Here is a 115,343-nt window from a genome sequence, read left to right as displayed (position 1 = left end):
TGAGCGCATCGCGCAACTGGTGGTCGCGCCTGTCGTGCAGGCCACCTTCGAGTTGGCTGAGGAATTGGGCGAAACTGGTCGCGGGTCCGGCGGCTTTGGCTCAACCGGGCGCGGCTGATGCTGCTGGTTTTTGTTCTGGCCGCAGGACTTTGGGGTGTTGGCTATATCGCCGGCACGTCAAAAACAGCGCGTGTGGTTTCGGTCAGTGTGCTTTTGGCCGGAGTGATTCTGTCTCATCTGATCTTGCCAGACGGGCATCCGCTGCGTCAGGCGACGGGCGGCTCGGCGGCAATGTGGCTGATCCTTGTGGGTTTCGGCGCGATTGTTTTGGTGTATGGAAGGGTGCTGAAAGCCCTGCGCAATCGCGCAGAGTCCGTTTCAGATCAGGAACCTACCATGCCCTCCGACCGATTTACCGAGACCGAGCTGGACCGCTATGCCCGTCACATCGTATTGCGCGAATTGGGCGGTCCGGGGCAGAAAAAGCTGAAAAAAGCACGGGTGCTGGTGATTGGCGCGGGTGGTTTGGGGGCCCCTGCTTTGCAATATCTGGCAGCAGCCGGGGTGGGCACAATCGGCGTCATAGATGACGACATCGTCGAGAACGCCAACCTGCAACGGCAGGTCATTCACCGTGACGCAGATATCGGGATGCCCAAGGTCTTTTCGGCCCAACAAGCGATGGAGGCGCAAAACCCGAACGTGGTGGTTCTGCCCTATCATCGCAGGTTGAACGATGAGATCGCGGCCGATCTGTTTGCCGATTTCGATCTTATTCTTGACGGGACCGATAATTTTGACACGCGCTATCTTGCCAACCGCGCGGCCGTCGCGCTTGGCAAGCCTTTGATCTCGGGGGCCTTGTCGCAGTGGGAGGGGCAGCTGAGTGTGTTTGACCCGGCCAACGGCAGCCCCTGCTATCAGTGTATTTTCCCCGAAGCACCGGCCCCAGGCTTGGCCCCGTCCTGTTCCGAGGCTGGGGTGATCGGCCCCTTGCCCGGCGTTGTTGGGTCGATGATGGCGGTCGAAGCGATCAAGGTGATCACGGGCGCGGGCATGGCGTTGCGTAGCGAGATGTTGATCTATGACGCTCTGTACGGCGAAAGCCGCAAGATTACCCTGACCCGTCGCGCCGATTGCCCCGTCTGCGGCACCGCGAACGATTAACCTTTCTTTACGCAGGCTGTGGGTTCTAGAACACCCGGCCTAGGCGACTTAGCTATAGGGTCAAAGGAGATCCGAATGACCAACCCGATCCTGTCCAGCTGGACCACCCCGTTTGAAATTGCTCCCTTTGCCGAAATTTCGGACGATGATTTTACCCCGGCGCTGGATCAGGCAATGACGGCGCATAACGATCAGATCGCTGCGATTGCCGAGAATTCTGACGCTCCGACCTTTGGCAATACGATTGAGGCTTTGGAGGCTGCGGGCGAGCAGTTGGACAAGGTTCTGTCGGTCTTTTTCACGGTTGCAGGGGCAGACAGCAATCCCAGACGGGAAGAGTTGCAGCGAGAGTTCTCCCCCAAACTGTCGGCACATTTTTCCGGCATTTCTTCGAACAAGGCGCTGTTCAAACGCGTGGCCGACCTGTGGGCGCGGCGCGATGATCTGAACCTGACCGAAGAACAGGCGCGTGTGCTGATGTTGACCCATCGCGGTTTCGTGCGTGCTGGCGCAGCGCTGGCAGGGGAAGACGATACACGGATGCAAGAGATCAAGTCGCGCCTCGCCTCTTTGGGGACGTCCTTTACTCAAAACCTGTTGGCAGATGAGAGGGACTGGTTCATGGACCTGACCGAAGAGGATCTGCAGGGCCTGCCAGATTTCGTCCTGGATGCAGCCCGCGCTGCGGGGCTAGAGAAAGAGGCACAGGGACCAGTGGTGACCCTGTCGCGGTCGCTGATTGTACCGTTCCTGCAATTCTCACCTCGTCGGGACCTGCGCGAAAAGGCTTATCGCGCCTGGGCAGCTCGCGGTGCCAATGGGGGCGACACTGACAACCGCGACATCGCTGCCGAGATTTTAGGTTTGCGTGAGCAACGCGCCAAGCTGCTGGGCTATGACAGTTTCGCCGACTACAAGCTGGAAACCGAAATGGCCCGCACACCGGACCGCGTGCGTGAACTGTTGATGCAGGTGTGGGAACCGGCAAAATCCCGTGCCGATGCTGACGCCGAGATCCTGACGCAGATGATGCAGGAAGACGGCATCAACGGTCCGCTGGAAGCCTGGGATTGGCGCTACTACGCCGAAAAGCGGCGCAAGGCGGAACACGATCTGGATGAGGCGGCCCTGAAACCCTATCTGCAACTGGATCGTATGATCGAGGCGTCTTTTGCCTGCGCAAACCGTCTGTTCGGGCTGGAATTCGCGCCGCTGGACGTTCCGCTCTATCACCCGGATTGCCGGGCCTGGGAAGTCACACGTGGCGGGCAGCATATTGCCGTTTTCATCGGTGACTACTTTGCGCGGGGATCGAAACGGTCTGGTGCGTGGTGCAGCGCGATGCGGGCGCAGGCGAAGTTCCCGAAAGATCAGGCGCCGGTTGTGATCAATGTCTGCAACTTTGCCAAGGGTGATCCGGCGCTGCTGTCTTATGACGACGCGCGGACATTGTTCCACGAATTCGGCCACGCCCTGCATCAGATGCTGTCGAATGTGACCTATGAGAGCATCTCGGGCACTTCGGTCGCGCGTGATTTTGTCGAACTGCCCAGCCAGCTTTACGAACACTGGCTGGAAGTGCCCGAGGTTCTGGCCGAATTTGCGACCCATGCCGAAACGGGCGAGCCAATGCCGCAGGAGATGCTGCAGAAAGTGTTGAAAGCCGCTAATTTCGATCAAGGGTTCCAGACCGTGGAATATGTTGCTTCGGCCCTTGTTGATCTGGCCTTCCATGATGGGGATGCCCCGGCAGATCCGATGGCAAAACAGGCCGAAGTTCTGGCGGACCTCGGGATGCCGCATGCCATCGGGATGCGCCACGCCACGCCCCACTTTGCCCATGTCTTTGCCGGTGATGGCTATAGCTCGGGCTACTACAGCTACATGTGGTCCGAGGTGATGGATGCTGACGCCTTCGCCGCCTTTGAAGAGGCGGGCGGTGCCTTTGATACCGAACGCGCCAAGGCGCTGGAAGACAACATCCTGTCCACCGGCGGGTCGCGAGAGGCGGAAGACCTGTATCTGGCGTTCCGGGGGCGATTGCCAGGCGTGGACGCCCTGTTGAAAGGCCGCGGCTTGATCGCGGCCTGAATTCAGTAACCCAGCGTGCGATCCACTAAATGCACAAAGGACTCACCGGCTTCGCCACGTCGGATGTTTTCGCAAATGACCTGCGCGGCTGTGACCGGGCGGGTCTCAGACGCGATGTGAGGGGTCACAGTCACGTTCGGATGTGTCCAGTAGGGATGGTCTTCGGGCAAGGGCTCGACACGGAACACGTCCAGCGTTGCGTGCCCAACCTGACCAGAGTTCAGCGCATCCAGAAGCGCGTCGTCATCAATCAGCGGGCCACGTCCCGGGTTGATGATCCGTGCGCCCTTAGGCAGCAAGGCCAACGTTTCGGCATTCAGCGCGTTTTCCGTGGCGGGGGTATCGGGCAGCAATAGTACCACGATTTCAGCCTGAGAAAGCGCTTGGCGAAGCCCTTCGGAGCCATGCAAGCAGGTCACGCCGGGGATGTCTTTGGCGGTGCGGCTCCAACCGGTGACTTGAAAGTTAAGCGCAGTCAGGGCTCGGGCCGCGGCCTCGCCCAACGTGCCCAGCCCTAAAATGCAGACGATACGCTCTTTTGCCAATGGCGGCGCTTCCGGTTCCCAGACGCCATCCTGCACGAGGATGTGCCGGTCTATTCCTAGGTGGTAGCGTAGCACGTGCCCAACCACCCATTCAGTCATGCCCTGCGTCAATCCGTGATCCACCATCCGCGCCAATGGGACGGTCAGCGTTTCATTGTCCGCGATTTTCTCGATACCAGCCCAAAGGCTCAGTACAGCTTTCAGACGGGTGAAGGGTGTGAAATCGTGTACTCCGCCGTTGGGGGCATAAACGACATAGTCGACCTGATCCGGTTCAAATTCCGTGCTGAGCCGCGCGTCGACTTTTGCGTCAGCCAAGTACTGAGTCAGCAGCGGTTCGTACACGGGCCACAGAGCAGGGCGTGCGGAAAACAGGACGTTAGCGGGCATCGTGGGCCTTTCAGATCAGCGGGGGCGGTGAATATGTGCGCTTTGGACGATGCCGAACGCAGCCATCAGCACCAGCATGGCCGATCCGCCATAGCTGACCATTGGCAGTGGTACGCCGACAACCGGGGCCATGCCCATCACCATCGACATGTTGACGGCAAAGAAAAGGAAAAAGTTCAGTGCGATGCCCAGAGTGACCAGTGAGGAAAACCGATCCTTGGTAGCAAGAGCCGTAACCATACAGAACACAAGGATCAGCGCGTAGAGGATCAACAGCGTGATACCTCCTACAAATCCGAACTCTTCCGCCAGCGTCGTGAAAATGAAGTCGGTGTGCTTTTCAGGCAGAAAATTCAAACGGGACTGTGTTCCTTGCATGAAACCGCGCCCGTTCCAGCCGCCGGACCCGAGGGCGATCTTGGACTGCGTGATATGGTACCCCGCGCCCAATGGGTCGGTCGAGGGGTCAAGAAAGGTGTCAATCCGGCGGAACTGATAGTCCTTGAGCAATTGCCAATCCGTCCCGCGGCTGTTGAACACAGCGGCGATCAAACCCACGACCGCAGCGATAACAGCCGCAAAATAAGCCCAGTGGACGCCCGCCAGAAACATCAGCCCGCCACCAGCGGCCAACAGAAGGATCGATGTGCCAAGGTCCGGTTGCTTCAGAACCAACAAGGTAGGCAGGATGATCAGTGCCACGGGGATAAAAACCCACAGCGGTCGGGATGTCTTGTGCGACGGCAGCCAGTCGTAGTAGGCCGCCAGCACCATAACCAGTGCGACCTTCATGACTTCTGATGGTTGCAAACGCATGAAACCAAGGTCGATCCAGCGCTGCGCGCCCATGCCGATGGTGCCAAACAGTTCAACAAACACCAGCAAAGCGACCGAGCCCAGATAGGCCAGAACGGACATGTTGCGCCAGAACCAGATTGGCACCAGTGCAATGATGAACATCGCTGTCAGGCCAAGACCGAACCGTTCCATCTGCGGCTCGGCCCAGGGCGTCCACGAACCACCCGCAACCGAATACAACATCAGGAATCCAGCGCTGGCCGTGCTGATCAGCAGCAGGGTCAGGGGCCAGTTCATGTAGAGGAATTTCCGGAATCCAGACGGTGTGGATTTGACGGCATATTCAAGATAGCTCATGCGCGGTCCTTTCCGTCAGGACGCGCTTTGGGACGACGGTCACCTTCAAGCCGTTTTTGCTGTTCCTTGATACGGTCCCGGTCGCCGACGGGATACGCGTCGAGTGGCGGCGTGCCGTTGTAAAGGGCCTGAAGCATGATGTCCCGCGCCACCGGGGCTGCCGCCTTGGACCCCCCGCCCCCATGTTCAACTACGACAGCAATGGCGTATTTGGGTTTGTCGTACGGGGCAAAACTGACGAACAGCGCGTGGTCGCGGCGTTCCCAGGGCAGATCCTCGTTGCGGATCACACCGGCTGCACGCTCGGCTTTGGTAATGTTGCGCACCTGACTTGTGCCGGTTTTACCCGCCATGCGGAGATCATCTGCGATGATACGGCTGCGATAAGCAGTGCCACGACGGTCGTTTGAAACGGACCACATCGCTTCGCGGATGTGTCTGAGATTGGTTGGGCTGATCGTGAGCGGTTCACCTGCACCGCTAGGCTGCTCAACCCCGTTGACAGACCGCACCAGACGGGGTGAGACCGCGCGTCCGGTGGCAATCCGCGCGGTCATGACAGCCAATTGCATGGGCGAAGCCAACATAAAGCCTTGTCCGATGGAGGCGTTTGCGGTGTCGCCGATCAGCCATTCTTCGCCATGCACCCTTTGTTTCCATTCCTGATTGGGCGCCAGTCCGGCGCGCACAGCGGACATGGGAATGTCATGCTTGATGCCCAGTCCAAGGGTGTTGGCCATCTCGGAGATTCTGTCGATGCCCACCTTTATCGCCACATCGTAATAATACACGTCGCAACTGCGTTTAAGCGAGGTATTCAGGTCCACCATACCATGACCACCACGCTTCCAGCAGTGGAAGCGACGGCTGCCAACTTTCAGATGGCCGGGGCAGTAAACGGTGTTGCCGGGGCCGACGACTCCGGCCTCAAGCGCTGCCAACGCGGTAACCATCTTAAATGTCGAACCGGGCGGGTAAGTGCCCTGGACCGTCTTGTTTGCCAACGGGCGATACTTGTCCTGTGTCAGCGTACGGTAATCCGCGACCGAGATACCACGTACGAACAGGTTGGGATCGAAGCTGGGCGCCGAGGCCATTGCGCGCAGATCACCAGTTTCGCAATCGATCACGACAGCGGCGGCGCTTTCGCCAGCCAACCGGGCTTGGGCGTATTGTTGAAGGTCTGCATCGACGGACAGCTGCAAGTCGGCCCCGGGTTGGCCTTCTTGCCGGTCCAGCTCGCGCATGACACGACCGGTGGCGTTGACTTCGACACGCTTGGCGCCTGCCTTGCCGCGCAATGAGATTTCCTGCCTTGCCTCAAGACCCACCTTTCCGATCTGAAACCGGGGGATTCGCAGAACGGGTTCAGGGTCTTCGATCTGACTGAGGTCGTAGTCACTGACCGGTCCGACATATCCAACGATGTGGGCGAAGTCCTCATAGCGTGGATATTGTCGTGTCAAACCCACTTCGGGCGTGACACCCGGCAGTGCAGGGGCATTGACCGCGACTTTCGATATGTCTTCCCACGTGACCTGATCGGCCAGCGTGACCGGCAAGAACGGGGCTGAGCGGCGCATCTCGGTCATGGCCCGTTCGATCTCATCCTCGTTCAGCGGGATCAGTTCTGATAACTTGCGGATCACTTGGTCCACATCACCAGCGTCTTCGCGCACAATGACGATACGGTAGGATGGAGAGTTCTGGCCAATGATCTGCCCGTTCCGGTCATAGATCCGCCCGCGGTCCGGGGGGATCAGACGGATGTTGATGCGGTTTTCCTCGGCCAGAAGGCGATATTCATCGGCCTGATCCACCTGCATGAACCGCATACGTGCCGCTAGTCCGCCAACAAAGGCCGCTTGCAGGCCACCCAGAAGCAGAGCCCGCCTTGGCAGGCGTTTATAGGCCAGACCCTGAGACTTGGGCTTGCGTGGCTTCATGCCCGACCTCCTACAGCACTGGCATCCGACGCGGATATGCGACGGACCCCGAACACGCTTTGGCTGAGTCCCACAATGGCGGGATAGCAGGCGATCGTCAGAATAAGCTGGATCATGACGGGCCACAACGCGGCCTGTTGCACAGACAAGATCGAAAGAATGACCCTGTTCGCCAGAAAGACGCCCGTGATGACCACGCCAACGGACATCCATTCTCCGACAAAACCGGCATCTTTCATACCGGGTGCCGCCGAACGCAGATAGGCTGATCCAAAGACAACCAGTGCCGCCAAAAGACCGGGTGGGCGTTGCAGAAGAAGATCCGCCATCAACATCACGAACGCAACCAGCAGGGTTGGGACATAATCTGGGCGACGCAGCACCCAGGCAAAGGTCAGGGCAATCAGAACGTCAGGAAAGGGCCAGCGGTTGGGTTGTGCATCCAGCGGCAACAAGTGCAGGAACAGCACCAAGACGGCCAGCGCCGCAAAAAGGCCCCGCATGGCCAAGTTATGTGAGGCTGGCTTATCCATCGCCAAGTTCCTCAGGAGATAGAGCGGCTTCGGGGCGGGTGGGGCCGACGATGCCACCGGGGTCCCGAATGGTCGGGGCTGAGTTGAATCGCAGAACCCGCAAAAACTCCAGCCGTTCGAAATCAGCCGACAAGCGCACGCGCAACCGGCCACCCGGATCCGCTGCAATCTGGCCGATCAGCAGGCCAGCCGGAAACACGCCGCCGTCGCCTGAAGTAATGACGCGATCTCCGGGGCGAACCAGTTCTCGGTTCTCAAGGAACTCGACCACAGGCGCAGGCGTGTTGTCGCCTTTGATCAACGCAGTCTGACCCGATGGTTGGATGGTAGCAGGGATGGCGCTGGTGGCATCTGTCACCAGAATAACGCGGGCTGTATCGGAACCAACACCCGAGATCCGCCCAACAAGACCGATGCCGTCCATTGTGGCCCATCCATCGACGATGCCGTCGCGCTCGCCTACGTTCAGCAAAACAGATTGCCGGAAAGGCGAGCCGCTGTCGGCCATCACAACACCGGTGATATAAGTCAGGCGCGGATCAAGACGTACGTTGTTGAGATCCAACAACCGGGCGTTTTCCTGCTCTAGTTGCAGCGCGGCCTCTTTCCAGGCGCGCATCAGGCGCAATTCGCTGCGCAGTTCACGGTTTTGTTCGCTCAGGCGTTGGTAGCTTTGGAAATCGCGTACTAGATTAACGGCGGCCGTAACGGGCACCATGGCCCATTCCATCGAAGGGACGACCGTATCTACCACCTGCGCACGGAACCGTTCCACGCGCGGGCTATCAATACGCCAGACCAGAAAGATACCCAGTAAACACATAATAACGATGCCCAACAGCAAACGCCGCAAGGGGGTTGTGTAGTCATCGCGCTGTGATCGGTCTTTTGCCACAGGTTACCTTCCCGTGCTGCTCGTGCCGAATTTACCCTATGTGCAAAGGGTGCGCGCCTTAGCTTTCGTAGTCAATCGCGTGGCGCAGCTGTTTTTCATATTCTAGCGCCTTGCCGGTGCCCAAAGCCACACAATTCAGGCTTTCATCTGCAATCGACACGGCCAGACCAGTCTGTTCACGCAGGGCCAGATCCAGATCACCCAGAAGCGCACCGCCCCCGGTCAGCATCACACCCCGGTCCACAATATCTGCCGCCAGATCGGGCGGAGTGGTTTCCAGAGCGGTCATAACCGCTTCGCAAATCTGCTGTACGGGTTCCGAGAGTGCTTCGGCAACCTGAGCCTGGCTGATCTCAATTTCCTTGGGTACACCATTCAGCAGGTCGCGCCCTCGGATGTGCATCGACTGGCCACGGCCATCGTCGGGCATACGGGCGGTGCCGATGGTGGTCTTGATCCGCTCAGCGGTGGATTCACCGACCAGCAGGTTTTGTTGGCGACGCAAGTACGAGATGATGGCTTCGTCCATACGGTCGCCGCCCACGCGGACCGAGCGGGCGTAAACAATGTCACCCAGCGACAGAACCGCAACTTCGGTTGTCCCGCCGCCGATGTCGACGACCATGTTGCCGGTTGGGTCGGTGATCGGCATCCCTGCGCCAATTGCGGCTGCAATCGGTTCTGCAATAAGGCCAGCGCGGCGCGCGCCCGCTGACAGAACCGATTGACGGATCGCGCGTTTTTCGACCGGCGTCGCACCGTGAGGCACACAGACGATGATCTTGGGTTTTGAGAAGGTCGAGCGCTTGTGCACTTTGCGGATGAAGTGCTTGATCATCTCTTCCGCTGTGTCGAAGTCGGCAATCACACCTTCGCGCATCGGGCGGATGGCTTCGATCGAACCGGGTGTCCGGCCCAGCATCAGCTTGGCATCCTCGCCAACTGCGAGAACCTTTTTCACACCGTCCTTGACGTGATAGGCGACCACCGAGGGTTCAGACAGGATGACACCGCGCCCCTTGACGTAAACCAGCGTGTTTGCTGTTCCAAGGTCGATAGCCATATCCGCTGTGAACAGGCCGCCCAGATTGCCAAAGATCCCCATGTTTCCCCTGATCCTGTATGTCGGTTTTTCTACTGCCCGCGACTCGACGGTTCCGGGACGGATGACTTATAGGGTGCCATCACGCCCGGTAAAAGGGCTGATTCCGCGACAATCAGCACCTTTCCGCCTTATTGATTGGGACTTTAGAAGGCAAAATGCTCTCTTATCAACACATTTACCACGCCGGCAATCTGGCTGATGTCCAAAAGCACGCATTGTTGGCCTGGGTGCTGAATTATCTGACACGCAAGGACAAGCCGCTCAGCTATATCGAAACGCATTCCGGGCGGGGTTTGTACAAGCTGGATGCGGCCGAAGCCGTGCGCACCGGCGAGGCGGCTGCAGGGATCAAGCGTGCACAGCAAGAGGGTTGGTTCGGGGATGATCATCCAATGGCGCGCGTTTTGCACCGCGTGCAGGCGCGGCACGGTTCCTCTGCCTATCCCGGATCGCCACTGGTTGCGGCCAATCTGCTGCGGGATCAGGACAGCTTGCATTTTGCGGAACTTCACCCACAAGAACATGCCGCTCTGGCCTTGGCCATGTCGCCCTTTGGGGCCAAGGTTTACCAGCAAGACGGTTTTGCGCTGGCGCAATCCCTGCTTCCACCCACACCTCGCAGGGGTATGCTGCTGATCGACCCGAGTTATGAGGTGAAAACCGATTATGACCGGCTGCCCGGGATCATCGCCAAGCTGCACCGTAAGTGGAATGTCGGTATCATTGCGCTGTGGTATCCCATCCTTTCGGATAAGCGCCACCTGCCCATGACCCGTGCTTTGAAGTTGCAAAACTACCCCAAAGCTGTCTGTCACGAGGTGACGTTCCCTCCGGTTCGTCAAGGGCATCGGATGGTCGGCTCCGGCATGTTCATCATCAACGCCCCGTTTGGCATCGAAGACGAAGTGGAACGTCTGTCCACTTTGTTTGACCAGCTTTGAAAAGAAGTTGGGCCCGGCAGCGCGCCATAAGCGCGCTGCCGGGCCCAAAGCCCAAAAAGGGACGGCGAAGCCGGGCCGCCGCGGGTGCGGGAGCCCTTGGGCCGTTCAGGTCAGGTCTTTATAGCTGATCTCACGCGTATCAGCACCGGGACCCGCTTTTTCGCGCCGTACGATCAGGCGGTTCAGCGCGTGGATATACGCTTTGGCCGAGGCCACCACCGTGTCTGTATTGGCTGACTGGCCTGTGGCGATCATTCCATCCTCGCTCAGGCGAACAGAAACGGTAGCTTGCGCATCTGTGCCTTCGGTGACCGCATGAACCTGATACAGCTGAAGGCGGGCGGTGTTGGGATAGATTGCCCGTATCGCTTTGAAGGTCGCGTCCACCGGTCCGTCACCATGTTCAGTGGCGATAACGTCCTTGCCGTCCATTTCCAACTCGACCGTGGATTCCGCCTGACCACCTGTACCGCAGGTCACTTTCATCGAGACAAGCTGAAGATAATCATCGTGATCATCCATCGTCATCAACGCGATGAGGTCGTCGTCAAACACCTCTTTCTTGCGGTCGGCCAGATCCTTGAATCGCACGAAGATGTCTTTGAGTTGGTTGTCCCCAACCTCAAAACCCAACGTCTCAAGCTTGTCGCGCAGCGCCGCGCGGCCCGAGTGTTTGCCCAGCGGCAGAGAAGTACCGGACAGGCCAATGTCCTCGGGGCGCATGATTTCAAAGTTTTCGCGGTTCTTGAGCATCCCGTCTTGGTGGATGCCGCTTTCATGCGCAAAGGCGTTCTTGCCAACAATGGCCTTGTTGAACTGCACGTTGAACCCCGACACTGTCGCCACGCGACGGGAGATATGCATGATCTTGGTGGTGTCGATACCGGTGTGCCAAGGCATGATGTCATTGCGGGTGCGTAGGGCCATCACGACTTCTTCCAACGCGGTGTTGCCCGCACGTTCGCCCAACCCGTTGATGGTGCATTCGATCTGACGCGCGCCACCGGCGACTGCGGCCAGCGAGTTCGCGGTCGCCATGCCCAGGTCGTTGTGGCAATGGGTGGCAAAGATCACCTCATCCGCGCCCGGAACCGTTTCGATCAGGCGTTTGATCAGGTCAGCGCTTTCGACCGGTGCGGTGTATCCCACAGTATCTGGAATGTTGATCGTGGTAGCCCCGGCTTTGATTGCAATCTCGATTACGCGGCACAGGTAGTCCCACTCCGTCCGCGTTGCATCCATAGGCGACCACTGTACGTTTTCGCACAGATTACGCGCGTGGCTGACCGTTTCGTGAATCTTGTCGGCCATCTCATCCATTGTCAGGTTCGGAATGGCGCGGTGCAGTGGAGAAGTGCCGATAAACGTGTGAATCCGGTTTTGCTCGGCGTGTTTCACCGCCTCCCAACAGCGATCAATGTCGGCGAAGTTAGCGCGCGCCAGACCGCAGATGCGGCTGTTCTTCGCGCGTTGGGCGATCTCGGACACCGCCTTGAAATCACCCTCGGACGCGATTGGAAAGCCAGCCTCGATGATGTCGACGCCCATTTCGTCCAGCAGTTCGGCAATCTCCAGCTTTTCGTCATGGGTCATGGTCGCGCCGGGGCTCTGCTCGCCGTCGCGCAAAGTGGTATCGAAGATCAAGACGCGGTCTTGGTCGGTCACGTTTGTCATGGGAATCTCTTTCTTGTCTGTCCTAAAGCCTTCTTGGCGCGCTGGCGTCCTCCTCTGAGCGGGCGCGCCGGATGGCACGCTCAGAGGCGGATTAGGATCAGTAGGCCACGCAGAGACGCACCGCGCAGGGCGGTGTCGGCACAAAGGATATCTGCACGGTTGATCATGGGATTGAGGTTATACAGAGCCCGCCAGGAATGAAAAGGCCAATTTGCGTCCAACAGGTCCTGCGCTGGCTTTCTAATTCCAGACCAACTTGATTGTGCCCTCTGCGCAGCTAGCTGGATGCAGATGAAAACAGCATTGATCATCGGAGCCTCGGGTGGCATTGGCGCTGCGGTTTGTACTACCTTAGAGTCGCAAGGCGTCTCGGTAACGGGTCTGTCGCGGTCAATGGATGGGTTCGATCTGACTGACCCTGACCATGCGTTGCCGATCATTGATGGGCTGTCCGATCCCTTTGACTTGATACTGGTCGCATCCGGAGCGTTGGAGATCGAAGGCGCTGCACCGGAAAAGACAATTCGTGCGGTTTCAGCCAAGGCGATGATGGATCAATTTGCACTCAACGCGGTAGGTCCGGCTTTGGTGCTGAGCCGGGCACACAGGCTTTTGCCCCGCAAGGGGCGGTCGGTTTTTGCGGTTCTCTCAGCGCGTGTAGGATCCATCGCGGACAATCGGATGGGCGGCTGGATCAGCTACCGGGCCGCCAAGGCTGCGGTAAATCAGGTTGTCCATACCTCAGCCATCGAGCTGTCGCGGACGCATAAGCAGGCGATTTGTGTCGCCTTGCATCCAGGGACCGTGAAAACTGCGTTCACTCAGAAGTACTTGAATCGGCATCCCGCCGTCGAGCCGGAGGTCGCCGCCCAAAACCTGTTATCCGTGATCAATGGACTGACGCCAGAGGATACCGGCGGTTTCTTTGATTGGGCCGGGCAACCCGTTCCTTGGTGAGCGTTTACCCGTCGGAGGCCTCGGGCGTTTCGGCCTGATCATCCGGCGCGGGCTGTGGATCCGGCGTGTCTGACTCGCTTTGCTGGTCAGAGGCACGGCCCGGCAAGACTCCGTTTTCCCAAATACCAGTTTCTTCCTGCCCGTTGGCATAGCGCATCGTTCCGCTGCCCTGGCGCTTGTTATCGACAAAATTGCCTTCGTACACATCGCCGTTCGAATAAGTGGCGACGCCGACGCCTTCGATCTTACCTTCGGACCAGTCGCCCACGTATTTGAAGCCAGCGGGGGTCACGATTTCCCCTTTGCCATGTCGTTTTCCGTTCAGAAAATCACCGGTATAGATGGTCCCGTCGGAATAGGTCGCTTTGCCTTTGCCCTGGCGAACGCCATCGACCCAGTCGCCGTCATAGACCGAACCGTCCGCGCGTGTCACGACGCCCTTGCCATGGCTTTGCGCGTTCTTGAACTGGCCCTTGTAGATCATTCCGTTGGCATAAGTGGCCGTGCCCTGACCCTCGATCACGCCCGCGATCCAATCACCTTCATAGGTTGACCCATCAGGATAGGTGATGCGGCCCGTACCCTCGGCCAAATCGGCAACAAAATCGCCGACATAAACCGAGCCATCGGGATAAGTCAGCTCTCCCAGACCTTCGATCTGTCCCTGGTTCCAGTCGCCGGTATACACAAAGCCGTCCGTGCCGGTGAACGTGCCCTTGCCCTGGCGGCGATCATCGACAAAGTCGCCTTCGTACACGTCGCCTTGCGCGTGGGTCACTTTGCCTTTGCCCTGACGGCGCCCTTCTACCAGTTCGCCCTCGTAGACATCGCCATTGGCATAGGTCAGGCGACCGGTGCCGGTGATCTGATCCTGCGCCCATTCACCGGAATATATCATGCCGTCGGGAATGGTTTGCGTGCCCGTGCCATCGCGCAAACCTGCACTGACGTCGCCTTCGTACACGCTGCCGTCCGCGTAGGTGACTTTGGCCTTGCCCTGCCGCTGACCATCAACCCAGTCGCCATCATAGATGTATCCGTCGGGAAAAGTCAGAATGCCTTTGCCGTGCCGCTGGGCGTTTTTGAACTCACCTTCATAGCGCGTGCCATTTGCAAATTCTGCAACTCCCGTACCGTTGATCGACCCGTTGGACCATTCGCCGTCATAGCTGCTGCCATTGGCGTAAACGATCTTACCGCGCCCTTCGGGTTGGCCTTTGGCAAAACTGCCTTCATAGATCGACCCGTCCGGATAGCGGGTCAAGCCCTGACCCTGAATCTCGCCTTCAACCCACTGGCCCGTGTATTCAAACCCGTTGGGCAGCCTGTACGTCCCCGTCCCGTGACGCAAACCGTTTTCATAGGTGCCTTCATAGACGCCGCCAACCTCGTCATCTTTGACGATGACCGTTCCGTCCTGCGCAAACGCTGTCGCCGCGGACAGACTTAGCCCCGCTGCCAAAATCGAGTATCGGATCACGTTCATTTTCGGTCCTGCCTGCCGGGTCATCGCTGGTTGCATCTTTGAAAGCAAAACTAGGATACCGTCGAAGGCAGGGCAACGGCTTTTGCCGCATTGGCCTTTTACTCGCGCGGTGATCTGCTAAATGGCAATAGGACTGACGAGGCAAGAGGGCAGCATGGCCGACCGTTTCCGCATCACTTTGGCGCAACTGAACCCAACCGTGGGCGACATCGAAGGCAACGCAGACAAGGCCGTTTCCGCATGGGAGCAAGGCAAGGCGGCCGGTGCTGATCTGGTGGCTTTCCCCGAGATGTTCATCACCGGGTACAACACGCAGGATCTGATCCAGAAGCCAGTGTTTCACCGTGCGGCCATGGCGGCGGTCGAGGCGTTGGCCAAAACATGCGCAGACGGACCAGCGATTGCCATTGGCGCGCCTTGGGCGGAAGAGGACAAGTTGTTCAACGCCTACCTGATCCTCAAAAACGGGCGGATCACCAGCAAGGTTTTGAAACATCATTTGCCGAACGAAACCGTTTTTGACGAAGTGCGCCTGTACGATGCCGGACCGTTGGGTGGGCCGTATTCAGTTGGAAACTTCCGTATAGGCAGCCCGATTTGCGAGGATGGCTGGCACCCGGACGTCGCAGAAACGCTCGAGGAAACCGGGGCCGAGTTTCTGCTGATCCCCAACGGATCGCCCTATTTCCGCAACAAGTATGACGTGCGCCTAAATCACATGGTGGCACGGGTTGTCGAAACAGGTCTGCCGCTGATTTACCTGAACATGGTGGGCGGGCAGGACGATCAGGTTTTTGACGGTGCTAGCTTTGGCCTGAACCCGGGTGGAGAGCTGGCCTTCCGGATGCCTGTTTTTGACGAAACTGTCTCACAAGTGGACCTTGAGCGTGGTGACGATGGCTGGCGGATTACGCCGGCCGAAATCGTTCCTCAGCCAGATGTATGGGAGCAGGATTACCGCGCGATGGTGCAATCGCTGCGGGACTATATGGGCAAGACGGGTTTCAAAAAGGCGCTTCTTGGTCTGTCAGGCGGGGTCGATTCTGCCTTGGTGGCGGCCATCGCGGTTGACGCCATCGGGGCCGAAAACGTGCGCTGTGTGATGTTGCCATCGGAATATACCAGCCAGGCTTCGCTGGATGATGCCGAGGCCGTCGCCAAGGCGCTGGGCGTGCACTATGATTTTGTGCCGATTTCCGAGGGCCGGGCCGCGGTAACGAATACTCTGGCGCCTTTGTTTGCAGGGCTGGACGAAGGACTGACCGAGGAAAATATTCAGTCTCGCCTGCGTGGACTGTTGCTGATGGCGATCTCGAACAAGTTTGGTGAAATGCTGTTGACCACCGGCAACAAGTCCGAGGTCGCGGTGGGCTATGCCACGATCTATGGCGACATGAATGGCGGTTATAATCCGATCAAAGATCTATACAAAACCCGCGTGTTTGAAACCTGCCGTTGGCGCAACGTCAATCATCGAGACTGGATGATGGGTCCCAAGTGCGAGGTGATCCGCCCGTCCATTATCGACAAACCGCCAAGTGCCGAGCTGCGCGCAGACCAGAAGGACAGCGACAGCTTGCCCGACTACCCGGTTCTGGACGGTATCCTTGAGATTTTGGTCGATCAGGATGGCTCAATCGCCGACTGCGTCGCTGCCGGGTATGACGAAGCCGAGGCCCGGCGGGTCGAACATCTGATTTACATCAGTGAATACAAACGGTTCCAGTCTGCCCCCGGTACGCGCCTCAGCAAGCGGGCCTTCTGGCTGGATCGGCGCTATCCAATTGTGAATCGATGGCGCGATCGGACCTGAAAACCAGGGGCCGGACGGCCAGTTTGGAAACAGTGCCTATAGATTAGGCAAAATTGTATCCCAAGTGTGAGAAATTGATTGTGATTTGAGGCGGTTACGGCTGCCTCAAGCTTGCCTGCGCGACATTTTTCTGCCACATTTTTGCTTAGAAGTTGCCCGATGTGGGGCGGGTGCGACGCATTTAAAAAGTACGTGTAGATTTGGTTTTCGGTACGAGCGACGCATCCTGGGTTGAATGTCTGAGTGAACGGTATGGTGTTAATATGTACAAGGAATATGATAGCTCGCTTCATACACCTTTGAAATGGCGGTCTATAGAGACGCAGCCGCAAGAATTGGATGAAGAAAAGCTGGATGCGGCGATCGCCAATCTAATGGAGGAACAGCGAGAATTGGATGAGCTTGCTGCACTCAATTTCCGAACCGAGTTTCCGAGGTTGCTGCCGCAAAAGGAAGTAACAAATCAAGCGGCATCCAAACAAAACGGGTTGTCGGCGATCTTGCGCCAGAAATGGGCAGAGTTGTCCGGCGCGGCCTAATACGCTCGTTGCTGACACCGATTTCGGCACCTGGGCCACAGGTGTCGAAAATACTGCAACAACGCTCGGAATTCACATTGCCTATACGCGGCAGGCAGGTCTCCATACTGGTCCAAGCGACCGATGTAAGACCTATTGATGACCGCACCCAAACCGACCCCAGTTGAATCTGATCTGGCTCTGCCCAAACATGTGGATGTTGTTGTTATTGGCGGTGGCATCATCGGCGTTTCAACAGCATTGGAGCTGGCTGAACGCGGCGCTTCTGTTCTTTTGTGTGAAAAGGGTCAGATTGCAGCAGAGCAGAGTTCGCGCAATTGGGGTTGGGTGCGTCTGGGTATGCGAGACCCAAGGGAAATTCCCCTGATGCAAGAGGCGTTGCGCATCTGGCAAACGCTGGACGAGCGTTTGGGGCGCGAAACAGGCTATACCCAATCCGGCATCCTTTTTGGGGCCTCTGGCGCAAGAGACGCAGCCAACCTGCAAAAGTGGATGCGCCATGTTGAGGGATTGCAGACTGGGGCCAGGATGGTGTCCGGCAGTGAACTTTCCGATTTACTGCATGGGCACCAAACAGGTCTGACAGCGGCGCTTTACATGCCGCAGGACGGTCGTGCCGAGCCGCAATGGGCTGCTCCGGCTGTTGCCGAGGCTGCACGAGACCGGGGCGCTGTGATCATGACGCAATGTGCAGTCCGCAGCGTCGAAACCAAGGATGGGCACATTTCCGGTGTCTTTACCGAGCGTGGAAAAGTGGTTTGCGGACGCGTCGTTCTGGCGGGTGGGGCCTGGTCGCGGTTGTTTGCTGGCAACGCGGGCGTCGAGCTGCCGCAACTCAAGGTTTTGAACACAGTGCTTCGCACATCCCCCGTGCACGATGGGCCTGGACCCGCGTTGTGGTCCGACGATTTTGCGATCCGCAAGCGCGCTGACGGCGGCTATACCATTGCGTCTGGCCACGAAAACACGGTGGACATTGTGCCCGACAGCTTCCGGCTTGCGAAACGGTTCTTGCCTGCCTTTGCGCAGGAGTGGAAATCCTTGCGCTTTCGCCTGTCCAGACGCTGGGCGATCGAAGCGCGACACGATCGGCACTGGCTGCCCACCGATGTGACCCCGTTCGAGCAGTGCCGAAATTTGGACCCTGAGCCATCGCAGAAAGTGTTGCGGCACGCTTGGAGCCGCGCCTGCAAAGGGTTCCCGGCGCTTATGAACAGCGAAGTTGTGCAAAGTTGGGCTGGAATGATCGACGTTACGCCTGACGCCATTCCGGTGATCTCAGGTGTTGATGAGTTGCCGGGCCTATTCATTGGCACAGGATTCTCTGGCCATGGATTTGGCATTGGTCCGGGCGCCGGACGGTTGATCGCCGATCTTGTCGCTGAAACGACGCCTTGCGTGGATCCGGCCGCGTTTCGCCTTTCGCGGTTCACCGACGGCTCGAAAGTGAGGCCGGATCCGGGGTATTAACGGCTTAGCCCATCATCTGATAGCTGACCGGGACAAAGCGGAAACCGTCGCCTCGGGTTTCGACAAAGCCCGCGCCGGGGAACGGCATGTGATAGCCGACCATCGGTACCTTATCTGCCGCCAGCATCCCCAGAACGTTGCGACGCGCGGCTGTTGCTGCTGCCTTGTCCATGTCAAATCGGACCTCCCATTCGGGATGCGCGAAAGACCAGACATAGTGGTTGGCCAGATCTGCCGTCAGGATAAGGCGCTGTCCGTTGCTTTCCAGATGATACACGGTGTGACCTGGCGTGTGGCCATACGCGGCGACTGCCGTGATGCCTGACGTCACTTCGCCACCGTCGCCGATAAAGCTCATCTTTTCTGCCAGTGGGGTTACCTTGGCGGCCACCAGATCGCCGACGCGGTTGCCCGCCTCCTGCGCCGCCCAGAAATCATATTCGGGCGCAGCGGTCACGTAACGCGCATTTGCAAATGTAGGCGCGTCGTTGGTGGTCATGCCTCCGATGTGATCAGGATGCATGTGTGTCAGCACCACGACGTCGATTTGGTCCGGCGTCACGCCTGCATCGGCCAGAGCTGCCTGAATGCCACCTTGTCCCAATCCGGTGTCAAAAAGAACCAGTTCAGAACCTGTGTTGACCAGTGAAGGGGTAAAGAAAAACTGGGCTGCATCTGCCGGAATGAAATTGTCCGCTGAAACCTTGGCGAATTCCTCATCTGTCGCTCCACCGCCAAAGATCTCTTTGGCACCGTCGCGTGCAATGCTGCCATCCAGCAGCGTGGTTACCGTAAAGTCGCCCAGCGTGAAGGACTTGGCGATGGTCGAGTTTGCTTTGGTGCCCGAGCCTGCAGCCAGAAGCGGTGAAGCGGCAGACGCAAATGGCAAAGCTGCGGCTGCGCCCAACGCGGCGCGGCGTGTAAGATTGAAAGTCATTTTGGGGTCTCCCTTTAGGTGCCAGCGTCAAATAGATAGGACGGAACAGGGCGGCTGCCACTCCACGTTCGCGTGAGCGGGCCTGCGACTGGACAAAACACGCGTCTTATGACAAGAGCCGCGCCAACAGGAGACACCCATGACAACCACCCGTTTCGCCCCGTCGCCCACCGGATACATCCATGTGGGCAACCTGCGCACCGCCCTGATGAACTATCTGATCGCTCGCAAGGCGGGCGGTACATTCATCCTGCGAATTGACGACACCGATCCCGAGCGCTCGAAAGAAGAATATGTCGATGCCATCAAGCGGGATCTGGAGTGGCTGGGTCTGCACTGGGACAAGGTTGAACGCCAGTCTGAGCGCTTGGATCGCTATGCCGAAGCTGCGGACAAGCTGCGTGAGATGGGTCGGTTCTATGAGGCGTTTGAGACGCCGACCGAGCTGGACTTGAAACGCAAGAAGCAACTGAACATGGGCAAGCCACCGGTCTATGACCGGGCCGCGCTGAACCTGTCAGATGCCGAGAAAGACGCCCTGCGCGCCGAACGTGGCAACGGTGTATGGCGCTTCAAGCTGGATCATGAGCGTATCGAATGGACTGATGGTATTCTGGGCGACATCTCGATTGATGCTGCTTCAGTTTCTGACCCCGTGCTGATCCGCGGTGACGGTCAGGTGCTTTACACGATTGCGTCCGTTGTGGACGATACCGAAATGGGTGTAACCGATGTGGTGCGGGGGTCGGACCACGTGACCAACACCGCTACGCAGATCCAGATCATCGAAGCGCTGGGCGGCCAGTGCCCCCGTTTTGCCCACCACTCGCTACTGACCGGCCCGCAGGGTGAGGCCCTTTCGAAACGTTTGGGCACGCTGGCGTTGCGCGACCTGCGCGAACAGGGCGTGCAGCCGATGGCTTTGTTGAGCCTGATGGCGCGTCTGGGGTCGTCTGACCCGGTTGAATTGCGCTCGGACATGGCGGAACTGATCGAAGGGTTTGATGTGAACCGGTTTGGTGCAGCACCGACCAAGTTTGATGTACAGGACCTGTTCCCTCTGACCGCAAAGCACCTGCAATCGCTGCCGCTGACAGATGTAGCTGATGCGGTGGAAGACGCTGGAGTTCCGGCTGATTTGGCGGAACCCTTCTGGGCAATGGCGCGCGAAAACATCACCACTCTGGCTGATCTGAAAGGCTGGTGGGAACTGTGCCGCGATGGGGCCGAACCATTGATTGCCGATGAAGATCGAGAGTTTATTGCCGAAGCGGTCGCTTTGTTGCCCGATGGCCCGTTTGATGGCGAGACCTGGGGTACTTGGACCAAAGCGGTGAAAGAGGCAACAGGCCGCAAGGGCAAGGGCCTGTTCATGCCGCTGCGCAAAGCCCTGACCGGGATGGAGCGGGGGCCGGAAATGGCGGCTCTACTGCCCTTGCTGCAGGTGATCCGCGCACGGGGCTGAATGCTCCGTACCGAAACGGTATGAATTTAGAATTTGAAAGAGGCAGGAAATTCGTCTGCATCTTTTTGTTGATGTGGCTGGATTATCTTTACCGATGCGCGCTTCAGGCGGTTATCTACAAATGCTGTCTCGTCAGGTTTGAGCAGTTGGTGACGGGGATATTTCGGCTCGGCCCGATCATTCACAACAGGCGCGTCCCAGCCGTCGGTTGTGGCAAAGAACCGGTCCGCACCATCTGGTCCAAACGCCCTCAGGTATCCCTGCACAACCACATCGATATAACTGAGCAGCAAGGGATGGTGATTGCTGGGCGCGGTGTGCCGGTCATGGGGCACCGCATAAACCGCGATTTCGACATCATGCGTCAGGGTGTGTGAAATCGAATTCGTTGCCGGAACCCGGTCATAGGCCCATTCCCGCTGATCCAGTGCGGCCCAGTCGTTTTTTGGCACATGCGCGATCATTCCTTCGATCTCAGCCTCGGGGTCGGGAACTGCGGTCAGGAACGCGACCGGGCGCAGATCGGTATGACGCCACGCCCGCCTCCAGCCTTTCAGTTTTGCCGGACGCGGGTCGGGAAAATCATGTGTGGCGAGGTTCACAAGGCTGCCATAGCCAAAGAAATAGGGGTCAGGCATGGATAAGGCGTCCTTTTGATCGATTGATGTATGTCAAACCGCTTTTTTCCCGGACATGCAATAAGGCTGCATCTTGAATTCAGGGAGGCCCTCATGCGGATTACGAAACGGACAAATATTGCCGTGCGCCTTTTGATGTATTGCGCAGCGCACCCGGACAGGTTGGTCACCAAGTCGGAAATTGCCGAAGTGTGTAACATTTCGGAAAATCATCTCGCGCAGGTGATCAACCAACTGAGCCAGTTGGACTATCTAAGCACGCAACGGGGTCGCAATGGCGGCATGTCTTTGGCGCGCCCGGCGGAAGAAATTCGGATCGGCGCGGTGTTTCGGCATGTTGAGGGCGCCTTGCCCATTGCCGAATGTTTTGCGGATGCGGACAATACCTGCCCCTTGACGGATGCCTGCCGGTTGCGGCTGGCGCTGCAAGACGCGGCCGAAGTGTTTTACGCCTCTCTCGATGATGTTTCGCTGGATGCTTTGGTTTGTGACAATGATCCGTTGCTGAAGCTTTTGCAGCCCGTGGCCTGTGTGCGCTGAGCTTAGTCGCTGGCGCGCAGGATGCGGGCTGGCCGGGCCGAAAGCGGGCGCAGAGCAAAGGCAAGACCTGCGCAAAGCGTGACGCCGATCCCGGCCAGAACAATGCCCAACGCCGAAGACCAGATGATCGCAAAATCCGTCTCGAAAATGTAGGTGGCAACGGCCCATCCGCCCAGAATGCCGACCAGCAAGGCGACGCAGCCTGCGGCGGCCCCCAATAAGACAGAGCGCAGGCCAAAGCTGCGCAGGATGCGGCCCCGATTGGCCCCGAGGGTTTTCAGGATTGCCGCTTCGTATCTGCGGGCAGGTTCGCCTGCCGCTGCGGCTCCGATCAAGACCAGAAATCCGGTTAGCAAGGACACACCTGCGCCGTAAGATGTGGCGGCGGCGATACCGGCCAGCAGCCCTGAAACGCGGTCGATGGCATCGCGTACGCGAATGGCCGTGATGTTGGGGAACTGACCTGCGAGATCCCTGAGGATGGCAGCCTCGGCCTGCTCTTCTGCATAGACAGTGGCGATGAAACTATGCGGTGCACCGGACAGTGCAGAGGGGTTCATCGACATAATGAATCCCATGCCAGCGGTTGAGAAATCCACCTCGCGCAACGAGGTCAGCTCTGCGGTTATGTCGCGACCAAGGATATTGACGGTCAGTTGATCGCCAAGTTGCAGGCCCATTTCGGCGGCTTCTTCAGCGGCAAAGCTGACCTGAGGTGTGCCCGAATAATCCTCGGCCCACCACTCCCCATCGGTTACATTCGCGTTTGCCGGGGGTCGGGCAGAATAGGTGACACCACGGTCTCCTTCGAGCACCCAATGATCACCAGCCACATCACGGGCAGGACGGCCATTGATCTGCGTGATGATCCCACGCAGCATTGGCGCGCTTTCGATGCGGCTGACGGCAGGGTCCGAGGTCAGGCGATCGGAAAAGCCGGGCATCTGATCCTTTTGGATGTCGACAAAGAAATATGAGGGCGCGACATCTGGTAGGTTGCCTGAGATTGCGTTGCGCAGCGTGCCGTCGATCTGTCCAACGGCGGCCAGAACGGACAAGCCCAGACCGAGCGACAGAACAACCGAGCCTGCGCCCTCACGCGGGTCTGAAATGGCGGACAAGGCCCATCGCAGGGCAGGGCGGCCGCGTGCCAGAGGAGCTACGGCCCGGGCCAGTTTGCGAATGGCATAGGCAGAGAGGCTTAATAAAACCAGCGCACCCACCAGCCCGCCGCTTGTCCAAAGGGTCAATCGTGTGGAACCGCTGAACCAGGCGGCAACGGTGACAAGCAATGCGAGCCCAATTGCGGTGGCGATGACATAAATCGGGCGTGGGAGCGCTCGGGCCGTACTCAGCGCATCGCGAAACAGGGTTGCGGCCCGCACGTCTTCTGTTCTGGCCAATGGCCAAAGCGTGAAAAGAAATGCGGTGAGCAGCCCATAGATTGCGGCCTCAATCAGTGGCTGTGGATAGAGCGAGAATACTGCCGGAACCGGTAACTGGCTTTCCAACAGAGGCGCCAGAAGCAGCGGAGCCAGCCCGCCCAGCGCCAGGCCGAGCGCAATTCCGATGACAGACAGCACGCCGATTTGAAGCATGTAGGTTTGAAAAATCGTTGCGCGATCAGCCCCCAAGGTGCGCAAGGTCGCCACGGTTTCTGTTTTTTGGCTCAGGTACGCGCGCACGGCGGCTGAAACACCAATGCCGCCCACCGCAAGGCCCGAGAGGCCGACAAGAACCAGAAAGGCGCTCAGGCGGCTGACAAACTCGGAAATACCGGGGGCACCGTTGCGCGCATCGCTCCATCGCATTCCCGTGCCGTCGAAGGCTTTGTCAGCTTCGGCGGCGATTTCGGCAAGGACGATCGTGTCTGGCAGGTTCAAACGGTATTTGGTCGAAAACAGAGTGCCGGGCTCCAACAACCCAGACGTCTGTAGCGCCTCGGTTCTCACCAATGTGCGCGGTCCAAGGCCAAACCCATCTGCCGCGCTGTCGGGTTCGTTCACCAGTGCGGCTGTCAGGACAAATTCCTGCGCCCCAAGCTTGAAGCGATCACCAACGGCCAGCCCAAGCCGGTCGATCAGAACTTGTTCCATGACTGCTCCGGGCAAGCCGGATGTCCCGTTTAGGGCGTCATCCAGCGTTATGTCAGGATCCAGTCTGACCGAACCAATCAAGGGGTACGCAGTGTCGACAGATTTCACTTGCGTCAGTGCGCGCTCCGGTTCTTCGGCACGGGGCACAACAGCCATCGAGCGGAAATCGACGATCTCGGACACCTGCTCGGATGCTTGCTGCATCCAGGCGCGCTCGGCCTCATCTGCAAAGCGATAGGTGAATTCAAGCTGGGCGTCGCCGCCCAAAAGCGAAGCACCTTCTTGCGCCAATCCGGTTTGAATGGCTTGCCGTACCGACCCTACGGCTGCAATGGCTGCGACGCCAAGCGCCAGACATGCCAGAAAGATCCTAAACCCCCGCAAGCCTCCGCGCAGCTCGCGACGGGCGAGCCGCCCCGCCAGTCGCAGGCTCATTCGGCGGCCTCCTGCCGAGTTTCTTCCGCAATCCGTCCATCGCGAAGGCGAACAACCCGATCGCAGCGTTCCGCCAAGGAACGGCTGTGAGTGACAAGAACGAGGGTCGCATCAAATTTCTGACGCAGTCCAAACAGGAGATCAACAATCGCAGCGCCGTTGGTTTCATCCAGGTTCCCGGTGGGTTCATCTGCCAACAAAATCTTGGGGCGCGGCGCTGAGGCACGGGCAAGTGCCACGCGCTGTTGTTCACCGCCCGACAGTTGCGCCGGATAGTGATCGCGCCGATGCGATAGCCCGACAGCGTCCAGCACAGTCTCGGCCAGGTCGAACGCATCCCTGTGCCCTGACAGCTCCAGCGGTGTTGCGACATTCTCAAGCGCAGTCATGGTCGGGATCAGGTGAAAGTTTTGGAACACCACTCCCATGTTGTTGCGGCGAAAGCGGGCCAGTGCATCTTCGTCCATGCTTGTCAGGTCCTGATCCAGCGCGGTGATCTGTCCGCTGGTCGCTTGCTCCAACCCACCCATCAACATCAGGAGCGAAGATTTGCCCGAACCGGACGGCCCGATCAGGCCCAGTGTTTCACCCTTGGTCACAGACAACGTAATGTCATGCAGAATATCGACCCGCCCGGCATTGCCATCCAGCGACAAAGCAGCATTTTGGAGGGTGAGAACAGCAGATGTCATGGGTTTACCCGATTAAGGAGCGGTCCTTTGGGATATGGAGCGATCACCACATTGCGCAAGGCTTTGATGACAGGTCTGTTTATCTTCTGCGGTTTCACGGCCACAGCCGAGCAAGTGGTGATTGCCGCCTTAGGGGATTCGTTGACGCAAGGCTATGGGCTGGTGGAAGAAGACGGGTTTGTACCTCAGCTTGACCGTTGGCTTCAGGCGCAGGGTGCGGATGTTCGGGTGATCAACGCCGGCGTTTCAGGTGACACAACGGCAGGCGGAGCTGCGCGGGTGGAATGGACCCTGACGCCGGATGTGGATGGAATGATCGTCGCCTTAGGCGGAAATGACCTATTGCGCGGGATCGACCCTGCAGTCTCACGGGCCAACCTGCGAGAAATTCTGGAGGTTGCGCGGGATGGCGGCGTTGATGTTCTGCTGATCGGAATGCAAGCGCCGGGCAATTACGGAATGGACTACAAACAGGCATTTGACGCGATGTACCCCGAATTGGCGCAGGACTTCGGGGTCTTATTTGCCAGAAGTTTCTTTGAAGGGCTGACAGCCGAGGGCGATCCCGGCGCAGTGTCGCAGTTCATGCAGGCCGACGGCATTCATCCAAATGCCGCCGGGGTCGCCCGGATCGTGGATGCGCTGGGCCCGTCCGTTCTGGAGCTTGTCGGGCAGGTAGCGGCCCCCTGACTTTGATCAGACGACCGTGACCACTGTTCCAATTGGGACACGATTGTATAGGTCAATAACATGTTCGTTCAGCATACGGACGCACCCGTTTGACACTGCATGGCCAATGGTTTGCGGCTGCGTTGTGCCATGGATGCGGAAATATGTGTCGACGCCGTTCTGGAAAAGATACAGCGCCCGCGCGCCCAAAGGGTTATCTCCGCCACCGGGCTGCACATAGTCATTGTCTTTGAATTTTGCGTAGGTAACCGGGTCACGCTCGATCATTTCATCGGTCGGACGCCAGGTGGGCCATTCCTTTTTCACATCGATGGTCGCCGATCCGGTAAATTCCAGCCCCGCCTTTCCAACACCACAACCATAGCGGATCGCTTTGCGTGGTTCGGTCACGTAGTAGAGATAGAACGACCGGGGGGCGACCAGAAGCTGCCCAGGCACGAATTGCTTTTTGATGCGCACGAATTGCGGCGTCGGATCATATTCGACCGCTTTCTTGGCGCTGGCGATTCCCGGCAACAGGCTGGCTGCTGTTCCGGCCAGAAAAACACGGCGTGTAAACATGGAAAACCCTCATCGAATGACCAAGGAAACTTAAGAACAGTTTCAGTATGATATGATATTTGGTCAATTCTGGGGCAAACATCACGTGGTCGTGATGTGTTCCGGCCGCCACGCTGGCGACCGGATAGAAAAGGGCAAGGCGCGCCTTACCCTTTTACCGGCTTAGGCCAGTTGGATGTTGTCGGCGCTTTCGCGACCGTCACGACCAGCGCGCAGCTCGTACGTGACTTTCTGGTTGTCGGCCAGACCGGTCAGGCCTGAACGCTCTACTGACGAGATGTGAACGAAGATGTCTTTGCCGCCATCTTCGGGTGCAATGAAGCCATAGCCTTTGGTGGTGTTGAACCATTTTACGGTGCCTGCGGGCATATCCGTTGTCTCCTGTTTGGTGCTGCCCACGGGGATGCGGCAGCCTGGCGTCGTCGGTCTGGATCGAGTGACTGAGCGCCGTAGAAGGAGACAGTAGGTCGAAATAGAAAAACGTAAGCCCCTTTCATATGGCATTGAGGTGGCCATGTGGCAAGGGACGATCGGTTGGATTGAACCTCGGCCCCAGAGCATGTTGCGTTGATTCAAGAGGTTTATGATCAAAGGGTTGGACTTGCCGTACCCGGCTCACACGACCGGTGGTCGCCCCTGTTTCTGAACACATGTGAAACGTGGCTATTCAGAATCGCAGCTTTGCTTTGGTGCCCTTTGAGGTACGGAGTCAGAGTCGTCTTGTTAAGACGGTATCCTTTGATCTCATAAGTCTTCATTTTAATTCAATTATTGTGATGTTTGAAAAATGACGCTGGGATGCTATGCTTAAAGACAGTGTCGTGGGGGCGAATATGAGAGTTATTTGTACATTAGCGGTTCTGTTTTGGGCCGGAGCGTCAGAAGCTTTGACCATTTCAGAAGGGTCGGAACGTTCGACTGCGGATGGTGATCAAGTTACATCCGAGCTTTTATCAGGCTTTGATAGCGAAAGACATCGTGAAGAGTTGGAATGGGAAAATCTCCGTTTGACCCAAGCACCCGAACCCTCTGAACATGACCGGCATCTTGAAGAGTTGGAGCTATTGCGGGAACGCCCCAACCAAGAGCAGGGCGTAACGGAAGGTGCCGTGGCGCAGGCAAACCTTGCGGCTGTCCCGATTCCCGCCAGTTGGTTGCTGCTGGTTGGCGCGTTGGCCGGGCTGTTTGGTCTGGGCAAATTTCGCAGAAACCAGTCAGCTTAAAGCCTGCAACTGCTATCATCCATTAGAGTTTTGACTGAGACGCCGGAGTTTGGTCGCTTCGAGGGGGCTTGATGCATTTCGAAGTGGCTGGATGGCGTCCAGCGATGTAACCCTGTTTATCAAACCATCGAGATATTCGTTCGGGTTGGGTAGGGCCGGAGTGGAGCAGTGGCGTGAACGAAGGGGCGTTCGGAGAACCCCAAGATGGGTGATTTCACCCGTCATTTGATTTGGTTGAATTATCGGAAATTGAGGAGTGACGAGTGCGAGTACCCACCCTACGCTCGCTGACTATGTGATTACGGTTCTTCCTTTCGTAAAATTTGGTCAACGCATTTCGTGTGGAGAGGAGCTAACGACTGCTCAATATCAAGAGTTTCGTAAGCCAATGACACGGTTGATTTTTTGTCATTTATCGAAGCGTGAAACCAAGCGAAGCAAATTGCCGTATCGTAGTCTACTGTGCCTCGAATCAACGAAGTATAAAATTCGGTGTCGCGTTCGTTGTTTTCTGCGCTTTTGACTAGTGCAACTGCTGCGGAAATTAAGTTAACGAGGTTGAAAATCTTGTTTGCTTCTAGATCTAAGTGGTGCCGCTGACTGGGATGGAACTCACTTTCAATGGCTTTTTTTCGAGGAGACACTCGGATGCTCTGCGGTACTGCTCTAAGCGAACTGTTTCTTTTCCGGCTGCGCCCTCTTGTTCTAGCAACCGGGCTTTCTCCTCGTTGATCATGGAAAATAGAGAGAAAAAGGAGCTTTCAAACAATTGCTTTTCTAGAGCAACTCTTTGCGCTTCATTGATACCTTCTTGCCCTTCAAGGAGTTTTAGAGTGTCATTTCGTTCCTTTTTGACGTGTTCGAGCTCTTCTCGTTGAAGGCTGACCGCAAGCACTAACAAGAGTAAAGCTGTTCCTGAGAAGAGGGCGTTTGCCGCGCCAAAGGTGTCTCCAAAAGTTCCGCCGGATTGATCGGAGTAAACAGCATAAATAAAGTTGAGAAAGTAGGCAAAGGGAACAAACCAAAGGGCTTGTTTCAGCCAAAATCGAAGTTCTGTAAGTTTTTTCTGCATTTCTGTTTCTTTGGTTGGAAAAAAGGCGGCAAAATTGCCGCCTATAGAAACGTCTATCTTGCAAACTTCTTATGCTTCAACCGCTTGGGCTCGAGCGCATCCGGTCCCAGACGGCGCTTTTTGTCCTCTTCGTAGTCCTCGAAGTTGCCCTCGAACCACTCCACATGCGCGTCGCCTTCGAAGGCCAGAATATGCGTGCAGATCCGGTCGAGGAAAAAGCGGTCGTGTGAGATAACGACGGCGCAGCCGGCGAAATCGACCAGCGCGTCTTCCAGTGCGCGCAGGGTTTCGACGTCCAGGTCGTTGGTCGGTTCGTCGAGCAGCAGGACGTTGCCGCCCTCTTTCAACAAGCGGGCCATGTGGACGCGGTTGCGCTCACCCCCTGACAGCAGCGAGACCTTTTTCTGCTGATCGCCGCCTTTGAAGTTGAAGGACGAGCAGTAGGCGCGGGAATTGACCTGTGCATCGCCCAGCTGAATGATCTCGGCCCCGCCGGTGATCGCTTCCCACACGGTGTCGTTGTCTTTCAGGTCGTCGCGCGATTGGTCGACATAAGACAGTTCGACCGTGTCGCCCAGCGTGATGGTGCCGCTGTCGGGCTGTTCCTGACCGGTGAGCATCTTGAACAGGGTCGATTTACCCGCGCCGTTGGGGCCGATGACGCCGACAATGCCGCCGGGGGGCAGGGCGAAGTCCAGCCCTTCGATCAGTTGCTTGTCGCCCATGTGTTTCGAAAGGCCCTCGACCTCGATCACCTTGCCGCCAAGGCGCTGGCCGTTGGGGATGACGATCTGAGCGCGGGTCAGCTTTTCGCGTTCGGACTGCTCGGCCAGTTCGTTATAAGCATTGATCCGGGCCTTGGATTTGGCCTGACGGGCCTTCTGACCCTGACGCATCCATTCCAGTTCGCGCTGCAGGGTCTTCTGCTTGGACTTGTCCTCGCGCGCTTCCTGCTCCAGCCGTTTGGCCTTTTGCTCCAGCCATGCGGAATAGTTGCCCTCATACGGAATGCCGCGGCCGCGGTCGAGTTCCAGAATCCAGCCGGTGATGTCATCCAGAAAGTAACGGTCGTGGGTGACGATCAGGATGGTGCCTTTGTAGTCGATCAGGTGCTGTTGCAGCCAGGCGATAGTCTCGGCGTCCAGGTGGTTGGTCGGTTCATCGAGCAGCAGCATGTCGGGCGCTTCGAGCAGCAGCTTGCAGAGCGCCACGCGGCGTTTCTCACCACCCGAGAGGTTAGCGATGTTGGCATCGTCCGGCGGGCAGCGCAGTGCCTCCATCGAGACGTCGATCTGGCTGTCGAGATCCCACAGGTTTTCCGCGTCGATCGCGTCCTGCAGGGTGGTCATCTCCTCCATCAGCTCGTCCGAGTAATTCTCGGCGATCTCCATGGCGATTTCGTTGAAGCGGTCGACCTTGGCCTTTTTCGCGGCCACGCCCAGCATGACGTTTTCGCGGACGGTCAGCGATTCATCCAACTGCGGTTCCTGCGGCAGATAGCCGACCTTGGCACCCTCAGCCGCCCACGCCTCACCAGTGAAATCGGTATCGAGGCCGGCCATGATTTTCATCAGCGTCGATTTACCCGCGCCGTTGACGCCGACGACACCGATTTTCACACCGGGCAGAAAGCTCAGGTGGATGTTTTCAAAGCACTTCTTGCCACCGGGATAGGTCTTGGAGACACCCTGCATGTGGTAGACATATTGATAGGCGGCCATGTCGCGTCCTCTGGGTCGGGGAAATTGAGTTGGAACGCTGGATATCTGAGCGCGGCGTGCGGGGCAAGCTGGTGGTTTTGTGAATTTCGCTTAGTGCCGGCTTCACCTAAAAAGGCTTGACCAAACAAGGGGTATAAATTGTCTGAATTGGCAAAGCTGATTGCCGGTTGGGCGCAGCCGGGACGTGTCGAATGGATCGGGCTACGACCCGAGCGGCGGGTGGAAATGGTCAAGGTGAATGAGGCCGTGATCTCCATTGGCGGGCTCGACGGCGACCGTGGCCGCGCTGGCACGCGGGCGGTGACTCTGATCCAGCACGAACATCTGGCGGCGATTGGCACTTATCTGGGGCAAAGGCCCGTGGCACCGGAAATCCTGCGGCGTAATCTGGTGGTGTCGGGGATCAATCTGGCGGCCCTCAAGGGGCGTGAGGTGCAGGTGGGCGAGGCCATCCTGCGCTTTACCGTGATCTGCGCGCCGTGCAGTCGGATGGAAGAGGCTCTGGGCCAGGGCGGTTACTCTGCCGTGCGCGGGCATGGGGGTTGGTGTGCCGAAGTCCTCCGCCCGGGGCGTGTCAAGCTGGGTGATGCGGTGCAACCTGTTGATTGACAACCCCCTTGAGTTCTGAACATCAGCAGGGGATGGAGCGTTATCATATTCCATATGCGCGACCCGGGCAGGTGATCGGGCTGTTCGGCGGGTCTTTTGATCCTCCGCACAAAGGCCATGTGCACGTCACGCGCGAGGCGATGAAGGCGTTTGGGCTGGATCGGGTGTGGTGGCTGGTCTCGCCGGGCAATCCGTTGAAGGAGCATGGACCAGCCCCGATGGCGCGGCGGTTGCAAGCCGCGAAAGCCGTGATGCAGCACCCGAAGGTCGACGTGACGGATATCGAGGCGATGACGGGCACGCGGGCGACAGCGGATACTCTGGCAGCACTTCGGCGGCTGTACCCGCAGGTTCGGTTTGTCTGGCTGATGGGGGCGGATAACCTGGCGCAGTTTCATCGTTGGAAAGATTGGCGGCTGATCATGGATAGCGTGCCAGTCGGCGTCGTCGCGCGGCCAGGGGATCGGATTTCGGCGCGGATGTCACCTGCGGCTCGGGTCTATGCAAAGTATCGCATCGATGGGCAGGCGCGACATCTTTTGGGTCAGGCGCAAGCCCCGGCCTGGTGTTTCGTGAACGTGCCAATGGTTGATGTCAGCTCGACCGAAATCCGAACGCGCGGAGAGTGGCGCGCACAAGTGTTGCCGGAATAGCCCCTATGGGCGCATAATCTCAGCGAGAGGTTGTGCGATTTTATTCTGTGGGATTTTAATTCAGCTATGGCTGATCGTTTTTCACGTCGTGTGTTTCTGGGGGGATTAGGGGCATCTCTAATCCCGGCAGCAGGTCTTGCACAGGCCCCGCTAGTTTCTCTCAGGCCGCAGATTCGCGGGGTGCCGTTAAGCGGGGCCGAACGCCTGGTGGCTGCGGCCGGGTTAAAAGGCGAGGTTGTGTTTGCGGTTGCGGATGTAGCGACCGGAGCGCAGCTGGAGGTGTTTGGAGAAGGGGCCGCCTTGCCCCCTGCCAGCGTTGGCAAGGCGTTGACCGCACTTTATGCGCTGGATGTTTTGGGCACGGATCACCGATTTGAAACCCGTCTGGTGGCGGATGGACCGATCGAAAACGGCATCCTGCATGGCGATTTAATCCTGGCGGGCGGTGGGGATCCACTGTTGGATACTGATGCACTAGCCTCGATGGCGGCCAACCTGCGAGAGGCTGGGATTACCGAGGTGCGTGGTGCGTTCAAGGTCTACGACGGGGCACTGCCATTTGTTTTCAGCATCGACCCTGGACAGCCCGATCATGTGGGGTACAGTCCTGCCATCAGCGGGATTTCGTTGAATTTCAACCGGGTGCACTTTGAGTGGAAGCGCGCGGGCAAAGGATATGACGTAAGCATGGACGCGCGCAGCGCGCGCTATGTGCCTGCGGTGGATGTAGCCTCGATGCGCGTCGAGAGCCGAAGCCTGCCGATCTATACCTATCAACCAAGCGCGCGCCAGGATCGCTGGACCGTGGCCAAAGGTGCGTTGGGGAATGGCGGAGCCCGCTGGTTGCCAGTACGTAAACCCGCGCTTTATGCAGGGGATGTGTTCCGAACCCTGGCGCGGTCAAACGGGATCGTGCTGGGACGGGTGCAGGTGACACGAGAGCGCCCGCAGGGCTTGGATCTTGTGGTGCATCGCAGTGATCCGCTGGAGAGTATTCTGCGTGGGATGCTGAAATACTCGACCAATCTGACGGCTGAGATGGTCGGACTGGCGGCGACAAAGGCACGGGGTGTTTATCCCAGGAACTTGGCAGAGTCGGCGGCCGAGATGAACCGATGGGCTTTGGAGAGCTTTGGTGTGAACGGTATCGCCATGGTCGATCATTCCGGTCTTGGTGATGCTTCGCGCATTGTACCCGCAGATCTGGTTTCGGCCTTGGTGGTCGCACAGAAGTCGGGGATATTGCGCCCGTTGATGAAACCTTTTGCCTTGACCGATCGGAATGGTCGAGTCGTCAAGAACCACCCAGTTAAGGTTGACGCCAAGACCGGGACACTGAACTTTGTTTCCGGGCTAGGCGGTTTCCTGACAACAGCAGACGGGGTCGACCTGGCCTTTGCTATCTTCACGGCAGACGTGGCGAAACGCGCGAAAATACCGCGTGCTCAGCGTGAACGTCCGGATGGCGCGCGCAGCTGGAACCGAAGGTCGCGAAAGCTGCAACGCGCACTGCTTGAACGGTGGGGCTCGCTATATGGCAGTTAAGCTGTGAAACCCGACGACGCCTGTTGTCAGACGGCGTGACGCGCGCGGGCACCGCGTTCGATTGCGGCAGCGTGTAGGCGGTCGATACTCAACTCGTACCGGATTTCTTCCAGCAAACGCAGTTCGGTCTCGGCCAGAGATCCGTCTGCCGCGGCAACATCGCAGGCCAGCGCATAAGCGGTTTCGTTCAGGCGCTCAGGAAGGTTGTCGCGGATCAGCCCAAATAGAGCATCCAAGCCGTCTTCTTGTTCGAACAGATCAAAAACGATCTGTGACACATGGCGCATCCGGTCGATGTCATACCCGGCGAAGACCGGCAGCATGTTCACCGCAACTTCTATCTTGACCAGTTCAGCGGTTCGGATCGTTTCGTCAGATGCCGAAATCGCAACCATGATCGCCACAAGGCAATCCTGTGGGGACATCGGGTGGGGAACTTGCTCGGTCATTCGGTGCATCCTGCTTGGGGTTCTTCAAAGGCGCAGGATAGAAGGGGGGCAGGGCAGGTTCAACATCTTGTTTTGCCGCGTTTGTGCGGCAGGTTGAACCGGTCAGGTATTCATCACCGCCATTCCGCTAAGTAAAAGCCCGGCCCCGATCCAATAGCGCAGCCCCAGCGTTTCGCCAAAGAACAGCCACGAGGCGAGGGGAACCAGCACAAAGCTAAGCGCCATGAACGGATAAGCTTGCGACAAAGGCACATGTCTGAGGACGTAAATCCAAAGGATCGTCGCGGACCCGTAGATCGCAAGTGCGACAAGCAAAAAAGGGTCAAAAAGGGTGTGTACTACGCCCACTAAGCCTGTGGCGTCGCGCCCGTCGATCCGGCCGCCTGCAAGCTTGAACAACACCTGACCGGCGGAGATCATGACAGGCGTCAACAGCAAGCCCGTCCAGATCAGAACCGTTGGCGCGGTGGCGCTCATGCCGCCTGATCCTTTACGGGCTTTTCGTTGCTTTGATCCACAGGGCGGTCTTCGCAGTAATAGATGTCGCGCCCGATATCTTCGCAGACATGTACGCTCGGGCTGGGATGTACAGCGCGCAAAAAGCTGTGGGTGTAGGGGAAGAAGTTAAAGTGCGGATTGAAGCTGTAGCGGTATTCCCTCTCACGCGGGACCACAATGATGACGCGCTTGCGCGCGACCCGCCGCAGTTCCGCAATCGCTTGGCGATAATCCAACAGGTGCTCGATCACATGGGTGCAGATAACGGTGTCGAAGCTGTTGTCTTCAAAGGGCAGATCCTCGATCCGTGCGGCGACATAGCTGATGTTGTCCAGAGCTTCCGCGTCGTCGACCACAAAATCCACGCCGGTCATGGCGGTTATGTCTGGGCGCTGGGCACGGATACGCTGCAAAAGAACGCCGGTGCCGCAACCGACATCGCAGATGCTGTCGCCGATGATGTCTTTGGCAATCCGATCTATGCAGGCTTCGGAATTGTCGGTTCCGTCATGAACGCGCGGATGGTCGCGATACAGGGTTTCGTATTCTTCGTCTGTCAGAAAAGGCGCGCGTTCGCGGAATGCCGCTAGCCGGGTGATATGTTCACCCCAGACCCGACGTGCGAGCCAGTGAAACGCGGCGCTGTCGCGCAAGATTGGCGGTACGATGTCCTCAAGCACAAAGCGGATCAGATTGGTGGTTTCGCGTCGCATCTTCTGTCCTCTGGTCCGGTAAGCTTCCTGATCTTGCCTTAGTCATACATGGCCTGAGAAGCCCGTGAAATATGCAGGTTAAGCCAGAGCGTGCGGCCCGTGTCTTTTTTGTTTCGGAGAGCACAATCGTCCCAGCATTGTGGCTTCAGTAAGGCTGAGCTGTGAAACCTGCGTCTCGGGCCTATTGAAGAAAGCGTTCGAGTATTCGGAGCAGTGCAAGAGACTTTAGCTCTTTGAGCATGGGGAAACACCGGTTTCTGGTCAGTTATGGCAGGAAACGGGCGACTGCTTTATTGACTCATGCTGCACTGGCACAATAGGAGGGGCCGGTCCGGTTGCATGGGGCAACCAGAGCACCTTTCCCTATGGAGCACATTGAAATGTCTGAACTGCGTGAAACCGCGATGTCGTCCAAGGCCTGGCCTTTTGAAGAGGCGCGCCGGTTGCTCAAACGCTATCAGAAAAGTGCTCCGGAAAAGGGGTATGTGTTGTTTGAAACCGGCTATGGCCCTTCGGGTCTGCCGCATATCGGTACCTTCGGTGAGGTTGCTCGGACCACAATGGTAAAGCGTGCGTTCGAAGTGCTTTCTGACATTCCGACCAAGCTGATCTGTTTCTCGGATGATTTGGACGGGATGCGGAAGGTGCCCAGCAATGTACCGAACCCGGAGATTCTGGAGCAGCATTTACAACGCCCGTTGACCTCGGTGCCGGATCCGTTTGGTGAACATGACAGCTTTGGCGCGCATAACAACGCGATGCTGCGGCGTTTCTTGGATACGTTCGGGTTCGAATACGAGTTCTACTCGGCCAAGGAGTTCTACGAGTCCGGGCAGTTTGACGAAATCCTCAAACGTGCGGTTGAACGCTATGATGAGATCATGGCGATCATGCTCAAGAGTTTGCGGGAAGAGCGCCAGCAGACCTATTCGATTTTCCTGCCGCTGCACCCTGAAAGCGGGCGGGTCATGTATGTACCGATGAAAAAGGTCTGTGCTGAGACATACACCGTGACCTTTGACGATGAGACAGGCAAGGAATGGACCGTCCCCGTCACCGGGGGCCATGTGAAGCTGCAATGGAAGCCGGACTTTGGCGCGCGTTGGGCGGCGTTGGGCGTCGATTTTGAGATGTACGGCAAAGAGCATGCGACGAACGAAAAGATCTATGACTCGATCTGCCGTGCGCTGGGTGGTCGTGCGCCCGAGCATTTCAGCTATGAGCTGTTCCTGGATGAAAACGGTCAAAAAATCTCGAAGTCGTCCGGCAACGGCGTGTCGATTGACGAATGGCTGACCTATGCGCCAACCGAGAGCTTGGCGTATTTCATGTACCAAAAGCCCAAAACGGCCAAGCGGATGCATTTTGATGTGATCCCGAAAGCTTACGATGAGTATCATCAGCAGTTGCGGGCCTATCCGGGGCAGGATCTGAAGGCGCAGTTGAACAACCCGGTTTGGCACATCCACGGCGGTGACGTTCCTGAATCGACGTTGATCGTGCCCTTTGCGATGCTGCTGAATCTTGCATCGGTGTCTGGCGCGGAAGACAAAGAGACGCTGTGGGGCTTTATTCGCCGCTATGCGCCAGAAGCGACGGCGGAAAGCCATCCTGATTTGGATCAGGCCGCAGGATTTGCTGTGCGCTACTTCAACGACTTCGTCAAACCGACACGCAAGCATCGCGCGCCTACAGATCAGGAACGTGAGGCGCTGGAGGCACTGAAGGCAGCGCTTGAAGCATATGATGGCCCCACCGAGGATGAGGCGCTGCAGTCGGTGGTCTACTCGATCGGCCGCGAGCGGTTCGACCCGATGCGTGGCTGGTTCACCGCACTCTACGAGGTGCTGTTGGGTGCCTCGCAAGGCCCGCGTTTTGGTGGCTTCATTGCCCTCTATGGCGTGCCGGAAACGATTGCGCTGATCGACAAGGCCCTGGCCGGAGAGCTGGTCTGATTTGACCTGATCCCGCAAGGGGCTACCGTTTCGTCAGGAGGTAGCCCCATGCGTCGTTTACTACTTGCCCTGTCCTTGAGTGCCGGTCTGGCCTCAGGTGCGTTTGCCCAGAGCGCCGAGATCGAGGCCAATATCGCGGCCCAGATGCAGGCCTTCAAGGCGGATGATTTCGCCACGGCCTTTACCTTTGCCAGCCCCAATATCCAGCGTCTCTTCGGAAACCCGGACAATTTCGGAGCGATGGTACGCAATGGGTATCCAATGGTTTGGCGGCCTGCTGATGTACGCTTTCTGGAACTGCGCGAGATTGCCGGGTCATTGTGGCAGAAGGTAATGATCACCGACGGAAACGGGCTGGTTCATATTCTGGACTATCAGATGGTTCCGTTGGAGAGTGGCTGGAAGATCAACGGGGTTCAGCTTTTGAGCAACTCGGATCCTGCGGTCTGACGCAACACCACCGTCACGGTGCGATGAACCGTGATTAATCCCCTTTCGGTATTCAAACTGGCGCGTTCGGGACGGACCTGAACACGAGGTTTGGACGCGTCGCCAAATTGGCGCGGCGCGATTGAGAAAGGGTTTTCTATGAACAAGGCAATCACCGACGGCATCGTGTTCATGCCACCTCAGTTTGCGAATGGCCTGACGGTCTGGTCTGCGGGGGACGGGACGCCCGGTTCGCCTACCTACGGCGGGTCCGGCACCGGCGTATTTGTACCATCAGATGCGGATTTTGGCGGATGTCTTGAGATTCTGAAGGTGAACACCACGCAGCAGCTGCGTTTTATGGGGCAGACGCCGATATTGCCCGGCTGCTATTTGCAGGTCAAAGCCCGAGTGAAAGCAATTAGCGGCCCGTTACCGTCTGTACGGGTCGCAGCATGGGCAGGCGGTGCGGGGGACGCGCACGTTGCGGGCGTTGTCGAGCAAGGACCGGCTACGCAGCTATCGGGCTATGGCTCGGTACATGAGATCACGGCCATTGTGGGCACCGGCCAGCGTCCGGGCGTTGATATGCCCTGGGGGCTTGCTGCGCTTTACGGGCATTTCGGTCTGGACATCGAAGGTGCCAATGGTGCTTTGGTGCGTGTTGATGATCTTGAGATCACCGACGTCACCAGTGTTTTCCTTCGTGAAATGATCAGCCTGGTGGACGTTCGGGATTACGGCGCTGTGGGAGACGGTGTAACCGACGATTCCACCGCATTTGAGGCAGCAGATCAGGCAGCTGGTGGTCGACGAGTCTATGTGCCGCAAGGTACCTATCATCTTGGGGAAAACACCAGCATGGCCTCTGAGATGGAATTTGAAGGCACAGTCACGATGCCTGATGACAAGATGCTGTTGCTGACCAAAGACTTCCATCTGCCAAGCTATATAGCGGCCTTTGGCGATGAAGAATTGGCTTTCAAAAAGGCGTTTCAGGCGCTGCTGAATAACACCGATCATGAATCACTGGATCTGGGCGGTCGCAAAATTTCGGTGACAGCTCCGATTGACATGGCTGCAACGGTTCCGAACAAACAAGGCGGGTTTTCCACACGCCGCGCGATCCGCAACGGTCAGTTCGATGTCAAAAGCAGTAGCGCTTGGGATACCGAGACATTCACATCGGTGGCAACCTATGATCCTTCGGACAAAACACGACTGACCAATGTCGCCAATGTTGCGAATATTCCTGTGGGCTCTTTGGTGCAGGGCAGTGGTGTTGGCCGCGAAATCTACGTGCGGTCAAAAAACGTTGGTGCTGGTGAGATCATCCTGAACGCACCAATCTATGATGCGTCGGGTACGCAAACCTTCACGTTCCACGCGTTCAAATACCTACTGGACTTCAGCGGATTTAACACGTTGCGCAAGTTCGGCATGGAGCAGATTGAATTCCAGTGCAACAGCAGGTGCAGCGCCATCCGTCTTGCGGTGTCGGGCAGCACATTTCAGTTGAAGGATTGTTTTGTCAGTCGCCCCAAAGACCGGGGGATCACCTCGATTGCGACAGGGTGCAAGGGGATGTTGATCGACAATTGTCAGTTCCTGTCAGCGGAAGAATCCTTCGATGTGACGGATCGTTCTTCGATTGGGCTGAACACCAATTCAAATGACGTAAAACTGCGTCACAACCAGGCAGTGCGTTTCAAGCACTTTGCCGTTCTGGGCGGCGACAACAACATGGTTTTGGGCAACCATTTTTTCCAGGGCGATGGCATACCGCAGGGCGTTCGCACGGCTGGGTTGATCATGATCGGCACGTATAACAGTTCCACTATTGCCGAAAACTATGTCGACAATTGTTTCATCGAATGGACCAACGAACGGGATGCCTCACCCGCTTTCACCAGCGGATTCTCGTTCAGCGCAATGAGCATCACCGATAATATCTTTTATTCAAGTCAAGCGCCGTCCTGGTTCAGTTTTTTCATTGTGCGTCCCTATGGGGCCGGGCATTTCCTGAATGGTTTGGCTGTGACTGGAAACAAGTTTAGGGCCACAAGCGGTTCAATAGATCGGGCGGAAAGGATCGACACGTCTTTAGCGGATTTGAACAACAACAAGCACGCGAATGTGACGTTCCAGAACAACACCTATCACGGTGTCACAAAAAAGACCGCGCATCCTCTGAGAGTCCGGCGTCAGCAAAACTCGGCCGCAAGTTTTTGGCCGGTTTTGTCAAATGGCGAACTGCCGTTCAACGGCAAAGCGCGCAGTTGCGATAGTGTTACAGTGCTCGGTGGGCTTACAGGGGTTTTCAATAACCAGGTTTTTGCGGCACCTCACGTTTTACCCGAGCAGGGGTCTCTTGGTGTTAATTTGACCCTTAAATGGCCTGAGCAAGTTAAGGGCGAAGTCACTGCTTTGATTCGGATGGACAAATAAAGACATCAGTGGCCGCCCTGAATAGGGCGGTCAATTCTTAGTGCTATGCCAGGCACAACTGGCGTTGCTTTACTGCGCTGGCAGGAAATAGGCGACCTTTTTGTTGGGTGTGCTAGTCTGAGGAAAACAAACGGAGAATCCCAATGCCGAAAATCGCCAAAAACGCCAGTGTTCAAACCGTAATCACAACCTTTGAAATGACGCCAGGCACCTGTCAGGATCTGTTGGAAGCCCTCACTGAAGCCTATGCCGATTTCATCTCAAAACAGCCGGGCTTTGTGTCTGCAGGGTTGCATGTGAACGATGCTCAAACCCGTATCGCCAATTACTCGCAATGGGAGCGTCGTGACGATTTCCTTGCCATGTTGAGGACGCCGGAGATGCGCGACCGCAATCGCAAGATCAACGAATTGTGCAAAAGCTTTGAGCCGGTCATGTATGACGTGGCCGAGACATTCTGAGATTCCTGACCTGAATCAAAGCCTGCAACAACAATATGTTTCAAAGTGAGCCTGCAAAACGGAGGCTCACGCTATGTATCACAACATTCTTGTCCCGATCTCATTCGACGCTGAAAGAGACACATCCGGGCCTTTGAAACTGGCTCAGCTGTTGGCCACGCCAGACGCCCAGGTGACGTTGTTGCATGTGGTTGAGCATATTCCGAACTATGCGATTTCCTACATGCCACCCGAATACCTGACCGAAGCGCGAAAGGCGATTCAGGCCGAGCTGGATGAATTGGCGTCGCAGGTTCCGAATGCACGCGGATTGGTGATCGAAGGGCATTCTGGTCGGACCATTCTGGACTGGGCCGAAGCCAATAAACCCGACCTGATCATCATGGCGTCGCACCGTCCGGGGATGCAGGATCTTTTGCTGGGCTCGACGGCTTCCCACGTCGTGCGACATGCAAGTTGCGCTGTCCACGTGGTTCGTTGACCATCAGAAATCGACCGTTGTTAGGCGATAGGCTTTGCCAAAACCGCCGTTCAGCAAACCATCCTTGATGGTGAACCTGACAAAACTGAAATCGGCGAAATCGATATACAGCTTTGCCTTGGGCCGCAGGCTTAGATACCGCTCACGCAGCGGAGCATACTCTGGCATGTCCCGGTGTACCCAAAGCGCCACCGCGTGAAGTGTCAGGCGGGGGTGTGTCAGCGGGTCACCCTTTTCTTCGGGCTCTCCGACCAGAAGGGCGCAGTTTGGATTGGCATTCAGGGCTTGAGTATGTTCGGCCAGTGACGAGATCAGCGTGACTGGGCGGCCATCCGTATCCGTAGCCAGCGCGATACGGGACAGTGTTGGCAAACCCGTCTGAGGGTGCAAAACCGCCAACGCAGCAAACCGCGCCTGCTCCAAAAGCTCTCTGGCCTGCTCGCGGACCGTTTCGTCTGGGGTTTGGTAGGGACTGGTCACGGTTTGGCTAGACCTCACAGTCAGGGTTTCGCAGTGACACTAGAGCGTAAGTCGGCGGCCCGCCAACCTTCCGATCCGATTGCCTCGGCTTTGCCACATATCCATCGTAAGACCCAGTCATGCTGTTCAAGAAACCCACGCAGGGCGCGCCTGACCTCAACCCAAGATCAACCCGTCGGCACCAGCGGGCCGAGGCCGCGCGCCGACAGGCACTGTCCCCGGTGCGCATTCTGGTTATGGTACTATTGCTGCCCCTTACGACTGTACTGATCGCGGTGGGCGTTTTCATACGGGTGTCCGAGTATAATAGGGACGAGGCCGTGATACACCTGATCGCGCTGGCGGGGTGCGACGCGACGCAGGCCATGGGAATCGGGCCGTTCCGTGAAGGCCAGCCGGGGTACCACACGCGCAATGACCCGGACGGAGACGGCGTTGCCTGTGGGTTTACCGAGACGCCTGCACCTCAGGCCGCGCAATCAGAAAGCCGCCCAGAGCCGCAACAACGTGCGGTCGGCAATGCCAAGTTTGTGCGTCCTTAGTGGATTTACTCAACGCATTCAGGACAATTGTGCGCCTGCACAGGTGCGAAAGATACGTACCTGCGGCGCTGCATCGTTCAGGGGAAACTCTGCGATCCCGTCTTGCGTGAACGCATAGGCGACCTGATTGTACTCCAGCCCATCCAGCACATTGCCAAAGCCGGTATCTGTCACCGTCAACGCGGACCCTCCGTCGGACAAGACATGGCGTGGGGTGGCGATTTCGATGGGGTTTCGTCCTTCGAACCGCATGGCAAACCACGGGGATTGGGCCCAGACCTGATCTTTCCGAGTGACCGTCAGCGTGTAGAGCGGCGCAGACGGGTCATAGGTCAGGAAAATCGTCGCGGCACCTGTGTCATGCGAAAGCGTGCAGATATCGCCCACCGTCGCCTCCCATGCCAAGGCTGGGGTGGCAAAGATCAGAGAGGTCAGGATTGCACGCATGAGAGGGGACATAGCCGCCGAACAGGGCAAGGCAAGTTCCGCGGGGCGCTAGGTTGCAACCCTGAAGTGTCAGATGCTTGCGCGCAGTGAGGCGCTTGGTTGAAAATGGCCGAAATTCCCATGTATCAATCTGAGATTCCAGTCCCCTGTGCTAGGATGCGCGCGGCGTGGCTGTTCTGGCTGCGCCACATGACAGTTCTGTCACGTGAGGGAGGAAAGCAATGTTTGCACGTATTACCCAATTCAAAATGAAGCCCGGCACGCGCGAGGCCGCCACGGCAAAAATGAACGAATTGAAATCCGAGATCATGGGCATGCCCGGCATGCATTGCTTTACCAACGTGATGAACGAGGACGGATCAGGGTATGTGATCTCGGTGGTGGAAAGCGAAGCGACCTCGAACGCAAACGCGCCCAAAGTGGCCGAGCTGTGGGGCCATTTCGCCGAATTCATGGAAGGCCCGCCCTCACCGGTCGGATACGATGTGATTGCCCATTGGGATAAGGGGTAAAGGTTAGGGCGGGGAGTTACCCGCCCATTTTTTTGTGTAGTGCAGAATGGGGTTTTAACACATCATGCGTTTGGGTCGCTTCGGAGCAATGGTTTGGAAACCTACCCTACCCTTGGTGCTCCCATATACGTAATTGGTGGAATTTATTGAGTCCTAAATTTAAGCTTGCTCCACAATTTGGAAATAAATTCAGTCTGTGATAAACTTTTTCTTTTTTTAAAGGAGATTATCGTGCCAGTTGATCAGATTTCGGCATTAGAGAGATTTCTTACTTACGGGCCAATTGGACTAGCAGCTCTGATGCTCGTTTTGGTTATCATAGCGCTGACTCTGTCGGAACTCTCAGAAACTAGAGCGGGGCTATTGAAAATCTTTATGGGTGTGGGCGCCTTGTGTTTCTTTGCTATTTTGGCGGCGCAGTTTTTTGAGAAGGACGGCAAACACAATATGCGTGTGAATGTCTTGCCGGGAAATCTTAACGAAGTTGAGCACAGCGCTCCCCCAGACCTGTTGGTCGACGGTCAGAGTCTTTCTTCGGAAGCAATATACACTGTTGAAGACGACTTTGTGGTTGTGATTGATATGGAGCCGTCAATATCTACTGCAGAGACGGCTTTGGCGAATCTGGAACAAAGATTTGAAGATCAGCTTGAGATCGCTCAGGAGGAGCACAGTATTGCTTTGGAAAGACATAGGCTAGAGTCGCAAAAGTCTCTCCAAGAATTACAGGAGAAAATCTCTATCGTCACAATAGAGTTGGAGAAAGTGAAAGCAATTCAAGGTGCCCTCGCTAACCTTCAAAGTAATTCAGCAAGTACTGATCAGCTTCGATTAACGAGAGAGTTAGAAAAAGGGTTTGAGACATTTCTTAGAAATGTATCTGGTGTCATGGAGCAATAGAAGAAACAATTTAACAGTTTGAGGAGTGTAAAGATCACGACAACCAGGCATTCTGCAGGGTGAACTGTGTGGCTACTACCGCTTCCGCCTCTTCACATTCCCGCCCCGCTGCCCCGGCCTGCCAGCCGTTGACCGCCCGCGCGATTTCACTGCGACTTCCGAGGCTTTCTCGACCGCCCATTGCCGTGCCATGGGGTCGTCGGCGACGGCCAGGTCGACCGCTTCCAGACGTTTGATCTCATCCCGGATATTGGCGGCCTCTTCGAATTCCAGGTTCTCGGCGGCTTTGCGCATTTTCTCGCGCAGCCCGTCCAGATGCGCTTCCAAATTCGCGCCGTGCATCGGTTTGTCGATGGTGGCGGTGACGCGGTTCATGTCGACGTCGCCTTCGTAGAGGCCGGCCAGAACGTCCTCGACATTCTTTTTCACCGTCTCAGGCGTGATGCCGTGTTCCTCGTTGTAGGCAAGCTGTTTGGCACGGCGGCGGTTAGTCTCGTTCAGCGCGCGCTCCATCGAACCGGTGATCTTGTCGGCATACATGATCACCCGACCATCGGCGTTGCGCGCGGCACGACCGATGGTTTGAACCAGAGAAGTCTCGGACCGCAGGAAACCCTCTTTATCCGCGTCCAGAATGGCGACCAGACCGCATTCCGGGATGTCGAGCCCCTCGCGCAGCAGGTTGATGCCGACCAGCACATCGAACGCCCCCAGCCGAAGGTCGCGCAGGATTTCGATGCGTTCCAGAGTGTCGATATCCGAGTGCATGTAACGCACTTTGATGCCCTGTTCGTGCAAATATTCGGTCAGGTCCTCGGCCATGCGCTTGGTCAGCGTGGTGACCAGCGTGCGGAACCCATTGGCGGCAACTTTGCGCACTTCGTCCAGCAAGTCGTCGACCTGCATGGAGACCGGGCGGATCTCGACCTCGGGGTCCAGCAGGCCGGTGGGGCGGATCACCTGTTCGGTGAAGACGCCGCCGGTCTGTTCGATCTCCCACTTGGCGGGGGTGGCCGAGACGAAGACGGATTGCGGGCGCATGGCGTCCCATTCCTCGAACTTCAGGGGGCGGTTGTCCATGCAGGACGGCAAGCGGAACCCGTGTTCCGCCAGCGTGAATTTGCGTCGATAGTCGCCCCGGTACATGCCGCCGATCTGCGGAACGCTGACGTGGGATTCGTCGGCAAAGACAATGGCGTTGTCGGGGATGAATTCGAACAGGGTTGGGGGCGGTTCACCCGGAGCGCGGCCCGTGAGGTAGCGCGAATAGTTCTCGATCCCGTTGCAGACGCCAGTGGCTTCGAGCATTTCCAGATCGAAGTTGGTGCGCTGTTCCAGACGTTGGGCCTCCAGCAGCTTGCCTTCACCCACCAGTTGATCGAGCCGGATACGCAGTTCCTTTTTGATGCCGATGATCGCCTGCTGCATCGTCGGTTTTGGCGTCACGTAGTGCGAGTTTGCGTAGACCCGCACTTGCTCCATCGTGGCGGCGCGTTCCCCGGTCAAAGGGTCGAACTCGGTGATCTGTTCCAGTTCCTCGCCGAAGAACGACAGTTTCCAGGCGCGATCCTCAAGGTGGGCGGGCCAGATTTCCAGTGAATCGCCCCGCACCCGGAACGATCCACGCTGAAACGCCTGATCGTTGCGACGGTATTGCTGGGCGACCAGATCGGCCATCACCTGCCGCTGGTCGTATTCATTGCCGACTTTCAGATCCTGCGTCATCGCCCCATAGGTCTCGACCGAGCCGATACCGTAGATGCAAGACACTGACGCCACGATGATCACATCATCGCGTTCCAGCAGCGCCCGCGTGGCCGAGTGGCGCATCCGGTCGATCTGTTCGTTGATCTGGGATTCTTTCTCAATGTACGTGTCCGAGCGCGGCACATAGGCTTCGGGCTGGTAGTAATCGTAATACGAGACGAAGTATTCCACTGAGTTTTCGGGGAAGAAGCCTTTGAACTCTCCGTAAAGCTGCGCCGCCAGTGTCTTGTTTGGGGCAAGAATGATGGCTGGGCGCTGGGTTTCCTCGATCACCTTGGCCATGGTGAAAGTTTTACCCGTGCCGGTTGCCCCCAGCAGAACCTGATCGCGCTCGCCGTCCAATACGCCGCCAGCCAGTTCCTTGATGGCCGTTGGCTGGTCGCCCGCGGGGTTGAATTCGGTGTGCATCACAAACTGCTTGCCGCCTTCCAGTTTCAGGCGCGCGCGCACATCTTCGGCGGTCAGTTGGGTTTTGTCGGAATGGGCGTAAGGCATCGGCAGGCTCCGCAATCAGGCCCCTACATTTGTTCTTATTTTGTCCGTCTGCAAGGGCTGATCCAGAATCATTGTGCTCTACGCGGCCTGATGTCTTGCGACTGATGATTCATCGAGATGCCTCGCCGTTTGATGTATCTCTGGTTTATCTTAGACTAATGACAATTTCTGACATCAGTGTGGGGGTAAAAGCCGCGACAATTGCAATCTTGCCCCCGGGCACGCTCTGACGCATAAACAGCTCAGCCAAGTGAGTACGGAGAGGCGACATGCGCGCACGGATTTACCAGCCTTCGCGAAACGCGATGACTTCGGGGATGGCCAAGACCCGCAAATGGGTTCTGGAATACGCCCCGGCCTCGGCCCGTGAAGTTGATCCGCTGATGGGCTGGACGTCGTCCAACGATACGCAGACTCAGGTGCGCTTGAAATTCGACACCAAGGAAGAAGCTTTGGATTACGCCAAGGACAACGGCATCGAAGTTCAGGTCAGCGAGCCGCACAAACGTAAGCCAAATCTGCGTGCCCGTGGCTATGGCGAGAACTTTGCTACCGACAGGCGCGGTCCCTGGACTCACTAAATGATCGACATTCGTAAGGCCGACCCGACCTCGGACGCGCTTCGCGCCGTGGTAGATGCGCATTTCTCCCATAGCGAAACGGCAGGCCCTGCCGAAAGCAACCATACAATGGATGCTGAGTCGCTGGCGGGGCCCGGGATTCGGTTTTGGGCGATTTACGAGGGTCAGCAGCCCTTGGGGTGTGGCGCGCTGAAGATGCTGCCGGACGGAACCGCCGAGGTGAAGTCCGTGCACATTCTGGCACAGGCGCGGGGTCGTGGGTTGGCGCGACTGATGATGCAGCACATGGCTGACATTGCGCGCGCCGAGGGGATTGAAGCCCTTGTTCTGGAAACCGGTGCCGCACATCTGGCGGAATATGATGCGGCACGTAAGCTCTACGAGGCTTTGGGTTATTCCTATTGCGAGTCGATCTTTGGGTACGAGGCCGATCCCAACAGCGCATTCATGCGCTTGCCTCTTGAACCCTGCGGGTAAAACCAGCAAGAAGGGCGTAGCGGTCCCTTAGCTCAACTGGATAGAGCAGCTGACTTCTAATCAGCAGGTTGAGGGTTCGAGTCCTTCAGGGATCGCCATTTTCACAAGTTGCGCACTGAAGTACGGCTGCATCTGCGCTTGCAGCCGTGAAAAAGCCCTATAGCAAGGCGGCTCTGACGTTTGCTGGCCTGTGTTCTTGCCAAATCAGAGTTAGCCAAGCCATCAATAGTTTAGGAAGAATAAAGGGGCTGGACGAGGGGGTCATGCCAGCCCCTTTTAAGGGGTCACAGAGTGGTAGTGTGTGTTCCTTAACTGAAACGTACCCTGATTCACCGCGTTCGGAAATTGGGGGATTCCCGTAGATGTGAAAATACGCGGATTTCGGCGTACACGGCATTGCATGAAGACTTCCCCAGGCCCCTTTAGGGCAATCGTTTCGAGAGTTCTGTCGCGAAATCTCAAGTCTGTTGAAAAAAAATATTGCAACCGGTTGCAAAGAGAATCATTGTTACGCCCAATACCAAGATTCGGGAGAGTTGCATGTTGAAGGTAGGTTTGCTGGGCGCTGGGCGCATCGGACGTGTACATGCGCAAGCCATTTCGGCCCATTCAAACAGCAAACTCTGTGCAGTCTCAGACGCTGTACCGGAAGCGGCAGAAAGCCTTGCTAACGAATATGGGGCGCAAGCGCGCGGATCGGATGAGATCATAGCAGACCCCCAAATTGATGCGGTTTTGATCGCAACCCCGACGGATACGCATTCCGACCTGATTGAGACGGCGACCGCTGCTGGCAAGGCGGTTCTGTGTGAAAAGCCAGTTGACCTGAGCCTGGACCGTGCCGTGCAATGTTTAAAAACAGTGTCCGGGCGGGGTAAGCCTGTGATGATTGGGTTTAACCGGCGATTTGACCCGCATTTTTCGGCGCTGAAAGAAAGTTTGGAGGCGGGCGAAGTCGGCACAGCCGAGCTGCTGTCGATTACATCATTTGATCCTGCGCCTCCGCCGGTCAGTTATGTAAAAGTTTCAGGCGGGCTGTTTCGGGACATGATGATTCATGATTTCGACATGGCGAATTTTTTGATGGGGGATGTGCCGCATACCATCTCGGCCGTCGGATCGTCGCTTGTCGACGCCGAGATTGGTGCAGCCGGCGATGTGGATACCGCTGTGGTGACAATGACTTACGCAGATGGTCGTATTGCTGTCATTAAAAACTCGCGCCGCGCGGCCTATGGGTATGATCAACGGGTCGAGTTACTGGGTTCCAAGGGCTTGTTGCAGGTACATAATGCGCTTGAAAATACCGTGGTCAAATCAACGGCCGAGGGCGTTGTTGGGGCGAAGCCAACCTATTTCTTTCTGGAACGCTATATGCCCGCTTACCGGGTAGAATGGGCTGCTTTTGTCAAAGCTGTTGCGAATGGGTCGGACGTGCCGGTTTCGTTGAAGGATGGCGTTGCCGCGCTTGCCATGGCCGAGGCCGCCACCCTGTCAATGCACTCCGGGAAACCGGTTCGGATGGAAGAAGTTTTGAAACCGGTTGCAAAATGATCGAAATTCTTCAAACTTACGTCAGCTCGGTTTTGCGCCGCAGCCAATCAGATTCGGCACAGCCGGATGATCGGGGCTGGTTCCCCGACGGAAGATCAGACTGAAATCATGGGAGGAACCTGAAATGAAGAAATTTGTGAAAGGCGCGCTTGCTGCCGGGGCTCTGGCCCTGGCCACTCCTGCGTTTGCGCAGGAAATCGTGGTTGTGTCACACGGCCAGGCCAACGATGCGTTTTGGAACGTTGTGAAAAACGGGGTCGAGCAGGCCGGTAAGGACGTCGGCGTGAATGTGGAATATCGCGCGCCGGAAACCTTTGACATGGTGGCCATGTCGCAATTGATAGATGCAGCGGTGAACCAGGAGCCTGACGGCCTGATCGTCTCGATCCCGGATGCGGATGCGCTTGGCCCCTCAATTGAACGCGCGGTTGCCGCCGGTATCCCGGTGATCTCGATCAACTCGGGTTCGGATGTCTCGAAAGACCTAGGTGCGCTGCTGCATGTGGGTCAGGACGAATTTGACGCCGGCAAGGCCGCTGGTGAAGAACTGGCAGCTATGGGTGGCAAAACGGCGATCTGTGTGAACCACGAAGTGGGCAACGTTGCGCTGGACCTGCGGTGTGCAGGTTTTGCGGAAGGTTTCGGTGGTGATGTCGAAGTTCTTCCGACCTCGAATGACCCGTCGGAAATCGAGTCGAAAGTTGCCGCTGCTCTGGCTGCAAACGAAGCGGTCGACACTGTGATGGCATTGGGTGCAAGCTCGGCCGGTGAGCCGACCGTTGCAGCCGTCAAAGGCTCGGGCCGGGATGTAAATGTTGCGTCCTTCGACCTGTCGGCCAACTTCCTGCAGTCGATCGCGGACGGCGATGCAGCATTTGCCATCGATCAGCAGCAGTATCTGCAGGGGTACCTGTCGGTGAACTTTATGGGCCTGCACGCGAAATATGGCCTGATGCCCGGCGGCAACGTTCCTTCGGGTCCCAACCTGGTGACTCAGGAGAAGGCCGCTCAGGTGATCGAACTGTCTTCGCAGGGCATTCGCTGACCCATTCCGGAACCTGAACAAATCGGGGCGGCGCAGCAGCGCCGTTCCCACCCAAATGGGAGGAAACGATGAGTGACTCAGCTCAAGTCGCCGGGGACGAAAGGGTCAAAAAAGAACCTTTCATGACCAAACTCATGAAACGGCCCGAACTCGGTGCGATGGCCGGTGTTGTCCTGGTGGTTATCTTTTTTGCCATCACAGCAGACGACTCGATGTTTACCCTGGCCGGGATCATGAACTTCATGACACCTGCGGCGCAGTTGGGAATTCTGGCCATCGGTGCCGCGCTTCTGATGATCGGAGGGGAGTTTGACCTGTCCATCGGCTCGATGGTGGCGTTTGCGGGCCTGTTCTTTGGCGTCTGTGTGGTCACTTGGCAGTTGCCACTGATCGTTGCGATCCCAATGACTTTTATCTTTGCAGCTTTTGTCGGGGCAATAAACGGAAACATCGTGATCCGGTCAGGTCTGCCATCCTTCATCGTGACCCTGGCTTTCCTATTCATTCTGCGCGGTCTGTCGTTGGTTGGCCTGAAGGCCGCCACCGGAGGATCGACGCAGTTGCGTGGCGTTCGTGACGTGGTTGAGAACGACTGGCTGGCTCCGTTCTTTTCAGGCGAGGCTTTCGGCGGCCTGTTTACCTGGCTGGCCGAGAAAGGCATGATCGATACCTTCAAAAGTGGTGCGCCCAAGGTGCCTGGCATCCCGGTTGAAATCCTGTGGTTCATTGTTCTGGCGCTTGCAGCAACTTACGTGCTGCTGCGAACCCCGGCAGGGAACTGGATTTTCGCGTCGGGCGGCGACAGCACGGCGGCGTCAAACTCTGGTGTGCCGGTGAACCGGGTCAAAGTTTCGCTGTTTATGCTGACCGCCTGCTGTGCCGCACTGGTCGCCATCATTACCGTGATCGACGCAGGCTCGACCGACGCACGTCGTGGCTTCCAGAAGGAATTTGAGGCGATCATCGCCGCCGTGATTGGTGGCTGTCTGCTGACAGGCGGTTATGGTTCGGCCATTGGCGCGTTTTTTGGTGCGATCATCTTCGGTATGGTTGTCATCGGTCTGACCTATACAGACTTCGATCAGGACTGGTTCCAGGTTTTCCTTGGCGCGATGCTGTTGATTGCGGTTCTGTTCAACAACGCGATCCGAAAGCGCGTAACCGGGGAGCGCTGATATGACCGAAGATACCAAGTTCCACCACGGCGATGCGGCAGCGGATGTGGCGCCCATCGTCGAAATGAAGAACATCGAAAAGCACTTTGGCAACATCATCGCTTTGGCGGGCGTCAGCTTTGACGTCAAACCGGGAGAATGTCATTGCCTGCTGGGCGACAACGGTGCAGGTAAATCAACCTTCATCAAGACCATGTCGGGCGTGCACAAACCCACCAAGGGCGAGATCTTCTTTGAAGGCAAGCCGCTGCATTTCGACACGCCTCGGGATGCGATGGAGGCGGGCATTGCGACCGTGTTCCAGGATCTGGCCATGATCCCGCTAATGAGTGTCACGCGCAACTTCTTCATGGGTCGCGAACCGACCAAGGGCAAAGGCCTGATGAAGCGGTTCGATGTCGAACAGGCGAATGATGTTTGCATGGAAGAGATGCGCAAAATGGGTATCAACCTGCGTGGGCCGGATCAGGCCGTGGGCACTTTGTCTGGCGGTGAGCGGCAGACCGTCGCCATTGCCCGCGCCGTGTATTTCGGTGCCAAGATTCTGATCTTGGACGAACCGACCTCGGCCCTTGGGGTGCGTCAAACCTCGAATGTTCTGGCAACCATCGACAAGGTGCGCAGCCAGGGGGTTGGTGTGGTCTTCATCAGCCATAACGTGCGCCACGCTTTGGCGGTGGGTGACCGGTTTACCGTGCTGAATCGCGGCAAAACGCTGGGCACGGCGACCCGTGGTGAGATTACCCCCGAACAGTTGCAGGACCTGATGGCCGGTGGTCAGGAAATGGCCGAGCTGGAAGGGTCTTTGGGCGGTACAGTCTAAACTTTGAAAACCTGGATGCCCCTCGGGGGGCATCCGACCGGGCGGTGACACCTGAGCTCACACTCAATTCAGGCTTGAGGCATTGGCCTGACATCTTCGTAAAAAAGCAACCTGTGGGCCGCTGGCAGCGGTTTCAAGTTGAAAGGGATCATGATGAGCAAGACAGTCCGACTGACCGCGGCGCAGGCTCTGGTGCGCTATCTTGGGGCGCAGATGAACGAGGCCGGAGAGCCCTTTATCGCAGGTGTCTGGGCCATTTTCGGCCATGGCAATGTTGCCGGGTTGGGTGAGGCGCTGCATGGTGTGAAAGACAGCCTGCCCACCTATCGTGGCCATAACGAACAGACCATGGCGCATTGCGCGATTGCCTATGCCAAGCAACTGGGCCGCAAACGGGCGATGGCTGTGACCTCGTCGATCGGACCGGGGGCGACCAATATGGTTACCGCTGCCGCTCTGGCCCATGTGAACCGCCTGCCTGTTTTGCTGCTGCCCGGCGACGTGTTTGCAACCCGTGGGCCCGATCCAGTGCTTCAGCAACCCGAAGTATTCTCGGATGGAACCATCAGCGCGAATGATTGTTTCCGACCGGTCAGCCGATATTTCGACCGCGTCACGCGCCCGGAACACCTACTGACGGCCCTGCCGCGTGCCTTTCGTACCATGACAGACCCGGCCGACTGCGGCCCGGCCACCTTGGCCTTTTGCCAAGATGTGCAGGCCGAGGCATATGATTATCCCGAAAGCTTCTTCGAGCCGCGCGTCTGGTATCAGCGTCGCATTCGCCCGGATGAGGGTGAGCTGGCGCGGGCTGTGGCGGCAATCAAGGCGGCCAAACGCCCTGTGATCGTCGCGGGAGGCGGCGTGCATTATTCGGACGCAACCGCCGCGCTACAAAGCTTTGCCGAGGCGCACAACATCCCGGTGGCCGAAACACAGGCGGGCAAATCCGCATTGGCATGGGATCATCCGCTGAACGTCGGACCCATTGGTGTGACCGGTGGCGAACCCGCCAACAACATCTGCGCCGAGGCTGACCTTGTGCTGGGCGTTGGTACCCGTTTTCAGGATTTCACCACCGGGTCTTGGGGCTTGTTTGCCAACCCCGAGCGGGCTCTGATCAGTTTGAACACCGCGGCCTACGACGCCGAAAAGCACGGGGCGATGCCGCTGCAATCTGACGCGCGCGTTGGTCTGAATGAACTGGCCGAAGCGCTGGGTAACCATCGTGCGCCGGACCTGCCTGCGACGTTGAAGTCCGATTGGTTTGGCAAGGTTGATGCGCTGACCGATGCACCAAAGGACAGCAACGCGCTGCCGACGGATATGCAGGTGATCGGCGCGGTACAGCGGGCGGCCGATGCAAACACCGTTGCGATGTGTGCCGCAGGCACAATGCCGGGCGAGTTGCACAAGCTTTGGAAAGCACCGGGCCCTGGGGCTTATCACATGGAATACGGTTTCAGCTGCATGGGCTATGAAATCGCGGGCGCGATGGGGATCAAAATGGCCCAGCCGGATCGGGATGTGATCTGCTTTACCGGTGACGGCACTTACATGATGGCGAATTCCGAAATGGCGACGGCGGCGATGATGGGGATTTCCTTCACCGTTGTTGTTACCGACAACCGAGGTTTCGGCTGCATCAACCGCTTGCAGATGGGCACGGGCGGGGCGGAGTTTAACAACCTTCTCGACCACACAGTCCACGAAACGGCTTCTGCCATCGACTTTGCAGCCCATGCGGCAGCGATGGGGGCGACCTCGGTCAAGGTCAGCTCGATTGCCGAGCTTGAGGACGCGCTGGCCAAACGTTCAGACGTCAAAGGCCCATACGTTGTGGTGATCGACACCGACCCGTACCCCTCGACCGAATATGGCGGAACGTGGTGGGAAGTGGCTGTGCCCGAGGTCAGCATCCGACCCGAAGTGAATGAAAAACGCGCGGCTTATGAGGTCGCCATCAAGGAAAGAAACACGAAATGAGCGTGAAGATCGGTATCTCTCCGATTGCTTGGCAGAATGACGACCTGCCTGATCTGACTGCGGCCTATACGATGGAGCAGGCGCTGAAAGAAGCGCGCGAGATTGGCTATACCGGCGTCGAGCGCGGCCAGCGGATGCCCGGCGACACCGAAGGCTTGCGTGCCTATCTGGACGCCAACGACATCGCGCTTTGTGGCGGATGGTGTTCGGGCGCAACCTTAGTCAACGACTTTGATGCAGAGGTTGCGGCTGTTCGTGAGCAAGTTGAGCAGTTTGTTGCGCTGAACAGCCCGTGCATCGTTTATGCCGAATGCTCCAATACCGTTCAGGGGCAGATTGGAACGCCGGTTAATGCCCGCCCCAGATTGTCCAAAGACGAGGTTCTGGCCTATGCGGCCAAGCTGAGCGAGTTGGCCAAGTGGACGGCAGATCAGGGTATGCCGATGGCGTATCACCATCACATGGGCACGATCATCGAAAGCGAGGATGAGGTAAACTGGCTGATGGAAGGCTCGGGTCCCGAACTGAAGCTGTGTTTCGATACCGGCCATTTGCTGTTTGGCGGTGGCGACGTGATGGCTACGCTGAACCGCTGGGGTGACCGGGTGCATCACGTTCACTTCAAAGACATCCGCCCTGACGTTGTGCAGGACACGCGTGAGAACAACCGCAGCTTCCTTGATGCAGTGATCGCAGGTGCCTTTACGGTACCCGGCGATGGCTGCATCGATTTTCAGGCCGTGGCCAATGCATTGAAAGCGATGGATTACAACGGTTGGATCGTGGTCGAGGCAGAACAAGACCCCGCCAAGGCGCCGCCCTACGAGTACTCCAAAATGGGATACGATCACATCGTCGAGGTTTGCGGCAAAGCAGGTTTGGAAATCAGCGCTTAAATCATCGCCCCACGGGGCAACACCGAAGCCATGAGAGAGGAGTATGTCATGGTCCATCAAGAACTTGGGTATGTCGGCTATTTCGACCGGGAATCCTGCGATCTGGATGAATTCAAGGTGTTGACCTCACAAAACCTGACAGCCGATGCGGTCCCACACACGGCGTCGGTGGAAAAGAACGTGCCAGTCTACGATATGCACGCTCTGCGTCCTGCGTTGGAGAGGGCGGATGAAAGAAGATCTCTGCTGGCAGAATGGGCGCGCGTGCTGGACAAGTCGGCGGGCGTAGTTGTTCTTAAGGGCGCTTTTGCGGACACGTCCGTGATCGATCGGGCGACTGACGTTTTCCAACAGATTATTGAAGAAGAACGTCAGTGCGCGGGTGGGGAAGGTGACCATTTTGCGGCCTCGGGCGCAAATGACCGAATTTGGAATGCGCTGCAAAAACAGTGCTTTCGCGACCCCGAAGGCTTTGCACTTTATTTCGGGAATGTGGCCATTGCTGCGGCCTGTGAAGCATGGCTGGGGCCAAATTACCAAGTGACCGCGCAGGTCAATCAGGTGCGCCCGGGCGGTAAAGCACAGCAGGCGCATCGGGATTACCATTTGGGCTTCCAAACGGCCGAGAGCGCTGCGCGGTATCCGGCGCATGCCCATCTGGTGACAGCGTCGCTGACCTTGCAGGGGGCAGTTGCGCATTGTGACATGCCAGTGGAAAGCGGACCAACCAAACTGTTGCCGTTCTCTCAGCTTTACCCACCGGGATACCTGGCTTTTCACGACGCAGCTCACCGCGCATATTTCGAGGAAAACTACATTCAGTTGCCGCTTGAAAAGGGTGACGCCGTTTTCTTCAACCCGGCGTTGTTTCATGCGGCGGGTGAGAACAGCAGCGCGGATATTCAGCGGATGGCGAACCTTCTGCAGATATCATCCCCTTTCGGGCGCGCGATGGAGATGATTGATCGGCATGCCATGTCGCTGGCAGTGTTCTCGTCCCTTGCCGCTCTGAAGCAACGTGGAGAGCTGGGCACGGCAGAGTTGGATGCAGCGATTGCCGCAACTGCTGAGGGCTATCCGTTTCCGACCAACCTGGACACGGACCCACCGGTTGGCGGCAACGCGCCCGACAGTCAGGCTGATATTTTGCACCAAGCTGTATCGGATGGCTGGACCAAGGCACAGCTGTCTGACGCGCTGTCCGCCTTGCAATCACGACATGCCGCCTAAGGCCTAAACGGGCGGGCCTGAAAGCCCGCCCCAATAAGGAGAAAAAGAATGGCTGACCTGCTCAAGAAACCTTTCGGAACCCGTGGCAAGGTGCATGACATCACGCCTGCCAGCGCCGGATGGCGGTACGTGGGTTTTGGGTTGTATCACCTAAAGGCCGGGGACCGGGCAGCCGAGGTCACGGGGGACCGCGAAGTCATTCTGGTGATGGTCGAAGGCAAGGCGAAAATCACCGGGGCAGGTCAGGATTGGGGTGTGTTGGGCGAGCGGATGAACGTATTCGAAAAGACGCCACCGCATTGTCTGTACCTGCCCAACGGCACCGAATGGGAAGCTGTCGCCGAGACCGATTGCGTTTTGGCCGTCTGCTCAGCGCCGGGCAAGGGCGGTCATCAAGCGCGCCGGATCGGGCCTGATGGCATCACGCTCACCGAACGTGGCAAGGGTGTGAACACGCGATATATCAACAACATCGCGATGGAGAACGAGGACTATACCGATAGCCTGCTGGTGACAGAGGTCTTCACACCAAACGGGCACTGGTCTTCGTACCCCAGTCATCGCCATGACGAGGATGATTTCCCCAGGATCACCTATCTGGAAGAGACCTACTACCATCGGCTCAACCCTGCGAACGGGTTCGGGATACAGCGCGTTTATACCGATGACGGTCAGCTGGATGAAACGATGGCCGTATCCGATGGCGATGTTGTGACCGTCCCGCGCGGTCATCACCCTTGCGGCGCACCCTATGGGTTTGAGATGTACTATCTGAACGTCATGGCGGGACCTCTGCGGAAATGGCGATTTGTACCGGCCCCCGAGGTCGAATGGATCATGGAGCGTGACGGATGAGCAAAGATTTCGCCAATTACCCATGCCTTGCAGGAAAGACGGTTTTCATTACAGGAGGGGCCGGGGGGATTGGTGCGGAAACTGTTCGGGCCTTTGCCGAACAAGGGGCAAAGGTCGGGTTTCTGGACCTCAATGCGGATGCCGGACTTGCCTTGTTGTCGGATCTAGAGGGCGAGCACGCGTTTGCCCAATGCGATTTGCGCGACATTGAGGCGATGAACGCCGCGATGGGGCAATTGGTTGAAGAGTTGGGCGAAGCGGATGTGTTGGTCAACAATGCCGCCCATGATGACCGCCACGACTGGCGCGATGTGACGCCCGAGTATTGGGATGAGCGTATGGCGACCAATATTCGCCACATGTTTTTTGCCATTCAGTCGGTGGCTCCCAGCATGATTGCGAAGGGTGCGGGTTCGATCATAAATATCGGGTCGAATTCATGGTGGGAGGCCGGAGCGGGTTTTCCCGCTTATGCCACCGCCAAATCCGCAGTCCACGGCCTGACACGGACCATGGCGCGCGAGTTGGGGGATCACCGCATTCGCGTGAATGCGGTCGTGCCCGGCTGGATCATGACCGACCGTCAGAAAGACCTGTGGGTCACGCCCGAAGCGCTGGCCAAGCAGGTGGACCGGCAGTGCCTGCCGGACCCGATTGAACCGGTTTATGTCGCCCGAATGGTTCTGTTTTTAGCTTCAGACGACGCAGCCATGTGCAGCGCCGGGAACTTCATGGTCGAGGGCGGTTCGATCTGAACCTTTTGGGAAATTGGAGCGTTCACATGTCTCAACCCTTTCAGCTTGCGGCATGTGCCGAGATGCTGTGGCCGGACAAACCCATGGACTGGCGTGCCGCGCGCCTGACCGAGATGGGGTTTGGTGTGGGGCTTTGGAACTGGCCAGATTGGGATCTGGGCAAGCTGGAACGCGTTGGTGCGAACTATACGATCATGAACGGGTATCTTCAGGGTCGCCTTGCGGACCAAGAAGGCGCTGACATGTTGCTGCGATCCGCGCGCGAGACAGCTCAGATCGGTAAGCGCCTGGGCGTGGATCGTCTGAACCTGCACGGTACAGGCTTGGGAGATGGTGGAATTCCAATCCGGCAGTACGAGGTCGTGACCGGAGACATGTGGCTGAAGGCACGGGACACATTGCAACGCATCTGTGATCTGGCAGAGCAGGAAGATGTTGTTTTTACGTTGGAAAATCTGAACCCGCTGGACCATCCCGGCTGTCCTTTTGGGTCGACCGGGGATGTTCTGGCGCTTGTGTCCTCGGTCAATCATTCACACCTGCGCATCAATCTGGATCTATACCATACGCAGATCGGTGAAGGGGATCTTGTCCGTTGGTGCAAGAAATGCCTGCCATGGATCGGTGAAGTTCAGGTTGCTGACAATCCCGGCCGGTGTGAACCCGGAACTGGAGAGATCAATTATGCCGCCGTTGCACGGGCGTTGGATGACATGGGGTATCGCGGACCTGTCGGCCTAGAGGCTTTTGCGGCGGGCGACCCGGAAACGGCGCTTGAGGCCTTCCGGGCTGCCTTTACAATCTAAGCATGTTTGGGCGCTTTATCTTTGAGGTGGCGCGCCAAAGGCACGGATCACGGTGCGGGCAGCGGCCTCGACCGGGTCGTGGGTTTCCTTCAGTATGGTGACCCGATCAAACCTTTCAGGATCACGATTGACGGCGTCACGCATGGCGTGACCAAACGCCATGCGCAGTTCCGTTCCGATGTTGAACTTGCAAATCGAGGTCTCTCGCGCCAGTTTCATGCGCTGTTCCACCGGCACGCCTGACCCGCCGTGAATGACCAAAGGCACCTCGGTCAAGGCATCAATCTCGGCGATGCGCGCCTCATCCAAGCCCCCTTCTTTGTTCTGCTGCAAGTGAACATTGCCGACTGAAATCGCCATCGCGTCCACCCCGCTTTCACGAGCAAATATAGCGGCTTCCTCGGGGTCCGTTCCGTTCGATCCTTCGCCGCCAGAATATCCGACAAAGCCGATTTCGCCCTCGCAGGAAATCCCCGCTGCGTGGGCCATTTCGGCAATCGCGGCGGTCTCGTCGATGTTCTGTTGAAGCGGCTTGCGCGACCCATCGAACATCAGGGACGTAAACCCACTGTCCAGCGCGATCTTGCAGTCTTCATATGTGTAACCATGGTCCAGATGCGCAACGACTGGAACCGAAGCGTTTTCGGCCAGATAGCGGAACATTTTGCCCAGAATGGGCAGTGGTGTGTATTCGCGACAGCTGGGTCCGGCTTGCAGGATCACTGGCGCATTCTCGGCTTCGGCAGCGGCCACGTAAGCGCGCATGTCCTCCCAACCGAGTGTAACCAGCCCGCCAACGGCGTAACCCTGTTCATAGGCAGGTTGCAGGACGTCTTTCAGTGTGACCAGGGTCATTTGAACTTCGCGATCATGTCTTTGATGCCTGGAATCGTTTCGATCTGATAGGCATGTGTGGGTTGGAAATACTGCACCAGCGAGCGTTGGCTCAGCCCGCCGAGGATGGTGAAGTAATACATCTCATACCCCGGCAGAACGCAGCAGGGATGGTAGCCCTTGTCGATGCAGATCGTGGAGCCATCGACGATGTGATAGGCGTCGCCGGGCTCGTTGTCCTCGCGTTGCAGCATCTGTAGCCCCGAACCCCAGTTGGGTTTGAAACGGAAATTATAGGTCTCGTCGTGTCGCGTTTCGTCCGGCAGGCGGTTGGTGTCGTGCTTGTGGCTGGGAAACCCCGACCAGCCGCCCTGACCGACGGTAAACAGCTCACTCACCAACAGGCGACCGACTTTGTCGTGTTGCTTTTGGCCTAGTATGTGCTTGATCTTACGGTGTGTTTTGGTGTCGTCGCTGCCGTATTGTACAAGGTCATGATCACGCACATCGAACGGGTCCAGGACCTTGTCGTATTTGGCGCCGGCAATGAACACTTCGGTTTCATCCGACACGCAGGCCATCTGCACTTTCGCACCGACGGGCACATAAATGCCCTCGGGTTCTCCATCCCAGACATCTTCGCCCCGGTTGCCCAGCTTCGGGAAGGCAACGCCTTCGACGTCCACATCGACGCTGCCGGTGGCTGGCACGATGCAGGTCTCGTAGCCGGGAACCTGATATTCGAACGCCTCGCTCTTTTTCAGTTTGACGATGTTGAAATAGTTCAGCGGGACCGCTGGGTCATCGATGTCAACGATGGGTTTGTTCTGATTGTCAAAGGGCGCGATGTGCATGGGAGTCTCCTATGTGGTCGGGCCGGGGTGTGAGGCAAGGAACGCGTCCAGTTCAGCGGTCGTGGGCATGGCGGGCGCACAGCCCGGTTGAGACACCACAATCGATGCGCAGGCTGAGCCGCGCATGACAGCATCCTTCAGGTCATGGCCCGCGGCAATAGAGGCCAGCAGTCCCGCCATAAAACTGTCGCCTGCCCCATTGGGTTTGACAGCGGTGACCGGATAGATGCCGGTTTCAATCTCTTGCCCGTCCACCAACGTGACGGCACCTTTTTCGCCCATTTTGTAGATGACGATCCGACCGGGTTTTTCCGCCAGCTCTTTGGCCTTGGCAAAGCCCTTGTCGATACCGCCAGCCATGAACCCGAACTCTTCGTCATTGCCGACGATCAGATCGCTGGCTTCACCGGCCCGTGACAGGACCTCGGCGGCCACCTCGGGCGAAGGCCAGCTATAGGGGCGGTAGTCGATATCGAAGATGATTGGCAGGTCAACGGCTCGGGCGTTTTCGAACGCACGGAATGTGGCGCTGCGCGATGGTTCGGAGGCAAAGACTGTGCCTGCCGATATGACTGCCGAAAAGGACGAATAATCAACCTTGTCCATGTCCTCTTCAGTGACCTGAAAATCGACAGCCCCATTGCGGTAGATGACATTCTGAAAGTTCTCGATCCGGCTTTCGTAGACGGCCAAAGACATGCGGTATTCGCCGCCCAAAACGCGGATATAGGTGGTGTCTACGCCATAGTGGCGCAGACGGTTCAGGCAGAAGCGACCGACCGCATCGTCTGAGACTGACGTGATCAGAGAGGCCTGACTGCCCAGTTTAACCAATCCGGCGCAAATGTTCGCGGATGAACCACCCAGATCGGCATGGAACGTGTCGGCATCCTCGCTTTTGACGCCGATCGGATCTGCATACAGGTCCATTCCTGCGCGTCCCAGAACGGCAAAGCGGTTTCCTTTGATACCGTCTATCAGAGCGCTCAAGTCATGTCCTCCGGTAAAGTGGGTCGGCAAAGTTTGGACCTTGCGTTGAATCGATTCACACGATACTCATTTTGCAACCGGTTGCAAATAATATGTTCGGAGCCGTTGCAGATGCCTGAAATCGGAATTGGAATTGTGGGTGGCGGCTATATGGGCAAGGCTCATTCCGTTGCCATGTCGGCCGTTGGCGCGGTTTTTAACACCGCATTGAGGCCCCGGCTTGAGGTCATTTGTGCATCCAGCCCCGAAAGCGCCGAACGTTACCGGACGGCCTATTGTTTTGCGCGCGCGACCGACGATTGGCGCGTTTTGGTGGAAGACCCGAGGGTCGAGGCCATTGTGATCGCTTCACCGCAATCCACGCATCGTCAGATCGCCGAAGCAGCCTTTAGTCTGGGCAAGCCCGTGTTGTGTGAAAAGCCTTTGGGTGCATCGCTTGAAGACAGTCAGGCCATGGTAGCAGCGGCCGATGCTGCAGGCGCTGTGAACATGGTAGGGTTCAACTATATTCGCACACCCGCCAGCCAGTATGCCCGCCAGCTTATAGTCGATGGAGAGATCGGCGACATCACGTGGTTCCGGGGTGAGCACACCGAAGACTTTTACGCCGATCCTCAGGCACCAGCCACGTGGCGGACAACGGGCATGGCCAATGGCACAATAGGAGATCTTGCGCCGCATATGGTGAACGGAGCGATGGCCCTGGTTGGTCCGATTGCGCAGGTGATGGCCGATGTGGAAACCGTGCATAAAACTCGGCCAGGTGGTGAGGTCACAAATGACGACCATGCCCAGATGATGTGCCGGTTCGAAAACGGCGTTATGGGCAACCTGTATTTCAGCCGCGTCGCGACGGGCCGTAAAATGGGCTATGCTTATGAAATATCAGGTACAAAAGGCGCAATCCGGTTCGATCAGGAAGACCAGAACGCGCTTTGGCTGTATAAGCGAGAGGGGCCCGAAGCTGCGCGCGGGTTCACTAAGATCCTGACAGGTCCTGCGCACCCGGACTACGAACCTTTCTGTCAGGGCCCTGGTCATGGCACCGGCTATCAGGACCAGATCATCATCGAGGCTAAGGACTTCCTTCAGGCTATCCATACCGGAGAAGCGATTTGGCCAACCTTCCGTGATGGGCATGAGGTAAACCGCGTTCTGGCCGCCGCCTTGGCGTCGTCAGACCAGCGGCAATGGAAAGACATCAGCGATTTCTGATCGCTCAATCTATGAAATTCTAAAGAGAGACGATGACCATGGCTAAGTTGAGATGGGGCATGATCGGGGGCGGTGAAGGCAGCCAGATTGGGCCTGCCCATCGCTTGGGTGCTCAGGCTGACGGACTGTTTGAATTTGCTGCTGGCGCGCTGGATCACCGGCCCGAAGCGGGCCGCGAGTATGCGCAACGACTGGGCGTTGCTGCCGATCGCGCCTATGGCAACTGGCAAGAGATGCTGGCGAGCGAGAAAGACCGGGATGATCGAATTGATCTGGTGACCATCGCCACGCCAAACTCGACCCATTTCGAGATCGCCAAGGCGTATCTCGAGGCGGGCTTCAACGTGTTGTGCGAAAAGCCGATGACCATGACGGTAGAAGAGGGCGAAGAGATCGTCCGCGTCGCTGAAGCTTCGGGCAAGATCTGCGCGGTGAACTACTGCTATTCCGCGTACCCAATGGTACGTCAGGCCCGCGCGATGGTGCGTGCAGGCGACATCGGTAAGGTGCGTCTGGTCGTTACCAATTTCAGCCATGGTCATCATGGCGATGCGACCGACGCAGACAACCCGCGTGTTCGCTGGCGCTATGATCCTGCGATGGCAGGTGTCTCGGGGCAGTTTGCCGATTGCGGTATCCATGCACTGCACATGGCCAGCTTTATCTGCGATGACGAGGTGAAGACCCTTTCCGCCGATCTGGCCTCGACCATCGCCAGTCGTGAACTGGAAGACGATGCAATGATCAACTTCCGGATGGAAGGCGGCACAGTCGGGCGTCTCTGGACGTCATCGGTGGCAATCGGGCGGCAACATGGCTTTGATATTCAGGTTTTTGGGGAAACCGGCGGGCTGCGCTGGGCATCCGAGCAACCTAATCAGTTGATCTATACCCCGGTGGGTGGGCGTACCCAGATCATCGAAAAGGGCGAGGGCGGTCTTCACGACGAGGTTCAGCGATTGTCTCGGGTCGCAATCGCGCACCCAGAAGGGTTCCCTTTGGCCGTAGCCAACATCTATTGCGATCTGGCCGATGCAATTCGCGGTGAAAGCCGGGATGGCTTGCCCGGAGCCGCAGATGGTGTCAGGTCCATCGCAGCTGTCCATGCGGCTGTTGCTTCGGGCAAAGCGGATGGTGCGTGGCAGGATGCCCGTCCACCAATGTTTCGCTGATCAGGGGCGGGGCCGCAACGTGCCCCGCTCAATCACCCGGCAAGGGAAAATACGGGCCTCGGGATAGCGCTGGGGCTCTTTCAACATCTCGACAACCAGATCGACGGATGAGGTAATGATCTGCTTGATCGGCTGGTGAATCGTCGTCAGATCGATGCTTTCCCAGCGCGACATTTCCATGTCGTTCAGGCCGATGATTCCGACATCTTTGCCCGGCCGCAAACTGTGATCTTTCAACGCTGACAGTGCGCCAATCGACAGGATGTCGTCGCCACAGAAATAAGCTTGGGCCGGATTATTGGCCAACAGCCCCAGCATCTCGGTCCGCCCTGCCTCGAAAGAGTAAGCCCCTGCGAAGCAATAGCTTACTTCAATCTCCGGGTGGTCTGCCAGTTCCTCCATGAAACCGCGATGCCGATCCAGGGCCGATGTTGCATCCTCAGGTCCGCCCAGATAACCGACACGCGTGTACCCACGCGCCACAAATTCGCGGGCGGCCATACGTCCGCATTCCACGTTGTCGATGCCCACGACATGCACTTCGGGCGAAGTGGCCGAGCGTCCAAATGTATGCACCACCGGCACGCCGGCATCATGAAACGCCTTGGCAAAGCTAGGTGGCAGCGTCGACGACGCCACGATGGCCGCATCCACCGAATATTGCCGCAGCATTCGGACCGAATTGGCGGGCTCGGTCTCGTCCGTCAGGTTCACGATCAACGGACGCAGGCCGCGTTCCTGCAAGGCACGCGTGAACTGATCGAAGACTTCAAGAAAAATGGGGTTGTGAAAGTTGTTCGAAATCAACCCGATCAGTTTAGTGCGCCCGGTGGTCAGCGACGAGGCAAGTGCATTCGGGCTGTAGCCAAGTTCGCGGGCTGCTTTTTCGACCTTGCTGCGTGTTTTTGCCGAGACCGAAGCGCCTTCGGTGAACGTGCGCGAGACAGCAGATCGCGATACGCCTGCAAGGGCAGCGACGTCTTTTAAGGTCACGCTCACGGGTGGCGTCTCCAACGGCAAAAGGAAAGGGATTTTGAGGTGGTTTTCATTGCCAGATCATTATGCAGTTTCGGTCAACTCCCGCAACCGGTTGCAAAGCAGCGCAGAGCGGACCCGAAATGAGTAAATCTTTTGATGGAACTTGAACACCTTGATCTGAACCAGTGCAGACAATCATATCCCATTGTCTGTTCGTTTGCGTCGGCTCAATTTGCCATCAACGCCTTCACATTTGCGGTGGCCTACCCGATTGGCGGAGAATCCGCATGCCAGAGCTTAGCCATTGGTTCTAAGGGTTCATATGAAGAAACAACCGCAAAACAGGGCCGATAAGTTACAGCATAACTCTTTCAGCTGGCTAATGTTAAAACTGTAGTGCAACAAGACCGCTCTGCATGCGGCAGGCCTTGTCGTTCCAACAACGTTGATTGAGGTGGAAGAGGCGGCACGTGCGCTAAAAGCCAGCGATATTGAAAAGCCGTTTCCTTCGGCTGGCTGTTGGGTGATACCCGCGGCGATTGCGTATCCCATTCTGGAGATCTGGGCCGATGCCCTTCATCAGAATTCAGAACGGTACACCTGACCTGCGTTTTCTAGACACTGCGATGAAAAAAGGCCCGCGTTCGTCGGGCCTTTTCTTTTAGTTATGCCCGCAGCTTACTGCGGAATTTCGCCTTCCAGCCCTTCGACATAGAAGTTCATGCCGGCCAGCGTGCCATCATCGGCCACTTCACCTTCAGCCAGCCAGTCGCTGCCGTCCTGCCTTTTCAGCGGACCGGTAAAGGGGTGGTACTCGCCCGCCGCCATGGCGGCTTTCAGTGCCAGGGCTTCTTCCTTCACATCAGCCGGTACGGCGTCTGAAATCTCGCCGATTGCAACCATGCCTTCGCGGATGCCATCCCAAGTGTTGGCGCTTTCCCATGTGCCATCCATGACGGCTTGGGTCCGGGCAATGTAGTAGGGGGCCCAATCATCGATGATCGACGAGACGCGCGGGAACGGGGCGTATTCGCTCATGTCCGACGCCTGACCAAAGGTGACAACATTGCCAGCCTCTTGTGCAGCCGCCTGCGGCGCGGTCGAGTCGGTGTGTTGCAGGATCACGTCTGCACCCTGTTCGATCAGAACAGTGGCGGCGTCAGCTTCTTTCGCAGGATCAAACCAAGTGTAGGCCCAAACGATCTTGAACTCGACATCCGGGTTCACCTTCTTGGCGTGGATATAGGCCGAGTTGATGCCGCGGATCACTTCGGGGATCGGATACGAACCGATATAGCCGATGATGTTCGACTTGGTCATATTGCCCGCGATGTGGCCCTGAACAGCGCGGCCCTCGTAGAAACGTGCTGAATAGACCGAGACGTTGTCGGCTGTTTTATAGCCGGTCGCGTGCTCGAATTTTACGTTCGGGAACTTCTTAGCCACGTTGATGGTCGGATCCATATAGCCGAACGACGTGGTAAAGATCAGATCAGCGCCTTCCAGCGCCATCTGGGTCATTACACGCTCAGCATCGGGACCTTCGGGAACCGATTCAACAAAGACGGTTTCAACCTTGTCGCCAAAGTGATCCTCGACGGCCAGACGGCCCTTGTTGTGCTCATAGGTCCAGCCGCCGTCGCCCACCGGACCGACATAGACGAAGCCGACCTTGGTTTTGTCTTCGGCCATAGCGCCTGTGGCTAGGCCCAGTGCCATGGCGGCACTTGCCAGAAGTGTAGTGAATTTCATGTGTTACTCCCCAAGTTGGTTCAGTTGGCCCCTAGTGCGAGGCATGGAAGGTCCGGCCCAGTGAGGCAGGTGCGCTGCTCTTGTCGGCCGAAAGGATCACAAGCACAAGGATCGTGATGATATAAGGCGACATTGCCAGATACTCGACAGGAATGGCAACGCCCGCTGCCTGCAAATTAAGCTGCAACACAGTGATGCCGCCAAACAAGTAAGCCCCCAGCAAGGCGCGCCATGGTTTCCAGCTGGCAAACACCACAAGCGCCAGAGCGATCCAGCCCACACCCGCGGTCATTCCTTCGGTCCACTGAGGCACGCGGATCAAGCTGATATAGGCGCCACCCAGACCCGCACAGGCCCCGCCGAAAAGGATCGCCATGATGCGGATCTTGATGACCTTATAGCCAAGTGCGTGTGCGGCATCGTGATTTTCGCCGACCGCGCGCAGAATCAGACCGACGCGGGTGTATTTCAGCGTCGCCCAGACCGCTGCGGTCAAAGCGATACCGACATAAAGGATCGGGTCATGCTGGAACAGGATTGGGCCGATGACCGGGATATCGCTGATCACCGGGATATGAATGTCGCCCATACTCGGGGGTTTGACGCCTACATAGCTCTGCCCCATCAGTGCGCTGAATCCCAGCCCGAACAGGGTCAGTGCAAGGCCACTTGCCACCTGATTGGCCAAGGCCACCTGTGTCAACAAAACAAACAGCAAAGACAGAACCGCGCCGCCAATGGCCGCCGCGACAAAGCCCAGCCAGGGCGACCCGGTCTCGACCGAGATCGCAAAGCCACTGATCGCGCCTACGATCATCATGCCCTCGACGCCAAGGTTCAGAACACCTGCTTTCTCAACGACCAGTTCTCCGATCGCGGCCAGCAGCAGGGGAGTTGCGGCCACCATCAGCGAAGCGACCAGAAGGACGGGGTTGATTTCACCAAGGTCCATTATGCTACCTCGCTACGCGCCGCACGGATGCGGTAGTTGGTCAGAAGATCGAAAGCCAGAAGGAAGAACAGCAGCATCCCCTGGAACACCTGAATGGCAGCGGCTGGCAGGCCCAGCTGCGATTGCGCGATTTCCCCGCCGATATAAGTCAGCGCCATCAGGCCACCGGCCAGCAGGATACCCACCGGATGCAGGCGGCCCAGAAAAGCAACGATAATCGCGGTGAAGCCATAGCCAACGTTGAAATCGATGCTGACCACGCCCGAAGGCCCTGAGACCTCGAACATCCCTGCCAGCCCGGCCAGTGCCCCGGAGAGGCCCAGACAGAACAGAATCAGCCGCGCCGGATTCACACCCGCGAATTTCGCCGCACGAGGTGCCTCACCAGTCAAACGGATGTGAAAACCCAGCATGTGCCGGTTCAGCAGGATATAAGCAAAGATCACGGCAATCAGTGCAGTGACGACGCCCCAATGCATACCTGACCCGGCGATCAACTCGGCGTTGTGCGCACTGTCATATTGCTGCAGGTTGCGCGAACCGGGAAAGCCAAAGCCCTCTGGGTTCTTCAGCAGACCCAGTGAGACCGAGGCAAGCATCTGCTCGGCCACATAGACCAGCATAAGCGACACCAGGATTTCATTGGTGCCAAAGCGCACTTTCAAAAAGGCCGGGATCATCGCCCAAAGCCAGCCGCCGAACGCGCCTGCGATTACCATGATCGGGAAGATGAAAAACGCATCCATAGGAAAAAAGGCCAGCCCAGCACCAGCGCCGAAAATGGCACCCATGATGTACTGACCTTCGGCCCCAATGTTCCAGATGCCAGCCCGAAAGCCCAGCGAAAGACCAATGGCGATCAAAACCAACGGCGCGCCTTTCACCAACAATTGGGGACGGTAGTAGAAGGCGAACTCGCCAAACAGTGGTTCCCAGAAAATGGTGCCAATGGCTTCAATTGGGTTCTTGCCCAGAATGGCGAACAAGATGCCGCCAAACACCATCGTCGCCAACACCGCAACCAAAGGGGTGGCATAAGACCACGCCTTGGACGGCTGTGGCCGTTTCTCCAACACAATCATCTGCTCACACCCCCAACTCTTCTTCTTGTTGCAAATACGGCCGCCGGAGGCGGTTCAACGCGTCACACATGCGCCACCTCCATGCCGTGGGCTCCACCCATCATCAGCCCGATCTCGTCCACCGTCAGACCCGTTGTTGGGCGCGGTGCGCTCAGCCGTCCTTCATTCAATGCCGCAAAGCTGTCCGAGATTTCCATCAGCTCATCCAGATCCTGGCTGATGCAGACCACGGCAGTCCCTTTAGCGGCCAGATCCAAGATGGCCTGGCGGATCGCCGCCGCCGCAGCGGCATCCACGCCCCAGGTGGGCTGGTTCACTACCAGAATGTCGGGGTTTTGCAGTACTTCACGACCAATCACGAATTTCTGCAGGTTCCCGCCAGACAATGACCGGGCGGCATTCTCAGGACCCGGCGTGCGGACGTCAAAAGCGCTGATGATCTTTTCGGCAAAGCTCTTGGTTTCGGCCCATTTGAGGAAACCGTTGCTTTCCAGCCCTTCCCGCACCGATCCGGTCAGCAAGGCGTTTTCCGTCAGGCTCATATCCGGGGCTGCCGCATGACCCAGCCGCTCTTCGGGGGCCGTCAGCACACCCAGCTTGCGCCGCGCGGTGGGGCCGAGTTTGCCGATCCGCTGGCCGTTGAACTTGATCGCATCCGCAGCGGTCAGGATCTCACCGGACAGCGCGCCCAGCAATTCATCCTGCCCATTCCCGGCAACGCCACCGATGCCCAAAACCTCACCCTTGCGGACAGTCATGTGGATGTTCTTCAGCGCCGTACCGAATTCCGAGGGCGACGGGACGGACAGCCCACTAACATCCAGCGCAACCTCACCAAATTCACGCCCCGAACGTTCAGGCGTTTGAAGTGTCGAGCCCACCATCATCTCGGCCATGTCCCGCGCGGAAGTTTCGGCGGGTACGCATTCGCCCACATTCTTGCCCAGCCGCAGGATCGTCGCGTGATCACACAGAGTGCGGATTTCTTCAAGCTTGTGCGAGATATACAGGATCGAAGTGCCCTCAGACCGCAATTTGTTCAGCGTCTCGAACAGGATTTCCACCTCTTGCGGGGTCAGTACGCTCGTCGGTTCGTCCATGATCAGCAGTTTGGGGTCCTGCAACAGGCAACGGATGATCTCGACCCGCTGCCGCTCACCCGCCGACAGATCGCCAACCGTGCGATATGGATCCAGCGGCAGGCCATATGTTTCGGACACTTCGCGGATACGCGAGGCCAGATCGCCCATCGGCGGCGGGTTCTCCATCCCCAAAGCGATGTTTTCGGCCACGTTCAAAGCGTCGAACAACGAGAAATGCTGGAACACCATCGCAATCCCGTCCGCCCGCGCGGCGCGCGGCTCGGGCGGCGCAAAAGGCTGACCTCGCAGCAGCATCGTGCCGCTGTCGGGCTTCACCAGCCCGTAGATCATCTTGACCAGCGTGGATTTGCCCGCGCCGTTTTCCCCCAGCAGGGCGTGTACCTCGCCCTCGCCGATGTCAAAAGACACCTGATCATTGGCCACGACGCCGGGATAGGCTTTGGTTAGCCCTTGCAGGCTCAGAAGTGGAGTGGTCACGCGCTCAGGTCCTTCTTCAACTCGTTCTGCCGGGCCGGGCGCAACAGCTGCGCGGCGACGCCGACGGCGATCATCTGCGGGTGTTTGCCCAGGTTCGGATCACCAATTGGACAGGTGATCCGGCTGATCCGCTCGGGCGAGTGCCCAAGGGCCGCCAGCCGCGACCGGAATCGCGCCCATTTCGTAGCCGAGCCGATCAGTCCCGCAAAGCGGAAATCATGTAAAAGCAGCCTGTTGCACAGCTCCAGGTCCAAATTGTGTGAATAGGTCAGCACAAGATGCTCGGCATCGGTCGGTGCGTGTCGAACCAGTTCGGCCGGTTTGGTAGCTGGAACCGAGGTAACTCCGGCGGCAATCGTGTCGGGAAACCGATCCAAGCCGGTGTCGATCCAGGTGATCGCAAGGTCGGGCAGCGGTGAGAGAACATCCACCAAAGCCCGTCCGACATGACCGGCACCCCAAATCCAAAGGTTCCGGTTTGGTTTGTGCACTGGCTCAATCATCCAGCCGTCAACCATCTGGGGTTCAGGTGTGATCCCCTGACCACGCGCGGTTGCCAGCACTCGTTTGACCGACAGCGGCATCTCTTCGCCAGATGTGGCACGTGCGATGAGTGTTTCATCCAGCGTTTCCAGCGCCGCGCGGTCATAGACCTCGCTGAGCAGCGAAACCGCGCCACCGCAACATTGTCCCATCCCAGGCCCAAGCGCGTGATGGGTTAGACGCGAAGACCGGGTTTGCGCCCGCGCCGCTTCGGCCGCCTGATATTCCAGCGTCCCTCCGCCGATGGTGCCGGACTGTCCGTCCTTCCAGACAAGCATGGCTGCGCCAACCTCGCGCGGGGACGATCCTTTGATGCCGGCAATAACCACCCGGACCACTCGTCCATGGGTTTCGACCGCCTGCCTCAAAGCCTCCAGGTCAAATCCCATCAGATGCCTCCCTTAATCCTTTGGACACCGCGCCAGACTTCTTCAGCCGTGGCAGGTGCGTCGAGCGCGGGGTAGGTATCGCCACATGCCGCAACCGCGTTGGACAGGGCCAACCATGCTGAGATGCCCAACATGAAGGGCGGTTCGCCAACCGCTTTCGAGCGATAGATCGTGTCTTCGCGGTTCTCGCCATCCCAAAGCGCGACATTGAAAATGTCAGGCCGGTCAGAGCAGGCAGGAATCTTGTAGGTCGAGGGCGCATGTGTGCGCAGGTTGCCCTTGTCATCCCAGACCAGTTCCTCGGTCGTCAGCCAACCAGCGCCTTGCACGTAACCGCCTTCGACCTGCCCGATATCCAGCGCCGGGTTCAGCGATGCGCCCGCGTCATGCAGGATATCCGTGCGTAGAATGCGGTTTTCACCGGTCAGAGTATCGACGGCTACCTCGGTGACCGACGCGCCATAGGCGAAGTAGAAAAACGGGCGTCCGCGCCCTGCGATTCGGTCCCATTCGATCTTGGGCGTTTTGTAAAAACCGGTTGCCGACAAGCTTATCCGGCCCTGATAGGCCAGCGCTGCGGCTTCGGCAAAAGTGTACTTTTCTTCCCCAACCATTACGTGACCATCGGAGAAACTGACCGTCGACGGATCAGCCTGATGCCGTTCCGCCAGATAGTCTGCCATCCGGTCGCGGATCGTATCACAAGCGGCTTTCACTGCCATGCCGTTCAGATCACTGCCCGAGGACGCCGCCGTGGCCGAGGTATTGGGCACCTTGGCTGTATCCGTGGCGGTGATTTTCACCATCTCCAATGGGATGCCAAAGTGCGAGGCTGCGACTTGCGCCACTTTCTGGAACAGTCCCTGACCCATTTCGGTGCCGCCATGGTTTAGGTGGACCGAGCCGTCCTGATATACATGCACCAGCGCACCCGCCTGATTGAGGTGAGTCAGAGTGAAGGAAATCCCGAACTTGACCGGAGAGAAGGCGATGCCTTTTTTGATAACGCTGTTTTTGGCGTTCCACTCACCAATAGCCGCCTTGCGCGCGGAGTAGTCGCTGGATTTCAGCAGTGCATCGGTCATTTCGTGCAGTTCGAAATCGCTGACCTCCATGCCGTAGGGCGTCGTGTTGCCACCAGCAGGAAGGGGGCGCACCGGCGCGTTCCCGGTTTCAACCGCGCCGCGGCTGGTCAGGTCCTCATGCGGGTCGGGATGGCCCAGAGGCTTCTCTGTTGGTGCGACCTCAGCAACCGTGTGCGCGGGTTCATAGTAGTTCCGGCGGCGCAGTTCGACCGGGTCCAGCCCCAGTTCATGCGCGGCGTGATCCATCACGCGCTCGATCCCGACCATCCCCTGCGGGCCGCCAAAACCGCGATAGGCGGTGGCGGATTGGGTGTTGGTTTTCAGTCGGTGGCTTTCGATCCGCGCATTGGGCAGCAGATAAGCATTGTCCGAATGCAGCATAGCGCGGTCGGCGACAGGCAGAGACAGGTCCTGCGCCCAACCGCAGATGGCGTAATGAAGGAACGATACGCCCTGAATATGCCCATGCTCATCGAACCCGGCCTTATAGGAAATGCGGAACGCGTGGCGCTTGCCGGTGATAATCATGTCATCGTCGCGGTCATAGCGCATCTTGCAGGCTTTGCCTGTGGCGCGCGCGGCTATGGCGCAAGCGACAGCCAGCGCGTTGCCTTGGCTTTCCTTGCCGCCAAAGCCGCCGCCCATCCGGCGGGTTTCAACCCGGACAGCGTGCATGGGGACACCCAAAGCGTCCGCTACTTTGTGCTGAATTTCGGTCGGGTGTTGTGTGGAACTGTGCACCAACATATCCGCGCCTTCATTTGGCACGGCCAGTGCAGCCTGGCCTTCGAGGTAGAAGTGCTCCTGCCCGCCAAGTTCGAACGTGCCTTCGATCACATGTGCTGCACCTGCGATGGCGGCATCCGCATCGCCTTTGGCGTAAACACGTGGGCCATCCTCGAACCGGCTATCCGCGGCCAGCGCCTCTTCAACCGTCAGGATCGGCGTGTCCTCGGCATAGTCGATCTTGCCCAGGCGCGCGGCCTTGCGCGCGGCCAGATGGCTGGTGGCGACGACCAGAAATACGGGCTGGCCGATATAGTGAACCGTGCCGTCCGACAGCAGTGGTTCATCATGGATCGAGGGCGAGACGTCGTTGGCGAAAGGCAGGTCCTCGGCCGTCATCACCATCACAACACCTTCGGCGGCCTTTACTCCCGACAGATCCATTGCGGTGATATTACCCTTGGCAATCGGGCTGATACCAAATGCCAGATGCAGCGTGCCTTTGGGTGTCGGGATGTCATCCACATATCGCGCCGAGCCGGACACATGCAGCGGCGCCGCGTCGTGGGGGAGGGGTTTGGTCACGCTCATGCCGACACCTCCAGCACGTTGGTGATCTCGCCCTGGTCTTCGAGGAAATAGCGTTCCAGCATCGCTTTGGCCGTTTCCAGACGATAGATGGCCGAGGCGCGCATGTCCGTGAGTGGTGAATAGTCCTCGGCAAAATATGGCAGCGCGGCCGCAACGGTCTCGCGTGTCCAGGGTTTGCCGATCAGTGCGGCCTCGACATGGGTTGCCCGTTTCGGAATACCGGCCATGCCGCCAAACGCGATACGCGCCTGTGTGACGGTGCCGTCTGAAACGGTGACATTAAAACATCCGCAAACGGCCGAGATATCCTGATCGAACCGTTTGCTGAGCTTGTATGCCTTCAGCCTGTCAGGCTGACGCAGGAAGCTAACGGCTTCGACAAATTCTCCCGGCGCACGATCCTGCTTGCCATAGTCAATGAAGAACTCTTCCAAGGGGATCGAGCGGCGTGCATCCCCTTTGCGCAGATGCAATGTCGCATCCAAAGCGATCAGGGCAGGTGGATTGTCGCCGATGGGCGAACCATTGGCGATGTTTCCGCCGACGGTCGCTGCATGGCGCACCTGAACGCTGGCATAGCGGCGGATCATCTCGGCATAGGATGGGTGAAGGTCGGCCAGGGCCTCTCCCATGCGGTTCATGTCGACCATTGCACCGAAGCGGGCTTCGGTATCGGTGATCGTGATTTCTTTCAAGTCATCACAACGGTTGAGGAATATGACCGGGTCCAGATCACGCAGCTGCTTGGTGACCCAAAGACCTACATCGGTTGCGCCGGCAACCAGGGTGGCGCTAGGGTGCTCGGCAAACAGAGACGCCAGTTCGTCAGCGCTGTTGGGGAGGAAGGGGGGCTCTGCCCGCTGGCCTGCGGCCTCCCCCCGAGGTATTTGTGAACAAGAGAAGGACCGGTCGTCAGTGATCCATTTTGGGGTTGGTTCAGCCTCGGCGGTTTTGGCAGCGCGGATGATTGGGGCGTAACCGGTGCAGCGGCACAGGTTCCCTGCAAGCTGGGTGTCGTGATCTGTTGCGCCATTTGCATGACTGGCGACCATCGACATTACAAAGCCGGGGGTGCAGAACCCGCATTGAGATCCGTGCAGGTCCACCATCGCCTGTTGTACCGGGTGGGCTTCGCCATTCGGGCCCCTGGCACCTTCGACGGTGCGGACGGCTTTGCCGTGCAATTGCGGAAGAAACAGAATGCAGGAATTCAGGGCCTTATGGCCGTCTACATCCGTGACCATGACGGTGCAGGCCCCGCAATCGCCTTCGTTGCAGCCTTCCTTGGTGCCGGTCAGGCCGCGATCCTCGCGTAGCCAATCCAGCAGGGTCGCCGTTGGATCGATATCCGCCAGCTCCACTGTCTCTCCGTTCAGAAGAAACGTGATATTCATTCGAGAAACCCGTCGCGTTACCCTGTTGCGCCCATTGGACCCTCCTTCGATGCGACGTAGAAAGAGCGGCGGGCGAAGTGCTTGCCGTAAGATGTTAGAAACAGCGCGGCTTATCTGGCAAGAAAAACTGCCTATATGATGTACCATTTGGAACGCGCAGCATGCTTTTCCTGCTTTTGTGTAAAAGGCAGGCGCTTGTAAATAAAGTGTTTTTTGAATGCGACGGGCACTCAATCCCGAAGCACCTTCTGAAAAAGCCGAATAATCAGCGCCGTTTTTTTATGCATTCCAAAGCCACGGTTCCCGCTTTTGCAGCGCGCCTGGCTGAGATAGCGTAGGCGGCATGAGCAGCAATCCTCGATTCATTCACCTCCGCGTTCACACCGAATACTCCCTTTTGGAGGGCGCCGTGCGGCTGAAAAAGCTACCTGCCCTTTGCGAGAAGATGGAGATGCCCGCCGTCGCTGTGACAGACACCAATTCGATGTTCTCGGCCTTGGAGTTCTCGGTTACGGCAAGCGGAGCGGGTGTTCAGCCGATCATGGGTTGTCAGGTTGACTTGACTTACGTGCAGGCTCAGCCCGGCGAAAAGCCCAAAGTACCCGCGCCTTTGGTTTTGCTGGCGCAGTCCGAGGCTGGGTATGAAAACCTGATGAAGCTGAGTTCCTGCCTTTACGTGGACAAAGGTGGACAGCTGCCGCAGGTCACTTTGGACGAGCTTGCGGATCGGTCGGACGGTTTGATTTGCTTGACCGGCGGTCCAGACGGACCGGTTGGGATGCTGCTGCAACAGGGTCAACGTCCGGCGGCTGAGGCGCTGGTGGATCGGTTGGCGGGCATGTTCCCGGATCGCCTTTATATCGAACTTCAGCGTCATCCGGGTGAAGATGGCCAGCCGGAAGCAGAACGGCTGACCGAGCGTGGCCATGTTGAGATGGCTTATACCAAAAACCTGCCGTTGGTTGCTACCAATGACGTCTATTTCCCAACCTCGGATATGTATGAAGCGCATGATGCGCTGATCTGTATCGCCGAAGGGGCTTATGTTGATCAGCAAGAAGGCCGCCGCCGACTGACCGCGCAGCACTATTTCAAGTCGCAGCAAGAGATGGTGACTCTGTTCGCAGACTTGCCGGAAGCGATCGAGAACACGGTTGAGATCGCCAAACGCTGCGCCTTTATGGCCTATCGCCGGGATCCGATCCTGCCAAAATTTGCAGATGACGAGGTGGCCGAACTGCGCCGTATCGCCAACGAGGGGTTGCAGAAACGTCTGGCTGTGATCCCGCACGCTGTGACGCCAGAGGAATATCAGGAACGTTTGGAATTCGAACTTGGCATTATCGAAGGAATGGGCTTTCCCGGCTACTTCCTGATCGTTGCGGACTTTATTCAATGGGCAAAGGATCACGACATTCCGGTTGGTCCGGGGCGGGGCTCGGGTGCGGGCTCATTGGTGGCCTATGCGCTCACAATCACCGACCTTGACCCGTTGCGCTATTCGCTGCTGTTCGAACGCTTCCTGAACCCCGAGCGGGTGTCGATGCCGGATTTCGATATCGACTTCTGCATGGACCGCCGAGAAGAGGTGATCCGTTACGTGCAGCAGAAATACGGGCGCGACAAGGTGGGGCAGATCATCACCTTTGGTGCGCTATTGTCGAAGGCCGCCGTGCGCGATATCGGGCGGGTTTTGCAGATGCCTTACGGGCAGGTGGACCGTTTGTCCAAGATGATCCCAGTTGAGGGCGTCAAACCTGTTTCCATTGAAAAAGCGCTGAAAGACGAGCCACGCCTGCGGGAAGAGGCGCGGAACGAAGAGGTGGTAGATCGCCTTCTGACCTACGGCCAACAGGTCGAAGGATTGCTACGCAACGCGTCGACCCACGCAGCGGGCGTTGTAATCGGGGATCGGCCTTTGGACGCGCTGGTGCCTTTGTATCAGGACCCGCGCTCGGACATGCCGGCGACCCAGTTCAACATGAAATGGGTGGAACAGGCCGGGCTGGTCAAATTCGACTTTCTGGGTCTGAAAACGCTGACCGTGATCCAGAACGCCATGGACCTGATCTTCAAGTCCGGTCGCCCACTGCACATTGCTGCTGATGGCACCGAGCTTTACGAACCCGCTGAAGGGGCTGAGAACCAGATCAACGCTATCCCGCTGGACGATGAGGCGACGTATAAGCTCTACTCGGCAGCCAAGACGGTGGCAGTGTTCCAGGTGGAATCCTCGGGCATGATGGACGCGCTCAAGCGTATGAAGCCCACCTGTATCGAGGATATCGTGGCCCTTGTGGCGCTGTACCGTCCGGGTCCGATGGAAAACATCCCGACCTATTGCGAAGTTAAGAACGGTCTTCGCAAAATCACTTCGGTTCACCCACTGATCGACCATATCCTTGAGGAAACGCAGGGCATCATCGTTTATCAGGAACAGGTGATGCAGATCGCACAGGTCATGGCGGGATACAGCCTAGGCGGTGCTGATCTGTTGCGTCGTGCGATGGGTAAGAAGATCAAGGAGGCGATGGACGCTGAGCGCCCCAAGTTTGAAAAAGGCGCGGGCGAGAATGGCGTGGATGCCAAGAAGGCCAGCGAGGTTTTCGACCTGCTGGAGAAATTCGCCAACTACGGCTTCAACAAGTCCCACGCGGCCGCGTATGCGGTGGTCAGTTATCAGACCGGCTGGCTGAAGGCGAACCACCCGGTCGAGTTCATGGCGGGTGTCATGAACTGCGATATCCATCTGACCGACAAGCTGGCGGTTTACTTCGAAGAAGTTCGCAAGGGGCTGGAACTGCCCTACGTGCCGCCATGTGTGAATCGTTCCATCGCGACGTTCGATGTAGTGAACGGTGAATTGGTTTATGCGCTGGGCGCGCTGAAAAACGTGGGCGTCGAGGCGATGAACCTTGTGGTCGAGGGGCGTCGCGCCGGAGGCGCGCAGGATGAAAAGAGCGAAAAACCGTTCGTCAACCTGTTCGACTTTGCGCGGCGTGTGGATCTGAAGAAAGTCGGCAAACGCCCGTTGGAAATGTTGGCGCGGGCCGGGGCGTTTGACGAGCTCGACAAAAACCGCCGCCGTGTGTTCGAAAGCCTTGATCGTCTGGTGCAGTATTCGGCGGCGATTCATGAACAAAAGAACTCGAACCAGGTGTCTCTGTTTGGTGAAGCCGGTGATGACCTGCCTGAACCTCGCCTTTCGCCGACGCCGGACTGGCTGCCTGCTGAACGGTTGAGCGAGGAATTTAAGGCGATTGGATTCTACCTATCGGGACACCCGTTGGACGATTATATGCCCGCGCTGAAGCGAAAACAGGTCCTGACGTTGGATGAGGTGATGGAAAAGGCCCGCTCTGGCCCACTGATCGCCAAGATGGCCGGTGTTGTCGCCGGACGGCAGGAACGGAAATCGGCCAAGGGCAACCGCTTTGCTTTTGCGCAGCTCTCGGACCCAACTGGCGCTTATGAGGTCACGCTGTTTTCAGACACCTTGGAGAAATGTCGCGAGTTTCTGGAAACCGGCGCTCAAGTGGTGCTGACCGCCGAGGCAACGATGGAAGCTGATCAGCTTAAGCTGCTGGGGCGTTCGGTGGGACCTGCGGATTCTCTTGTGGCCGAGGCTGGGGCAACCGGGTTGCGTATCTTTGTCGACGAAGCGCAGGCTGTACCAACCGTCGCCAAGGTGTTGGAAGACGCAGCCGCCGCTACCAAAGGTGCTGCGCGGGGCCCAATCCAGTTGCTTTTGATGGATCCAAGCCTGCCGGGTGAAGTTGAAATGGATCTGGGGCGCGCGTTCCCGATCAACCCACAGATCAAGGGCGCGATCAAATCCCTGGAAGGCGTTATGACCGTCGAAGAGATCTGACGCCGTTTTGTTGCCAGATAGTTGGCGTCTGGGTAGGCTGAACTGACAGAGATGTCTTTAAGTCATGCTACGGGAGGGCGTTGATATGGCGATTGCAGGTCTCACGTTAAGAAAAGTTGTATTTGGTGCCGCTGCGTCGCTGGCTTTGGTTTCAGCCTCAGCCAGCTTGGCGGATGACAAGAAAAAAGAAAACACGATCAAGGGCGCTGTAATCGGCGCGGGTGTCGGTGCCTTGATTGGTGACGGCAAGGGCGCCGCCGCAGGCGCGGTGGCTGGTGCGCTGATTGGCGCAAATTCCAAGTGAGTGGAGGAGCAAAAAGATGCGTTTTAACTCGCTTAAAGTGATTGTCGCCGCCGGAATCTTCACAATCCCCGGGATGGCTTTCGCCGACGAAGAGGCTGAACAGATGATGCAAGAAGCGCTGCCGCTTATGTATCACACTTGTACCTCGGTCATTGAAGAAGCCGACGGGAACGAAGAATACATTCTGGAGGTTGTTGGTAAAATGACGGCCCTGTCGCTGTACAACCGTCAGGTCGATATCGAGGCACATGCCGCGTCGGATGAGGATAAGGCCGCGCTGCGCGAAACTTTTTTGGCAGCTTTGAAAGACGGCTGCGCCGGTGATGAAAACGCGCTTTTGGGTGGTGTCGTGGACAACGCCGTCAAGACGACGCTGGGACTGTAGGATTTTAGTAGTGCGGCGGTCGTTCGTCACCAAAGACAACGCCGCCTGAACCTTCTTGCGCGCGCTCTGCTTCGCGTTGCAACAGCATTTCGACCCGACGCGTCAGGCGATCGATCTCGGACTGTTGCGTGGTCACAACCGTGTTCAGTTCTTCCACGGTACGGGTCAGATGGGCGATCTGCTCTTCCAGATGCTGCATGGGGCTCTCCTTGATGCGCCGGTCATAGCGACCCTGTGCCGCCATGGCCAGAGAAAGCGCGCCTTGCCCCGATGCGGGCCATGGGATAGACCGCGCGCGGAACAAGGACACTCCCGAGGACGCCCCACATGGCTAAGCCCAAGAAACAGCCCCGCCCCAAGGCCGTAACGCCAAAAGGGTTCCGCGACTATTTCGGCGAGGAAGTCACGCAGCGCACCGAGATGCTGCGGACAATTGCGGGTGTCTATCATCGTTACGGGTTTGACGCCTTGGAAAGCAGCGCGGTTGAGACAGTCGAGGCGCTGGGCAAGTTCCTGCCCGACGTGGATCGCCCAAACGAAGGCGTCTTTGCCTGGCAGGAGTTTGACGAGGGCGGCAATGGCGATTGGATGGCCCTGCGCTACGACCTGACCGCTCCGTTGGCCCGCGTCTACGCACAACACCGCAACGATCTGCCGACGCCCTATCGCCGTTATGCGATGGGTCCGGTCTGGCGCAACGAAAAGCCGGGGCCGGGGCGCTATCGTCAGTTTTATCAGTGCGACGCGGATACGGTCGGCACGGCCTCGATGGCTGCAGACGCTGAAATCTGTGCGATGCTGTCGGACACGCTCGAGACTGTAGGTATTCCGCGTGGCGACTATCTGGTCCGGGTCAACAACCGCAAGGTTCTGAACGGCGTGTTGGAGGCGATGGGTCTGGGCGAGGACGCCGCCGCGCGCGACAACGTTCTGCGCACCATCGACAAGTTCGATAAGGTGGGTCAGGCTGGTGTGCGTGAGTTGCTGACCAAGGGCCGGTTGGATGCCTCAGGTGCGTTTATCGACGGCGTGGGTCTGAGCGACGATCAGGCCGAGCCCGTGATTGCGTTTTTGACCTCAAAGGCTGCGGATACTGCTGGGACGCTGGCCAACCTGCGCGCCGCTGTGGGCAACAGCAAGATCGGCGCGGATGGCATCGCCGAGTTGGAACAGATTGGCGCGCTGCTGGATGCAGGTGGCTATGGTTCGGACCGGATCGAGATTGACCCTTCGGTCGTGCGTGGTCTGGGTTATTACACTGGGCCGGTCTATGAGGCTGAACTCACCTTTGAGATTTTCGACGAGAAAGGCCGCAAGCGACAATTCGGGTCTGTCTCTGGCGGTGGTCGCTATGACGATCTGGTCAAACGCTTCACCGGGCAGGAAGTACCTGCGACCGGTATCTCGATAGGCGTTGACCGTCTGCTGGCCGCGTTGCGCGAAAAAGGCCGGATCGGCGCGCAGGCTCAGGGGCCTGTGGTTGTCACCGTGATGGATCGCGACCGTATGGCCGACTATCAGGCCATGGTGGCGGAACTGCGCAATGCTGGCATTCGCGCCGAGGTCTACCTGGGCAATCCCAAGAATTTCGGCAATCAGCTGAAATACGCGGACAAGCGGAACTCTCCGATTGCGGTGATCGAAGGCGGTGACGAAAAGGCGGGTGGTATCGTGCAGATCAAGGATCTGATTCTGGGCGCGAAGATTGCCGAAAGCGCGACGCTGGAGGAGTGGAAAGAACGCCCGAGCCAGTTCGAAGTGCCACGCGGTGATCTGGTCGCGAAGGTGCGCGAAATCTTGGACAGTCAGGACTGACCCATGCCCAACCGTTCCCAGATACAGGCCCGCGCCGCAATGATGCGTGTCCGGTTTGAGGCGGCTGGCGCTCAGGTCGTGGATACGCCCCTGTTGCAGCCGGCAGAGACTCTGCTGGATCTGTACGGAGAAGACATCCGCGCCCGCGCCTACGTTACGTCGGACGCCCTGCGCGGCGAACAGATGCTGCGCCCGGATTTCACTTTGCCAGTGGTGCAGATGCACATGAGCGATGGGGCCGAGCCCGCGCGCTATACCTATTCGGGTGAGGTTTTCAGGCGGCAGGAACACGACCCGGACCGGGCCAATGAATACATTCAGGTTGGCTATGAGGTGTTCGACCGGAACGATCCTGCCGGGGCCGATGCCGAGGTCTTCTCGCTTTTTGCGCTGCAACTGCGCGGCTTGCCGTTGCGTGCGGCCACCGGGGATATTGGTATCCTGACGGCCGCTGTGGCCGGGTTGCGCACGACCGAACGTCGCAAGGCCGCGCTGATGCGCCATCTGTGGCGGCCACGCCGGTTCCGTGTTTTGCTGGACCGCTATGCGGGCCGAACGCCAGAGCCCGAGTTGCGGTCTGATCTGCTGAACGCCACCGAACCGATGGTGTTTGACGCACCTATGATCGGAAAACGTCGGGCCTCGGAAATCGAGGCGCGTATCGAAGCTTTGCGCGAGGATCGTGAGACCCCGCCGATTTCTGATAGTGAGCTTGTCGGCCTGGAAACGCTGCTGAATGTACGCGAGACCATGCCCTTTGCGTTGGAACAACTGCGCGACGTGGCTGTGGATTTGCCGCAGATCACGCCGGCGCTGGACCGGCTGGAGGCCCGCGTGGCTGCGTTGCAGGCGCGTGGTGTCGACGTCGCGCGCTTGGATTTCGAGGCCGCCTATGGCCGGACCTCGATGGAATATTACGACGGGTTCGTTTTCGGTTTTTACGCCGAAGGCCGACCCGATCTGCCTCCGATCGCGACCGGCGGGCGTTATGATGCGCTGACCCGGCAACTGGGCAACGGGGCCGAAATCCCGGCCGTTGGGGGCGTGCTGCGGCCCGACTTGATGCTGGAGATCGAGGAGGGCGCGCAATGAGCCTTAAACTGGGCGTGCCCTCGAAGGGGCGGTTGATGGAAAAGACCTTCTCGTGGTTCGAAAAGCGCGGCATTGCTTTGTCCCGCAGCGGATCAGACCGGGAATATGCAGGCAAGGTCGAAGGGATCGATGGGGTCTCGCTGGTTCTGCTGTCTGCCGGAGAAATCCCGCGCGAACTGGCGGCGGGGCGGATTCATCTGGGTGTCACCGGTATTGATCTGGTGCACGAGAAACTGCCGCGTTGGGAACAGCAGTTGGAAGAGATCTCGCAGCTGGGCTTCGGCAAGGCGGATCTGATCATTGCAACGCCGGCCTGCTGGGTGGACGTTGATACGCTTGATGATCTTGATGCCGCGGCGGCGGCGTTTCGCAAAACCCATGGCCACCGCCTTCGGATTGCGACCAAGTATCACCGGCTGGTGCGCGAGTTCCTGACCGATTCAGGCGTCGCGGATTACACGCTGGTCGATAGCCAGGGCGCGACAGAAGGCACGGTGATGAACGAAACCGCAGAGGCGATCGCCGATATCACCTCGACCGGCGAAACGCTGCGGGCCAACCACCTGAAGATCCTGTCTGACGGTCTGATCCTGCAATCGCAGGCCACGCTGTGGCGTAGCCGGGTTGCGAAGTACGACGCTGCAGAGAAGGCGGTTCTGTCTGACCTGCTGGATCGGCTGCGTTAAAGCACGCCTATCTCTGCCAGCGCGCGGTTCAAATCATCGGGCAGGGCATCGTCCTGCTCGCGGTTTTTGGGCAAATCAGCTGGTGTGTCCTCAGGCTTGAGATAACGCCATCCCTGAAACGGGCGCTTCAGGGCGTTCTGAGTCCGATGGACCTCGGGGTCTAGCACAATGGCACACCGGCGGATGCCGTCCTCTCCGATCACCTCATCCAATCGCAGGATGCGCTGACGACACTGGATCACGCCTTTGATCACCCAATAGATCGAGCCGCCATTCAGAATCTCTGCCTCACGCTTGGGCCACATGCGGGTCACATGACGCGGACAGCCGTCCTGATACAGGGGCTTTCTGCTGTCTTGCCAGGCCATCAGTGTGTCGACGTTTTCCGATCCGACCGACAGTTTTATGAGGTTTACGTACTTATCCACAGTTTTCCCACAGAGTCGTCCCAAGGCCGATCTTTATATTGTAGCTCGTCGTACGCAGTCATCAAGGTGTTGTGGTCTGGGTGTGATTTAGGGTACTCTGGATACCTCTTTCAGAACAGGGAATCACCAATGAGCCGCTTTGCCGCCCCCATCGCCGAGCAGATCTGGGACATGAAATACCGCTTTAAACAAGCGGACGGCACACCCATCGATCAGACGGTCGAAGACAGTTGGCGGCGTATTGCCCGCGATCTGGCGCGGGTCGAAAAGGACCCTGCTCATTGGGAAGAAGAGTTCTATCAGGCGCTAGAGGACTTCAAATACCTGCCTGCGGGGCGGATCACGGCGGGCGCGGGTACCGCGCGGCAGGTGACTCTGTTCAACTGCTTCGTCATGGGCACAGTGCCCGACAGCATGGGCGGTATTTTCGACATGTTGAAAGAGGCCGCGCTGACCATGCAGCAGGGCGGTGGGATCGGGTATGATTTCTCGACCATCCGACCACGTGGTGCCGACGTCAAAGGCGTTGCAGCGGATGCCTCGGGCCCGCTGAGTTTCATGGATGTGTGGGATGCGATGTGCCGCACGATCATGTCCGCAGGATCACGCCGCGGGGCGATGATGGCGACCATGCGCTGCGACCATCCCGATATCGAACAGTTCATCACCGCAAAGTCCGATCCGGCCCGTCTGCGCATGTTCAACATGTCTGTCTTGGTGACGGACCCGTTTATGGAGGCCGTCAAGGCCGATGGCCCGTGGGAGCTGGTGTTTGACGACAAGGTCTATCACACCGTTCAGGCGCGTGATCTGTGGAACAAGATCATGCAGGCGACCTATGACTATGCCGAGCCGGGCGTGATTTTCATCGACCGCATCAATCAGGCCAACAACCTCAGCTACGTTGAGACCATCGCCGCCACCAACCCGTGTGGCGAGCAACCTCTGCCACCTTATGGCGCGTGTCTGTTGGGCTCGATCAACTTGGCGCGGCTGGTCGCGGACCCGTTTGAGGACGCAGCCCATCTGGACGAGGAGGCTTTGCAAAAGCTTGTCGCCACCGCTGTTCGGATGATGGACAACGTGGTGGATGCCTCGAAATTTCCGCTGGTCGAGCAAGAGGCCGAGGCCCAGGACAAGCGTCGCATCGGTCTTGGCGTAACCGGTCTGGCGGATGCACTGCTGATGCTGGGCTTGCGCTATGGCTCGGACGAGGCGGCGCGTCAGACCGAGCGCTGGTTGCACGCAATCGCCCGCGCCGCGTATCTGGCGTCGGTCGACTTGGCGAAGGAAAAAGGGGCGTTCCCCCTGTTCAACGCCGAGAAATATCTGGCCAGCGGCACGATGCTTCAGATGGACGAGGATGTGCGTGATGCGATCCGCGAACACGGCATCCGCAACGCGCTTCTGACCTCGATTGCGCCGACTGGGACGATCTCTTTGTACGCGGGCAATGTGTCGTCGGGAATCGAACCGGTCTTTGCCTATGCCTACACGCGCAAGGTGTTGCAGAAAGACGGTTCGCGGACCGAAGAAGAGGTCGTGGATTACGCGGTGCAGATGTGGCGCGACAAGTTCGGTGACACAGAACTGCCGGACTATTTCGTCAACGCGCAAACTTTGTCTCCGTCCGATCACGTCAAGATGCAGGCGGCGGCGCAGAAATGGATCGACAGTTCGATTTCCAAGACGATCAACTGCCCCGAGGATATCAGCTTTGATGCCTTTAAAGACGTCTACATGCAGGCTTGGGATCAGGGCTGTAAAGGCTGCACAACCTATCGCCCGAATGATGTGACCGGCTCGGTCCTGACCGTTTCGGAAAGCGACGACAAAGCGCCCGGAGAAAGCGCAGATGCACCGCATGAGGTTGATGGCGGAGACGTGATTTACATGTCTGAACCGCTGGACCGTCCGCAGGCGTTGGAAGGGTCCACATACAAACTGAAATGGCCCGACAGCGAGCACGCGATTTATCTGACCATCAACGATATCGTCATCGGAGGTCGCCGCCGCCCCTTCGAGGTGTTCATCAACTCGAAGAACATGGAGCATTATGCCTGGACGCTTGCACTGACGCGGATGATCTCGGCCGTGTTCCGTCGCGGTGGGGATGTGTCCTTTGTGGTTGAAGAGCTGAAAGCCGTGTTCGACCCGCGTGGCGGGGCCTGGGTGCAAGGGAAATACATCCCGTCCATTTTGGCGGCGATTGGCGGTGTGATCGAGCAGCACATGATCAATATCGGCTTCCTCGAAGGTGAGGGAATGGGATTGAAATCCGACCCTCAGGCGCAGGTGGTCAACATGGATGCACCACGCGGCAAGGCCTGCCCGTCCTGCGGTCAGTATGACATGGTGATGATCGAGGGTTGCATGACCTGCCGCAGTTGCGGGCATTCCAAGTGCGGATAGCCCAAGCTGTTCGTGTTTTTTTGAACCGCCACAAGCGGATTACTGATTAACCGCCTGAGCTGTGCCATCGCTTTTCCAGGCGGTGGCATATGCAGTGAAAAGGTGGCGTCTTTGGGGTGATCGCGCCTCTTTTTTGTGGTAGCGGACGGGGTAATCTTATGGCGCGGGAAGATGGCCAGGTGCAGGTTTTTTTCTGTATTCAAAGACCTTAGCCGCAAGTTTTCTTTGGAACGGTAGCCCCCTGCCGTCTCTGCCTCGGGCGCGTTCACAATTCTTTTTGTCCAAGTCTGTATTGTGTTGGTGTTGTGCCTGTCTGGCCTCGGAAAAAGCGGGTAAAGTGGGACTTGTCCGAGTAACCAAGCGAGAGACCAATCTCTGCAATTGTCATTGTGTCCCGGCGGAGATGTTCTTTTGCCACATCAATGCGCAACCGTTTCATCTCGCGCGGCAGCGTTGTACTTTGCTGCTGAAGGGCTTTTAGAAACCGCTCCGGCGGTATACCCAGCAGTCCAGCGACCACCTGTGGCCCTAAGTCGGTTTCGTCCAGCTTGTCGCGTAAGACGGATCTTAATGCAGCCACTACCGTTACTTCTTCGTCATGACGGGCCGAGGGCGCCGGCGCGGCAGTCTGGACTGAGACATGGTTCAGGAACAACCAGTCCACTGGAAAACTCACGTGCATTCCGGGATCAGTTCCAAGGCTGACCTCGATCCCCTTGTAGCCAAGCGGCAGGCCATTGATATATCTGCTTTCCCACCGTACCCGCGTTGGGTCCCAGGCGTTTCCAACTACGGTTTGCAACAAGCGCACGTAGATGGCGGCCCCAAAACCGGTGACTTGAACGGGCGGAACAGCGGGTTCCTGTTGTCTTTCGATCCGATACGTGGCCTTGTTGGCTTCAACGACAAGGCTGTGTCGTACCGAGTTTGTTTCCTGTGGTACAAGCCCAACGAAACGGGCAAAGAACTCGAACAATGTCGTGGTTGATTGCAGGGACTGCGCGAAAGGGGGCCACCCTTGCAGGTCAAATGTTTCGCCGACATTCAGCCCAAGATACCGGTCCCCGGACAATTCGGAGAAGGCATTCAACAATCCATAGACCAAATCTGAATGGACATAGACAGATGGGTCAGACAGCAACTCGGCTTTCAGCCCGACCTGATCCAGCGCGGGTTGAGGATTGATCCCGCGGTCAGTGAGATATTGCAAGAACGGGGCTGCCAAGGCGAGGCGGATAAAGCCCTCGTTGTGCTCTTGAGAGGTGGAGTTGAGAGGCAAGCTCATCCTCCTTTCGCGGAAGTCATGTTCAAGCAGTGGCCACTTTATCAATCATATTCGAACATCTTAATGCAAAAATGGCAACCGGAGCAAAGATTTCCGTTCTACAGTTAGGGAAACATGAATATGAAGGGAGTGCTTATGTCCGGTCTACGAATGTCGCTTTTCTCGACTGCAATTGTCGCGTCAGTCCTTACTTTTTCGGCGGCTACGCAGGCTCAGGATCAAGAAGTACCACAAACGCTGTTTACCAACGTCCATGTCTTCGATGGCGTGAATGAGCAGCGCATGGAAAACGCCAGTGTTCTGGTCGAAGGTAACCTGATCAAGTCCGTTTCAACCGACGCGATCGATGCTCCTAATGCTACGGTTATTGACGGTGGAGGACGGACACTGACGCCCGGATTTATTGAGCTGCATGCGCATCTCATGCTTATGGGGCCTACGCTGCCGGCGATGGAAGCCAACACGACGTGGGAAGATTTCGCCATTCACGGTGCACGGATGGCTGAGATGTATCTCATGCAGGGGTTCACCACTGTGAGGGATGCGGGTGGTGCCAATGGTGGGCTGCGAAGGGCCATTGACGCAGGGCAAATCGACGGCCCCCGGTACTATCCTTCCGGAGCATTTATCGGAACACGGGGTGGCCACGCAGACTTCGCCAATTTCACTGCACCACCGGGCTCTGAAACGAACATGAGCCGTCTGAACTTGGCGCAAGAGATTAGCGGTGTCGATGACGTTTATAAATACGCGCGCAACAACTTTCGAATGGGTGCAACGCAGTTGAAATTCATGCAATCCGGTGGCGTGGTTTCGGCTTTTGATCCATGGCAACTGCTGGCTGGATCACCAGAGGAAATCAAAGCAGCTGTTCAAGTCGCAAATGAATACGGCAGCTATGTCATGGCGCATTCGTATCGGAAAGAAGCAATCCTGAATGCGCTTGATGCAGGCGTGATGTCGATCGAACATGGTTTCTCGTTCGATTGTGAAATCGCTCAGGTCATGAACGAAAAAGGGGCCTACATAACCACGAACCTGACGGCCTTCGATCCCGGTTTGCTTGATATTCCTGCGGTGGCAAACGTCCCGTCCAGCCTTGCCAAAGCAAAATCCGCCTCGGCCACATTTGCGGGCTACATCGACAATATGAAGGAATGCCCGGTGAAGCGAGGGTTCCAGACGGACTGTGTTGGCTCGGTGGAAGCATGTAACATCCAGATTGCCTACGAGAAACACCTGAACAATGAGTTTTTCGGTCCGTATACTTCGATGGTGACGCTGACCTCGACAGGTGGTGAAGTCGTTGCTTTGTCGGGCGATTTCATGAACCCTTATACGGCTGGAAAGCTTGGAGTGATCGAAGAAGGCGCTTATGCTGATATCCTGTTGATCGACGGAAACCCGCTAGAGGATTTTTCGGTCGTTGGAACCGGTGATCAGTGGTTTGGAGCGGACCCGAGACCGGACAGCCCTGAAACGATCCGTCTGATTATGAAGGATGGTGTGATATACAAGAACACGCTGGAATAGTTAAAAGCGCAGCCGGAGAGTATTCATGCGTCATTGGTTTTGCATCGCGGTCATCGCAGGGTTGGTGTGGTGTGCCCCGCCCACTTTTGCAGCGCCTGGGGTCGCGTTGGATTGGGCGGATCTTCCAGACCCGTCCGCGCAGATCTTTGAAGACCCTTATCGCGATCTCAGCCCTGAACAGTTCGACGATGTTCTGTTTGTTGTACGACTGCGCGGCAGGCTGCAGCAGGATCATGGCAGCGAAGAAGAACGGCAGAAATGGCAAGAACTGCTGGCTGAGACCGAGGACGCTTTGGCCGCAGATGAAATTGATATCGACTGGCTGCTCGATCAGCGTGAAGTTGTGATGGAGCGTCGAAGAAAGGCCGGGACGAACGGAAATCCGCAGTTAGACGGCCAGACAATCACTGTCGCGGGCTTTGCTATTCCAGCCCCCAGCGATCCCGACGGGCGACCTGTGGCGTATCTGGTGCCGGAACGCGGGATGTGCAGTCACATGCCTCCGCCGCCTCCCAACCAGATGATCCGCGTGCGTTTAAATGAGGATTGGACCCCCAGCTATTTCCATGAACCCGTACGATTGACGGGAACGCTGACCATTGATCCGTCTGTTCAAAACATGATGGTCGTGGACGGCGTTATGCCCATGAACGCGACCTTCCAGCTTGAAACGGACAGTGTTGAAACGCTGGAAACCGAGACAGACAGGCTGGAGTGGAAACAGCGTGCTGCTGATCGCATTCGCGCGGCGGGCAATCGCAAGACGGGCGGGGCAAGAGCGTCCGAATGATAAGAAACCTGCTTGCTGCATCGGTAATTGCATCTGCTGGCGCGGTATCGGCGCAAGGGCTTTCCGGACCTTCTTCTGTTGGGGCTGATCTTGAGCCCGGCGACGGCCTGACCGATCCGCAATACAGATCGGATTTTCCGCGTAACATCGCGCCAGGTTGGTTCGGGTGGAAGGACCGACTGGCTGAGGGCGGGTTTCGTTTCAACATTGATTACTTGGCGTTGGGCCAAACCACGAATGCTGATCTGGGCACCGGCGAAGCGGCCAGCGGAATTGCTCGGTTCTACGGCAACTGGCAGGCAACTGAACTGGGTTCTCTGACATTCAAGATTGAAGACCGGCACAGCTATACCGATGTGGCCCCGCAGTTCCTTGGGCTGGATGGTGGAGCGCTTTCGATCACGGGCACAGCCTTTAATGATAATGGACTACTGCTGACAAACCTGTTCTGGACCCAAAGGGCTGCGAACGGCGCGTGGACGCTGCAAGTCGGGCAGATTGACGTCACGGACTTCGTGGACATCTATGGGCTGGTCAGTCCCTACAGCGGATTCCAGAACCTGTCATTCAACACCAACCCGACGATCAATACACCCAATCAAGGATTGGGAATTGCGGGTGGTTTGAAGCTTAGCGAGACTGTCTATGCCGTAGCGAGCGTTTCAGACGCGAACGCCGACCCGTCTGACCCTAATTTCGATGTGTTCAGCGACGGCAATCTCTTCAAATCACTCGAACTTGGGTACACTTCCGGCTTTGATCGTATCTATTTCGACAATGTCCATCTGACCCTCTGGCATGCAGATGCGGCTGACGATGGCAGCCGAGCGGAAGACTATGGCGCGGCGTTTTCTGCGGCCTGGTTTGTCGACAACAAGTGGATGCCGTTCTTTCGGGCGGGGGCCTCAAAAGGAACGGCAGCTCTTTACGATCGGTCGATATCTGTCGGTCTGGGGTATTATGGTCGCAATACCGATCTGGCCGGTCTTGGCCTGAACTGGGCCGAAGCCAGGGGCATCGACGGGACACAGTTCACGCTTGAAGCTTTCTACCGTTTTTCAATCTCACCGGGGTTTCAGATCACACCATCGGTGCAGTTCATTTCCAACCCGCTGCTGAACCCCACTCAGGACAGCATCACGCTGTTCGGCCTCAGAACCCGGATCGTTTTCTGAGGGGTGTTCATGCGGCGGCAAAACAAATCAACTGAGGAGGCTCTGTCATGAAGACCCTATTGGCCGTAAGCGCCATAGCGATCACTTTTGCCGGCGCGTTACATGCGAGCGAGGAAAGCAAGACGTGGGAGGCGTCAGAAGAGGCGAAGCAGTTTGTGCAGGACACAATTGTCCTCGGCATGTTGGCCAGCCCCTATGGCACTGGCTGGACCGAAGACGAGCAGCTTCACACTTACTTCGCGCGTGCGCGGGAAAACGGCATCACTGGGCATGAGATGACGCTGGCTGCTGCGGATATGTCTTTCGACACCTTTCTTGATCAACATTACCACTTCCGTGCTGCAATGGCCCAGCAACCGGAAAACTACCTCATCGTGAATGAAACCCGCGACATTGAAGCTGCCCACATACAGGGCAAAACAGCGGTTATTTGGAACAGCCAAACGGCCACGATTCTGGACGGCGACCTGAGGAAGATGGCAGTGCTCAAGGATATGGGGATCAAAAGTATGATCCTGGCTTACAATGACATTTTCCGGACTGGTTCTGGGCAGTTGGCGGCCTATACGGTCGCGACATTGGTCTGACCCCGTGGGGGAAGTCAGTTATTGATGAAATGGTCAGGTTTGGCATACTGCTCGACCTAAGCCATACGGGTTCGAAAACGGCCAATGACGCCATGGATTACATGGATGAGAACTACCCCGGGGTGCCCTATGTCTACACGCACTCGGTTCCTGCAGGGTTGTATGCGAATGGGCCCAATGCGACGCCAAAAGGGTGTTATCGCGCCATTCCCGATGATGAGGCGCTGCGCGCGGCCAAGTCTGGTGGCTACGTTTCCCCGACGTTCACAGAATGGATGATGGACGGCGTTTGGCCCGAGGATATCTCACCCGAGCAGGCCGCTGATATGATTGATTACTATGTCCAGCTTGTCGGCGTCGACCATGTTGGAATCGCAACGGACGACATGTTTTCGCTGGAATTAGTCGTACAGTTCGCAACTGCAAACGCGAGCATGTACGATGACGGCGGCTATATGATCGACGCCTTCAACAAAGGGGCAACTGGTAACGGTGAACTTGCCAAAATCCTTGCGGCGATAACGGACGATCTTTGGGCGCGCGGCTATTCAAATGAAGATCTTGCAAAGATCTACGGCGGAAACAAGATGCGGGTTTACGCGCAAGTTTGGGAAGGCAAACCACCCGAACAGTTTTTGAAGGAATACCCCGAGCGTTTGCGCTTGCGGCAAGAGCTTCGTGAAGGGTTTTATTCGCGATAGATGCGCTGGGTAATTGCCAACTTTCTTTTGGCCGGGTTTGGTCAGGCTGGCATTTCTGCTTGAGTTTGAAGGGTAGATGACGGGCGATGAGAGTTTCGAACTCCCGACACATCTGTGGTGCAAACGCAGCGCTTTGCACCACCAATTCGACTAATCAAAGCACTGAATTCCACTGCCACTAAGCGCGTTCAATCACATGAAATACGTGTGTTGCCGTTGAGTCGACTATCGAAAGATGCACCAAAAGGCACAACGCAACACAGCGTGCGTTGCTATGCAGCGAGATCAAGATCTGACACCCAAATAGCCACCGAGTTCAGTGAGGATTGCGGCACACAATCCAATCCATTTCCAAGTCGACTTTGGGTCACTATTTTTGCCGGAAACGCAATTTTGCGGCGTGCTTGAAATACACCCAAGGGTGCCTTCTTGCTTGGTCACGCTCGGAAATAGCCTTGTCCCGCTCGGAAATAGCCTTGTCCCGCTCCTGCTGAAGCTCCTGAGTTTTTTTCGCGAGGCAAACTAACCATTCCGCTGAAAGACTTTCCAGTTCCGAGGCAGTTTCCGGCAGATCTTTGTCGGATTCGTTTTCTAGTGGCTGCTTTGTTCTACGCCAGTTTTCAGACAGCCCTTCCGGCAAAAATTCACTTTCAATTTCGTCACAAGCCTTTGAGAATCTATCTAATACCCCAACTGGTATGAGGTGACTCAGCTCAACGTTTTCTCTATCCGGCCTGACCTTTCTCAATATTGCTCTCGTAGTATTACTCTTTCGCCAAGATGCCATATCTTCGGCAGGCGTTGGCAAGAAAAAATTACAACGACGCAATATTTCCAAGTGATCTAGAGAAAGAGCAGTATTAAGCCGATCTGGAATTGCAAAATCTTGAGAGTCGACACCGATCAATTCACAAAAATCAGAGCAAATATCTCCGCCGACCAATTTGCTAGGCAGGTATTCCCGTACAGTTACATTTTCTTTTCCAAAAACCTCGGCCCACCTACGAAGCCGGTGAACTGGATTAAAGTACTCATTCTGCGGGTCTACGCGATCCCAGTTTAGTTTGTCGCGCTTACTGACTTTGACTGCCGTAGAATGCGATGATTTGGCTAAACTCACCGGATCACGAATATAGCAAACAACTTTTACCTCGTAGCCCGTGGCATCAATGCTATCTTTCAACAGCTTAATTTCATTCTCAGAGCCCACTCTGCTGGAAAGATGCTCGCAAGAAATCACTGTGGTTTTATTGACAACTTTTAGATGAGAAGCAAAATCGGAAAGTATAACTTGTCCATCAATTTTCTTATGTTCCGCGATGAATTCCCTTTGTTTGTTCTGGTTCATCAGAGCTCCGGCCAGCGGGAAATGCCCATTGCCTTGAACAAACGTCAAGTGGCGGTCATTAGGGTAGTGGACTCCAACGTTTTCAAGTTTGTCACAATTATTGCTCATAAAGGCTTGAAGTGATGTTGTACCCGTTTTTTCCCAACCAATATGTACTATCAAACGTTTCAATTTTTGGCCTTTCCGAAGGTCGGAACTTTCATTCACTAATTGTGCACAAGCAACATCACTGAATACACTCTGGAACCCAGGCTTTCAGTGTATCTTACGCCGCTCACATCTCACGGGACATACACAGAACACGTAGCTTTACTCAAGCTATCGTATGTCCGTTGTCGGAGTTTAGGAAATGTTGGGGCGTTTTCGTAACGGAGGCTCTGCTTGGATTTCAGTTTCAGTTTGTACTTCAAGCGGCGTTTCTCTGCTTCTGGCCAATCCTTCGCCCTAAATAAACCTTGGCATGGCCGGTTTGCTTGACCTGGCAGGCTCTATCGGCAACAGGCGGAACAACTTTAGTCCCCGCTGATTGGTTGACTATGTTTCTAGGGATATGAGCAAAAAGGCGATCTGATCAGAACAGGCTTAAGCAATGCGAATCTCATCGTATACCGCCTCCATCTACCAATTGAGGCAGTGCAAGACCCCGCTTGGTAGAAACTATAGCAAGATCAATGAGTTGGGAGTGGTGGGTGATGAGAGACTCGAACTCCCGACATCTTCGGTGTAAACGAAGCGCTCTACCAACTGTTACACAGACGCTCCGCTGTCTGAGCTAATCACCCGTGACGGATTGCGCGTCTTTTCCCAAAGCATCAACTACGGTTATCTCAGGTGAACCCTCGTGGTTCGAGTACGACACTTACTGTAACGGAATCAGAGGTCAAGCCGTTACATGTACGGGTCACTTAGATTGCATTGGGCGATGAACCGGAAGTGGTGACCATGGACGGCGTTCTCGGGTTCGCGTTAACAATCGCGGTCGTGCAAGTTAGGCTCAAGCATACTGATCAATCGAGAAGGCCCAAATGCAGCTATCAACTTACGCACTCCAAAAAATTGGCTTTGAGAAGCTGGAAGAAGACGAGAAAATCGAAGCCACCTTTTGCGGTATGTACGTTTACGCGGTCTCGGGTGTCACTTTCGACGCCGGAGAGACCTTTTCCTTCGCGTTCAGTAGCGAAGGCGTTTCGATCAGGTTTGCATTTGGTAACGACCTCAATGAGATGTCAAAAAAACTAAACGATGACGTGATGGTTGATGACTTGCCTAAGTGGGAAGAAGAAAAAAAGTGCCGCCCACCTTATTTGGCCGTTCTTTTCGGGCCGACCGCCCTGCATTCTGCTGAGGGATGTTACTATAAGAGATACGAAGGCATTCTTAGCACCTACGAGAGTTTCTTCGCTGCCAAAGAGGACTTGCAGCGTATGGCGTCGGAGGCGCTGCCGAAGTTGCTAACTGCTTTGACCTGCCAGCTTTCATCTGCACGCCCACTAGTTAGTTTCAAGCAGATTGAGTACATGGTTTTTGGCGAAACGAATAAAGGAGAACGCCTCATCGACATCCGATTTGTCGGTAACATGAGTGCGAGCGTTTCTACGTCGATAGATGAAGTAGATTTAAACGCTGCTGTTGATGAGGCGAGTAACCTCGAAACTGAACTAGACGCAAAAGTAACAAGGTTCTTCAGCCTTGGCATGGCCGAAGATGATCCTCTGAAAGCGTTCCTCTATTATTTTCTCGCTTTGGAAGTAGCGGTTAGTAAGGGGTTCAAAGCGATTGACCTAAAATCCGAGATGGATTTGCTTGTCGGCTACGAACCGAGGCTCGAGGCGTCACTAAGACCCTTTTTTGAGGACAGGTTGATAAAAACCAAGCGGACCCCAGTTAAATATACTCTTCGAGATAAGTTTGTTTGGTGCGCCAAAGTCCTATGGCGTGACACTACTGACGACGACGTGCTCGAGTTCATGGCCGTGAAGGGTATACGAGACAAGATTTCACACGGCGAAATCTCGGCCCCGACGCGTGATGACGTTGAGCGTGTGCGGAAATTGGTGCAACACATTCTGCTTCAACACCACCGTTCTGCCTAAAACGCCGCTTGTACTGCTTAAATGAGCAAGGGGACGCTTGCCCTTCAGATTATCTAAATTCCATTGGCGTTTGGAGTGTGTTTGCAACACTTAACTTAGGCAATAGGTCGTTCTGGATTTCCTCGAAGAACTCATTATCCCAGTACTGCGGTCAAGTGTTATTCCCATTAGCATATAGGTCATCACAGCTAGTGGTTATCAATGTCCGATCCTAACAACCAATAGCTGTGTACTTTGCCTCTTTTTCAGCACTGGTCTTCCACAGCTGCTGACTGGCGAGCTTCGTTAACGATCCGATATACCGATCTCTGAGAAATTCTTAAGCGCTGGGCGATCTCGTGCTTCTTGTAGCCTTGCCCTAGTAGCTGTAGCACCTCAGAGGTCTTCATACGTGCCGTTGGCTTCCTGCCTTTGTACCTGCCCTCAGCTTTGGCCTTTGCTATTCCCTCTCGCTGCCGCTCCAGCATCATCTCTCTTTCAAACTGAGAGATAGACCCTAGGACATTAAGCATGAGTTTCCCTGTAGCTGTGGAGGTATCAAGGGACATGTCGAGTACTCTTAGAGCGACGCCTCTTTGAGTTAAGTCGTCCACGATCTCGCCTAAATGCCTGACTGAACGAGCAAGGCGGTCAAGCTTGGTGACAATGAGGACATCTCCTTCTCTGCAGTAGCTGAGAGCTTCACTGAGCGCCTCTCTACGGGCAACAGAGGAGACTTGTTCGGAGTAGGTTTTCTCGCATCCAACTTCCGAGAGTGTCTTCTGTTGGGCTTCAAGTCCGGCTTGTTGCTCCAGTGTAGACGTTCTTGCGTATCCGATAATCATGCTGGTGGTCTCCTTTAGGTTCCTAGACGTTGAGGCAATTGCTTGCCAAAAGCCGAGATCGACTTCATTGCCACCATTTCCGCCACCCTGAGAAGATGGACACAGAACCTTGGCCTATTGGCAGAGTTTTTAGTTGGAAACGAAGGGGTGGGGGGTTTGGGAAACCGACTTCAAAAAGGAGGGGGTTTATTGTTCTTATTATTGCCTCTGAAAAGCGGTCCCTTAGCCCCTAAAGAAACCGTCCTTGAGTCCAAGAGGATACCATCCGATCTCCGTAAGCTTGTGCTCGACAAACCTAAGTGTGTTGGCTAACTTTGCAGCAAGCCACCAAAAATATTGAGAAATTTACATGGATTGGAAGCAAGCCGTTGGTGAGGGAATACTCGGTGCTGGAGCCGCTGCCGTTGTGTCACTCCCGATAGTTGTATTGCGTTGGGCATACATTGGCATGAAGAGCGACTACCGCAAGTTCAAAGAAAAACGGGCCTCAAGAAGGGCAGCTAGACAATCAGCCACGCGTGTAGAACCGCCTATTAGTAGATGATACTAAAAAAGCCCAAGCTGCGTCACGAAAAATATCTCTCACGCATTTAAAGAAGTGATGCTGAGGAACTCATTTTAGATGCAGCACCTATTGGTGCTCTCAGGTGATAACAGGTGAGCGTTGAGCCTTACTGAGAGAACACTGGGGGTGCAATTGGGGGGCATTTTAGTAGATGGAAGTGGATCAGCTTCTATTGTGTTCTCTTAAATAACACTGTGACCAGCGTTGGGCGCAACTCTAAGTCGTATGGTTGACGTTTCCGAGAATGAAATTGATATACAGCTTCTGTATTGGAAGTTCCTCGGTCATACTTATTGTTACATAAAGAAGTTTATTAACCATTAGGCCCTAAGTACCTATAAAATAAGAATAATTTATAACCTCTTGCCGCTTCCTAGTGGCAAAGACTAAGAGCCATTGGGAACCAAGGAAATCACGTTTCAGCAGCTTCATTCTCACCTTCTCCAAAGATAATCTCTTCCGATATAAAAGTGCTTTCTACTGGTTACGCGTTCCCTCAGTTTCAATAATCACGACACTCAGATTGCACCGCGTAATACATGGGTTGGGATGTCTCCTTCCCATAGCCAATTGAGAAACAGATTTCGCATTCTTCGACTAGGAAGATAAACAGTGATCGGTTTCCCGTCTCTGATCTGAGATCGCCAAACCCATTGGATTAACTCGGTGAGCGCGTAGTCGTCCTGACTAACTGATCCTTTGCCGAGAAATCTCAGGATGTTGGGATTCAAGAACTGATTGTAGAGATAGATCAGGTGCGTTGCGTTTTTATAGTTGTTCGTGCCTCTTGTCGTATTGGGTAGCCAATGAACACGGCCACTTCTGCCCTGAAGCCGAGAGCTTTTAGCGTATGGGCCGGGACTGTACTTTCCCTTTTCTAACCCATCTGAACCAACTGTTGGGCTTTTACCGCCTGCGAACCATTTTACCTTTGGGCAAGTTAGTAAGATGTTTTCAAGAGGGACGTCCTTAAGTGCATTTCGTGCCAACGTATACAGCGCTTTAGGGACCAGATTATCGTAGACTTCCGGTGAGCCAGAGGTTTTGTCTGTTTGATCTGTGTGACTGAATGAAAGCTGATCGAGAGATTTAATTCCTTTAACGGTAATCAGGTCTCTGACTTCTCGGACGAACTCACTTTCGGCTGTGTTGTCCAACTTATTGTGTTCTTTGGTTATCCCTATGTGTCTAAGGTACGCAGCGATAATAGACCCTTCAGCTTTATAGGTGTAAATCCTCAGAGACTTCCCCACCTTGAGGAGCTTCTCCGGAAGTACAGCTACATTGAAGCCATTTTGGACATTGAAGAGGCGTCCAGACTTGGCAGCCTTGTAGAACTTCAGGGAAACGTGTTTCTCAAGAGCAGCATACTCTGTATCCCAAGCATCTGTGGGGAATACCTTTGATGTCTCAGGGTCCACTGTGCAAAGTCCGGACTCTATAAAGAGACGATCCCATGCTTCTGATTGGACATGGAAGTTAGCATCTATGACCGAGAGAACTTCATCAATGTGAATGTCGTACGAATCCAATAATCCCTCTGAGACGACATCGGACAGCGTATCAAACATCGCGTGAGTTGTGACTACGTTTTGGCCTTCAGCCAGCAGACGCCGTAGGGAGTGGATTTTCCTAGTGGTGACTATCTCTTGTCCACTGTCGTCGAATATAGTGTCTGCTTCGGCTGTGGGCTGCTCGAAGGTTATCCCCCGGTTCTGTGCTGCCTCTATCACGCGGTCACATTCAGTGAGCAGAGGGACAATGACTAGATACTGCTTGTGATTTTCGAATGATTCAATCATCTCCGTAGTTTTCCCTCTCCCACAGGGCCGGTCCACAATTACAACTGGACGGAATTGGGAAGAAGAATCGTGAAAAGGTAGAGGATCATGCCTCATGGTTTAATGTCTCGCTTTTTTAGTGTGGGTTGTTAAGTGCTGCCTGAGTAGGTGCTATTCGGTTGAAGCTGGTTCGGCTCCCTAAGGGTACAGTTGGAGACCGCTATGCGCTGGGCGTGAAAGTGGCGTGGGCAGGCAACATATCGACTGTGACAGTGCGTTTAGTGAGCACTGGTGAAGGAAACCCTCATCATCTGGGGCTGCTATTTGGGTCGCTGTAGAGTCAATCAGGCAGTCGCTGAGAGTTTCAAACTACTCCTCGTAGAGTTAGCCTTATCTCATTCTCAAAGGTCTCTTCCGAGGAAATCGTCTTGGTTCTCCATTGGACTGATCCAAAGAAGCTGTTTCCTGAGAGGCAGATACCACCATATCCGCAAGGGTGTGAAAAAGAGCCGCTAGTGTTTTCCACTGCGACCCATAGTTTCGAAAATTGTGAAGGATGGTCCGAGCGCTGTGTCATCTACAGATGATTTGTCTCTAGGGTCAGTACCAAAAAACGCCGCCCTTCACTTTCTGGGAAAAAGCGGACCTTGGTTCGCAGTGTAACGAGTGACCGCAATGAGCCCAAAGTAACCATCACTCGTTTGCCGGAGGTCTGAAGATGTTTCACGCTTGACCAAGTCGAGTTTTATTGAGGAAAACGGTCCCGTCGAACCCAAGAGGCCCATTCATGTTGCACAGTTTAAAGCGCACAATCGTCGTCCTGCTCACAGTAGTTGTTGTAGAACCCGCCCTAGCGCAGCAGCCAACGCCTCTCGACGATGCGACGATTGCCGACGCTTATGTATACCTGCTGGGTCGTGCGCTTGTTGACCGACAAGAGAAGACAGACATTGCCGAGGATAGGGTAGACTACAACGTCATTAAGTATAACCCTGTTGGTGCCGCCGACTTCGTGAACCCCAACCTCGATGTAGCCTATCTCGAAGCCTGGATTGCGGTCGATGACCAAAGCGCTGTCTTACTGGAGGTTCCGCAGGTCGAAGGCCGCTACTATACGGTCCAGATCTGCGATGAGTGGGGCAATGTCGTCACCAACATCAACGAGCGCGACTACCCTCTGAACCCTTACGGAATCTATGCTTTCGTGACGCCTGACACGGTTGCCGAGATACCGGAGGACGCCGTACCTGTCGTGCTGCCCTCCCGAAAGGCAAAGATGCTGGCGCGGGTCGAGCTTCAAACAGATGTGGAAGGTGCAGTTTCCCTGCAACGCCAATTCACGATGTCCACACTCGGCGAACCTGCGATTTCGGCACCTTCAAGCTTGCCTATCTTCGATAACCAGTCACTGATCGGTGTCGAGATTTTCGATCATACAGATGAATTACTCTCAGCGGCGCTGGATAGCATTCCGGTTGCTCCACAGATGCAAGCCAAGGTTCGGGCCGTGGCGCGTGTAGCCTCTGATCCAGCGCAGCGGGACGCCCTTGCAGGCGCGATTGTTGAAACCGTCATTCCGCAGTTTTTGAAGTTTGCGGTGACCGAAGCAGGTTCCTTTCAGAACAACTGGTTGGGCGTCTTGGTGGGCGGCATCTACGGCGACGACTACTGGATCAGAACAGCGGCCAATCTGGTTGGGATCTGGGCGAACACAACGCATGAAGTAATCTACTTCGTCGCCACTACCGATGGGAACGGCAAGCCGCTGGATGGCAGCAGCACCTATGTTATCGAATTCAACGAAACTAGCAGTCCCGATGCGGTAGTGAACGGATACTGGTCGGTTATTTTAGTGGATCTACCCGATTACCGTGTGGTTCCAAATGCAATCGACAGGTTCAATTTCAACTCCTATTCGCCGCTTGAGAAGGACGCGGATAGCGGTGTGTCCATGTTTATCGCCCCGTCCGAGAACGGTTCTTTTCCTTCTGCGAATTGGCTGCCCTCCGCTGAAGGAAAACCGTTTTCTCTGACGTTCAGGACCTATGTTCCGAAAGAGATTGTAAAAGCGGGCAACTGGTTTCCGCCGAAAATTCGGAAGCTGAATTGATTGTCGGCTTCGTCCGCAGAGGGGTCGTTCATATCTAGCATTGGGAATGACTGCTTTTCTTCATTAAAGGTCATGACCATAAGCCCGACAGGGGCTGTCAATTTACGCCCTTCAGAGTTTCTATCTCTTGAGGGTAAAGTTGACGGCCCCTTGCCTTGGATTAATCCAAAGGAGCTATTCCCGCGAGACTTCCTCCAAGTTCGTTGTGTAAGACTTCGAATGTACTCCTGATGATCCCGTTTAGCTCCGCTCTCTTCGCATAAACGCTTATGCCGATGTCGTCTTTGTTGGAGTGACCCACGATTAGATTCCTAGCTTCTCGGGAAACCCCAGCATTAACTAGGACGGACACAGCCGTTCTCCTGAACGAATGCATATCCCAATTAGAATTATCGCCATCAAGGGTTTTCCGGGCTTTCTCAAGCGCCTTCCCGAGGTAATGACTGGGATGCCTGTCGTAGCCACCCAAAGCAATACGAGGAAACAACCTACCGATATTATCTGGACAACTTGGCTCTACTATCGTTGCCCTTTTGGTAGCTTCCCGGAGTAGCTGACAATCCTCAGCCCCAACGATCATTACATCCCTTATTCCGGCTTCTGTCTTGCTTTGAGGGATGCTGATTTTGATGTGGTCTCCTCTGTCCTCAATGTCCTTCAAGTACCTCGAGCAGATTTCATTGAGTCTGCATCCAGTAACCCAAAGCAGTCTTACTGTGACGTACATCTCGAACTGATATTTGAGGCCATTATTGCGAGCGATGTACTGCAGCAGCTTTTGAGCTTCACCTCTAGTGACAGGCCTCAGTTTCTTAACCCGTGGGTCCTTCTTCTTTCTTTGACCGGCTACACGTCTCAGGAGAGAGCCAAAGGGGTTCCGCATATCGGGATCAACCAACCCCCAGTGGTCCAGCACACGCCAATAAGAAGCTAAGCAAGATTGGCATGATTGAAGAGAGCGGCCCGAGAGTGGTTGCCCAGTTCGCTTTGAGGGAGTGGCCTTAAGGTGCTCAATGAAGCCCAGTGCCAGAGAGCGGTTAATGTCTGTGACCTGTATGTTTCCAGAGTACGCCTCAAATGTCCTAAGGTGTTGGCGGTATCTAACCTTTGTACTGCTATTTATCCCGTCCGATTCAGCCAACCACCTGTCGGCGGTATCTCTCACAGTATTCTCTTGTTTCGGAAGGTTTGGGCGAATTGCTTGAGACGGTGTTTGTCCTTCGGTGATCGCTTCAAGGATTTCCTCAAGGACTCTTGGACGGCGCTTCAATGCTTCGGCTAGGTCCTGAGTTCCTAATCCTCGGACGATCTCTCGTTTGCCAACAATGTCTTGGTACTCAGTCGGTACAGCTACCCTAAGAGCGTATCCTTTACCTCTAAGGAACAATCCTCTGGGTAGTCCAACACGGTTTTGAGGTTTCGATTCCCTTACATTCATCCTCAAATGGTCTCCAAGTTCTCGTTACAAGACCCTGAGTAAACCATTGAAAATGAAGGGAATGGTGGGTGATGAGAGACTCGAACTCCCGACATCTTCGGTGTAAACGAAGCGCTCTACCAACTGAGCTAATCACCCGTGACGCTGCATGTAGCCAAGCCTGCGGGCGGGTGCAAGAGGGTCTGAGTGATTTTCTTGAATTCTATTCTTTGGCCAACCCGTGTTGCCTTGCCCGTCTGGATATCTGAACACGGTTTAATCCCGTTCCGTCGCATATCCGGATATGTGCGGCGTGATGATGGTCATGTCCAATGGACGCCTTGACCCTTTTGGACTTTCTGCAACGCAGCAGCACCGATCTCGGTAATTTCTCAAAGGCGCTTGCGCGGGAGCTGTACCCTCCGATATTCCCGAAGGGACTGCAATTTTCCGGTCGGGAGTGTACATGACCCTAACCTTCACCCGCCGTTTCTGGATGCTGGCACTGGTCTTAGGTGTATTGGCGTTGGCACCGGTCCGAGCCGGGGCCGAGGGTGTTTTGGTTTTTGCAGCGGCGAGTCTGAAGACAGCGCTGGACGAGATTGCTGCAAGCTATGAAACGGAAACGGGGCACCGTGTCACGGTCTCTTACGCGGCCTCGTCGGTGCTAGCGCGCCAAATTCAACAGGGCGCGCCTGCGGACGTGTTCATCTCGGCGAATCCTGACTGGATGGACATATTGGAGCGGGACGGTTTGATCCGGGCGAATTCGCGGGTGGATTTGCTGGGCAATGGGCTGGTTGTGATTGGTGCGACAGGCCGAGCAAGTTGGGGAGAGATCCAACCTGGTTACGACCTAAAGGCCGAATTGAACGGCGGTTTTCTGGCGATGGCCCTGGTTGACGCCGTGCCAGCAGGTATTTACGGCAAAGCCGCGTTGCAAAGCATGAACCAATGGGACGCATTACAGGACCATGTGGCGCAGACCGACAATGTGCGCGCAGCTCTGGCACTTGTGGCGGCAGGGGCAGCGCCGTTGGGTATTGTCTATCGATCAGATGCACAGGTGGAAACACGGGTCAGTGTTTTGGCGACGATTCCAGACGGCCTGCATCCTGAGATCATATATCCAGCGGCCGTCACATCATCAGCCCGGGGTGGAGCACAGGCCTTTCTGGATCATCTGCGCAGCGATGCGGCGTTGTCCGTTTTTCAGGAGCAGGGGTTTTCCCTGCCGGGCGGGTGATCCACGTGGACTGGTTGGGCCCTGCCGAAATTGGAGCGTTAAAGCTGTCTTTGCGCGTGTCGCTCTGGGCGACGCTGGCGACATTGCCGTTTGGGATTTTCGTAGCATACGCTTTGGCCCGCTGGAGGTTTCCCGGCCGGCAGGTCCTTAATGGTCTGGTGCATTTGCCGTTAATCCTGCCACCTGTTGTTACGGGCTATCTGTTGTTGCTGACCTTTGGAGTTCAGGGACCTCTTGGGCGTGTTCTGGCAGAGTTCGGGATAGTTGTCGCGTTTCGCTGGACCGGGGCGGCGCTGGCTGCAGGGATCATGGCATTCCCCTTAATGGTCCGGGCCATACGGTTGTCGATCGAGGCTGTGGATCCAAAACTAGAGCAAGCCGGGGCCACGCTGGGGGCGTCGCGCCCGATGGTTTTTGTGACCGTGACTTTGCCGATGATCCTTCCTGGGGTCATAGCCGGGGCCATTCTAGCTTTTGCCAAGGCAATGGGCGAATTTGGTGCAACCATCACGTTTGTGTCTAACATTCCGGGCCAGACCCAAACGCTTCCGTCAGCAGTCTATGCATTCTTGCAGGTTCCGGGCGGCGAGTCGGCTGCAACGCGGTTGGTCCTTATCTCAATCGTTATCGCGATGAGCGCCCTTCTTTTGTCAGAATACGTAGGACGGCGCGCTGCCGCACGGGTGGCCGGATCATGAGTCTTTCCGTTCGGGTGCATCATCATTTGTCGGATCTGGATCTGGATGTCAGCTTTGACGCACCGCCCGGAGTGACTGTCTTGTTCGGGCGGTCCGGGTCGGGCAAGACGACCATCGTCAATGCGGTGGCCGGGCTGCTGCGACCTCAGGCGGGTCGCGTTGCGGTCGAGGATTGGGTTCTTTTCGACACGGGTCACGGGCAATGGCTGCCGCCACACCGGCGGCGGTTAGGGTATATCTTTCAGGAAGGGCGGCTATTCCCTCATCTGACCGTACGCCAAAATCTGGCCTACGGTCGCTGGTTTGCCCCCAAAAGGGCGCAGCGGGAAGACCCTGAAAAGGTCATCGAAATGCTGGGCATTGGCCACCTGCTGGATCGCCGACCAGCCGGGTTGTCAGGGGGCGAAAAACAACGCGTGGCCATTGGGCGTGCGCTGCTGGCGAGCCCGCGTCTGATCCTTGCAGATGAACCTCTGGCCGCGTTGGACGAGGCGCGGAAAGCAGAGATTCTGCCGTATTTCGAACGTCTCAGGGATGAGGTATCTGTTCCTATTCTCTATGTAACCCACTCGGCGGCCGAGGTCGCGCGTCTGGCGACCTCGGTTGTTGCACTTCAAGACGGAAAAGCCGTGCGCCATGGGCCCGCTTCCGAGGTTTTAGCCGATCCTTCGGTTGCCCCGGCCGGGGTTCGCGCAGTTGGGGCCGTTTTGGAAGTTCAGGTCGTGCAGCATCACACTGACGGGCTGACAGAGTTGAATGCCAACGGCGCAAGATTGTTCCTGCCACGCATTGCGCATGACGTAGGGGCGCAATTGCGCATCCGCATCCCGGCGCAAGAGGTGATCTTGTCAAACCAAAAGCCCGAGGGATTGTCTGCACTGAACGTGCTCAGCGGTACGGTGGCCTCGATCCGATCGGGCGAGGGGCCTGGCGCAATTGTGTCCGTCACGACCCCTGCAGGTAGTGTTCTGGCGCGCGTCACACGTCGATCAGTGGCGGCATTAAACTTGCAGGTGGGCAGCCCATGTCACGCGATTATTAAGACGGTTGCCCTGGCTCCTCAGGATGTCGGCGGGCGTATCGCGCCGGGCCAGTAATCTCAGGTAAGCGCGCGCGCCTCATGTTCGCGCAGTATCAAACGCGCGGCGCGGCCAAACCCGGTGTGACCCGAAGCTGGCCGGTCTGGAAAGATTGCAGCCAGTTCCCGAAGCGCGTCGGAAGACAGCGTGTAAAGCGCTTCTTCCCCCAGAAACAGGCTTTCAGCTTGCAGCCCTTCTGCATTCAGAATTTCATGACGATCCAACAATATATGCAGGTACTCAATCGCCTCTACCGAGGTATCCACATAAATACCCGGCCAGTCGCATAGATGCTTTGCAGCCACCAGCGCCTCGGCGGCACCGAACAGCAGTTCCACTTTCGGGCCCTTCACCAGAATGCGGTGCTGTTGCGAAACCAGAAGATCCCGACGGGGTGAGTTCGACCCCAGACTTCCTGCTGAAATGCGCACAGGCCGCATCGCAGGCTCGGCGCATAATCGTTCGCGAGGTATCACACTGCTTTCGATCCAGCGAATGGGTTGCAGCCCGTGATCCGCGGTAGCAACCTTGTGACCTACGTCCAGCGTTTCGATGACCTTTGGACCGTCTTCGGTCTCGATCAAAGTCCCGGCTGCAAAGCACACACCTTCGATCCTGATCGTGACTGCAACCGGGTCCGGGTTGTTGGAAAACGGCAGGGTAAAGGGCCCCACTTGTGTGGTGCCAGTAACGCTGATGAAGAAGGTATCGAAAACGACTTCGCCGTTGTCCAAGCTGTCAAAAAAGGTCGGGTCGACCGCATAGGTCCACTCGCCAGTGTTTGGATCAATCGAGGCAGTACCGTTGGCGGGGGGTGTTGCAATCGTCCAGGTCTGGGTCGTTGGTGTGAATGTGCCATTGTCCAGCGTCGGCTGTCCCATCGCCACATTCGGCGGGGATCCGGTCACGTTTCCGGTCAATTCGCCTGTGATTGTTACCGAGACCACTTAACCTTCGCCTTGCTGCAACACCTGTTCAAATTCTCGTTTCCGATACAGGCGCATATGGACCTCGCCCGCCTGATCCCGCGTCCATTCGACGATCCGGTTGCGTGTCATGTCGCTGTCCATCCGGTTTGTTCGCACACGTGGATGTGGGATCTCTTGTTTAAGGATATCAACAATCTGGCTTGTTTGTCCAAACGGGGCCACCAGATCGACGATCCAGAAGGAAGGACCACTGGTAAAATCGGTATCCTTCAGTGGTTTTTCCTGTACCGCATAGCGGTACTCGGCCTCGGGGCTGAGCCCGGCAAAGGTAACAAAGCCACGGGGAAAACCGTCTTGCCGGAAGATATGGTACTGGCCCAGGCGAAATGGAGTTTCGAATGCATAGAGAACCTGTGCCAGATTGCGTTTTTGATGAGTCTTCGTCAGCCCGGCAAGATAGAACATCGCGCCCAGATCGGCATATTTCTCGGGCGGAAAATCAAACCAGTCTTTGGGGAAGCTCTTGCTCAACGGGACAGGCCAACTTTGCAATGTGAACCAAAACCTTAATCACAGTGTACCCTTTTCCAGCGATATGGGTAGAAGAATTTCTTAACCGCGCCCACGCCGTCCTCATCTCGAGGGTGCAGCGCTTTACTCGGGCGCTGACCTGGCTATGTTAATGAGAAGGGAGCATTTTTACGGGATGCTGGATTATGCGTTTTCTTAAGGTTTTTGCCTCAACTGCTCTGGTGTTGGCACCTGCAATTGCCGAGGCTGTCGGTTTTGGCCTGTATGTCCGCCCTCAATTTCGCACAGAGATTACGGCGCTGCCGGATGGGGTTTATGAGGTCAAGGCTGTAGGCTCGTCAGCGCCCGTGAATTACTGGTGCGGTATCGGCGACTATGCGATCCGAACTTTGGGCGTGCCGAACAATCAACGGATCTATATTTATCGTGCTTATGAACCCGGTGTCCGGACAGTTCAGTTTTCTCTGACACCGCCACCCGGCGCGGATACCAAGCCGGGATACTCAATAACGGTTCGAAAGGTCGGTGCCAACATGTCGGCATCGTCGGCACAGAACTACTGTTACGACAACTTCATCATGGACACGTTCTGAGCGTCAGACCCATTTCGCCATCGGCGGCAGGCTCATCAGAACCGCATCCGGGTCATGCCCGGTTTCCAGCCCAAATTTTGTGCCGCGGTCGTAGACCAGGTTGTATTCCGCATACAGACCGCGATGCACGAGTTGGGTGTTCTTGTCCGCGTCTGTGAAACCCTGCAAGCGACGCTTTTCAACCAATGGCAAGAAGGCGGGCAGGAATGCACGACCGATATCCTGGGTCAGGGCAAAATCGGCCTGCCATTCCCCGGTGCAGTAGTCATCCATGAAAATCCCACCCACGCCTCGTGCACGCTTGCGATGAGGAATATAGAAATACTCGTCCGCCCAGTCTTTCAGGCGCGGATAGTGTGCGACGCCGTGCGGGTCCAGATGAGCTTTTTGGGTGGAGTGGAAATGGCGTGTGTCTTCGTCATATTCGATACAGGGGTTCAGGTCCGAGCCCCCACCAAACCACCAGGCGTGCGGCGTCCAGAACATGCGTGTGTTCATGTGCACCGCAGGGACATGGGGATTTTGCATATGGGCCACGAGACTGATCCCCGAAGCCCAGAAGCGGGGATCCTCGGTCATGCCGGGGATACCTTTGCGCGCCGCCATCGCGTGTTGTGCGCGTTCACCCAATGTGCCGAAGACGGTCGAGACATTGACGCCAACTTTCTCGAACACGCGACCGCCATGCATCACAGACATCAGCCCGCCACCTGCATCCGAACCATCCTCAGATTGGCGCTCGGTTTCTTTGACCTCGAACCGACCGGGTTTTGCATCGGAAAACGGTCCAGTGTCGTGGCTGTCTTCAAGGGCTTCGAACGCAGAGACAATATCGTCGCGCAGTTGTCGGAACCAGGCGGAGGCAGTGGATTTTTCTGTATCGAACATGTGTCTTAGTGGGCTGGGGCAGCTACGGGGTCAAGCAATGTACGCCCGCCGTCGATTGTCAGGATCTGACCTGTGATGAAACCGGCTGCGTCGGACGCCAGAAACTGCGCGGTTTCGGTCAGCTCTGTCGCCGAAGCGATACGGGCCAGCGGCGTGTGCTTTTCAATATCGTCCCGGAAGTCCCGGTTTTCCTTGAGGGTCGATTGTAACGAAGCGCTCATGACCGAGCCCAGTGCGATCGAATTGACCCGAATACGGTTCGGAGCAAGCGCAACTGCAAGGGATCGGGTCATCTGATCCAGCGCCGCGGTCGACACGGAATAGGCCATCAGGTCGGGATGCGTCCGGCGGGCTGCGATAGAAGACAAGTTGATGATCGACCCGGCGGGGTTTTCTTCATCCCCGTCCGCCTGTTTGATCATGCGCTTGGAAACCAATTGGCTTAGCCGCAGGGCGGGCATCAGGTTCTGGTTCAGCAGAGTACGCACCGAGTCGTCATCTGGGTCCAGAGGATCAGATGGGATCACCTGCCGCGCGCCGTTGATCAGAATATCCACCTGATCAAAAGCGTCCAGTGTGGCAGAAAGCAGGTTTGCTATGGTCAGCTTTTCGCGCAAATCGCCCGCGAAATAGCGGATATTGCCGTCCTCGGCCTGACCGCCTAACTCATCGATCAGACGCTTTTCGTCCATGTCGGCGAACATGACATTTGCCCCTGCATCAGCGAAATGGCGTCCAATAGCCAGACCGATGCCGTTGGCACCGCCCGTTACGATTGCTGTCTTGCCAGCGATGGAAAAGGACATCCGAATCCTCCTGAATTGGGGGCAGGTTAGCGAGCCTTAGCGCCGAGGGCGAGAGGCCTGAAGCACCTTGAACCGGTTGTCTCCGGCAATTTCAGTGACCTGAGCGAAATGTTCGTTCAGCGTGGTTTCGTAGGGAAGGTGGCGATTGGCGACCATCCACAGAGTTCCGTTGCGGGTCAGATTGCGTGCGGCAGCGACGATAAATCCCTGACCCAGCGCGGGGTCCGCGCTGCGCGAGGTGTGAAACGGAGGGTTCATGACGACGGTGTCGATGGGCTCGGGTGCGGTCCATTTGACTGCATCTGCCCAATAGAACTGCGCTCTTGAATCCAAGATGTTTCTACGTGCGCAGGTCAGAGCGGCATGATCTGCCTCGACCAGGTGCAATGACTTGACGTCGTCACGTTTGAGGATCTCTGCTGACAAATATCCCCAACCTGCACCAAGGTCGGCGACGCGTGCGCCAAGTTTGGCAGGCAAGACATTTGACAACATGGCCGAAGCCGGATCGACTCCATCTGCCGAAAACACGCCTGGCGCGGTGTGAAAATCACCGACCTTCTGTGTGGCGGGCGCGGCCCAATCCTCAAAAGCAGCTGCGTTGGCCTGAAACCAGAAAATTTTGCCGTGTGCTTTGGACAGGGGGCCTTCGACAGCAATCCGCTTGCGCACATCTTTCAATATGCTGTCCACCCCATCGGTTTTGGCCCCATCGACCACGACAACCCCAGCAGCCCGTGAACACGCCCGCTGGATCATCGCGCGCGCCAGCGCCTTGGCACGTGGCAAAAACACGATGGCATCCTGACAGGGGTTTTTTGCTTCGGGCACTGTGTCAAAACCTTGCGCGGCAAAACAGTCGTGAAAGGGTTTGAACGGTTGCACCACCTGCGCACCGGGGGGAAGCGCCGAAAGGTCATGCTCTGGCACCGGGCAAATCACCGTCAAAGGCTGCGACAGCGACAGGCCGTTTTGCAAAGCAAGTTCCAGACGTGGGGACATGGGCAATTCCGGCAAAAAAGAGAAGGGTGCGTCAGGCGAGATGCCTTATTCTTCGCGTTCCATGGTGCATTGCAGCGGGTGTTGGTGCCTGCGGGCAAAGTCCATCACCTGGCCAACTTTGGTCTCGGCAATCTCGTGGCTGAAGACGCCGACAACGGCCACGCCCTTTTTGTGAACGGTCAGCATGATTTCAAACGCCTGAGCGTGGGTCATACCAAAGAAACGCTCTAGCACGTGCACGACAAACTCCATTGGCGTGTAATCGTCGTTCAGCAACAGCACCTTATACAAGGGCGGACGCTTGGTTTTTGGGCGCGTCTGCAGCAGGACAGACGCGTCACCGTCGTCGTCCGGGGTCTCAGACATCATCCAGGTCTTTTCCAGCATCGTGTGCAACTGTCCGATTCAGGCTTGGGGTTTATCTTGGCGCTTATATAACGTTGGGATAGCCGGTGAAAAGAGCAAGCGAACGTAAATCAGATGACGAAGAAACTGACCACAATCGGGTTTGATGCGGATGATACCCTTTGGCACAACGAACGGTTTTTTCAGCTGACACAGGCCCATTTTGCCGAATTGCTGGCTGATCACACCGACCGCGATCACCTGATGGAGCGTCTTCTGGCCGCCGAAAAACGCAACATCAGGCATTATGGATATGGGATAAAGGGGTTTGTTCTGTCGATGATCGAAACCGCCATCGAGGTGACAGAAGACCGTGTTCCGGCCTCGGTCATTCGGCAATTGATCGAAGCCGGGCAAGAGATGCTGGCGCATCCGATCGAGCTGCTGCCTCATGCGCGCGAAGCGGTCGAGAACGTGACTGACGCTTATCGCGTCATTCTCATCACCAAGGGCGATCTGATTGATCAGGAACGGAAACTGGCGCAGTCAGGGCTGGGCGATTTGTTCGACGGGGTCGAGATCGTCTCGGAAAAGACCTCGGATACCTATCGGACGATTTTTGAATCCCACGGGGATGGTCCGGCGTCTGCAATGATGGTTGGCAATTCCATGCGCTCGGATGTGGTGGCTCCGATTCAGGCCGGATGCTGGGGCGTTTACGTGCCCCACGGTCTGGTCTGGGAGGTTGAGCACGCCGAAGCCCCGGTTGAAAGCCCCCGATTCCGCGAGCTGCGCGATTTGGGTGATCTGGCTGATCTGGTGAGCAGCCTGAGGTAATGTTGCCTATTGGCCGCAGTTCTGCAAATTTCGAGCCGCGCGGCGGCAAAGCATTGCCACAATCGCGCATCTGGTGGGCCAGGGCTGGAACGTCATCAACATATAGCCTTGTGCGGGCGCATGACGAAACCGCGAAATGCGCAGCTTTCAGTTTATTTCATGGCCCTCCTGTGTTAGCTTAGTCGGTATCAAAATAATTTTGCTGACCGGGAAAACCCGGCGGCGCGAGGCAGACAGAGGCAAAGATCGTGCAGATTCGGCGGACAGTTCCGGCCCGAACGGGCTTATTCCTTATAGCGATGCTATGTGTGCTGGCGTTTGCGCCGCTCAAATCCATCGCGGCACCTTATGCGGCAATGGTAATTGACGCTCGTACCGGAGAGGTTTTGCATTCGCGCAATGCTGACACGCGGTTGCATCCGGCATCGCTGACCAAGATGATGACGCTGTACATCGCGTTTGAAGCGGTGCGAAATGGCGAGATTACTCTGGATACGCCTGTACGGATCACCAAGAAGGCTGCGGCCGAGCCGCCGTCCAAGTTGGGTCTACGAACGGGGCAGACGATTGCTTTCCGGTATCTGATCCGCGCGGCAGCGGTGAAATCAGCCAATGACGCGGCAACCGCTATCGGCATCGCCATCAGCGGGTCCGAAGCCGCGTTTGCGCGCCGTATGACACGCACTGCCAAGGCCATGGGCATGAGCCGTACGACTTTCAAGAACGCGCATGGTCTGACCGAGTCGGGGCATTTGTCCACCGCGCGCGACATGACCACGCTGGGACGGCATCTGCTGTACGATTATCCGCAGTATTATAACCTGTTCTCGCGTCAATCGACACATGCAGGGATCAAGACTGTACCGAATACCAACCGTCGCCTGTTGGCCGCGTACAAAGGGGCAGATGGAATCAAAACCGGGTATACACGCGCTGCGGGGTTCAACCTGGTGGCGTCGGCCAAGCGCAAAAATGAACGGATCATCGCAACCGTCTTTGGCGGAAAGTCGGGCGCATCGCGCAATGCCAAAGTTGCCGAGCTGTTGGATTTGGGTTTCCGCCGCGCCCCATCGCGAGCGCCTATCCGCAAGCCGGCGCGCCCGGCTTATGCTGGAAATGCCGGACTGGGCGTACAGGTCGCGGGTGTAAGCGGACCGCCCAAAACAAGTCTGCGCCCAGTTGTACGTCCAAGCGCGACAACGCAGGTTGCAAGTGCCGTTGCGGCGACTGCGGATCAGAACCGCGACCGGATCACAAATGGCATTGCGGCTGCCATCGCCCAAGCGGATATCGCACCGACCAATACGTCTGAACAAACACCGGGCACCCGCCCGACACAGCGCCCGACCGGTCTGGTACTGGCGTCGACCGAAACGGCCAAACAGCCCGAGCCCGAGCAGGAGGTGGTCACCCGACTTTCTTCGTCTGGCGGGCATCTGTGGGGCGTCAATGTGGGGCGTTACACCACACGATATGAGGCCGAGAAGGTGCTGCTGAAAACCGCTTTGTCAGAAATGACGACGCTAGAGGGCACGCTGCGCAAGGTGAACCAAAGCTCGCGCGGCTTCGATGCAACTTTTCAAGGCATGACCCGCGAGCAGGCCGATCTGGCGTGCCGCCGGTTACAGGCCCGCAATGTGACCTGTTTCATGATCGGACCATCATAAGGTTCGGCAAAATACTCTCCTGTTGGGTCTGGGCTGTGGTTTTCCACAGCCCTTTTTTCATGACAGCGCAGCATTAAAGGCGTGTAGGGTTATCGGACGAACTTCGTCACCTCGACGCCGCCGCCGATCAGGCTTTCCCTCACGGAACGGGCGATCTGAACCGCAGTTGGTCCGTCCCCATGCAGACAAATCGTGTCGATGGAGGTCTCTAGCCTCTTACCGCTTTCAGTGATGATAGCGCCTTCGCGGACCATGTTCAGAATGCGTGGACCAGCCACATCAGCGTCGTGGATCACGGCACCGGGCAGGCTACGGTCCACCAAGGTGCCATCGTCGTTGTAGGCGCGGTCGGCAAAGATCTCGCCCACCCATTTACACCCAAGCTCGCGCACGGCATCTTCCTGTTTTGTCACAGCAAGCACCATGACAATAATGTCGGGGTCCACATCCAAAGCGCCCTGATAGCAGGCCCGCGCCATATCAATATCGACCGAGCACATATTGGCCAGCGCGCCGTGCAGCTTGAGGTGCCGAACTTTGGTACCGACCGCCTTGGCCATGCCCATTGCTGCGCCCAACTGATACCGCACCAAATTGCGCAACGCATTATGGGGCACTTTCATGTTCCTACGGCCAAAGCCCTGCAGATCGGGAAAGCCGGGATGCGCGCCTATGCCCACATTGTTGTCGGTCGCAAGTTGCATTGTAGCCGCCATCACATCCGGGTCGCCTGCATGAAAACCACAGGCGATGTTGGCGGAGGTGATGATTTTCAACAGGCTTTCGTCATCGCCCATCTTCCAGGGGCCAAAACTCTCCCCCATATCGGCATTCAGATCGACGCTGAGCATCGGCAATTCTCCTTAGTCGGTGGCAGAGATCACTCCGCCGATCAATTGGTAGGACAACAGGTCCTGAATGTCGTGCGGGTCACGTATCAGGGGTTCGACCCGAGAGGGCAGGCGCGCAAGTTCTGACAGGAAGGCAGTGTGCAACGCGCTTGCCTCGTCCATGCTGACAAATCTGAAACGGATTTTACCACCGGCAGGCGTTTGTGCAGCGCGCGGCATATCGCAGGGCAAAACGGTTGCAATACGAGGGTAACCCCCGGTGGTCTGGCACTCCGGCAACAGGATGAATGGGTCCCCTGTGCCTGTCATTTGAATATCGCCAGGGGTAATCACCTCGGACAAAATGTTCAGCTGACCGGACGCCGCAAACCCGTCTCCGTCGCTATCCACTTGCATCCCCATCCGGTTGGCGCGCGTTCCGCGCCGGAAAGTGGTCGCGGCAAAGCGATCCAATGTCGTGCGATCAAACAGTGTGGTCTGAAAGCTTGCCACCACACGCAGTTCTCCGCCCGCGAACCGTTCATCAGGCGTTAGTTTCAACCCGGTCTGGCCTGCATCTGGTCCGCATGTCAGCCTGTCGCCTTGTTCTAACGCACGACCGATCCGCGCCGTCAAATGTGCCGAGCGCGAACCCAGAAAAACATCGGACTCTATTCCGCCACCCAGATGAAGATAGCCATAGTTACCCTGTACAGCTGCCCCAATGTTCAGTCGTTGCCCGGCAGTCAATTGATGTGACGCATTCCAGGCCACTGGGCTGCCGTCGATGCTGGTTTGCATCCGCGCACCGGTTAGTGCAATGCGCACGTCTTGCGTGACCTCAAACTCACCGCCCAGTCCGGCCATTTCGAGCGCTGCGAGGTTCGGGCTCTGCCCCAGTAAAGCAGCCCCTTCATGCAAGGCCAATATATCGGCGGCACCAGAACGCGACAAACCCTGGTCCAGATACCCGGTGCGCCCCTGATCCTGGATTGTACATGAAGGGCCGATCCGATGGACGATCAGACTCATGGTGCGATCTCCTCACAGATGGCACCACCGGTACCGTCTGTATTGGTGGCGCGGATATGCTCCAACTCTTCACGGGATACTGGCGTGAACAGCAATTCGTCACCGGGGCTCAACGGGAATGTATCGGACCTCTCCGGGCGAAAGCATCTAAAGGCGGTTTGTCCGACATGCCGCCATCCGGTTGGTGTTGGGCCGGAAAACAAGACGAATTGCGAGATCGCCAGAACCAACGCGCCCTCTGGCACCATCGGGGTCAGGTTTTGCAGTCGGGGAATATTGAACTCGGGCCCCAGTGGCCCAAGGTACGGCTGACCGGGCGCGAACCCTATGGTCAGAACCCTCACCCGCGACTGGCCAAGGCGTCGTATTGCCTCTTCGGGCGTTAAGCCAGCGGCAGCGGCAGCGTCGTCCAGCTGTGGCGCCAGATCGGTTCCGTAGACTGTTGGAACGCGCCACAGCTTGCGACCTGTGGGAAGGGGTGTGTTGTACCAGTCCTTTTGGTCCAGAAGATGCTGAAGTCTTTCCAGCATTTGCTGATGAGAAATGAGCTGTGTGTCGAAACGCACAAAGGTCGAGCCCAAAGACGCCGAAGACTCTGTGACTTCATCCCATTGCAGACCGTCTACTTCGGACCGGAATGCCAGCGCTGCACAATTTGCCTTCTCTGACATGATATCCGCAAATGTGACGAGCGCTCCGTCAAACCCAACGGTTCTGACCAAAGGAAACTGAACGTGACGGGCCATACTGATCCTGCGTGTGACAACAAAGTACGGGAACCAGACCCCATCCAAAGGAGATGTGCAAGACAGGTCTTGAGGGGTTTGGCGGTAGACGAACGAGGTTTGGGTAAGGTCAAAAGATCAGGGTTAGTTTGGCTGTTCTTCGATTCTCACTCGTCAGTTGGCTCGGGATTTGGTGAAATCCTCGAGTCGGATCGTGGGCTCGAGTCGCTCCGACTTGTGCCTGCGCTCTGTTGGCGCTCTAGATGTAGTGGCGGTGTGGTTTGGCCGAGACTTTCGAAGAAAGGGTTTGTTAACGTGTATAGCTTTTCAGCTCTGATTTAGCGGTATGTTGATTGATTTAAGTATTTGAATTTAAATAATTTTAAGGCGTGACTCAAAAAACTTTTGATTTTTTGTTTTTTTGGGTTGCGGGTTTTGGGAGTAAACCTTAG

The 115,343-nt window shown here is 56.7% G+C and carries 106 protein-coding genes and 3 tRNA genes (1 of these 109 running past the window's edge); 58 read left to right on the top strand and 51 right to left on the bottom strand.

Going from position 1 to position 115,343, the window contains the following annotated elements; translation table 11 throughout:
• From dut to GS630_RS15800, 3 genes are all read left to right on the top strand, one after another.
• Positions 1-118: the final stretch of a dUTP diphosphatase gene (dut, locus tag GS630_RS15810; protein WP_171179239.1), read on the top strand. 338 nt of this gene lie to the left of the window's left edge; only the last 118 of its 456 coding nucleotides appear in the window; its start codon lies off the left edge, out of view; it ends in the stop codon at positions 116-118.
• The gene (locus GS630_RS15805) at positions 118-1,167 is read left to right on the top strand and encodes a molybdopterin-synthase adenylyltransferase MoeB (RefSeq protein WP_171179241.1); all 1,050 of its coding nucleotides are present in this window, start codon (positions 118-120) and stop codon (positions 1,165-1,167) included. Before dut ends, GS630_RS15805 begins: the two co-directional genes overlap by 1 nt.
• 75 nt (positions 1,168-1,242) lie before the next feature.
• A complete protein-coding gene (locus tag GS630_RS15800) occupies positions 1,243-3,258 on the top strand; it encodes a M3 family metallopeptidase (RefSeq protein ID WP_171179243.1) in 2,016 nt (671 codons plus the stop codon).
• 2 nt (positions 3,259-3,260) lie between these two features.
• Here GS630_RS15800 and GS630_RS15795 read toward each other — a convergent pair whose 3' ends face one another.
• Genes GS630_RS15795 through GS630_RS15770 form a run of 6 tightly spaced genes read right to left on the bottom strand, consistent with a single transcriptional unit; the run spans position 3,261 to position 9,827 of the window.
• The gene (locus GS630_RS15795; RefSeq protein ID WP_171620946.1) at positions 3,261-4,193 is read right to left on the bottom strand and encodes a glyoxylate/hydroxypyruvate reductase A; all 933 of its coding nucleotides are present in this window, start codon (positions 4,191-4,193) and stop codon (positions 3,261-3,263) included.
• A gap of 15 nt (positions 4,194-4,208) precedes the next feature.
• Positions 4,209-5,348, bottom strand: a complete 1,140-nt coding sequence (gene rodA / locus GS630_RS15790; protein ID WP_171179247.1) for a rod shape-determining protein RodA — start codon at positions 5,346-5,348, stop codon at positions 4,209-4,211.
• On the bottom strand, positions 5,345-7,294 hold the full coding sequence (gene mrdA / locus GS630_RS15785; protein ID WP_171620945.1) for a penicillin-binding protein 2: 1,950 nt from the start codon (positions 7,292-7,294) through the stop codon (positions 5,345-5,347). Before mrdA ends, rodA begins: the two co-directional genes overlap by 4 nt.
• Positions 7,291-7,827 carry a rod shape-determining protein MreD gene (locus GS630_RS15780; protein WP_171620944.1) on the bottom strand — a complete coding sequence of 179 codons (537 nt, stop codon included), beginning with the start codon at positions 7,825-7,827 and terminating at the stop codon, positions 7,291-7,293. Before GS630_RS15780 ends, mrdA begins: the two co-directional genes overlap by 4 nt.
• A complete protein-coding gene (mreC, locus tag GS630_RS15775; RefSeq protein WP_171179254.1) occupies positions 7,820-8,722 on the bottom strand; it encodes a rod shape-determining protein MreC in 903 nt (300 codons plus the stop codon). The genes GS630_RS15780 and mreC overlap by 8 nt, the downstream gene beginning before the upstream one ends.
• A 58-nt stretch (positions 8,723-8,780) precedes the next feature.
• Positions 8,781-9,827, bottom strand: a complete 1,047-nt coding sequence (locus GS630_RS15770; RefSeq protein ID WP_039523195.1) for a rod shape-determining protein — start codon at positions 9,825-9,827, stop codon at positions 8,781-8,783.
• A gap of 155 nt (positions 9,828-9,982) precedes the next feature.
• On the opposite strand from GS630_RS15770, the gene GS630_RS15765 reads away from it, so the two are divergent.
• On the top strand, positions 9,983-10,768 hold the full coding sequence (locus GS630_RS15765) for a 23S rRNA (adenine(2030)-N(6))-methyltransferase RlmJ (RefSeq protein WP_171179256.1): 786 nt from the start codon (positions 9,983-9,985) through the stop codon (positions 10,766-10,768).
• 105 nt (positions 10,769-10,873) lie between these two features.
• Here GS630_RS15765 and GS630_RS15760 read toward each other — a convergent pair whose 3' ends face one another.
• Positions 10,874-12,442 carry a 2-isopropylmalate synthase gene (locus GS630_RS15760; protein WP_171179258.1) on the bottom strand — a complete coding sequence of 523 codons (1,569 nt, stop codon included), beginning with the start codon at positions 12,440-12,442 and terminating at the stop codon, positions 10,874-10,876.
• Between the two features lie 291 nt (positions 12,443-12,733).
• Here GS630_RS15760 and GS630_RS15755 point away from each other — a divergent pair, with 291 nt between their 5' ends.
• Complete coding sequence (locus tag GS630_RS15755) at positions 12,734-13,399, top strand: SDR family NAD(P)-dependent oxidoreductase (RefSeq protein ID WP_171179260.1); 666 nt, start codon at positions 12,734-12,736, stop codon at positions 13,397-13,399.
• A 4-nt stretch (positions 13,400-13,403) separates the two neighbouring features.
• Here GS630_RS15755 and GS630_RS15750 read toward each other — a convergent pair whose 3' ends face one another.
• Positions 13,404-14,885: an MORN repeat-containing protein gene (locus GS630_RS15750; protein ID WP_171179262.1), complete on the bottom strand. Its 1,482-nt coding sequence runs from the start codon at positions 14,883-14,885 to the stop codon at positions 13,404-13,406.
• A gap of 154 nt (positions 14,886-15,039) precedes the next feature.
• Between GS630_RS15750 and GS630_RS15745 the strand changes: the two genes are divergently transcribed.
• From GS630_RS15745 to GS630_RS15735, 3 genes are all read left to right on the top strand, one after another.
• Positions 15,040-16,698: an NAD+ synthase gene (locus tag GS630_RS15745; RefSeq protein ID WP_171620941.1), complete on the top strand. Its 1,659-nt coding sequence runs from the start codon at positions 15,040-15,042 to the stop codon at positions 16,696-16,698.
• A 263-nt stretch (positions 16,699-16,961) separates the two neighbouring features.
• On the top strand, positions 16,962-17,237 hold the full coding sequence (locus tag GS630_RS15740) for a hypothetical protein (RefSeq protein WP_171620940.1): 276 nt from the start codon (positions 16,962-16,964) through the stop codon (positions 17,235-17,237).
• A 138-nt stretch (positions 17,238-17,375) separates the two neighbouring features.
• A complete protein-coding gene (locus tag GS630_RS15735) occupies positions 17,376-18,707 on the top strand; it encodes an FAD-binding oxidoreductase (protein WP_171620939.1) in 1,332 nt (443 codons plus the stop codon).
• A 4-nt stretch (positions 18,708-18,711) separates the two neighbouring features.
• Here GS630_RS15735 and GS630_RS15730 read toward each other — a convergent pair whose 3' ends face one another.
• On the bottom strand, positions 18,712-19,644 hold the full coding sequence (locus tag GS630_RS15730) for an MBL fold metallo-hydrolase (RefSeq protein ID WP_171620938.1): 933 nt from the start codon (positions 19,642-19,644) through the stop codon (positions 18,712-18,714).
• Positions 19,645-19,783: 139 nt separating this feature from the next.
• On the opposite strand from GS630_RS15730, the gene gltX reads away from it, so the two are divergent.
• A complete protein-coding gene (gltX, locus tag GS630_RS15725; RefSeq protein ID WP_171238481.1) occupies positions 19,784-21,109 on the top strand; it encodes a glutamate--tRNA ligase in 1,326 nt (441 codons plus the stop codon).
• Between the two features lie 26 nt (positions 21,110-21,135).
• Here gltX and GS630_RS15720 read toward each other — a convergent pair whose 3' ends face one another.
• Complete coding sequence (locus GS630_RS15720) at positions 21,136-21,747, bottom strand: gamma-glutamylcyclotransferase family protein (RefSeq protein ID WP_171620937.1); 612 nt, start codon at positions 21,745-21,747, stop codon at positions 21,136-21,138.
• Positions 21,748-21,840: 93 nt separating this feature from the next.
• Between GS630_RS15720 and GS630_RS15715 the strand changes: the two genes are divergently transcribed.
• Positions 21,841-22,287, top strand: coding sequence for an Rrf2 family transcriptional regulator (locus GS630_RS15715; RefSeq protein ID WP_171179277.1), 447 nt, complete (start codon positions 21,841-21,843; stop codon positions 22,285-22,287).
• A gap of 2 nt (positions 22,288-22,289) precedes the next feature.
• On the opposite strand, the gene GS630_RS15710 is transcribed toward GS630_RS15715, so the two are convergent.
• Together GS630_RS15710 and GS630_RS15705 are read right to left on the bottom strand one after the other, a co-directional pair.
• Positions 22,290-24,818 carry an ABC transporter permease gene (locus tag GS630_RS15710; protein WP_171620936.1) on the bottom strand — a complete coding sequence of 843 codons (2,529 nt, stop codon included), beginning with the start codon at positions 24,816-24,818 and terminating at the stop codon, positions 22,290-22,292.
• On the bottom strand, positions 24,815-25,510 hold the full coding sequence (locus GS630_RS15705) for an ABC transporter ATP-binding protein (protein WP_171620935.1): 696 nt from the start codon (positions 25,508-25,510) through the stop codon (positions 24,815-24,817). The genes GS630_RS15710 and GS630_RS15705 overlap by 4 nt, the downstream gene beginning before the upstream one ends.
• Positions 25,511-25,576: 66 nt before the next feature.
• On the opposite strand from GS630_RS15705, the gene GS630_RS15700 reads away from it, so the two are divergent.
• Positions 25,577-26,200, top strand: a complete 624-nt coding sequence (locus tag GS630_RS15700; protein WP_171621000.1) for an arylesterase — start codon at positions 25,577-25,579, stop codon at positions 26,198-26,200.
• 6 nt (positions 26,201-26,206) lie between these two features.
• On the opposite strand, the gene GS630_RS15695 is transcribed toward GS630_RS15700, so the two are convergent.
• Positions 26,207-26,761 carry a L,D-transpeptidase gene (locus GS630_RS15695; protein WP_171179290.1) on the bottom strand — a complete coding sequence of 185 codons (555 nt, stop codon included), beginning with the start codon at positions 26,759-26,761 and terminating at the stop codon, positions 26,207-26,209.
• A gap of 162 nt (positions 26,762-26,923) precedes the next feature.
• Positions 26,924-27,130 carry a cold-shock protein gene (locus GS630_RS15690; protein ID WP_050604132.1) on the bottom strand — a complete coding sequence of 69 codons (207 nt, stop codon included), beginning with the start codon at positions 27,128-27,130 and terminating at the stop codon, positions 26,924-26,926.
• A 464-nt stretch (positions 27,131-27,594) separates the two neighbouring features.
• Between GS630_RS15690 and GS630_RS15685 the strand changes: the two genes are divergently transcribed.
• Complete coding sequence (locus tag GS630_RS15685) at positions 27,595-27,984, top strand: hypothetical protein (protein ID WP_171238479.1); 390 nt, start codon at positions 27,595-27,597, stop codon at positions 27,982-27,984.
• Positions 27,985-28,567: 583 nt separating this feature from the next.
• Here GS630_RS15685 and GS630_RS15680 read toward each other — a convergent pair.
• Entirely contained in the window at positions 28,568-29,056 is a 489-nt protein-coding gene (locus GS630_RS15680) for a hypothetical protein (protein WP_171179294.1), read from the bottom strand.
• A gap of 53 nt (positions 29,057-29,109) precedes the next feature.
• Positions 29,110-30,777, bottom strand: coding sequence for an energy-dependent translational throttle protein EttA (ettA, locus tag GS630_RS15675; RefSeq protein ID WP_010442471.1), 1,668 nt, complete (start codon positions 30,775-30,777; stop codon positions 29,110-29,112).
• Between the two features lie 138 nt (positions 30,778-30,915).
• Here ettA and GS630_RS15670 point away from each other — a divergent pair, with 138 nt between their 5' ends.
• The 3 genes from GS630_RS15670 to dacB all read left to right on the top strand — a co-directional run bounded on the left by GS630_RS15670 (position 30,916) and on the right by dacB (position 33,584).
• Positions 30,916-31,386 (top strand): MOSC domain-containing protein, encoded by a 471-nt coding sequence (locus tag GS630_RS15670; RefSeq protein ID WP_171179296.1) that lies wholly within the window; start codon positions 30,916-30,918, stop codon positions 31,384-31,386.
• A 32-nt stretch (positions 31,387-31,418) separates the two neighbouring features.
• Positions 31,419-32,039 carry a nicotinate-nucleotide adenylyltransferase gene (locus GS630_RS15665; RefSeq protein WP_171179448.1) on the top strand — a complete coding sequence of 207 codons (621 nt, stop codon included), beginning with the start codon at positions 31,419-31,421 and terminating at the stop codon, positions 32,037-32,039.
• Positions 32,040-32,105: 66 nt separating this feature from the next.
• A complete protein-coding gene (gene dacB / locus GS630_RS15660; protein WP_171234893.1) occupies positions 32,106-33,584 on the top strand; it encodes a D-alanyl-D-alanine carboxypeptidase/D-alanyl-D-alanine-endopeptidase in 1,479 nt (492 codons plus the stop codon).
• Between the two features lie 26 nt (positions 33,585-33,610).
• Here the strand turns inward: dacB and GS630_RS15655 are convergent, their stop codons facing one another.
• The 3 genes from GS630_RS15655 to GS630_RS15645 all read right to left on the bottom strand — a co-directional run bounded on the left by GS630_RS15655 (position 33,611) and on the right by GS630_RS15645 (position 35,244).
• Positions 33,611-34,033: a tellurite resistance TerB family protein gene (locus GS630_RS15655; RefSeq protein WP_171093520.1), complete on the bottom strand. Its 423-nt coding sequence runs from the start codon at positions 34,031-34,033 to the stop codon at positions 33,611-33,613.
• Between the two features lie 102 nt (positions 34,034-34,135).
• Entirely contained in the window at positions 34,136-34,510 is a 375-nt protein-coding gene (locus GS630_RS15650) for an EamA family transporter (RefSeq protein ID WP_171093518.1), read from the bottom strand.
• Complete coding sequence (locus GS630_RS15645) at positions 34,507-35,244, bottom strand: class I SAM-dependent methyltransferase (protein WP_171179300.1); 738 nt, start codon at positions 35,242-35,244, stop codon at positions 34,507-34,509. The genes GS630_RS15650 and GS630_RS15645 overlap by 4 nt, the downstream gene beginning before the upstream one ends.
• Before the next feature lie 380 nt (positions 35,245-35,624).
• On the opposite strand from GS630_RS15645, the gene GS630_RS15640 reads away from it, so the two are divergent.
• The 5 genes from GS630_RS15640 to GS630_RS15620 all read left to right on the top strand — a co-directional run bounded on the left by GS630_RS15640 (position 35,625) and on the right by GS630_RS15620 (position 41,018).
• A complete protein-coding gene (locus tag GS630_RS15640; protein ID WP_171620932.1) occupies positions 35,625-37,199 on the top strand; it encodes a lysine--tRNA ligase in 1,575 nt (524 codons plus the stop codon).
• Positions 37,200-37,247: 48 nt separating this feature from the next.
• A complete protein-coding gene (locus GS630_RS15635; RefSeq protein WP_171179302.1) occupies positions 37,248-37,649 on the top strand; it encodes a DUF4864 domain-containing protein in 402 nt (133 codons plus the stop codon).
• A gap of 138 nt (positions 37,650-37,787) precedes the next feature.
• Positions 37,788-40,076, top strand: a complete 2,289-nt coding sequence (locus tag GS630_RS15630) for a glycosyl hydrolase family 28-related protein (RefSeq protein ID WP_171620931.1) — start codon at positions 37,788-37,790, stop codon at positions 40,074-40,076.
• Positions 40,077-40,219: 143 nt separating this feature from the next.
• Positions 40,220-40,537, top strand: a complete 318-nt coding sequence (locus GS630_RS15625) for an antibiotic biosynthesis monooxygenase (protein ID WP_171179307.1) — start codon at positions 40,220-40,222, stop codon at positions 40,535-40,537.
• Between the two features lie 73 nt (positions 40,538-40,610).
• A complete protein-coding gene (locus GS630_RS15620; protein ID WP_171179308.1) occupies positions 40,611-41,018 on the top strand; it encodes a universal stress protein in 408 nt (135 codons plus the stop codon).
• Positions 41,019-41,021: 3 nt separating this feature from the next.
• Here GS630_RS15620 and GS630_RS15615 read toward each other — a convergent pair whose 3' ends face one another.
• Positions 41,022-41,498 carry a pyridoxamine 5'-phosphate oxidase family protein gene (locus tag GS630_RS15615; protein WP_171712119.1) on the bottom strand — a complete coding sequence of 159 codons (477 nt, stop codon included), beginning with the start codon at positions 41,496-41,498 and terminating at the stop codon, positions 41,022-41,024.
• Between the two features lie 119 nt (positions 41,499-41,617).
• On the opposite strand from GS630_RS15615, the gene GS630_RS15610 reads away from it, so the two are divergent.
• Positions 41,618-42,040, top strand: a complete 423-nt coding sequence (locus GS630_RS15610) for an excalibur calcium-binding domain-containing protein (protein ID WP_171179312.1) — start codon at positions 41,618-41,620, stop codon at positions 42,038-42,040.
• A gap of 18 nt (positions 42,041-42,058) precedes the next feature.
• Here the strand turns inward: GS630_RS15610 and GS630_RS15605 are convergent, their stop codons facing one another.
• Positions 42,059-42,487: an excinuclease ABC subunit B gene (locus tag GS630_RS15605; protein WP_171620930.1), complete on the bottom strand. Its 429-nt coding sequence runs from the start codon at positions 42,485-42,487 to the stop codon at positions 42,059-42,061.
• A 221-nt stretch (positions 42,488-42,708) separates the two neighbouring features.
• Between GS630_RS15605 and GS630_RS15600 the strand changes: the two genes are divergently transcribed.
• Together GS630_RS15600 and GS630_RS15595 are read left to right on the top strand one after the other, a co-directional pair.
• Positions 42,709-42,999 carry a hypothetical protein gene (locus tag GS630_RS15600; RefSeq protein WP_171620929.1) on the top strand — a complete coding sequence of 97 codons (291 nt, stop codon included), beginning with the start codon at positions 42,709-42,711 and terminating at the stop codon, positions 42,997-42,999.
• Between the two features lie 231 nt (positions 43,000-43,230).
• Positions 43,231-43,899 (top strand): hypothetical protein, encoded by a 669-nt coding sequence (locus GS630_RS15595; RefSeq protein WP_171620928.1) that lies wholly within the window; start codon positions 43,231-43,233, stop codon positions 43,897-43,899.
• A gap of 75 nt (positions 43,900-43,974) precedes the next feature.
• Here GS630_RS15595 and uvrB read toward each other — a convergent pair whose 3' ends face one another.
• Positions 43,975-46,161 (bottom strand): excinuclease ABC subunit UvrB, encoded by a 2,187-nt coding sequence (uvrB, locus tag GS630_RS15590; protein WP_171620927.1) that lies wholly within the window; start codon positions 46,159-46,161, stop codon positions 43,975-43,977.
• 269 nt (positions 46,162-46,430) lie between these two features.
• Between uvrB and GS630_RS15585 the strand changes: the two genes are divergently transcribed.
• The 13 genes from GS630_RS15585 (at position 46,431) to GS630_RS15525 (ending at position 58,344) form a co-directional block, all read left to right on the top strand.
• A complete protein-coding gene (locus GS630_RS15585) occupies positions 46,431-46,742 on the top strand; it encodes an ETC complex I subunit (RefSeq protein WP_171105518.1) in 312 nt (103 codons plus the stop codon).
• The gene (locus tag GS630_RS15580) at positions 46,743-47,219 is read left to right on the top strand and encodes a GNAT family N-acetyltransferase (protein ID WP_171620926.1); all 477 of its coding nucleotides are present in this window, start codon (positions 46,743-46,745) and stop codon (positions 47,217-47,219) included. It abuts the gene before it with no gap.
• A gap of 21 nt (positions 47,220-47,240) precedes the next feature.
• Positions 47,241-47,317: transfer RNA gene (locus GS630_RS15575), tRNA-Arg, on the top strand.
• A gap of 442 nt (positions 47,318-47,759) precedes the next feature.
• Positions 47,760-48,773 (top strand): inositol 2-dehydrogenase, encoded by a 1,014-nt coding sequence (iolG, locus tag GS630_RS15570; protein WP_171179321.1) that lies wholly within the window; start codon positions 47,760-47,762, stop codon positions 48,771-48,773.
• Between the two features lie 124 nt (positions 48,774-48,897).
• Positions 48,898-49,818, top strand: a complete 921-nt coding sequence (locus GS630_RS15565) for a sugar ABC transporter substrate-binding protein (protein WP_171239051.1) — start codon at positions 48,898-48,900, stop codon at positions 49,816-49,818.
• A gap of 68 nt (positions 49,819-49,886) precedes the next feature.
• Entirely contained in the window at positions 49,887-50,993 is a 1,107-nt protein-coding gene (locus tag GS630_RS15560; RefSeq protein WP_171179325.1) for an ABC transporter permease, read from the top strand.
• Between the two features lies 1 nt (position 50,994).
• On the top strand, positions 50,995-51,816 hold the full coding sequence (locus tag GS630_RS15555; RefSeq protein ID WP_171179327.1) for an ATP-binding cassette domain-containing protein: 822 nt from the start codon (positions 50,995-50,997) through the stop codon (positions 51,814-51,816).
• 153 nt (positions 51,817-51,969) lie between these two features.
• On the top strand, positions 51,970-53,802 hold the full coding sequence (gene iolD, locus GS630_RS15550; RefSeq protein ID WP_171620925.1) for a 3D-(3,5/4)-trihydroxycyclohexane-1,2-dione acylhydrolase (decyclizing): 1,833 nt from the start codon (positions 51,970-51,972) through the stop codon (positions 53,800-53,802).
• Positions 53,799-54,698: a myo-inosose-2 dehydratase gene (iolE, locus tag GS630_RS15545; RefSeq protein ID WP_171179331.1), complete on the top strand. Its 900-nt coding sequence runs from the start codon at positions 53,799-53,801 to the stop codon at positions 54,696-54,698. The genes iolD and iolE overlap by 4 nt, the downstream gene beginning before the upstream one ends.
• A gap of 48 nt (positions 54,699-54,746) precedes the next feature.
• Positions 54,747-55,928 carry a phytanoyl-CoA dioxygenase family protein gene (locus tag GS630_RS15540; protein ID WP_171620924.1) on the top strand — a complete coding sequence of 394 codons (1,182 nt, stop codon included), beginning with the start codon at positions 54,747-54,749 and terminating at the stop codon, positions 55,926-55,928.
• 48 nt (positions 55,929-55,976) lie between these two features.
• Entirely contained in the window at positions 55,977-56,783 is an 807-nt protein-coding gene (gene iolB, locus GS630_RS15535; RefSeq protein ID WP_171179334.1) for a 5-deoxy-glucuronate isomerase, read from the top strand.
• Positions 56,780-57,538 carry an SDR family NAD(P)-dependent oxidoreductase gene (locus GS630_RS15530; protein ID WP_171179336.1) on the top strand — a complete coding sequence of 253 codons (759 nt, stop codon included), beginning with the start codon at positions 56,780-56,782 and terminating at the stop codon, positions 57,536-57,538. Before iolB ends, GS630_RS15530 begins: the two co-directional genes overlap by 4 nt.
• A gap of 26 nt (positions 57,539-57,564) precedes the next feature.
• On the top strand, positions 57,565-58,344 hold the full coding sequence (locus tag GS630_RS15525; RefSeq protein ID WP_171179338.1) for a TIM barrel protein: 780 nt from the start codon (positions 57,565-57,567) through the stop codon (positions 58,342-58,344).
• Positions 58,345-58,359: 15 nt separating this feature from the next.
• Here GS630_RS15525 and GS630_RS15520 read toward each other — a convergent pair whose 3' ends face one another.
• The 3 genes from GS630_RS15520 to iolC are packed head-to-tail and all read right to left on the bottom strand — an operon-like array spanning position 58,360 to position 61,022.
• Entirely contained in the window at positions 58,360-59,199 is an 840-nt protein-coding gene (locus GS630_RS15520; RefSeq protein WP_171179340.1) for a class II fructose-bisphosphate aldolase, read from the bottom strand.
• Positions 59,196-60,032 carry a 5-deoxy-glucuronate isomerase gene (locus GS630_RS15515; RefSeq protein ID WP_171620923.1) on the bottom strand — a complete coding sequence of 279 codons (837 nt, stop codon included), beginning with the start codon at positions 60,030-60,032 and terminating at the stop codon, positions 59,196-59,198. The genes GS630_RS15520 and GS630_RS15515 overlap by 4 nt, the downstream gene beginning before the upstream one ends.
• 9 nt (positions 60,033-60,041) lie before the next feature.
• Positions 60,042-61,022 (bottom strand): 5-dehydro-2-deoxygluconokinase, encoded by a 981-nt coding sequence (gene iolC, locus GS630_RS15510; protein WP_171179345.1) that lies wholly within the window; start codon positions 61,020-61,022, stop codon positions 60,042-60,044.
• 111 nt (positions 61,023-61,133) lie between these two features.
• On the opposite strand from iolC, the gene GS630_RS15505 reads away from it, so the two are divergent.
• The gene (locus GS630_RS15505) at positions 61,134-62,237 is read left to right on the top strand and encodes a Gfo/Idh/MocA family protein (RefSeq protein ID WP_171179347.1); all 1,104 of its coding nucleotides are present in this window, start codon (positions 61,134-61,136) and stop codon (positions 62,235-62,237) included.
• 38 nt (positions 62,238-62,275) lie between these two features.
• Positions 62,276-63,409 carry a Gfo/Idh/MocA family protein gene (locus GS630_RS15500; protein WP_171620922.1) on the top strand — a complete coding sequence of 378 codons (1,134 nt, stop codon included), beginning with the start codon at positions 62,276-62,278 and terminating at the stop codon, positions 63,407-63,409.
• On the opposite strand, the gene GS630_RS15495 is transcribed toward GS630_RS15500, so the two are convergent.
• The 8 genes from GS630_RS15495 to xdhA form a co-directional block, all read right to left on the bottom strand.
• Positions 63,410-64,408 (bottom strand): LacI family DNA-binding transcriptional regulator, encoded by a 999-nt coding sequence (locus tag GS630_RS15495; RefSeq protein ID WP_171179351.1) that lies wholly within the window; start codon positions 64,406-64,408, stop codon positions 63,410-63,412.
• A gap of 657 nt (positions 64,409-65,065) precedes the next feature.
• Positions 65,066-66,139, bottom strand: a complete 1,074-nt coding sequence (locus GS630_RS15490; protein WP_171179353.1) for a BMP family ABC transporter substrate-binding protein — start codon at positions 66,137-66,139, stop codon at positions 65,066-65,068.
• 31 nt (positions 66,140-66,170) lie between these two features.
• The gene (locus tag GS630_RS15485) at positions 66,171-67,091 is read right to left on the bottom strand and encodes an ABC transporter permease (protein ID WP_171093445.1); all 921 of its coding nucleotides are present in this window, start codon (positions 67,089-67,091) and stop codon (positions 66,171-66,173) included.
• Positions 67,091-68,173: an ABC transporter permease gene (locus GS630_RS15480; RefSeq protein ID WP_171179355.1), complete on the bottom strand. Its 1,083-nt coding sequence runs from the start codon at positions 68,171-68,173 to the stop codon at positions 67,091-67,093. Before GS630_RS15480 ends, GS630_RS15485 begins: the two co-directional genes overlap by 1 nt.
• A gap of 62 nt (positions 68,174-68,235) precedes the next feature.
• Positions 68,236-69,753 carry an ATP-binding cassette domain-containing protein gene (locus GS630_RS15475; RefSeq protein WP_171620921.1) on the bottom strand — a complete coding sequence of 506 codons (1,518 nt, stop codon included), beginning with the start codon at positions 69,751-69,753 and terminating at the stop codon, positions 68,236-68,238.
• Positions 69,750-70,685: a xanthine dehydrogenase accessory protein XdhC gene (gene xdhC / locus GS630_RS15470; RefSeq protein WP_171620920.1), complete on the bottom strand. Its 936-nt coding sequence runs from the start codon at positions 70,683-70,685 to the stop codon at positions 69,750-69,752. The genes GS630_RS15475 and xdhC overlap by 4 nt, the downstream gene beginning before the upstream one ends.
• Positions 70,685-73,087: a xanthine dehydrogenase molybdopterin binding subunit gene (gene xdhB / locus GS630_RS15465; RefSeq protein WP_171620919.1), complete on the bottom strand. Its 2,403-nt coding sequence runs from the start codon at positions 73,085-73,087 to the stop codon at positions 70,685-70,687. The genes xdhC and xdhB overlap by 1 nt, the downstream gene beginning before the upstream one ends.
• Complete coding sequence (gene xdhA, locus GS630_RS15460; protein ID WP_171620918.1) at positions 73,084-74,481, bottom strand: xanthine dehydrogenase small subunit; 1,398 nt, start codon at positions 74,479-74,481, stop codon at positions 73,084-73,086. The genes xdhB and xdhA overlap by 4 nt, the downstream gene beginning before the upstream one ends.
• Positions 74,482-74,824: 343 nt before the next feature.
• Between xdhA and dnaE the strand changes: the two genes are divergently transcribed.
• From dnaE to GS630_RS15445, 3 genes are all read left to right on the top strand, one after another.
• The gene (dnaE, locus tag GS630_RS15455) at positions 74,825-78,352 is read left to right on the top strand and encodes a DNA polymerase III subunit alpha (RefSeq protein WP_171179366.1); all 3,528 of its coding nucleotides are present in this window, start codon (positions 74,825-74,827) and stop codon (positions 78,350-78,352) included.
• A gap of 85 nt (positions 78,353-78,437) precedes the next feature.
• A complete protein-coding gene (locus GS630_RS15450) occupies positions 78,438-78,656 on the top strand; it encodes a hypothetical protein (RefSeq protein ID WP_171179453.1) in 219 nt (72 codons plus the stop codon).
• A 16-nt stretch (positions 78,657-78,672) separates the two neighbouring features.
• Positions 78,673-79,041 carry a hypothetical protein gene (locus tag GS630_RS15445; protein ID WP_171179368.1) on the top strand — a complete coding sequence of 123 codons (369 nt, stop codon included), beginning with the start codon at positions 78,673-78,675 and terminating at the stop codon, positions 79,039-79,041.
• Between the two features lie 4 nt (positions 79,042-79,045).
• Here the strand turns inward: GS630_RS15445 and GS630_RS15440 are convergent, their stop codons facing one another.
• Positions 79,046-79,240: a SlyX family protein gene (locus tag GS630_RS15440; RefSeq protein ID WP_170352274.1), complete on the bottom strand. Its 195-nt coding sequence runs from the start codon at positions 79,238-79,240 to the stop codon at positions 79,046-79,048.
• 128 nt (positions 79,241-79,368) lie between these two features.
• Here GS630_RS15440 and hisS point away from each other — a divergent pair, with 128 nt between their 5' ends.
• Genes hisS through hisG form a run of 3 tightly spaced genes read left to right on the top strand, consistent with a single transcriptional unit; the run spans position 79,369 to position 82,634 of the window.
• Complete coding sequence (gene hisS, locus GS630_RS15435) at positions 79,369-80,856, top strand: histidine--tRNA ligase (protein ID WP_171712117.1); 1,488 nt, start codon at positions 79,369-79,371, stop codon at positions 80,854-80,856.
• 3 nt (positions 80,857-80,859) lie between these two features.
• Positions 80,860-81,948 carry an ATP phosphoribosyltransferase regulatory subunit gene (locus GS630_RS15430; RefSeq protein WP_171179373.1) on the top strand — a complete coding sequence of 363 codons (1,089 nt, stop codon included), beginning with the start codon at positions 80,860-80,862 and terminating at the stop codon, positions 81,946-81,948.
• The gene (gene hisG / locus GS630_RS15425; RefSeq protein WP_171179375.1) at positions 81,945-82,634 is read left to right on the top strand and encodes an ATP phosphoribosyltransferase; all 690 of its coding nucleotides are present in this window, start codon (positions 81,945-81,947) and stop codon (positions 82,632-82,634) included. Before GS630_RS15430 ends, hisG begins: the two co-directional genes overlap by 4 nt.
• Here the strand turns inward: hisG and GS630_RS15420 are convergent.
• Positions 82,631-83,062, bottom strand: coding sequence for a DUF1489 domain-containing protein (locus GS630_RS15420; RefSeq protein ID WP_171179377.1), 432 nt, complete (start codon positions 83,060-83,062; stop codon positions 82,631-82,633). The genes hisG and GS630_RS15420 overlap by 4 nt on opposite strands.
• 129 nt (positions 83,063-83,191) lie before the next feature.
• Here GS630_RS15420 and GS630_RS15415 point away from each other — a divergent pair, with 129 nt between their 5' ends.
• The gene (locus GS630_RS15415) at positions 83,192-85,474 is read left to right on the top strand and encodes an adenosylcobalamin-dependent ribonucleoside-diphosphate reductase (RefSeq protein WP_171620915.1); all 2,283 of its coding nucleotides are present in this window, start codon (positions 83,192-83,194) and stop codon (positions 85,472-85,474) included.
• Between the two features lie 265 nt (positions 85,475-85,739).
• Here the strand turns inward: GS630_RS15415 and GS630_RS15410 are convergent, their stop codons facing one another.
• Entirely contained in the window at positions 85,740-86,753 is a 1,014-nt protein-coding gene (locus GS630_RS15410) for an AraC family transcriptional regulator (RefSeq protein ID WP_171620914.1), read from the bottom strand.
• Between the two features lie 126 nt (positions 86,754-86,879).
• Here GS630_RS15410 and GS630_RS15405 point away from each other — a divergent pair, with 126 nt between their 5' ends.
• Genes GS630_RS15405 through GS630_RS22270 form a run of 5 tightly spaced genes read left to right on the top strand, consistent with a single transcriptional unit; the run spans position 86,880 to position 91,545 of the window.
• Positions 86,880-88,292, top strand: a complete 1,413-nt coding sequence (locus GS630_RS15405; protein ID WP_253285920.1) for an amidohydrolase family protein — start codon at positions 86,880-86,882, stop codon at positions 88,290-88,292.
• Positions 88,293-88,317: 25 nt separating this feature from the next.
• Positions 88,318-89,082 (top strand): DUF3299 domain-containing protein, encoded by a 765-nt coding sequence (locus GS630_RS15400; RefSeq protein WP_171179386.1) that lies wholly within the window; start codon positions 88,318-88,320, stop codon positions 89,080-89,082.
• Positions 89,079-90,257: a carbohydrate porin gene (locus GS630_RS15395; RefSeq protein WP_171239141.1), complete on the top strand. Its 1,179-nt coding sequence runs from the start codon at positions 89,079-89,081 to the stop codon at positions 90,255-90,257. Before GS630_RS15400 ends, GS630_RS15395 begins: the two co-directional genes overlap by 4 nt.
• Positions 90,258-90,304: 47 nt before the next feature.
• On the top strand, positions 90,305-90,844 hold the full coding sequence (locus GS630_RS22275; protein WP_216599817.1) for a membrane dipeptidase: 540 nt from the start codon (positions 90,305-90,307) through the stop codon (positions 90,842-90,844).
• Positions 90,845-90,873: 29 nt separating this feature from the next.
• Complete coding sequence (locus tag GS630_RS22270) at positions 90,874-91,545, top strand: membrane dipeptidase (protein WP_216599820.1); 672 nt, start codon at positions 90,874-90,876, stop codon at positions 91,543-91,545.
• Positions 91,546-91,915: 370 nt separating this feature from the next.
• On the opposite strand, the gene GS630_RS15385 is transcribed toward GS630_RS22270, so the two are convergent.
• Together GS630_RS15385 and GS630_RS15380 are read right to left on the bottom strand one after the other, a co-directional pair.
• The gene (locus tag GS630_RS15385; RefSeq protein ID WP_171620912.1) at positions 91,916-93,064 is read right to left on the bottom strand and encodes a hypothetical protein; all 1,149 of its coding nucleotides are present in this window, start codon (positions 93,062-93,064) and stop codon (positions 91,916-91,918) included.
• A 512-nt stretch (positions 93,065-93,576) separates the two neighbouring features.
• Positions 93,577-93,675: transfer RNA gene (locus tag GS630_RS15380), tRNA-Val, on the bottom strand.
• 243 nt (positions 93,676-93,918) lie between these two features.
• Between GS630_RS15380 and GS630_RS15375 the strand changes: the two genes are divergently transcribed.
• Complete coding sequence (locus GS630_RS15375) at positions 93,919-94,986, top strand: hypothetical protein (RefSeq protein ID WP_171620911.1); 1,068 nt, start codon at positions 93,919-93,921, stop codon at positions 94,984-94,986.
• A 245-nt stretch (positions 94,987-95,231) separates the two neighbouring features.
• Here the strand turns inward: GS630_RS15375 and GS630_RS15370 are convergent, their stop codons facing one another.
• Both GS630_RS15370 and GS630_RS15365 read right to left on the bottom strand, forming a co-directional pair.
• On the bottom strand, positions 95,232-95,810 hold the full coding sequence (locus GS630_RS15370) for a recombinase family protein (protein WP_171620910.1): 579 nt from the start codon (positions 95,808-95,810) through the stop codon (positions 95,232-95,234).
• 1,083 nt (positions 95,811-96,893) lie between these two features.
• Positions 96,894-98,177, bottom strand: coding sequence for a hypothetical protein (locus GS630_RS15365; protein WP_171620909.1), 1,284 nt, complete (start codon positions 98,175-98,177; stop codon positions 96,894-96,896).
• Positions 98,178-98,943: 766 nt separating this feature from the next.
• Here GS630_RS15365 and GS630_RS15360 point away from each other — a divergent pair.
• Positions 98,944-100,266 (top strand): DUF1214 domain-containing protein, encoded by a 1,323-nt coding sequence (locus GS630_RS15360; RefSeq protein WP_171620908.1) that lies wholly within the window; start codon positions 98,944-98,946, stop codon positions 100,264-100,266.
• Between the two features lie 160 nt (positions 100,267-100,426).
• On the opposite strand, the gene GS630_RS15355 is transcribed toward GS630_RS15360, so the two are convergent.
• Together GS630_RS15355 and GS630_RS15350 are read right to left on the bottom strand one after the other, a co-directional pair.
• Positions 100,427-101,704, bottom strand: a complete 1,278-nt coding sequence (locus GS630_RS15355) for a DUF6538 domain-containing protein (RefSeq protein WP_253285923.1) — start codon at positions 101,702-101,704, stop codon at positions 100,427-100,429.
• A gap of 62 nt (positions 101,705-101,766) precedes the next feature.
• Positions 101,767-101,842, bottom strand: a tRNA-Val gene (locus tag GS630_RS15350).
• A gap of 307 nt (positions 101,843-102,149) precedes the next feature.
• Between GS630_RS15350 and modA the strand changes: the two genes are divergently transcribed.
• From modA to modC, 3 genes are read left to right on the top strand one after another with little or no spacing between them, the layout of a single operon-like run.
• A complete protein-coding gene (modA, locus tag GS630_RS15345; protein ID WP_253285978.1) occupies positions 102,150-102,929 on the top strand; it encodes a molybdate ABC transporter substrate-binding protein in 780 nt (259 codons plus the stop codon).
• Between the two features lie 5 nt (positions 102,930-102,934).
• Positions 102,935-103,627: a molybdate ABC transporter permease subunit gene (gene modB / locus GS630_RS15340; protein ID WP_171621538.1), complete on the top strand. Its 693-nt coding sequence runs from the start codon at positions 102,935-102,937 to the stop codon at positions 103,625-103,627.
• Positions 103,624-104,724, top strand: a complete 1,101-nt coding sequence (gene modC / locus GS630_RS15335) for a molybdenum ABC transporter ATP-binding protein (protein ID WP_171179396.1) — start codon at positions 103,624-103,626, stop codon at positions 104,722-104,724. Before modB ends, modC begins: the two co-directional genes overlap by 4 nt.
• Positions 104,725-104,726: 2 nt before the next feature.
• Here modC and GS630_RS15330 read toward each other — a convergent pair whose 3' ends face one another.
• Complete coding sequence (locus GS630_RS15330) at positions 104,727-105,653, bottom strand: Hint domain-containing protein (RefSeq protein ID WP_348540169.1); 927 nt, start codon at positions 105,651-105,653, stop codon at positions 104,727-104,729.
• Positions 105,654-106,166, bottom strand: a complete 513-nt coding sequence (locus tag GS630_RS15325; protein WP_171179397.1) for a toxin-activating lysine-acyltransferase — start codon at positions 106,164-106,166, stop codon at positions 105,654-105,656.
• 185 nt (positions 106,167-106,351) lie between these two features.
• On the opposite strand from GS630_RS15325, the gene GS630_RS15320 reads away from it, so the two are divergent.
• Complete coding sequence (locus tag GS630_RS15320; protein ID WP_171179399.1) at positions 106,352-106,759, top strand: hypothetical protein; 408 nt, start codon at positions 106,352-106,354, stop codon at positions 106,757-106,759.
• Between the two features lie 3 nt (positions 106,760-106,762).
• Here GS630_RS15320 and hemF read toward each other — a convergent pair whose 3' ends face one another.
• Genes hemF through clpS form a run of 4 tightly spaced genes read right to left on the bottom strand, consistent with a single transcriptional unit; the run spans position 106,763 to position 109,842 of the window.
• Positions 106,763-107,647 carry an oxygen-dependent coproporphyrinogen oxidase gene (gene hemF / locus GS630_RS15315; protein ID WP_171179401.1) on the bottom strand — a complete coding sequence of 295 codons (885 nt, stop codon included), beginning with the start codon at positions 107,645-107,647 and terminating at the stop codon, positions 106,763-106,765.
• 5 nt (positions 107,648-107,652) lie between these two features.
• On the bottom strand, positions 107,653-108,453 hold the full coding sequence (locus GS630_RS15310) for an SDR family NAD(P)-dependent oxidoreductase (protein ID WP_171234850.1): 801 nt from the start codon (positions 108,451-108,453) through the stop codon (positions 107,653-107,655).
• 36 nt (positions 108,454-108,489) lie between these two features.
• Complete coding sequence (locus tag GS630_RS15305; RefSeq protein ID WP_171621537.1) at positions 108,490-109,455, bottom strand: class I SAM-dependent methyltransferase; 966 nt, start codon at positions 109,453-109,455, stop codon at positions 108,490-108,492.
• Positions 109,456-109,500: 45 nt separating this feature from the next.
• Positions 109,501-109,842: an ATP-dependent Clp protease adapter ClpS gene (gene clpS, locus GS630_RS15300; protein WP_171179408.1), complete on the bottom strand. Its 342-nt coding sequence runs from the start codon at positions 109,840-109,842 to the stop codon at positions 109,501-109,503.
• Positions 109,843-109,935: 93 nt separating this feature from the next.
• On the opposite strand from clpS, the gene GS630_RS15295 reads away from it, so the two are divergent.
• Positions 109,936-110,637 (top strand): HAD family hydrolase, encoded by a 702-nt coding sequence (locus tag GS630_RS15295; protein ID WP_171621536.1) that lies wholly within the window; start codon positions 109,936-109,938, stop codon positions 110,635-110,637.
• 299 nt (positions 110,638-110,936) lie between these two features.
• Positions 110,937-112,304: a D-alanyl-D-alanine carboxypeptidase family protein gene (locus tag GS630_RS15290; protein WP_171179459.1), complete on the top strand. Its 1,368-nt coding sequence runs from the start codon at positions 110,937-110,939 to the stop codon at positions 112,302-112,304.
• Positions 112,305-112,393: 89 nt separating this feature from the next.
• Here GS630_RS15290 and GS630_RS15285 read toward each other — a convergent pair whose 3' ends face one another.
• The 3 genes from GS630_RS15285 to GS630_RS15275 are packed head-to-tail and all read right to left on the bottom strand — an operon-like array spanning position 112,394 to position 114,912.
• Entirely contained in the window at positions 112,394-113,155 is a 762-nt protein-coding gene (locus GS630_RS15285; protein ID WP_171621535.1) for a LamB/YcsF family protein, read from the bottom strand.
• Positions 113,156-113,167: 12 nt separating this feature from the next.
• Positions 113,168-114,166, bottom strand: coding sequence for a biotin-dependent carboxyltransferase family protein (locus GS630_RS15280; RefSeq protein WP_171621534.1), 999 nt, complete (start codon positions 114,164-114,166; stop codon positions 113,168-113,170).
• Positions 114,163-114,912: an allophanate hydrolase subunit 1 gene (locus GS630_RS15275; protein WP_171621533.1), complete on the bottom strand. Its 750-nt coding sequence runs from the start codon at positions 114,910-114,912 to the stop codon at positions 114,163-114,165. The genes GS630_RS15280 and GS630_RS15275 overlap by 4 nt, the downstream gene beginning before the upstream one ends.
• Positions 114,913-115,343 lie beyond the last annotated feature (431 nt).

This window comes from Ruegeria sp. HKCCD7303 (assembly GCF_013111185.1).
In the GTDB taxonomy this organism is placed as follows: Bacteria; Pseudomonadota; Alphaproteobacteria; order Rhodobacterales; family Rhodobacteraceae; genus Ruegeria.
The sequence above is the reverse complement of the archived record's forward strand: the minus strand, read 5'-3'. Positions and strand labels throughout refer to the sequence as shown.

Coding starts and splice junctions, on each gene's coding strand:
- GS630_RS15370 (WP_171620910.1), bottom strand. CDS start 95,810: ATGATTATCGGATACGCAAGAACGTCTACACTGGAGCAACAAGCCGGA.
- GS630_RS15735 (WP_171620939.1), top strand. CDS start 17,376: ATGACCGCACCCAAACCGACCCCAGTTGAATCTGATCTGGCTCTGCCC.
- GS630_RS15480 (WP_171179355.1), bottom strand. CDS start 68,173: ATGATTGTGTTGGAGAAACGGCCACAGCCGTCCAAGGCGTGGTCTTAT.
- modC (WP_171179396.1), top strand. CDS start 103,624: ATGAGTCTTTCCGTTCGGGTGCATCATCATTTGTCGGATCTGGATCTG.
- ettA (WP_010442471.1), bottom strand. CDS start 30,777: ATGGCCGCCTATCAATATGTCTACCACATGCAGGGTGTCTCCAAGACC.
- dnaE (WP_171179366.1), top strand. CDS start 74,825: ATGAGCAGCAATCCTCGATTCATTCACCTCCGCGTTCACACCGAATAC.
- dacB (WP_171234893.1), top strand. CDS start 32,106: ATGGCTGATCGTTTTTCACGTCGTGTGTTTCTGGGGGGATTAGGGGCA.
- GS630_RS15710 (WP_171620936.1), bottom strand. CDS start 24,818: ATGAGCCTGCGACTGGCGGGGCGGCTCGCCCGTCGCGAGCTGCGCGGA.
- GS630_RS15305 (WP_171621537.1), bottom strand. CDS start 109,455: ATGTCCCCACGTCTGGAACTTGCTTTGCAAAACGGCCTGTCGCTGTCG.
- GS630_RS15625 (WP_171179307.1), top strand. CDS start 40,220: ATGCCGAAAATCGCCAAAAACGCCAGTGTTCAAACCGTAATCACAACC.
- GS630_RS15585 (WP_171105518.1), top strand. CDS start 46,431: ATGCGCGCACGGATTTACCAGCCTTCGCGAAACGCGATGACTTCGGGG.
- GS630_RS15430 (WP_171179373.1), top strand. CDS start 80,860: ATGCCCAACCGTTCCCAGATACAGGCCCGCGCCGCAATGATGCGTGTC.
- GS630_RS15705 (WP_171620935.1), bottom strand. CDS start 25,510: ATGACATCTGCTGTTCTCACCCTCCAAAATGCTGCTTTGTCGCTGGAT.
- GS630_RS15485 (WP_171093445.1), bottom strand. CDS start 67,091: ATGGACCTTGGTGAAATCAACCCCGTCCTTCTGGTCGCTTCGCTGATG.
- GS630_RS15490 (WP_171179353.1), bottom strand. CDS start 66,139: ATGAAATTCACTACACTTCTGGCAAGTGCCGCCATGGCACTGGGCCTA.
- GS630_RS15690 (WP_050604132.1), bottom strand. CDS start 27,130: ATGCCCGCAGGCACCGTAAAATGGTTCAACACCACCAAAGGCTATGGC.
- GS630_RS15645 (WP_171179300.1), bottom strand. CDS start 35,244: ATGCGACGCGAAACCACCAATCTGATCCGCTTTGTGCTTGAGGACATC.
- GS630_RS15700 (WP_171621000.1), top strand. CDS start 25,577: ATGACAGGTCTGTTTATCTTCTGCGGTTTCACGGCCACAGCCGAGCAA.
- GS630_RS15280 (WP_171621534.1), bottom strand. CDS start 114,166: ATGAGTCTGATCGTCCATCGGATCGGCCCTTCATGTACAATCCAGGAT.
- GS630_RS15295 (WP_171621536.1), top strand. CDS start 109,936: ATGACGAAGAAACTGACCACAATCGGGTTTGATGCGGATGATACCCTT.
- GS630_RS15565 (WP_171239051.1), top strand. CDS start 48,898: ATGAAGAAATTTGTGAAAGGCGCGCTTGCTGCCGGGGCTCTGGCCCTG.
- GS630_RS15360 (WP_171620908.1), top strand. CDS start 98,944: ATGTTGCACAGTTTAAAGCGCACAATCGTCGTCCTGCTCACAGTAGTT.
- GS630_RS15655 (WP_171093520.1), bottom strand. CDS start 34,033: ATGACCGAGCAAGTTCCCCACCCGATGTCCCCACAGGATTGCCTTGTG.
- GS630_RS15405 (WP_253285920.1), top strand. CDS start 86,880: ATGAAGGGAGTGCTTATGTCCGGTCTACGAATGTCGCTTTTCTCGACT.
- GS630_RS15730 (WP_171620938.1), bottom strand. CDS start 19,644: ATGACTTTCAATCTTACACGCCGCGCCGCGTTGGGCGCAGCCGCAGCT.
- GS630_RS15450 (WP_171179453.1), top strand. CDS start 78,438: ATGGCGATTGCAGGTCTCACGTTAAGAAAAGTTGTATTTGGTGCCGCT.
- GS630_RS15310 (WP_171234850.1), bottom strand. CDS start 108,453: ATGTCCTTTTCCATCGCTGGCAAGACAGCAATCGTAACGGGCGGTGCC.
- iolD (WP_171620925.1), top strand. CDS start 51,970: ATGAGCAAGACAGTCCGACTGACCGCGGCGCAGGCTCTGGTGCGCTAT.
- GS630_RS15605 (WP_171620930.1), bottom strand. CDS start 42,487: ATGCGTGCAATCCTGACCTCTCTGATCTTTGCCACCCCAGCCTTGGCA.
- GS630_RS15355 (WP_253285923.1), bottom strand. CDS start 101,704: ATGAATGTAAGGGAATCGAAACCTCAAAACCGTGTTGGACTACCCAGA.
- GS630_RS15395 (WP_171239141.1), top strand. CDS start 89,079: ATGATAAGAAACCTGCTTGCTGCATCGGTAATTGCATCTGCTGGCGCG.
- GS630_RS15320 (WP_171179399.1), top strand. CDS start 106,352: ATGCGTTTTCTTAAGGTTTTTGCCTCAACTGCTCTGGTGTTGGCACCT.
- GS630_RS15555 (WP_171179327.1), top strand. CDS start 50,995: ATGACCGAAGATACCAAGTTCCACCACGGCGATGCGGCAGCGGATGTG.
- uvrB (WP_171620927.1), bottom strand. CDS start 46,161: ATGCCTTACGCCCATTCCGACAAAACCCAACTGACCGCCGAAGATGTG.
- mrdA (WP_171620945.1), bottom strand. CDS start 7,294: ATGAAGCCACGCAAGCCCAAGTCTCAGGGTCTGGCCTATAAACGCCTG.
- GS630_RS15440 (WP_170352274.1), bottom strand. CDS start 79,240: ATGCAGCATCTGGAAGAGCAGATCGCCCATCTGACCCGTACCGTGGAA.
- GS630_RS15635 (WP_171179302.1), top strand. CDS start 37,248: ATGCGTCGTTTACTACTTGCCCTGTCCTTGAGTGCCGGTCTGGCCTCA.
- GS630_RS22270 (WP_216599820.1), top strand. CDS start 90,874: ATGGTCAGGTTTGGCATACTGCTCGACCTAAGCCATACGGGTTCGAAA.
- GS630_RS15750 (WP_171179262.1), bottom strand. CDS start 14,885: ATGAACGTGATCCGATACTCGATTTTGGCAGCGGGGCTAAGTCTGTCC.
- GS630_RS15285 (WP_171621535.1), bottom strand. CDS start 113,155: ATGCTCAGCGTCGATCTGAATGCCGATATGGGGGAGAGTTTTGGCCCC.
- GS630_RS22275 (WP_216599817.1), top strand. CDS start 90,305: ATGAAGACCCTATTGGCCGTAAGCGCCATAGCGATCACTTTTGCCGGC.
- GS630_RS15745 (WP_171620941.1), top strand. CDS start 15,040: ATGGCCGACCGTTTCCGCATCACTTTGGCGCAACTGAACCCAACCGTG.
- GS630_RS15505 (WP_171179347.1), top strand. CDS start 61,134: ATGCCTGAAATCGGAATTGGAATTGTGGGTGGCGGCTATATGGGCAAG.
- GS630_RS15755 (WP_171179260.1), top strand. CDS start 12,734: ATGAAAACAGCATTGATCATCGGAGCCTCGGGTGGCATTGGCGCTGCG.
- GS630_RS15800 (WP_171179243.1), top strand. CDS start 1,243: ATGACCAACCCGATCCTGTCCAGCTGGACCACCCCGTTTGAAATTGCT.
- GS630_RS15630 (WP_171620931.1), top strand. CDS start 37,788: ATGAACAAGGCAATCACCGACGGCATCGTGTTCATGCCACCTCAGTTT.
- GS630_RS15805 (WP_171179241.1), top strand. CDS start 118: ATGCTGCTGGTTTTTGTTCTGGCCGCAGGACTTTGGGGTGTTGGCTAT.
- rodA (WP_171179247.1), bottom strand. CDS start 5,348: ATGAGCTATCTTGAATATGCCGTCAAATCCACACCGTCTGGATTCCGG.
- GS630_RS15650 (WP_171093518.1), bottom strand. CDS start 34,510: ATGAGCGCCACCGCGCCAACGGTTCTGATCTGGACGGGCTTGCTGTTG.
- GS630_RS15500 (WP_171620922.1), top strand. CDS start 62,276: ATGGCTAAGTTGAGATGGGGCATGATCGGGGGCGGTGAAGGCAGCCAG.
- GS630_RS15640 (WP_171620932.1), top strand. CDS start 35,625: ATGTCTGAACTGCGTGAAACCGCGATGTCGTCCAAGGCCTGGCCTTTT.
- GS630_RS15740 (WP_171620940.1), top strand. CDS start 16,962: ATGTACAAGGAATATGATAGCTCGCTTCATACACCTTTGAAATGGCGG.
- GS630_RS15720 (WP_171620937.1), bottom strand. CDS start 21,747: ATGCCTGACCCCTATTTCTTTGGCTATGGCAGCCTTGTGAACCTCGCC.
- GS630_RS15560 (WP_171179325.1), top strand. CDS start 49,887: ATGAGTGACTCAGCTCAAGTCGCCGGGGACGAAAGGGTCAAAAAAGAA.
- GS630_RS15680 (WP_171179294.1), bottom strand. CDS start 29,056: ATGCAGAAAAAACTTACAGAACTTCGATTTTGGCTGAAACAAGCCCTT.
- GS630_RS15795 (WP_171620946.1), bottom strand. CDS start 4,193: ATGCCCGCTAACGTCCTGTTTTCCGCACGCCCTGCTCTGTGGCCCGTG.
- GS630_RS15275 (WP_171621533.1), bottom strand. CDS start 114,912: ATGGCCCGTCACGTTCAGTTTCCTTTGGTCAGAACCGTTGGGTTTGAC.
- GS630_RS15620 (WP_171179308.1), top strand. CDS start 40,611: ATGTATCACAACATTCTTGTCCCGATCTCATTCGACGCTGAAAGAGAC.
- GS630_RS15685 (WP_171238479.1), top strand. CDS start 27,595: ATGAGAGTTATTTGTACATTAGCGGTTCTGTTTTGGGCCGGAGCGTCA.
- GS630_RS15765 (WP_171179256.1), top strand. CDS start 9,983: ATGCTCTCTTATCAACACATTTACCACGCCGGCAATCTGGCTGATGTC.
- hemF (WP_171179401.1), bottom strand. CDS start 107,647: ATGTTCGATACAGAAAAATCCACTGCCTCCGCCTGGTTCCGACAACTG.
- clpS (WP_171179408.1), bottom strand. CDS start 109,842: ATGCTGGAAAAGACCTGGATGATGTCTGAGACCCCGGACGACGACGGT.
- GS630_RS15610 (WP_171179312.1), top strand. CDS start 41,618: ATGCTGTTCAAGAAACCCACGCAGGGCGCGCCTGACCTCAACCCAAGA.
- GS630_RS15760 (WP_171179258.1), bottom strand. CDS start 12,442: ATGACAAACGTGACCGACCAAGACCGCGTCTTGATCTTCGATACCACT.
- GS630_RS15715 (WP_171179277.1), top strand. CDS start 21,841: ATGCGGATTACGAAACGGACAAATATTGCCGTGCGCCTTTTGATGTAT.
- hisG (WP_171179375.1), top strand. CDS start 81,945: ATGAGCCTTAAACTGGGCGTGCCCTCGAAGGGGCGGTTGATGGAAAAG.
- xdhB (WP_171620919.1), bottom strand. CDS start 73,087: ATGAGCGTGACCAAACCCCTCCCCCACGACGCGGCGCCGCTGCATGTG.
- iolB (WP_171179334.1), top strand. CDS start 55,977: ATGGCTGACCTGCTCAAGAAACCTTTCGGAACCCGTGGCAAGGTGCAT.
- hisS (WP_171712117.1), top strand. CDS start 79,369: ATGGCTAAGCCCAAGAAACAGCCCCGCCCCAAGGCCGTAACGCCAAAA.
- modA (WP_253285978.1), top strand. CDS start 102,150: ATGACCCTAACCTTCACCCGCCGTTTCTGGATGCTGGCACTGGTCTTA.
- GS630_RS15365 (WP_171620909.1), bottom strand. CDS start 98,177: ATGATTGAATCATTCGAAAATCACAAGCAGTATCTAGTCATTGTCCCT.
- GS630_RS15580 (WP_171620926.1), top strand. CDS start 46,743: ATGATCGACATTCGTAAGGCCGACCCGACCTCGGACGCGCTTCGCGCC.
- GS630_RS15445 (WP_171179368.1), top strand. CDS start 78,673: ATGCGTTTTAACTCGCTTAAAGTGATTGTCGCCGCCGGAATCTTCACA.
- GS630_RS15290 (WP_171179459.1), top strand. CDS start 110,937: ATGCTATGTGTGCTGGCGTTTGCGCCGCTCAAATCCATCGCGGCACCT.
- GS630_RS15600 (WP_171620929.1), top strand. CDS start 42,709: ATGTTTGCACGTATTACCCAATTCAAAATGAAGCCCGGCACGCGCGAG.
- GS630_RS15520 (WP_171179340.1), bottom strand. CDS start 59,199: ATGACCCTGGTCACACTGAAAGACGTCCTGCAACCTGCCTATGAACAG.
- GS630_RS15695 (WP_171179290.1), bottom strand. CDS start 26,761: ATGTTTACACGCCGTGTTTTTCTGGCCGGAACAGCAGCCAGCCTGTTG.
- xdhC (WP_171620920.1), bottom strand. CDS start 70,685: ATGGGATTTGACCTGGAGGCTTTGAGGCAGGCGGTCGAAACCCATGGA.
- xdhA (WP_171620918.1), bottom strand. CDS start 74,481: ATGAATATCACGTTTCTTCTGAACGGAGAGACAGTGGAGCTGGCGGAT.
- GS630_RS15780 (WP_171620944.1), bottom strand. CDS start 7,827: ATGGATAAGCCAGCCTCACATAACTTGGCCATGCGGGGCCTTTTTGCG.
- GS630_RS15530 (WP_171179336.1), top strand. CDS start 56,780: ATGAGCAAAGATTTCGCCAATTACCCATGCCTTGCAGGAAAGACGGTT.
- GS630_RS15540 (WP_171620924.1), top strand. CDS start 54,747: ATGGTCCATCAAGAACTTGGGTATGTCGGCTATTTCGACCGGGAATCC.
- GS630_RS15665 (WP_171179448.1), top strand. CDS start 31,419: ATGGAGCGTTATCATATTCCATATGCGCGACCCGGGCAGGTGATCGGG.
- GS630_RS15375 (WP_171620911.1), top strand. CDS start 93,919: ATGCAGCTATCAACTTACGCACTCCAAAAAATTGGCTTTGAGAAGCTG.
- GS630_RS15415 (WP_171620915.1), top strand. CDS start 83,192: ATGAGCCGCTTTGCCGCCCCCATCGCCGAGCAGATCTGGGACATGAAA.
- GS630_RS15515 (WP_171620923.1), bottom strand. CDS start 60,032: ATGCACATCGCGCCCTTTGACAATCAGAACAAACCCATCGTTGACATC.
- gltX (WP_171238481.1), top strand. CDS start 19,784: ATGACAACCACCCGTTTCGCCCCGTCGCCCACCGGATACATCCATGTG.
- iolG (WP_171179321.1), top strand. CDS start 47,760: ATGTTGAAGGTAGGTTTGCTGGGCGCTGGGCGCATCGGACGTGTACAT.
- GS630_RS15770 (WP_039523195.1), bottom strand. CDS start 9,827: ATGGGGATCTTTGGCAATCTGGGCGGCCTGTTCACAGCGGATATGGCT.
- GS630_RS15525 (WP_171179338.1), top strand. CDS start 57,565: ATGTCTCAACCCTTTCAGCTTGCGGCATGTGCCGAGATGCTGTGGCCG.
- GS630_RS15400 (WP_171179386.1), top strand. CDS start 88,318: ATGCGTCATTGGTTTTGCATCGCGGTCATCGCAGGGTTGGTGTGGTGT.
- iolE (WP_171179331.1), top strand. CDS start 53,799: ATGAGCGTGAAGATCGGTATCTCTCCGATTGCTTGGCAGAATGACGAC.